The organism is Bradyrhizobium sp. 25ACV (assembly GCF_054863005.1).
The window spans coordinates 289,741-405,083 of sequence record NZ_JAVAYO010000002.1; the positions used below are offsets into that span (position 1 = coordinate 289,741).

Consider the following 115,343-nt stretch of genomic DNA (forward strand, 5'->3'; position numbering starts at 1 on the left):
ATGCACGATCCAGCTACGCGGTCCGGACAGAGTCACGGGTCCGAAGCCATCGAGCACAACAGCCAGCGGCACAATGGAATCCGACCTCACCCGCTGCCGCACCGTGACGTCAGAGCATTCCGCGGCATATCAGGATTGCCAAAGGATCTGGGCCGAGAACCGGCGCCGATTCTTCGGCCAAGGGGTGAGCTCGACCGGTCCCGCTGTCAACGATCGAGCCAGCTCGCCGTTGCTGTCAGCGCCGAAAGATCAGAGCCGAATGCCTCAAGGCGATCCCTCCGTCGCGTCACCCGAGGGAGGTGATCAATGACGGGCACAGGAATTATCGATCAGTTCCTCGAGACCTTCACCCGCTACATCGACAATGGCTTTGGGCTTCTTGGCGGCGAGGTCGGTTATCTTGCGACAACGCTGGCTGCGATCGATATCACCCTGGCCGCCCTGTTCTGGAGCTGGGGCACGGATGAGGACATTGTCGCGCGGCTCGTCAAGAAAACCCTGTTCGTCGGTGTCTTCGCCTACCTGATCGGCAATTGGAATAATCTCGCCCGCATCGTCTTCGAAAGCTTCGCCGGTCTCGGATTGAAGGCCTCAGGTACGGGCCTTTCGGCAGGCGATTTCGTTCACCCTGGAAAAATTGCTCAAGTCGGGCTCGATGCCGGCCGGCCGATCCTGGATTCGATCTCAAACCTGATGGGCTACATCAGCTTTTTTGAGAACTTTGTCCAGATCGTGGTCCTGCTGTTCGCCTGGGCCGTCGTCCTGCTCGCCTTCTTCATTCTGGCGATCCAGCTCTTCGTCACACTGATCGAGTTCAAGCTAACGACGCTGGCGGGGTTCGTGCTGCTTCCGTTCGGCCTGTTCGGCAAGACGGCGTTTGCGGCCGAACGTGTCCTTGGCAATGTCGTGTCGTCCGGCATCAAGGTGCTGGTGCTGGCCGTGATCGTCGGTATCGGCTCGACCTTGTTTTCCCAGTTCACCGCCGGCTTCAATGGCGGTCAGCCGACGATCGAAGATGCCATGACTCTGGTCTTGGCCGCATTGTCGCTTCTGGGTCTTGGAATCTTTGGACCCGGAATCGCGAACGGTCTGGTATCCGGTGGTCCGCAACTCGGAGCGGGCAGCGCGGTCGGTACGGGACTTGCGGCCGGCGGGATGGCGGCAGCAGGAGCCGGTCTGGCTGCCGGCGGTGTCGGCCTCGCCGGCGGAGCGATCGCAGGTGCGGCGCGGGGCGGCAGCGCGATCGCAAGCGGCGCGGCGGCCGCGTACCGGAGCGGCGGCATAGGTGGTGTTGCCGAGGCAGCTGCTTCAGCTTCTGTCAGTCCGCTCCGCAGAGCCTCCGCGGCGATCCACAGCGGCAGCCGGTCCACCAGCACCACCTCTGCCAGCTCGGGCGAAGGTCCGCCGGATTGGGCGCAGCGCATGAAGCGCGCGCAGACAATCAGCCATGGAGTTTCGGCGGCAACTCATGCCGTCCGGTCGGGAGATCATGGTGGAAGTGGCAGTTCGATCGATCTGTCTGACGGAGGGCGCTAGATGTCAAAGTGCCCGTTCGCTGAGAAGCCGCGCGAATACGCCCACAGGACTGACCAGCCAAGTTCAAGCGCGCGCCCTGGTCGGCGCACCTGGCATGGTCCGGCTTGGCAAGCTCTGGTCCTGGTTTCTCAAGCACTCTCGTTGAGCCTTACGCCCGCGCTTCTCTGGCAGGCCATGCATGACCAGACAGCGTCAGTGAGAGCGCAACTGCACGAGAGGCAACAAGTGTTCGAGATGTCGGCGATGCAAGATCGGCCGGACGCTTTCCTTACGCTGCCTCTCGTGCATTTGCTACCTGACCTCCGGGGTTTGAGCTCAAGCGTTCGCAGACGGCAATGCAGGGCCTGCCGTGTCTCGCGTTGCCTTTGCGTGTTCAGACACCTCGTGCGCGTCGAGCAAGCGACGTGATTGCAACCCTCCGCACTCGCCGCCTGGCGATCGAGCAAAATGCAAATCTCAATTCCGTTTCTTGGGGAAATGACTGATGTTCAAGAGGTCTTCGATTCACTACGGGCGAACGCCCGCGCCGGTGACGCCCTACCAGAAGGCGGCGCAAGCGTGGGACGAGCGCATCGGCTCGGCACGTGTGCAGGCCAGAAATTGGCGGCTGATGGCATTCAGCTGCCTGACGCTCTCGTGCGGCCTCGCAGGAGGGCTGGTCTGGCAATCAACGCAAGGAACGATCACGCCGTGGGTCGTCGAAGTCGATCGTCTCGGCCAGGCCCAAAGAATAGCTCCCGCGACGTCCGATTTCGAACCCAGCGATGCTCAGATTGCCTATCACTTGGCTCGCTTTATCGAGGACGTCCGCGGTCTGCCGGCAGACGGCATTGTCCTGCGCCAGAACTGGCTCAGGGCGTACGACTTCACCACCGACCGCGGGGCCGCCGCCCTGAACGAATACGCCAGGAGCAATGATCCATTCGCAAGGCTCGGAAAGACGCAAGTCTCGGTCGAGGTCTCGAGCGTGATCCGCGCCTCAACCGAAAGCTTCCGCGTTGCCTGGGTTGAGCGCGGCTACGAGAACGGATCGCTTGGTTCAACGGAGCGCTGGACCGCCATTCTGACGATCGTCGTTCAGGCCCCTCGCGATGCCGATCGGTTGCGCAAGAATCCTCTCGGCGTCTACGTCAATGCAATCAGCTGGTCGAAGGAGCTCGGGCAATGAAGCCACAATTCTCTCAGGTCCCGACTGGCGTCTCTCCAGGATTATCGGGCAGGGCAGCCGTTTCAGTGCTCGCGGTTCTGGCGTGCATGCTTGGCGCTTGCTCGACCTATATTCCGCCCCAAATCACCTATGACTCCGAAGTGCCGCCACTGCCGCCGCTACCGGCCGATGTCGATGATCGGAGCCGTCCACTTCACGTCCCGCCCGCCTGGAAGCCGGCGCTCGGCGGCAAATCGGGGGCAAAGGAGGAAGCCGAGCCGGTCGACAGGGTCGACGCGGCCAATAGCGCAGCTCGCGTCCAGCCACGCAAACGCGGGTATTTCAACGCCGCGCAGATCTACAGCTTCAGTCCCGGTGCCCTGTACCAGGTCTACGCAGCGCCGGGTCAAATCACGGACATCGCGCTGGAGGAGGGCGAACAGCTGGTCGGGTCCGGCGCGATCGCGGCCGGTGACACGGTGCGTTGGGTCGTCGGGGATACCGAGAACGGAAGCGGCGACACCCGCCGCGTCCATGTCCTGGTGAAGCCGACGCGCGCGTCGATCGAGACGAACCTCGTCATCAACACGGATCGGCGTACCTATCTGATTGAGCTTCGCTCGCGCGAAAAGCCCTACATGCCCTTGGTTGCGTGGTACTACCCGCAAGATCGGCAGGGGAAGAGACAATCGGCACCTTTGACACCTGCTTTGCCGGACATCACGCAGCGCAGGTTCCGTTACCGAATCGAAGGTGACAACGCTCCCTGGCGTCCCATTGCGGCCTACGATGATGGTCGCAAGGTCTACATCGAATTCCCGCAAGGCATCGTACAGGGCGAAATGCCGCCACTGTTTGCCCTCGGTCCTGACGGCAAGACCGAGATCGTCAACTATCGGGCCTATGGCAATCTGCTGATTGTCGATCGGCTGTTCGCAGCCGCCGAACTCCGCCTGGGCGGAGAACACCAGCAGAAGGTCAGAATTGTCCGGACCGACGGGAGTTCGACATGACCGACCGTCAGGATGAAGAACAACCGGCCGGCACGCAGCGGCCGTCTCAGGAGCAGGCAGAGCCGTTTCGGCTCCGGCCAGAATACCCGCGCGTGACTCGCCTTTCGCGCAAGGTCCTGTTGACCGGCAGCTCGCTAGCAGTATTCCTTGTTGCTGGTGCGACCTTCTGGGCGCTGCAGAAAAATCAGGCACGCGGTCCCAGGCCAGAAGAGCTCTACAGCACGGATCATCACAACGTTGCGGAGAGTATCACTGCGCTTCCGCAGGATTACACCATGCTGCCACGCCAGGTGCCGCAGTTGGGCCCGCCGCTCCCAGGCGATCTTGGCCGCCCGATCCTCGCTGCTCAGGGGCAGCCGGCTGGCACCGCGGCAGGCTCGGCCGATCAGGAGCGGCAGCGGGAGAACCAGGAGGCAGAGGCGGCGCGCATCAGCCGTCTGTTTGCTTCCACGAATACGCGAGAGGCCTCAAATCCGACAGGCGTCGGGCAAGCAGTTGATCGCGCGAACGTGGCTGCACCGACGCTCAACAACGAGGAGGGATCTGCGCAGAATGCGCAGGACCGGAAGCTTGCGTTCGTGAATGCTGCCGTCGACAGGCGTACCACGAGTCCAGATCGAATCACGAAAGCTGCTTCACCTTATGTGGTGCAGGCAGGAACGGTCATTCCCGGAGCTCTGATCACGGGCATCCGCTCCGACCTGCCGGGACAGATCACGGCTCAGGTCACCGCGCACGTGTATGACACGCCAACGGGTCGGTTTCTGCTGATCCCGCAGGGAGCGCGTCTCATAGGGGTCTATGACAGCCAGATCAGCTTCGGCCAGTCACGTGTGTTGCTGGTCTGGACGCGGCTGATCATGCCCAACGGGCGCTCCATTGTCCTCGAGCGGCAACCCGGCGCGGATCCATCGGGGTATGCAGGGCTTGAAGACGAGGTCGACAACCGCTGGGGCGAACTCTTCAAGGCAGCCGCACTTTCGACCTTCCTGGCCGTCGGCACAGAACTGGGAGCTGGCTCCGATACAAACAGCAACGATAGTGCGATCATTCAGGCGTTGCGACATGGCGCATCGGATTCGCTCAACCAAACTGGACAGCAAGTGGTTCGGCGCAGTCTCAACATCCAGCCCACACTCACTGTCCGACCCGGGTTTCCGATCCGGGTCAACATCAACCGTGATCTCGTCCTGGAGCCATATAAAGGGTGATTGCACATGCCAAAACTCAAAATCGGAGCGATACCGGATGAAAAGCCCGTCAAGATCAGTCTTGATCTGCCGGCGTCCGTGCATCGCGATCTTGTTGCCTATGCCGAGACCCTTTCGCGTGAATCGAGCCAATCTGTAGAGCCCGCCAAGCTGATTGCGCCGATGCTGGCACGGTTTATGGCCACCGATCGCGGTTTCAGAAAGCTTAGGCGTTCAAGTCATCCCTCTGCTGTTGAAGGCGGTGAAGGATAGCGTTCGGCCAAGAGATCAAGGAAGCGCGTAAGCGCCGGGTTCTCATTGTCCTTACGCCAGTACGCGTTAAAGCCCATACGGCTTGGTCCAGAACCGTCCTGGATTTCCCGATAGACCACGCCGGTGAAGTTGGCTCCCACGTCAGCTTCAAGGACCAGACTTATTCCAAGCCCCAAGCTAACGAGGCTCTTGATGATGCCTCGGCTTACATCATGCCGCTCGATCTTTGGCCGCCTCTCATTGGCAACCAGCTTTGAAACCAGCAGCTCTTTTAAATCGCTTCCAGGATCACGTTGGCTTAGAAGAACTGTCTCGTCGTGAAGGTCGGTCCAGTGGATAACGTTGCGGGAGAGCAGAGGATGATCCTTTGGAAGCACAATGAGAATGCGTTCGCTCCAAACCGGCAGACTCTTCTGACCGGGTAGCGTACGTCCTCCAGGCACGACGGCGACATCGGTCGTGCCACTGCGAACTGAATCCATCAGACGTGTGCGCGACTGTTCGGCTGTGGTGAGTGCGACCATAGGAGTTCTCTTCCTGAACTCCGCGAGGGTGGCACGTAGATTGCCTGCAGATATTGAGGTGCAGAAACCCACGGAAAGGTGGCCTGCCTCGCCGCGGCCGCTGGAGCGGCCCGTTGCGACCAGTGTGTCGACCTGCTCAAGGATCATTCGCGACATTTGCAGGATCGTTCGCCCGGCCCGCGTTGGTACGACCCCGCCGGTCGAACGGTCAAATAGAGCCACTCCGACCAGGTGCTCAAACTGACTGATCGAGCGACTGAGCACCGAATGCTGCACGGCCAGGCATTCGGCCGCCTGTCGAAAGCTTCCGCAGTCCGCCGCAGCGACCGCCGATCGCAAATGATGAAGACTGATATTGGTTGATTGCACAGGGCGAGACATGTCTCTTGAGATCGCGGCCGGCAATTTTGGGGAGGTTGAGGGGTTGAACATGCGAGATCTCTACGCAGCTTTCAGCGCCGGTTCCCAGAGCACAGGTGAGCGGAGTGTTCCGGTGTCGCGGACCCGGGATAGTGCGGCCGCGGAAATCTCGAGATAGCCAGCAACTGCTTGGGTGTTTCCCAATGTCCTTGCCTGGCCCGTCCGTCGCAGGGGCCACCCGGCGCGTCGCAAGATGCGCTCCATCCGGGCGTCGGTCACCGTAATAATTTCTGTGAGCCGCCTCGAAAGGCCGAATTCGATCATGCCAGCGAAGAGCTCGTAGGTCGCGCTGGTCAGCCCGCGCATCGTTCCGCACGCACCCGCGTCAACATCCAGCGCAAAACGGCTGCTTTCCCAGACCGAAGGAGTCGCCTTAAAGGGCTGTCCATCGAGCAGCACAGGGAAGGTATCGCGCAACATCGTCGGTCCGGTAGATGGAAGCAGTCGTACGCAGCCCTGAACGCTATAGTTGCTCGATCGCTGAACCAGGTAGACGGGACCGAGTGCATCGAATTCATCGATCTCCATGTCCCCGCTGGTCTGAACGTCCCATGCGAGTCGTTCCTTGAAAATCCTGTATCTAAGCCTGTGCATCTCACAAAGGTCTTCAGCAAAGGCTCCATAGAACTCCTGTGTGATGATCTGCATCATGATTGTGCCTCCAAAGCCGCAAGGGCAGGTATTGAAGGCGAATCATCGGGGATGTGCAGCCTCCTCAGTTAAGGAGGGTGTGATACCGAGATCCGACCGGCTAGGTCGGAGTCTTTTGGGCTGGATAGCGCGACCGTTTCGAGCTCTTACCGGCCATCATCGGGCGTTCCAGCTCTTCTACCGAGGCATCTGCTGGATCTGTTCGGGGGGACGTCGTGAGACCACGCTCGGAGGGACTAAGGGCTGGGGTCGCATGGCCGCCCACGACGAGCGCACCGTGGTGCTTGTCTTCCGACTCCGATGATATGCCAAAATCAAAAAACGCCGCCAACTGAGGCTGCCTTACTCCATCGGTTTACATCCGAAGGTCTTTTTTGCTCGTCCAACTCGGCAATAGAACGGCTAATCCGGACAAGGTCTCCCGATCCTTCATGCGCGAAGCGATTGCCGTTTGGTCAGGGGGCGCGCCACTCTTCAAAACCAATTCTTCGAGTGTGAATAATCTCCCGTTGTATCCTGGAGCTGACTTCGATTGTCTCCAGCACGTGAACCAGCCGATATTCTCGCTGCAGTTCCAACGCACCATCCACGTCAGCTTACGGTCAGCAAGCCTGATTATCGACTTCTGCGTGGCCCAATCAGCCTGAATCAACATAAGATTCTCTGCGCCTCTAGGAGGGCGAATCCTCATGTACGGTCGAACTGTTGGATATGACGCAACATACCCGTGGACATCCTGCGACGATCAATCGGATTCAGGAGATTTCGCCGACAGGCTCGCCAATATGGACCTGGGCGCATCGGAGTCTAGCTCCTCTTCTGCAGCACAGTCTTATTCCCTTGTGAGCGAACCTCCGATTGTGCCGATCGACAAGGCGACATTTCGGAGAGAAGCAAAGGTCTTCCAAAATGATGAGGAAATAAGGCGCATCGCCAAGAATCCTCAAGAGTACTCGCATTTCGTGTCCAAGCGAGCCGAAAACGTCAGAGAGGCTGCAAAGGACTACGGCACGACTAGAGATTCGGAGGACGCGCGGTACTACAGCTACAAATTTGGAGACACAACTGCCGCACTGCTACGAACGGAAGGCGGATTCAGTATGACCGAGCTCCACGACGATAGATGGAGGGACTTGTTTCCCGGGCGTACTCACATCACATCCGTCGTCGATCTTCAGCTTGCCCACCCCTTGGTTGAGAACGCAGGGGACATTCTGCTCGAGCATCAACTTAGGCGGGATGCGCGAGGGCGAAGAACCGTTGCTCAAATGGTTTCCACTTAGTGAGAATCGAAAGCCCGCGCGGCGAAGTTGGGCTTCGTCGAGGTCGACGACTGCAACATGGTGCTTGATCCGACGCAGCATCCCGACAAATGGACAACGAAAAGCGCAGGTGAGTGGCAGCGCGCAAACAAGCATGAACTCTATCTCGCTAAAGCGGAGGACGACGCGCGCAATGATGCCGCTTCAGCAAGCTCGGGGTACGAGTATGAAGATGACTACATGTAATCGTAGAGCTATCGAAACCGCCGCGGATTGAGAAACTTGTCGATCTACCCTGTTTTTCGATCCTCGAAGAACTCGCAAACCATACTCGGAGACGGCAGTGCGCGCCTCGAGCGCGCTTGCTCATCCGCCGCACGATGTGCCCTGGGTCTCTCCATGAGGAAGAACTCGCTACGGCCAAGCATGCTCAATTAGGCGGGAACACTGCCTGGTGAGACGGCGCAGAACGGGTCGGCGCGATCTTGCCCAGCGCCCAAGAATTGCGGCCAGCTCCTATTGAGATGTTCCTTACTCTGTTGGTCCCGTGTGTGCCGAGTTACTTCGGTCCAAAGGAATCAGGGCGCGCTAATTAGGTCGCAGAATGGGTTTGCGCCAGGGTTTTTCTCCAGGATTTGTTTTCTGAGTATGGACACTGCTCAGACGATAGCGGAAGGATGAGACCAACGATGGCGTGACGTACGGCGGGCATCGTTGGTTGAGGCGGAAGCCAGCAACTGATCCCAGTTGCCTGTTGCAACGCATTCTGCCATCGGCTGAACGCCCTTGCGATCACCCCTGCCTGGTCTTATGACCCAAGCGATCCAGGAAGAACTTGAGCCAGCGTTAAAATTCGTCTCCATTCCACCATGGCCAGCCCTCCAAAAGCCGGCCCCCAAGATCATTGAAAAATCGATTGAGGAAACCTCCTCAAGCGCCCAATCCAACAATCTGCCAAAGCAGTGCTAGATCTTTCGACCAGCGGCAACAAAACGCGCGACCGCTTGGATCGTCGATCGAACGCCCAGCTTGGCCTTGGCGTTGTCCAGGTGAAACGCGACCGTATAGTGAGAGATGCCCATGATGCGGCCGATTTCCCAGGACGACTTGCCCTGAGCGGCCCAATCCAGACATTGGATTTCCCGCCGAGAAAGCGTGACACCATCAATCTGATCGCGGGCACGCAGCTTACGTTGTGCATGTGCATGGAAAGTCGTTGCTAGAAAAGGAAGTATACGAGCATGCCGGCGTACCGCACGCCCGAAGGACGCGCCTCGTTCGCTGGCGGCAAATGTGACGGCGGCAATAGCGACGCCGCTCTCGTGAATCGGAACGGTAAAACCGCAGCGAATGCCAAATCGGGCGGCCTCCTCGAAAAGCTGACGGGCAGGCTCCGAATGTGCTTCTGGCCCGAGACCTAGGCCCCACTCAAAGGCCTTGTCCCGGCGAAGGGACCGAACAATTACGGGGTCGAACCGATGGTACTGCTGCTGAACGTAATGCGAAATCCAGCGTGATGGATAGGTCGAAATCAGGAGCGGCTCCGCGCCTGGCCTGGAAGGCAAAGTGAGGTAGGCGAAACAACACAGATCGAGCGCGGCAACAGTTTCGGCCATCCCTAGCCTAAGGTCATCGACGTCAGTACTTTCAATCAGTTGGTCGACGAAAGCTTGGAAAACGTGACGCATCGTCCTTCTCGCTGCAGGCACTTTGAAAATCCCCGTTTGACTTTCGCCTCAACCAGCAAATTTACATATCGGGCTCACACGCCTTGTCGCGTCGTGGCGCACGGACAGCGCCTGTGACGTGGTTCAGGTGAAATCTGAGCGCTTGCCTCCAATGTTGAGATCAAGTCGGTTCAGGTCAAGTCGTGCTTCATATCTTGTGATTGTTTTGATGCAGCATCTCATAGCCGCGCGATCGCCGTGGCAAACAGTTTCCGCTCGACACGAGAATTCGGTCCGGTCAGCCGCCACTTACGGCGGCTCATCGACGATTGCCATGTCGGTCTTCGTTCGCTTGTTTGGAATCCTGCGTGATCGCACAAAGAATCGCGGAATTTCAGCGCGACTTGGCTCCACTTTCGCAAGTTTGCATCGCGTTTCCTACTAGAAGGGGGCCGTTCAAGAGGAGATTCCAAATGAAGGTCGGTGTTCCCAAGGAGATCAAGACGCACGAATACCGCGTGGGCCTGACACCTGGGGCTGTCCGCGAATATGTGGCTGCAGGCCACAGCGTGCTGGTCGAGACCACGGCCGGTGCTGGCATCGGCGCAACCGACGACCAGTACCGCAAGGCTGGCGCGACGATTCTGGGGTCCGCTCACGATGTATTCGCATCGAGCGAAATGATCGTAAAGGTCAAGGAGCCCCAACCTTCGGAATGGACCCAGCTGCGAGAGAGCCAGATCCTCTTCACATATCTGCATCTGGCGCCGGACCCGGAGCAGGCTAAGGGCCTCATAAAGTCCGGATGTACCGCCATTGCCTACGAGACCGTGACTGGTCCGGCTGGGGGGCTTCCGCTGCTTGCGCCAATGAGCGAGGTTGCGGGCAGGCTTGCGATCGAAGCCGCGGGTGCGGCGCTGAGGCGCTACTCAGGTGGGCGGGGGCTATTGATCGGCGGCGTGCCCGGTGTGCAGCCGGCCCGTATCGTTGTGATCGGAGGCGGGGTCGTTGGTGCGCATGCCGCACGGATGGCGGCGGGACTCGGTGCCGAGGTCACGATCCTCGATCGTTCGATTCCCCGGCTTCGCGAACTGGACGATCTATTCGAGGGGCGCGTTCGCACCAGGTTCTCGACCATAGACGCCGTTGAGGAGGAAGTATTTGCAGCGGACGTTGTCATTGGGGCGGTGCTCGTTCCCGGCGCCAGCGCGCCGAAGCTGGTCAGTCGCGGCATGTTGAGCTCGATGCGAAAGGGCTCCGTCATCGTGGACGTAGCTATCGATCAGGGCGGATGCTTCGAGACCTCGCGTCCGACGACGCATGCGGATCCAACCTACGAGGTGGACGGCGTCATTCACTACTGCGTCGCCAATATGCCCGGAGCTGTCCCGCTCACCTCAAGCCAGGCATTGAACAATGCCACGCTGCCCTTTGGTCTGGCTCTCGCCAACAAGGGATTTGCAGCCGTGCTCGAGAATCCGCATCTGCGCGCAGGCCTCAATGTCTATCGGGGCCGTCTAACTTATAAGGCCGTGGCCGAGAGTCTTGGCCTACCCTTCTCACCGATCGATCAGGCCGCGGCCTGATCCCCAGAGGCTCCTTAGGGGGCGTTTTCCTCCCTCACTTGGGCCACTCCTTCGGAGTGGCCCTTTTTTGGAGGAGGTATGGCACAACTCTACGCAAGACAGTGTAACGTGCCCTCTGAAGGCAAAGGTCACACGTTCGAATCGTGTCGGGCGCGCCGTTTCCGTTTTCCCTTCCCGCACTGAGTCTAAGAGTTTGAAAGGCATAGTAGTTTTCGCGTTCGTAAACCCGCTTTCGGGCGAGTACACGAGGTGGTCGGCAAACGTGAGTCTGAGTACTAATTTCTGTATCCGCAGATTGCCGGAAGCCCAGAGATCGTAAGGCTTTGCAAGGAATGCGATAGCGAGTTCGTACAACTCGTCGAACGAGCCCGGCTTCTGCGCAAGGTTTTCCCGCTTTTCCTCAATCAGCAGCTTCTCGCGCTCCAGCTCGTTAAACGCCGCTCATATGCTTTCGCCAATTCGTTCGAGTTCGCGCCGATGATGAGATCAATGAGGCGGCGTGTTTCTTTTTCGATCTTGGCCTTCTGCTGCGTGTAGCTTTCGACCATCTGAGCGCTCTGTGTGACGCGTTGACGCCAAGCCTCCTTGAACATGGCGCACGCAAGATCAATCAGCTTCGTTGAAGGCATCAGTTGTTTGAGAAGTTCGCTGAACCTCGTCTCGACTGCGTCGCGGCGGATCGACTTACGGTAGCGGCCACAGCCCCGGGCGATGCGAAGGTAATACGGGTGCTTCACGCCGGTGCTACTAGTGGACCAGCATGCACTCAAAGGCTTTCCGCATTCCGCACAACACACAGACCCGCGAAGCGGAAAATCGGACCTGATGTCGGCGCGCATCGGCGCACGCGCAACTCCGTCAATGCGATGTTGAATTTTCTCGAACGTTTCAAGGGTCACGATGCCTTCGTGCTTAGGTTCCTGCGTCTTTGAATTCATGAATCCATCCTTTGCGCGTTTGACCCATCGGCCTTCGCGTCTTCTGTGTTCGACATGTTTGAAGTTGATAGCAAGGCTAGCACGCTCGACGAATCAACCACCAGAGGCTTTGAATGAGTGCCCTGAGAGGCGGGGCTAAGACCGAGGTCGATGACACCGACGATCACCAGCCAGACGGCTTCAAGCAGAGCATTTTCCTGCTCTGTCGAGAGGTTCATGTCGCGGACATGCTCCCGCAACACCTCAGGATCGTATTGGAGCGGGCTGTACGTGTGGGTGTCGGGGGTTTTGGTCTGGTCGGTCATCTCGTCGGTTTTTTCTGGCCGCAGACCAGTGGCGTTTTGCCCTCGGAAAAATAAGCCACGTAATCAATATAGGACAAAAGTCCTATAACGGCAAGTTTTTCATTGTTTTTCATAACCGTGCCAGCGCGTTCCTGCCTCCGTATTTTCTGGGTAGAACAGATGGCAAAGCCTGAAGACTGGTTGAAGTCGTCGCCGAAACAACGGCGGGACCTGTATCAGGCAGTGCATCGTTTGGAGCAGTCACGAGAAATTCGTTGGGCGGAATTCGTTCGCGCCGCCACCAACCAGAAGTCGATCAGTGGCGCCTTCCGCGAAAATTTCCGAAAAGGAAACATTGGCCGTCAACACGCGGCCAAGATTTACAAGCACCTGCAAGAGAACCATCCGCAAACCGTCGCAGCTTTGGATGTCGAAGCGTTCACCAACAAGGTATTCAACGAATTTCTACCGCGGTTTCGACGGCTAGGTCTCATCTCGCTATATCCCGAAACAGTCGGTCCAGCATTTCTCTCACACCGGCGCGGTCCGGAATGGATTGAGATGCCATTTGAAATCGCGGACGCACTTTGTTTCTGCTTGAGACTACCGTTTGCGTATGACGCGATCGTAGCGCTGAACGGGTGTGATACGGGCTGGTTCCCACTTCGTATGACAAAGTCGCAGAGCGATGATGTCGCACCATCCACTAAGCAGGGAGATTTGATGCTGGCCGGAACTCAGGGCGAGCAAACAATTTGCACTGTCCATCCGACGCCACAAGAGTCCGAGAACCGGCGCGGCTCCAACGTGTTTATCTTTATCGCTGGAGACTTTTCGCTTTTAGAGGAAGTGGCCACGGAGTGGAAACCCGGTCGCGCGATCACTGAGGGAGAATTGACCCGGATGTCAGAAAAGCTGAGTCGGTCGATTCCTCGCACCTGGGCACTGACGCAAATAAACGCAACAGGCATCGGCCCGTACTAAAAAAGTGCGGCTTCGCTTGGCTCGCAAGATGTGTGCGGTAATACCGCACAATCTTGGCAAGGGGTCCCGCTGGCGCGCCCCCGTTGCATCCCCCCGGCAGTTGACGCTGATCGGCATCGAGCTGATGGCGCGTCATAGACCGTTTCGGTCAATCACTCGCAGGACCCGGAGCCTTCCCGCTCCACCTGCACCGAATCATGGAGGACCGTTATGGCCGGTCCAGCGCCACGCGGTGAGCCTCCAAGCTCCCCGAGACCCCATGGTCGTCACCGTCTTGCCGCTGAACGACGCGCGGGAGATTTCGCTCTCCCGCACCCATCGACCAAAAAGCGCCTTCGCCGACTTTGGTAGCCGCGAGCAAGGCTTGGAGACTTCCCTCTCCACCTGCACCGATCCATGGATGAACGTGCGCCGTTCAATCGCGCTCAGGGAGCCTCCAAGTTCCCCGAGACTCCATGGTCAGCATCTTGCCGTCGAACCGGCGCGGGAGATATCATTCTCCCGGCGCTCATCGCGGATCATCGCGCGGGACTTGGGAGAATTCCCTCTTCACTGAAGCCGAACACGACGTCGAATTTCCGTATTACACAACAATATCCGGCTTCGACGTTGCTCGGTAGCTAGCCAGCATGCTCTACTCGCTCAGGATGCCGCGATGATAATCGCAGCCTTTCCTTGAGGCGGCTGTCTGAGTTAGACCGATCTCATAGTGCCCCTACTATAAACTCTTGGCTTTCATGCGGATACCGATGCCACCCGCCAACTGATCCGTAGACAGCACCATGCCCCTTCCTGTCACAAGCCAATTTGCTCCTCCGCAAAGTTGGGAAGAGTTCGAGAGCCTCTGCTGTGATTTATATGAACGACTTTGGAACGACCGAAGTACGCAAAAACATGGCCGACAGGGCCAGCCACAAGGTGGCGTTGATGTTTACGGCAGGCCTGACGGGAAAAATTATGCGGGTGTGCAATGCAAAGAGAAGGCTATTTGGCCTCCCAAAGACTTGACGATCGATGAAATTGACGAAGAGGTGACAAAGGCCAAAACCTGGAAACCCGGACTAAAGCAATACGTTGTCGCAACGACTGCGCCAAATGATGACAAAGTGCAAGCGCACGCACGCGCGATAACCGCGAAGCACAAAAGAAAGAGACTGTTTTCGGTCGAAGTTGCGAGCTGGGATCAAATTACTCGGCAGCTCGCGAACTATCCGGACTTGCTTCGAAAATATGGATATATTTCTGATATTGCTGAGACAGCAAAACTTGTGGCCGTGCACTTGCGCGAAAGCGCACCGAGTCAAAGTGCAACGCCGCGCGTAGCAACGCCTTCACATTCTCCGGGCCAAGAACCAGCCGTAGTTGAGGCCGTCGAGCGAGATCTAGCCGCACGCTTCACACGCGCTATGAGGCGTTCGTTGTTTCCGGAAACCGCACAGACTGATGAATATGTAAGTGTGGCAGACATCGCCTGCGAACCGGAATACACGGGGGTATCTCCCGAACTTCGCCGCCGAATCTTGCTTCGCGCCGCTCGGAGCGCCGCCGTGCGGGGAACTACCGAAAAAGCTCAAGAGCTTCTTCGACAAGCGCAGAAGCTAAAAGGGCAAGACTCAGACTTGCTCGCCCGCGCCCGAATATTGGAACGCACAGACATCGACGGCGCACTTAGCCTCATTCGCGATGAGACCGACGCGGACAGCCGCTCAAGCGTCTTCAACATGCTCGTGCGACACCGGAGTCCTGCGGACGGGCTCCAGTGGCTTGCCGATTCAGGAATGCCAATTACTCAACTGACTATTAATGGTCTCCAGACACTCGTGTCGGCCTACCTGCAATCGGAAGATTATGATGGTTTAAGACCGCGTCTTGAAGAAATAACGCCCACGCAGTTGTCGGAAGGACCTTACTTCCGCTTCGTGCGCGCGATGGTTAGCGTGGCATCAATTTTGCCGGTACCGGATCGTGAGCTTGCCGTCCGCAGCTTTCAAATGGACGCGCGTCGTGGCACGCGATCCATCGTTGACGATGCAACTACAGCATCAAGAATGGATAAGGCAATGGATGATTTAACGGCGTTATTACCGATTGCTTCCGAGCTTGAGCTTCCTCACGCCAAACGATTGGCTGAGGGCTACATCCTGTGGTGCGAGCTGCTCCATCCACACCGCAAAACCGCAGGACTTAACCGCCTGCGTGAAGAATTGAAGGACCCGAAATTAGCCCGTGAGCGACTTTCGCTCGCCTTTGCCTTCGACCCTGAGTTTAAGCCGGAGGCGCTCGACATGTATTTAAAACGTCGAGAAGAACTTGGTGGATTGGATGGTGAAGATCTAAAAGCTGCACTGATAATTCGTATCCACAGCGATGATCCGGCAAGCGTCGCGTCGCTAATTTCACGCTACCGTGCTCGATTTGAAGCAGACTATAAAGATCCGCCAATCTTCCCTATCGAGATTCAAGCGCTAGCACTGGCAGGAGACACCTCATCTGCTCGCATCCTATTTGAAAAGCATCGTGAAGAGCTCACGCCGGACGGCGCGGCCATGTTCGATGCCCTGATTGCAAAATGTGAGGGAAAGGACCCCGTTGCGGAAGATCTAAAGCTGTATGAAGCAACCAAAAGCCTGGAATCATTACGTGCGCTGGTTGGTTCACTTTCAGAACGCAAAGATCATCGCGCAACAGCGAAATATTCGGAAGACCTCTTTGCTCAATCGTCAGACCCGCGTGATATTGCACGGGCAGCCTATGCCTTTGCCTATTTGGGAGACGACCCCGAGTATGTTGGTATCATAGAAGCGAATCCGGTACTCAAGGACCGCGACCCCGAATTGCTCCGTCACTACGCCTGGGCGCTGTTTAAACAGGGTCGCTTGAAAGAGGCAAAGGACCATGTTGATAAATTGGCGCAGCAGTCCGTCACGCATCGAGACCTCCAGTTAGAAATCGCTATCGCAATTGAGTCCGGAGAGTGGGAGACATTAGCCAAGCCATTAGCCGCATACCTCGATAATCTCGCCAAATACTCGGGTCTTGAACTTATTCGCGCGGCGCATATCGCGCAGCAGTCGGGCCACGGACCAATGATGGATTTAGTGCGGGCGGCAGTCACGAAAGCAGGAACCGATCCGCATGTTTGGCTTGGAGCATATTCACTAATTATTGAAGAAGGTCTCGAAGATGGCGTTCCTGAATCTCACCTTTGGCTTCGCAAAGCGCTGGCCCTTTCCGATAAAAAAGGTCCGGTCCAACAATTCGAATTGAAAGAACTCATACCTCAGCAGATTGAGTGGAATAAACGCACCCGCGACATCAGCGAGCGCATAACTCGCGCAGAGGTTCCGCTTGTCATTGCAGCGCCGGGCCTCCGGACCACCCTGGTCGATATGCTCCTGAGAAATTTGGTGCGAAATTCGAAGCTTGAGGACGCACGACGCAAATACGTGCTGCCACTGTTTAGCGGACATCGCTTGCCTTGGACGTGCGGTGATGATGTTCAGAGTCTAGCCTTGGACGTGTCATCGATACTGGTTCTCGGATGGCTCGGCCTTCTTCCAAAAGTGCTCAGAGCGTTTAAGACACTTACACTTCCTGCGACCGTCATGTCGGAATTATTTGAAGGCAGACGTAGAGTCCAACAGGTCCAGAAATCACGGATCCTGCGTGCGCGTGAGTTAGAGCAAGCGCTGCGCCGCAACAGCATTAAGATTGCACGCCCGATCGAGCGGACCAATGACCCCTTATCGGCTGAAATTGGCCCTTCGTTAGCCGCGCTGGTTCGATCTGCCGAAGCCGGTGGAACAGTCCTGCGCCCGGCACCAATACATCGGCCTAGTCTAGAGCAAATTCCGGCCGACATCACGAGCATCGCACCATTTCTGTCCGATATGCATGCTCTCTTGAAGGTTCTTTCAGATAACGGAACAGTCAACGAAACTGAGGAACAAACCGCTCAAGAATATTTCTCGCTTCAAGATAAAGGGATCCCCAATTGCACAGCCCCAGATCCTGCTAAGCCTCTTTTCATCGACGAGCTCGCGTTGGTTTACTTGCAATACACAAACCTATTGGGCGCGGTTCTGAAGGTATTTAAGGACGTTCGCATTGAGGGAAGCTCCGAAGACGAAGCACAGGCAATTATCGATCACGATCAACACGTCGGAGAAGTGCTCCGCGTAATCGACGATATTCGGGATACGATACGGGCGACCCATGCTTCGGGGAAGGTCCAATTCGGACCGCGCCGTGTTGAAGGTGGCGAATTGAATGACGATCAGACGCCATCGACGTTACACTTACTTTCCGATCTGACAGGAATCGATGGCGTCGTCTGCGATGACAGAGCGCTAAACAAGGAAAACTTTGCCGCCGACAACAAAGGCCGGAGAGTTCCTTGCCTCACGACGTTGGATTTGCTCGAAACGTTGCGAGTTCGAGATGTGATTAAGGATCCGGAATGGTTTTCAGCTCGCCACAAGCTTAGAACGGGCGCTGCTGCCCTTTTACCTGTGCATGTGTCCGAAGTGGCCCGCGCTGCCAGCCGCAGTCGTGTGTCCATTTCCGCAGAAATGCGTGCCATACAGGAAAGCATTGATCTTGCCAAAGTCGCCGAGGTGCCGACGTTCCCCCGCGAAATACAATGGTTCGCTAGCGTTAGTCTGGCGATGAAATCTGGCATATTTGAAATTTGGAAAGCTGAAGCTGATCCGGTGATTGCCGCGCGGCTGTCTAACCTCATAATGAGCTCGTTGCCACGGCCTCAGGATTGGGAGGCAAAATGGGAGCCGTCACCACCACTTCAATGGGTGGAAGCCGTTGATCGCGTGATCCTCTCCGGCTTAGCAATGCCAGTCGAGCTTTCGGACGACAACGTCGTTCGTGCTTATAATACCTGGCTAGAGCAGCATTATATCGAGCCACTGAGGTCTGTATGGCCTGACCGCTATCATTCTGTCATCGAGCAGGTTCGATCATTTATCTTAAATACGGAGGATGAAAATGAAAAACAAGAAGGTGGGTCAACGCCGCCGCAAACCCCCACCACCAAAAAGAAAGCGCCAAATCGTAAAGCCGTCGGCCGAGGCAAAGCCAAGGGACGCCGTCAAGCAGGCGCCTGATTGGCCAAGAGTCCGCGCACTGTTTTCGTTGCGGAAGCTTTCGGGAATGGTTCAATCGGATGTAATGTCTGACGGGCAAATTCCCAAAAAATTCGCGATTCCCACACATCGCCCCGCGACGCTTGGTCCAAATATTAAATTGCCTCAAGACCAAATGCTGACCGCATTTCGGGACGTGTTGGCGGGGAGTCGCCCAAAGCCTCTGAAGGACAATGATGGCCAGACGATCAAGGCAACAATGACCATCGAGTCGAATGGAACAGCCAAGATTAAGGTTGATAACGCGATCTTTGCTTTTACCTACGCAGGTCTGCTGAGCTCTGATCCGAAACAACGGCTCGAATACCTAGAGATTTATCTCAGGGAACACACGCTGGCGGATATTCACGCAAAGGCGCTTCGAGCAAAAGTAGCACAATCCACGTTTTCAGATGAAGACTTCCTATCGGTCGTGGAGACACTTCTCACGGCGCAGGAAAGCTTTGTTCAAACCGTGAAAGGGGCAGTCGCAGCCCGTGAGTTGACAAATTCAGACCTCCTTCCGAACGACTACCGCCACTGGGAAAACTTGGTCGCGCCGTCAGGCGACTCTCGAACGCTTGAGACCTTTTTGAACGCCGAATGCGAATCAGAGAGAGTCCATTTATTGGCTGCAGATCCCATTCGCGCATTTCGCGCCATATCCCTGTCATTCTGCGGGCCTGCACTGGTTCCCATTGACAAGTTCAAAGCACTTCCAAAACACTCCCTTTTGGAAATCCTACAGATTGCGGCCTCATTGCCAGATCACCTTGCACAGGTCGGCGCCTTCGAAATTTGCGCATCTGCATTCGAGCAAGATGCAGAGCTTGAGGCCGCCGGTTTGAAACTGTTGGATCGCCTTCTTGACATGGAGACGCTCCGAATCCGCTGTCTGTCTTATGCTGGCGCTTTTGTTATGACTTCAGCTCGTTTGGCACAGCACTCCGCTCTGTCGCAGAAGCCCGCCTTCTGGCGACGCGTGACCACATCTGCTCAATCGTCATTAATTCTTCGAGCGTGCGGCTTCGGCAATGCCGATGATCTATATGAGTGGGCGATGGAACACTCCGGGAAGGCCTTTCTTTTCTCAGTCTTGCTCGAAATGGATCGAGAACCACGATGGAAGGCCGATTGGCTGACTGGTAGGCATCTCGTAGCCGATGCTTTCGGTCGCGTTGAAGCCGCCATCAACAAAATTCCCGAGGAGGCGAGACCCAAGGCCTGGCTTGAACGGCTTGCAAAAGGCCGTGAGTGGATTACTGAAAATGGCGTTGAGTTATTTGCAGTACTTCCCGCTATTGGCGAAAGCGCTCCGCGGAAGATGCCATCCGACAACGAATTATACGTGTTTCGCCCCGCTTACGACAGGCTTGTGGCGGAGCCTACTGCGACAAACCTCTTGCGGGGCGCTGTCGGGTTTTACACCGTTGGTGTGACCGAAAAGACTCTTCAAGCCTGCCATTCAATAGTAACTCGGCTACAGAAAGACGCAGTTCGCTGGGACGATGATGACACGCAATATGTGCTTCAGGTTCTTGCATTTGTAGCAATCCAAACAAAAAATGCGGGACTAGCTGAATCTGTTGCTGAGTTTTGCGTCGAGAAAGTACGCGAATTGCCGGTCGATGGTTCGACACTTGATGTCGTATGTCGACTTGTAGAATGCGCCAGCGCAAATTCTAATCGTGATCAGGCTATGGAGGCACTTGCGCGTCGTCTTGAAAGCGTGGCGTTCCTCGCTCCCCCTCAAGCGCTCAACGACCTGCACGACTCGCTCCGTCACCTTCAACTGCTCGACACTCGGTTATCATCGAGCTTAGGTAAGGCTGTTGCAGCGGCACGCCTCGGGCGTAAGGCTGCGTGATCTATGTTGGCTGTGATGTAGGTACAGTGATCTCGTGCGCAAAGTGATTACCGTCAAATGCCAGCCGAGAGTCTGGTAGATTACCAAAATGACTCAGAATCAGCATTACGTCCCCAAATTCATCTTAAGGCAATTTCTAGCCGATACGGACGGCGAGCGCGTAGCTGTCTACGACAAGCAGACGGATAAGACGTTTGTCACTTCCATCCGAAATGTCATGGCTGAAAACCGCTTCAACGATTTCCTGTTTGACGACGATTGGATTGTGTCATTTGAACCGATTGCTTGTGCGGCTGAAGACCAGGTGCTTCCCACCTACCAAAGGGTTCTAGAGACGCGGCGCCTAGACAACTCGCCGCAAGAGAAAGCGGCTCTTGCCTTGCTCATTGCGTTTCAAATGCTGCGGACCAAAGCAAATCGCAATAGTTGGCAACAGGTGGAGGCACTCATCGTTGCAAAGGTTGAGGAAGGCGGCGGAAAGATGCAGGATGTGCAAGGTTGGGAGGATTGGCAACCTGCCACAGAGAACTCGCTCAAACGCGATCATCTCCTAAGCATACGAAAGAGCATCGGCGACTTCGCGCAGATAATTGCCACGAAGGATTTCCTGCTGGCCGCGCCTGCTGAGGGACGCAGCTTCTATCTTGGAGATAATCCGGTGTGCCTCAACAATATGCAGACGTTCGGGCTGCGTGGAAACCTTGGCCTAGCCGTCACAGGCATCGAAATCTACATGCCTCTGGCTTCTGATCTCCTCCTCTGCGCGTGGTGTCCCTCAATTCTTTCGACGCTCCGTTCAGACTACGAGAACGTCGTTCGCGAACGGCGATCTGAGGCCGTAGGCCAAGTAATGGCGGGCAAGATGACGGCACAAGAAATGAAAGAATTGATGGAGCAGTTCGGAGCAGCGGACGAGCCCGCCGCTTCGCTCCTATCGGCTGCGGCGGAGAGCAGACCTGTATCCTCAACTGGGGAGAACATGGACTATTACAATTCGCTGCAAACGTCATTTGCCTCCCGCTACGTGGTCTGCCAACAGGCAGACTTCGGATTGGCACAGAGGTTCTGTCGTGAGAATCCCGATGCCAGACGCGGTCATCGAATGGCCGTTGCTTGACGTGCCTACGCCTTGGCGGCGGAGACTGATTCGCGCAGCGGCTAGGCCCGGACGGCGCGATTAGCGCTGGATATGCGCTTCTCAGCCGGACACTTGCGGGCGATCACAATCTATCCCAAAATAGTCGGACAGACGGGCGTGTTCGGATTCTTCCGGTCCGGCCCGCGCCATGTCTTAGCATCCGGCCTGTGACGGCCAATGCCCGCTCGTTGCCGCTTGGCTAGTCGGTTGCATGTGCAACCCTCGCAGGGCTTTGGAGCCTTCCTGCTCCACCTGCACCGACCATGGAGGACCATTATGGCCGGTCCAGCGCCACGCGGTGGAGCCTCCAAGCTCCCCGAGACCCCCTGGTCACCGTCTTGCCGGTGAAGCACGCGCGGAAGATTTCGCTCTCCCTGCACCCATCGACCAAAGGGCGTTTCGCCGCCCTTGGGGCCTACGAGCGGGACTTCCAACTGCACCGGCCATGGAGAACCGCTTGAGCCGTCACTCGATAAGCTTGATTCTATGGTTGCGTACCCGCATTATAATCAACGTCTGGCGGTGACGTAAAGAACGCGTCTAATAGCATCGACCTCTTGAGGCGATTGCGAATCCCGACACTAACTTAGCAATTTGAGAAACATGTATTTCGAAGCTGAACCTTCGCAGATTACACGCCTAGAAAGTACTGCCTTAGTGCAGTTGATGAAGCTTCTTTTGCTGGCAGAGTCGCAAACCAACGACATCACGTTGCGTGCTACGACTGTTGCCCTGCAGATCACGCACGCCGATGGAGGTGAAGATGGTCGCGTGGAATGGTCTGGTGGAGTCACTTCAACCGACTACTTCCCAAGCAATTTCTGCATTTTCCAAGCCAAGGCACAGAACCTTACCGACGCTTCAATTAAGCGCGAACTCCTGAAGAAGTCTAAAGACAAGAGCCGAAGGGGAAAAACGGAGCTCAACCAAGCAATTTTGGATGCTCTGGCTAACAAGGGCGCGTACATCATATTCAGCTCGGCTGCTTTCACAGGCCCTAAAATCAAGAAACTTAAAGATGCGGCAAAGGCCAGCATTCGCGCCGGAAAGAAGAATCCGAACCACTTAGCAGCTATTGAAGTGTATGACGCCAACAAGATCGCGACGTGGGTAAATTCACATCCTGCTGTAGCGCTCTGGCTCGCTGAGCGTGAACGAAAGCGCCATCTCGCTGGATTCCAGACCCATGAAGGTTGGGGTAAATCCGCGGATATTACGACCGGGCCATGGATACCCGGTGACAGCCCAAGATTTATTGGCGTCAATGTCCAGCCTACCGACAACTCTGATCAGACATCGAACTGCGAATGGACGTTCGGCGAAGTCTCCAAAGAAGTATCTCAACGCCTTGCGAGTCCTGGGCAACTTGTCCGAATTTTTGGACCGTCTGGGTTCGGAAAGTCACGTTTCGCGTATGAAATACTTAAACAGGACGACACGTTGCGTGGGCGTTTGAATCGAGCATCAACGATTTATGCAGACGCTTCTATCGTCGGTGAGGAAGTTGGAAAGTTGGCTTTGGAGATTGCCGGTAGCGGCGCATCTGCTGTGCTCGTCATCGATGAATGCCAGGACGACCTGCATCTCAAACTGGCCAGTATTGCGCAACGCAATGGTTCCAAATTGCGCATCATTTCCATGGACGTTGAGACTAAGGTGCTGCAATCTAAAAATACGCTTCCCATCAGGCTAGCGTCCGCATCCGAAAAACTGATCGAAGCGATCGCAAAAGGCGTTTCGCCAAAGCTTTCAGCAGCTGACACTAGCTTCATTAACGATGTCGCAGCAGGGTTTCCACAAATGGCTGTGCTCGCGGCACAACAGAATGCAGACGGACGAGCAACTTTTGACTCTGTGGATCAGTTGCTCGATCGAATTTTGTGGGGGCGCAGGCCTCAGAATATAGACGCGCAGAGAGCCTTGGAAGTCCTCAGCATCTTTGATTGGGTTGGCTTGTCTGGCGAACATGAGGCTGAAGGCCGACTGGTCACCCAAGAGTTAACCGGTTTGAGCTTCGACGCGTTTGTCGAACACATCCGATCCTTCAAATCCCGAGGCATCGTTGTCGAACGCGGCAGCTATGTGCAGGTGCAGCCAGTACCACTTGCGGCCCGGCTCGCGAGGACCCGTTGGGAGCTTATGCCAGATGGGAAGATGATTGCGTTCTTCCGAACGGCAAACTCTCGCTTGCAAGAAAGTCTCCTGCGGCGCGTTCGCTGGCTTGACGGCACACCACAAGCACGCACGTTTGCGAAGACTCTTCTGTCTCCTGACAATTTTGGAAATCTTGAAGCCCTTAACAGCAAGTTCGGAAGCGAGCTGCTTGACCGTTTGGTACACGTCGATCCCGAATTCGCTGAAGTTACGATAGTAAGAGTCTTTGGAGGGCTGTCGATTGCCCACCTAAAGCAATTTCAACAAGGCCGCAGGAATTTGGTTTGGGCGTTAGAGCGCTTGGTATTTCGTCGGCAGAGCTTTGTGAACGCCGCAACTCTATTGCGTCGTTTAGGTGCAGCAGAAACCGAGACTGGCATCGGTAACAATGCGTCCGGCGAATTTGAGCAGCTTTACCAACTCTATCTTAGCGGCACCGAAGCCGAACCCAGCTTGCGCTTGCAAGTGCTCGACGAGGGTCTGGCGTCCTCGGACCCTGACGAACAAGCTATCTCGTTCCGAGCGCTGACTAGAATGCTGGACACCGGAAGTTTCACCAGAAGCGGCGGTGCTGGGGAAATTGGAAGTCAGATTAGGCTTTTGGATTGGCAACCAAAGATCAACGGTGACGTATGGGAGTTCTATCGAGTCGCTATAAAACGTCTGCTCCCTATGGCTCTTAGCAATAACAAAAATGCCGACGCCGCTATTCGTGCGCTCGCCTCCCACCTACGCGGTCTAATTAGGGCGTTACCGTTTGAAGATATTGAAACGTTGGTGCGTACTGTTACCAAAGCCAAAGGTATGTGGATTGGAGGACTCCAAGGGCTCAATTCGTGGCTTTACTACGATAGTACCAATGGCACTCCTGCGAACTTGGGAAACGACGTTCGTAAACTGTTCGACGAGCTTATGCCCACCGATCCGGTTGATCTCGCCTTGCTTTACGCTGACGGATGGAGCGCCGATTTCCACGATCCGGATGTTCCGTTCGATCGCAACAGTAGCGACTTCGAGTACTCAGCTAGGCAGCTCGTTGAACAAGCGAAAGTAATCGCGCGCACCCCGGAGCTTGTGAATCGTACGCTGGAAAGTTTTGTACACAATGACGCCAAGTCCCCGTTTCCACTTGGTAGGACGCTCGCACAGCATGTGCGTGACCCCGTGGCGCTTTTCCGCAAGGCCGTTAGGCTAATCGAAAGCGGAGACAGGCGCCCAAATCTCGGGTTCTTTTCAGGCCTCATTTTTGGCGCAGACCAGCGGAATCCTGATCTAGCTCGCAAATGTATTCGCATAGCTCTGGATTCCAGAAAATTGCGCGAAAATGCAATTTCGATGATTGGGTCGGGTAAGCTTCAGCCGAATGACTTGCAGCTTGTAGTGTCGCTGCTGAGGTCCGGCGATGTGAAGCCAAGAGAATGCGCCGTCCTTTCTTATGGTCGGGGGCTCGACCACCTTTCCGCGAAAGACATTATGCCGCTTATGAACGAGCTGACGCGACATGGATCGGCAGGTCTTTGGACAGTGCTTGATATGCTCGGCATGTATCTTCATGGCGGCAGAGTCATCGATAAGCCGATCGTTGATAAATTAAAATCGGTCCTAACATCGCCAAAACTATTTAGCGCAGCAACCGATGCCTCCATGAACGGCCATTGGTTCGAAACGAAGGTCTCGCAACTGTCCGCCCGCGGGATGATTACGGCAGACTTCGCTAGCCGATTGATCAAGCAGATGTTGAGCATCTGCCGAACTAAGGACCACGACGTTTTCTATCACTTGGACGGCCCCGTCCAGAACGCTATCAGGGTGTTGTTGCCCAAATATCCGAAGGAAGTGTGGGCTGAGGTATCAAAACTTCTTCTGACGAAGGATTGGCTTGTACGTCATCGCGTCGAACGGTTGTTGCAGATCAGTGGCGACGAGCACATGGGCGGCGGACTTCTCGCAACGATGCCGGATGAGTTATATTTTTCCTGGGTTCGCTCCGCTCCCAAAAGTAGAGCCGCGATTCCGGTCCATTGGCTGCCGGTGACTACAAAAAATGCCGATGGAAGGCTAAGCTGGACACCAGAAATTGAAGCGTATGTAAAGGAGTTCGGCATGTATCCAGACGTGATGGCTCAATTGGCTATGCGTTTGCATCCGAACTCGTGGTGGGGATCGCTTGGACCTTTGCTTGAACCTTTAATACCGCTCGTCAACGAATGGACAACACATCCGCTTGAGCAAGTCCGCCAATGGGCACGGGATTACTTAGCTCATCTTCAACGGGACATCGCCAACGCCCACCGAAGAAGCGAAGAGGACGTGGTACGTTATGGTTAGCTTTTCCAGCTACGCGAAACGTTCTTCCCAAGACGTAGTGTATTGCGGAAACGCACGTAATTTACGTTGATCTTTGCTCGCTCCCATCATTAAAACAGGTGATGCAGCGATGCCCGCATGACAATGTTCGTTGCCTCAACGGACACGAGCTTATCCGCAAGTACCAATGTCAGGACTGCGGAGCGGTCATGATGTGCGCGTGCGATGAAGATGTCGGACGCAAGTTTCTCCCGCATCAACTTCGCGAAGGCGTCGAACTCGATACCCAAGAGAGAGTGCCGGTTACGGCTGGTTTTGCGCCGAATATTTGCGACGCATGCCGCGGGCTACCCCTGACTCCATATCCAGCGGGCTCGATCATGGGCCGAACATCGAACGTCCGCAGATATTATTGGCGGGAAATCGCATTCGAGACGATGAAGCGCGTCGATGCCTGGTCGAAAGCCAACGGTAATCAGGTCGACTCAGCCGAAGCGATCGAAGCTGAAAAGCAGATCGAAAAAGACGTTATCGCGGACATCAATCAACAGCACGCGATCGCGCCAAAATACATCTACCAAAACGAAACAGACGCTGCCGTCATAAAAAAATACGCGGTCGAACAGGTCGCCTTAAAGGCGGCGTATGTGAAAGACCCGACCGGAAAGAGAGAGATCGTAGTGGGACGAGACGGGCCTTGCACCGTCGAGAGATTTGTCACCGATCATTTTCAATCCCTTGGATTCAATGTCTTGCCACTGGAGAGCAGGCCATTTCACGTTCTCTTTGGTGTCTATTCATGGTTGGTCATCCAAGATTTTGCTGACCCGCTCATCCGCACCGAAGGCTTCGGCGACAGGATTGCCTTTGACAGCAGGCAAGAAGGCGATGTGGTCTGGATTCAAAAGCCGCGCGATTTCGGCACCAAAGGTTATGCCGTTCGCCGGGCCGAGGCCATCGAAGAACACTTCGCCCCTGATTGGGAAGAAGAAGGTCAACTCCAATTCCTATTCGATCTCTGGCTAGAGCCAAGCGCCAAGCTGCGCCAATATTTATGGGCGCACCGCGAAGGCGACGTCACGCGCGCGAGAACCCTTATAGACATTCTTCCGGCTGCGGACATTGTCAATATCTTGCGCTACATGATCGAGCACTACTGGGGCCATTATCTTGGCTGGCCTGATTTGCTCGTCTATCGGCAAGGCGAGTTCTTCCTCGCCGAGATCAAAGCGTCGGGCGATAAGCTAAGTGACGACCAAAAGGCATGGATCAAAAGCAATCACGAACGCCTAAAATTGCCGTTCAAATTGGTCAAGGTGCATAAGAGGAGCTGACTCAGCCGCAGCTTGAGCTACCTGCCGCGCCTGGATACGCGCCTTACAGCTCCTGAGCAGAGGGCACGACTGCATCAACCTGATTGGACATCGGCGGATTACCAATTTCTACTCCGAACTGTTTAATTTGAGCATGGTGACGTCGGAATTGCGTCTACCCCTTCGCAGGCGGAACATCTTCGCTCCACCCGTACAAACCAGACATAATGATGACAGGTTTGACCGGAGCCTCAGAGAGGTCATTTAGGCGCTTCCACTTGTGAACCTCTTCGAGCGACAGTAGCCCGATTTCGAAGGCATTGGTGATAATGCCGTCGCCGATGCGATCGTGAAACCCGGAAAGGCGCGTGACTGGAAATTGCCCAAAGTAGAGAGCTTTGGAAATAAGCAATCCCACGGTAAGGTCCACCGGAATTTGCATCCCGTATCCGTTCTCCATCTTCAGGCCGCGTGGCAAAATCGGAATCCGCGCATGCTCACCGGGCTCGGTCGGGTATCTGCCCGCGTCCCATTCAGCTGCGGCGATTGAAAGCATTGTGCCAAGTTCCTCTCCGGACTCAGCGTCGGTGACCTTTGTCTTGGTCATGAAATCATTGGGCAGCGTGAACGGCAGTGGTGCGCTCGTTGCAACGCCGAATGACATGCGGGCTTCACGAAAATCACACGCTGCCGGTACTTTCAGGCGTGCTTGCCATTTATGCGGTTCTGTATCGACAGGGCTGTATAAATCAATCTGCAACTGCTGGGCGCGTGCCTTGGCGTTCTTCGTGAAGCCGGCAGGGCATACGATCACGCCCCGCATTGCCGACACATCGTCGAACAATCCGGCGCATTCTTCGACATCCTTGATATCGACAGGATGCTTATAGTCTTTGCAGTCCAGAACGATGCGCACGTTGTATTGGCCAACCTTGTCTTCGACCAAAACGTCGATCTGCCTTTGCGCACCCGATTTTCCGGTGAGGCGAGCGTTATGCGTCACCTTGGCACGTGGAGCGAGGTCTTGCTGGATTTTCGCGACCAGCTTCTCGAGCTTCTTGTAATCCGCGTCGTCTTTCGGAAATTGCGCGTCGTCTTTGGCCATGATCAAACCTGAATGTTGCAAATTAACGGGTCACGTGATGGTGCCCTTAACGGCCAACTCACATAGCTTGGTCTTAATGAGATGCCCAAGCGCGTCAGTGTCTTGTAACGCCAGTAACTGGCCGGTAGTCAGGACGACGAGCTTGCGCCTCTCTTTGAGAGCAGTCGCAACGATGCTATGCGCAGCCGTTAGATCGTCAGCATCGCCAGTGATACCGTGCGGCGAAATCAAGATTCCGAAGTCCAATCCTCGGTTGCGCAACTTGGTATCGAACCAATTGACCTCAATGCTGCTGACGGGACTGGACCAGTTCTTTGACTCGATGAGAATGACATTCGGAAGGAAATGCAAGCCGCCAGCGTCCTGCTCATTCCACAAAGCAACGTCGATCTCTTCCGTGTTGAACGGATTCACATCGTTACGATGTGTGATCGCAACGCCCGGGACGAGGCCGAACAGATAGCAGATCATGTCTTCGAGAGCCTTGCCTCTTACGGCGGTTGTCCCGGCCCCAGTTCCCGTCGCGATATAGCCTTGCAGCGTTGCGGTTTGGATCGCCGGCATTAGCGCTCCCCGCCGTGTACGCGGCGATTGCGCAGATCCCGGATAACTTCCGCGAAGGAGCGTGCCCGCAATTGTTCGATCAAATCGCCAATCGAATAAATTAGAATCGTAGGTGGCAATCCTTTTGGACTTAAAGCCGAGTCACGTGGACCATCGCCGTATAGGAGTAAACCCCAAGTCCCACCCCGTGATGTAATCGACTCAAATAGCTGATTTGCCGCGCGGCGCAGGTCATCCTGACTGCGAAAGCGGCTCTTCACCTCGATCAGGAGAGGGTTTCCTACGAACGGTTGAAGTTCATCCGACCAGACTGCAATGTCGGTCCCTAAGTCTGGATTGGAGGCCTCTGACACGATGTCCGCGCCGGATCCTCGTAGCGCCTGGACAACAACCCGCTCGACACCTCGATAGTCACTCGACGCTATCGCCGCAGTTAAGTCCCTGATGATGGGATCGGCATCTGAACCCAGGGCTGGCCGGGACGGCGTAGCGATCGGCTGCTGGATCTTCGGTCGTTCCGGCGATGCAAGAATCTGGTCCAGCGCAAAATTGATCGCGTCGCGATTCTTCGGGCCACTGCGTATTACCAGAAACCGCTTCAGGTGAGACGGGACCGCCGCCAGCTTGGGTGGCGCAATGAGAACAATCTGGCGACCCAGCGCCGCAGCTTGTCCAAGTTCAAACAGAACCCACTGGGACCGGCGCTCCGACGTGAGAATACCGATTACAAGGTCAGCCTCGACGAGCTTCCGCGAGATCGATTCGGACCAGTTTGCACCCGGGTATAAATCGTCAGGGACTGCGGTCTGAATCCCGCGCTGCATAAGAGCACTTCGCAGGTACGTCAGGTCCGTTCCAGCTGGACTGGATATGTAACAACTTCTGATCCGCCCCAAGTCGCCACCGTCTTTTTGTTCTGAAATTGCAATCTAGCCGGTTGCGCGAACGAAGCAAAGAAAAGGTGCGTTGTCGGCAACCTGCAACTGCGGGGCGCGTCGGTATCTGTCGACCGGGCTCTACTCGCTTCGCTCACCATGCCAGCCGTTGCCGCGAAGATGCGGGTTCGGCCATCCGGTAACGATCCCTCGCGCAAAATGAGGAGCGTTCCGCTCCTCATTAGCGATTGGGTAAGTCGTGCTCGACCTAATCAGGCTGCTTTCCACCAAGCCGCCGTGTGCATATCCAGCGGCGTCGCACTGCACTTCGGACAGTGCCACATATTGGCCGTCATTTCCGCCCCGGTCGAACGCGTGCCGCAATGCAGGCAGAACCATTCTGCCGAAACGCCGCCGAACAGCGGATGCTTCACACTGCCATCCTTATCCGGATGCATTGAAGCCGGTCCCCAATCTTTCGTTATTGCCTCTCGCACTCCGTCGGCAGCTTCCATTGCGATCTTCATGACTTCAGAAAAGAACGCTTTGTCATCAAGGGGATTGGGCTTTGTGTAGGTCTCGATTTCGGCAGGCTCGGACGGCGCATGGCCGAGATGGATACTCCAGCCGTTGCCACTGATAAGTATGTCGTCGAAACCCACCTCGAGACTGTATGGCTCGCCTGCAATAACGCCTTCGGTCGTTTTGACCGAGCCGACGCCCCTTGTCGGGGATTCGGTGACACTGCATTCGTTGATGTCGATGAGGTCCCAAGGTGCGGGACACCACCCTTTGTCCCAAGCCTTCATGAGGGCATTCCAGTGTGGATGCCCTTGTTGCATCGCTATGATGTCCAACGCATTGTGGTGGGGAATTTGATGCTTACGCGAGAGACGCTTTGCAAACATGCGTAATGTGTCGAGTTCATTGCGCTCAGTCATAATCCATTCCTTAGATGCACGGATATGACTAGGTGCCCACTGCCAATCATTCCGCCCATTCGGGAACGGTCATGTTGCAAATTAAAAAGCACTGCGAAGCTTCGCGAGCGGTGGGCACACCGGCCTGTGCTTAAGGCCGACGAAATTCTAGCGCATTCCCTGGTGTCGTCAATAACACCGTAACTTTCTGGGGCGCGTCCTGTGGACCGGGCTCTACTCGCTTACGCTCACCAAGCCAGCCGATTGCCGCGAAGGCGCGAAACGTCCGTCTCGGCCATCCGGTGACGATCCCTCGCGCAAGGTCATATTGAGCCGCTCGCCGGAGGCACTCGCGTTAGGGTCCCGCCGTGCCGGCGTCGCTATCACTGTCCCGAACCCGGGTGCCTTCTTAACCGGTCTTCTCTAACCGGGGTTGGGCCGTCAAGTATCAAACCTGATCACGTTGCCGCATTGTTGCTGTGCCTTCCGAACCTGCCGTGGCGTCAAAGCTATCCGGCGATCGCGCTTCTCTTCGAGGTCGGGATCCTCGCCTCAAGATGATGTTCGTGAAGAAGTGGCGGGACCATCTCGGGAACGCAGTCACGGAGCGATCGGCTCGCGCTGCAGACCGGTTATCACCCTCGTCATTCCTCGTCCTGCCGGACTCTTTGACGGCCTTTCGGCCGTGTTCTGCTTATCAATGTATTCGGGTGTCAGGTTGCCGCTGCGGCCTCCGATTTCTCCCACCGGAAGTCGCTGCCGTCGCACCACATACGGTGCAGGATTACGGATAGCTTGCGAGCCACCGCGACAAGCGCATTTTTCATTGAACTACGCTTGGCGATGCGGATGCCCCACGCCTTTAACGAGCACCAACGTCTGGTGTTGACCATCAATGAATGCGCGGCTTCAAAGAGGTGTTCCCGAGCGAAGGCATCGCCGCATCGGGTGATGTGACCGTTGTAATCGACCTCTCCGGACGCGTATTTGCCTGGGGTCAATCCGAGATGGACACCAACATGCCGAGATTTGCGAAAGCGGCTTGGATTATCGATGGTCGTCTTGAATGCCAAAGCCGTCAGGGGACCAACGCCAGGAACTGTCATGAACCGGCGGCAAATAGCATCGCTCCTAACCAGGCGCCCAATCAAGCGCGTCAACACGTGTGCTTGTTCGCCTAGCGTGCGGCGAGCTTCGAGCAATGGAACGACGAGAGCCTGTAAATCTCCGTCAGCCACGATCAGCTCACGTACACGTTCTTCAAAGCGGCTTTGGCCGATAAGGCTTATTTTGAATCCGAAGGTCCGAAGTGCCGCCCGAATGTGATTGTTGAGGTCGCGTTGCTTGTCGAGCAGGCACCGGCGGCTGCCCATCAGCGCTCGTAGCTTTTGGCTGTCTTCAGATTTGATGTGAACCGCCTTAAACCACCCCGTTCGCATCATTTGTGCGAGCGCACGAGCATCATTGCGGTCCGTCTTGACAGTTTGAGCTTGCATCACGCTCTTTGCGTGCCGGGTCTCAACGCAAATGACGGGTAGTCCGTCTTCCGAAAGCCCCTTGTGCAGCCAGGAGGAACATTGGCCGGCTTCCAGCCCAACGCGCTGCAAAGCGAAGCGAGTATTTCTCAGCCAGGATATATCCGTCACTCCTTCCCGGACGATATTTCCATCTCGATCAACGATGCAGATCGCGGTGCGCTTCAGAGACACGTCGAGTCCGGCGAAAGTAATTCATCAGAATCTCCATCTCAGCATTGTTGGACGAATCGATTGACGCATTATGCGCCCCAGACATCGGTGCCCGGTTACTTCATCTCGCGGCTGCAGTCGCCTCGGTGCCCGCGGCAAAGACCCGCGTCGCTATCACTGCCCTGTCGTCGGCTGCCTCTTTCTGAAGTGGGGGCGTGCCGCCCGTTGCCGTCAAGGCCAGGCCCTGGCGGGCGTGTGCGAAGACCCGTGTAGTCGCGAAATGCTCCGGCCCGCGCCACGTCTTCGCATCCGACCTGTGACGGCCAACCCCCGCTCATTGCCGCCTGGCTAGTCGGTTGCATGCGCAACCCGATCCAGAAAGGCAGGCAATGAAAAAAGAGCGGAATAACAATTAGTCCTGCACGATCAAATCGCCACTGCTGATCATGTCGCTAATGCTCGCGAGCAGGATATATTCACTTCCTCCAACGCCGACGCCATAGTTCATATGGGCTTCTTCATCATAGATATCGTTACCCTCGCTGACGACATACTGATCATCGGCGGCTGAACCATACAGCGTGTCATTCCCGCCCTCGCCATACATCCGGGCCCGATTGTATTGCGAGTAGATGGTGTTGTTGCCATCGCCGCCATAATAATAATCGTAATCATTCACGTTGAAGGTGTACGTCCCTGAATACGTCATCAAATTAGCTTGCGACGTGACGCTTAGATAGGAATAGATGACATCGTTACCATCGCCCCCATAGAGGAAATCGCTACCTTCAGCAGCATGGAGGGTGTCGTTGCCGTAATCGCCGTAAACAGTGTCATCGCCTGACCCGCCGTTGATCACGTCCACGCCGCCGTAGCCGTGGATAATGTCATTTCCGCTCAAGCCGGAGATCGTGTCATTGCCACCTGCACCGTTCAGGGTATCCGCGCCTGACGTGTCGTTGATGGTCTGGTTCAGCGTCGCAATCGTCATCGCGAAACTCGCCGCGGATAGCGTGGCTGTGCCGTCCCCTGTCATAAAACCGAAACTGTCGCTGCCATTATAAGACGCGGTCGGCACAAACGTGACATGCCCGTCGATAATATCCTGCTTGGTGAAGCTATTGCTCACGCTCAACGCTGTGCCATTCAGCTTCAGCGCGCCATGCGCAGGCGCCGTCGAAAGCGTAAACACGAGCTGCGATGCCGTATTATCAATATCCGATGCGCTCAGCATCGCGGTCGTCAATGTCAGCGTGGAATCTTGGTTGAAGCTGGCTCCGTTGTTGGTCAGCGTCGGCGCATCGTTGACCGCATTCACGGTCAAGGTCACCGTCGCGGTATCGGTCCCGCCATTACCATCCGTGACCTTATAATCAAAACTATCTGCGCCGCTGTAATTCGCGTTCGGTATATAGGTGAAATTGCCATTGGCCAGAATGGACACAACTCCATGCGCGGTCGCGAAGGACGACACGGGCGTCACACTCAGCGTGTCGGAATCCGCACCACTGCCGTTGTTCGACAACACATTGCCGGTAATAACCGCATCTTCATTGCCGCTGACAGCGTCACTTGCAGCTTGCGGAATGTTGTTGATACCAAGCATCGCCGTCAGCAGATCGACGCTATCGAACGTCTCGGCGGCTTGGGTATAAGAGCTAGCGTTATTGATATACTGCCCCACGAGCGTGACGGTGCGCCCGTCATTCACCTGCACCAGCAGGTTGTTCCCGTCGCGCTGTAACGTGATATCGCAGGAGTCAATTCCGGTACCTAGAAATAGCTCGTCGGTTCCTGCGCCGCCCCTGATCAGGTCGTTCCCAATCTCGGAATAGATTTCATCGTCTCCGTCATCGCCCTCGGTAACGTCATCACCCGCGTCGCCATAGAGCTGGTCATTACCGTCACCCCCATAAACGGTATCGTCTCCATCCCCCGCATGGAGTTCGCATCTCCACCGTTGCCGCACATTACATCGCGCACTGAAAAAACGCCGTACGCAGCTTCGCTTGAACCACCACCAATGAACGTGGTTGACGAGCTCAAAGCCGGAAGAACCCATTCGCTCTGCTGGGCATAGTAGTCTGACAAGCGAACGCTTGCGCCACCGTCGAAGTAAATGACAAGGTCGTTGGAAGTTCCCACGCGCTCGGCGTGACTGTACGTAGCGCCAGTGGCGAAGAGAATGTCGACCTGATGTCCTGCCAACTTGTAAATAACGTCGTCTCCTTCGTCGACTGTTACCGTCGTGTCATTTTCACCGAGATGGATAACATCATCACCGTCGCCGCCATCCACTGAAACGTTGTTACCGCCGATAAACGTTTTGACCGTGATGACATCGTTTCCAGCATCTCCGAAGATGGTATGGCCGGAGCTTTCCGTCTCAATGAAGTCGTTGCCATCACCCCCATGAATGGTCACATTGAGCGAGTTTGAAGGCGCCCATATAGTGTCGTTATCGTCATCGCCATAAATCTGGGTCGTGCTGACGCCGCCCTGAATGAGATCATCACCAGCGTTGCCATGCATAATCTGGCCCAATACCAGCCAATCATTGCCTGCGCCGCCATTTGCCGCTTCCTTCCAGTTTGTCATCGCCATCGAGGCCGTTAAGCGTATCTGTTCCACCCAGCCCCTGAATGCGATCGTTGGCGCTCGTTCCATTGAGCGTATCGCTACCGGCTGTCCCTAAAATCGTATTCGTAGTTGTCGGTGAGTAGGTGCTTCTCTCATCAACGAGACCGGTGATGTGGTTCGCCATGAACGTGCTGTACAGAGACGCTCCGTTCTTGATCGTAATAAAGTTTGAATAGTCGGGAGACGAGCTATTTGTGGTGACGCCTGTACTGATAATAACCAAAAGGTCTGCACCACTCGAAAGTAGACCAACCATCGATTTCGTGATGCCGGGACCAAATGCCAAGACATCATTGTCGGTCCAGTCTTCGTATATGAAATCCTGTCCATCACGAATATTCCAGACATAGGTATCCTGACCATCGTAGCCAAATAAAGTGTCCGCACCGCGGCCACCCGAAGAATATTGGCGACACTAGTGCCATCAATGATGTCATTGGCTGCGGTGCCGATTGCGTTTTCAAATCCAGAGATATTGTCGTGTTCTCCCGAGCCGCCAGTACGCAATTCCACGATTCCGGCCAGGTCAATCTCCAAGGCCTGTTCATAAGAACTCTAATCAACGGTATCGTTGCCGCCCAAAGTCGGGTCCGTGTGGCGCTTTAATCGATCGCCCCCCTATAATGTTAAGGCTCCAACTCAGCTTTGCTTCGCTTTCGTGCAAGTCTGCGCACAGATGGCGCTCCACGTGGTCCCGTCCGAACCGCGGATCAACCATATGGCGCCTCGATCGGGCGCGATTTGGGTTTATCTCTCGCGCTGGACCCTCATGCTCGGTCATGTATGACAACTGGCAGGTGAGAAGGTTCGCGCCGGGCGGCGCAATCATGCGCCATCATCGAACTGAAACCTGTACGTATTGCCGGAGACCAGCGGCAGCCCGCCGAGCTTTTCCTGCAGGCTGCGCATCAGCTCCGAAACCCGGGGCTGTTCCTGCCGGTCATAGCGGATATAGCGCTTCGAGCGCCGTGCGTCGGCATCAGGTCTGAAGACGTGTGCCACTTCGCGCCCGAGCGTCATCGGTTGCGGCGAGATCGACTCGCGGCCGAGACTGTCATAGCGATCCGGCCGCTGGCTCGATGCTCGCCCAGGAAGCCTCCGTCAGGCGTAGGAAGTTCATAAGCAGCACGTGTCCTTGTTCCGTGAGTATCGATTCCGGATGAAACTGCACGCCAAATGTCGGCTGGAAACGATGTGCGAGCGCCATGACCTCGCCTTCGTCCGAACGCGCTGTCACCATAAGATGCGGGGCGCGAGCCTCATCCAGCTCAACAACAAGAGAATGGTAGCGCCCAACGCGAAGTGGGGATGGGAGCTCCTTGAACAGCCCTCGACCATCATGCGTGACATACGAGGACCGACCGTGCATAGGGCGACGTGCACGCGCCACGCCTCCGCCGAAAACACTCCCGATACATTGGTGTCCGAGGCAAACGCCGAGAAGTGGTACGCGACCTGAAAGCTCGCGAACGACGGCCGTGGATATTCCGGCCTCAAGTGGAGTGCAGGGACCCGGTGAGATGACCACTGCGCGCGGCTTCAAGCCAACAAGGTCCCCGACGCTGATCTCGTCGTTCCGGACCACCTCCGTTGCCTCACCAAGGTTGCGGAAGTAGCGGGCAATGTTAAAGACGAAGGAATCGTAGTTGTCGATGATGACAATCAAACTGCACCGGATCGTTCAGCGCGAAACGCATCGAAGATGCGCTTCGCCTTGGCCAGCGTCTCCTCGTATTCGGCCTCTGGGTCCGACATCGCCGTTATCCCGCTGCCTGCATGAAAGACAGCCACATCGCCGTCGATCGTTACAGTGCGAATCGCAATGTTCGTGTCCATGTGCCCGTTAAAGCCGATGAAACCGATCGCTCCGCAATAGAGCTCGCGTGCCACGCGCTCGATTTCCGCTATGATTTCCATCGAGCGCACCTTTGGCGCTCCGGTAATGGAGCCGCCGGGAAAGCAAGCGCGAAGTAAGGTAACGGCGTCCTGGTCTCCTGCAAGTTCACCCGTAACGACCGACACGAGGTGGTGCACCGAGGCATAGGATTCGAGATCGCACAGTGCCGGAACTTCGATCGAACGCGCAGTGCAGACACGTGACAGATCGTTGCGTAGGAGGTCGACGATCATGACGTTCTCGGCGCGGTCCTTTTCAGACGCAACGAGGATTTCAGCTCGGCGTTGGTCATCCCTCCAATCAGCGGAACGCGCGATCGTGCCCTTGATGGGGCGTGTTTCGACCCGGCCTCCACCAAGCTTCAGGAAACGCTCCGGCGAGCTCGATGCGACGGTCAGCTTGCCATAGCGCAGGAGCGCCCCAAAGGGTGCGGGGTTCGATGATCGTAGCTGGCTGTAGAAGGTGAGGGGGTCGAAGGAAGTCGGCACCCTGGCGCTGAAGCGCTGCGCAATGTTGGCTTGGAAGACGTCTCCGGCCAGAATCAAGCCGATGACGTGCTTGACCGCCGCAACATAGTCCTCGCGGCTGAAGTTCGAATGCCAGGCGCCCACGCTGCCGGAGGATACATCCCGCGGCGTCTCTGGGTTGGCAAGCACTGCTGCAAATTCGTCGGCTCGACGGCGTGCACGCTCTATGCGACGTATAGGATCCTGCTCCGGCCATCCGGTGGAAATGATCCAGCATTTGTTGTGCCGGTGGTCGTAACTCACGACTACGTCATAGAAATGCAGGAGCGATTGGGGCAAACCCTGGCCGGGAATTGCGGGCGTCGGCAAGTGCTCTAACGTCCTGTTTAGATCGTAAGCAAGGAAGCCGGCCGCGCCTCCCTGGAACGGGGGGAGATCGGAGCCATGCTCTTGCGAATAGTTGGCGAGAAGGGCGCGAAGAGCTTCCCACGGGTCGCCCTTAAGAGGCTCTCCGTTCCACCTCGCCTGTCCGTCCGCTACCATAAAGGTACTGAACGGGTCGCAGCTCAGATATGAATAGCGGCCGAGCAATTCATGCCTGGCCGCGCTATCGAGAAACGTAAGCTGCGGTCGATGCGCCAGACATCGCATCGCCGTCACGGGCTCGATCCACTCCAGCTCGCGGACGTGCACTGGGCTGTCAGTCACTGATGACGTGCCTGCTGTGAGATGTGCTCAAATTGTGATCCCGAGCCGACCGAGAGCGCTCGTCTGGGACCCGAGGACCATCAGGTTAGCCCCCGCCAGTCGGCTCGAGGCGCCGAGCAACTTGACCTCTTGCTGCCGTTGAGGCTGAGCGCGCATCCGTTGATACGGTGTAATCGGCCGCAAACCGCAGCTCGCGGAGCGGTCGCACGCGGCTAATCGATTCCTGGTATAGCTCATGAGCCCTGTAGGCTGCGAGTTCCCTCTCGTTGTCGAACTCACCGTAGACCACTACGTCGATATCGTTGCCGAACTGGTCGGTCTTGCGATTGCGACCAACCTCGAGCAGGCGTGCATGTGGGATTGTGGTGAGAACTGACAGGCCTTCGATCATTTCGTCGATCTGGGCCTTATCCTTGGCGGTAAACAAAACGATGTGACGAATCATGAATGGTCCTGATTGATATCGCAAGTAGGCGCATAACTATCTTGGCATTGAGGCCGCTGCAACATTTCCGCAGCGGGTCGCAATCGCCGCTACGGCCTCGCTGCTGGAGCTTCTGCCAGTGCTCAAGCTCGCGCCATTTGCGGCACGTGGCCGCGGTCCGGGCCCAGAGGCCAGCGCGCGCTCCAGATCCCGCGACGTGAGCCGCCGGCACTTAGGCGGTCATCGTTGCCTCGGTGTCAGGGTGAAACCGCCAAACCCAGCCACACGCCATCGGTCTTGCAGCTCTTCTTGTTGGGATCGCCGTAGACGAAGGTGCCCCGCGAATTCGTCATTCGTCCATGCGCGTAGCGGTAGTCGACAGCACGCCCGGCTCTCCGGGGAGGCAGTAGCCGCTCATGAGGTGCAACCCACATCGGCTTTCTGAGGCGGTTGATGGTCGCGGCACGTGAGCGCTCCGGTTTTGTCGAGACGGCATCGCGATCGGGGTGGCCACGGCCCGGGCGACACGCTCGATACGTCGTCCTCGATAGGCTCGTCGCGCGCAGCCACTCTAGGGGTTGCAGAAGCAGCTTTGGGCGACGGATTTACGATCGGGCTCAGCTGGTCGGATGTCAGCCGATCGCTCCTCCGCAGTGCGGCCGCTATGCCGAACCAATAGTCGAATTCTACGATGAATTTCTGCGCCAAATAGAGAAACCTCGCATGACGTATGCGCTGACAGGAAGGAGATCGGCGAATTTCTTCTAGACAAAGAGATAAACTTTGCGCTTATCGACGGTGCCTGATCGTAAGGTGCGCAGGTCAAGGTCAAAGCAACGAGTGCAGGCGGAAATGGATGCCGAAGCGCGACTCGGATTGAGCTACGTCGCGCCCCGCCACGCGTCGCAAGTCTGAGCCCTCCAACGAGCAATGGGAGATGCAGGAATTGGAGACGGACATGTCCAAAGACCATCAAAAACTTCAGCGCAACTCCGTCAAACGATGCGCCATTTGCGCCGGAAAGTTTGGCCTTATTCGTTACTACTCGTCGCGAACCGCGCTCTGCTCAAAGAGGTGCGTTGAGCACTTCAAGTCCCGTTGCGAAGCGGACAGCAATTGGTTGCGGCGATTACCCGCCGCCTGAGTGGTCACCGGCGGCTGAGACGGCGCCCGATCCGGAGGACGCGCCTCCTACTGCGGTCCGGAGTGCCGCACGTTTACTGCGGCGCCGAAATCGTTTGACGTCGAACAGCGCGCGACAATCTCGCGAACTGCGCACCGACCGCAGGGAAGGCGTGGATCTCCATCATGAAGTTCGTATTGGTCAATCACAGGGCCCCGCTTAACAGGGCGGCTTGCACCGCATGCGCGGAAGTTCTCGGCACCGGATACCTGAGGGACGTGTCGACGCAGAGGCCGTACTGTGATTACGATTGCTACCTTCGCTACGAAGCCAGGAGCCTGTTGATGCCCTGGCTGAAAACGTCATGTGCGAGAGCGGATGCCTCGAAGCTTCACGTCTCGCCGCTCGAACTCATGATGTCGTTTGCCGCAGCTTCCTACTGGTATTCGATGTCACTTGTAGCCTGGCGGGTGGGGGAGCTCATGGCCGTAACGCTTTCCAACACTGTGCGCGAGGGAACATGGACGTTTGGTTCGCCTCCGTGGCGGGGCTATGGAGGTGGCCCCAGCCCACCGCAATGAGGTCCGCCGAGCTAGATGCGTCGATACAGATACCAAGAAGCAGCTCCGTTATTGCAAACTGGTTTCAGGAACACCAAAATGACGGAGCATAGCTTCTGGCGCTTCTCGCGAACGTTGCATCGCGCGATCAATGACCGGCATTTTGAGGACATCGAGGCCCTCCTCGACGAGGAGGTCGATTGGACGCTCTATGGTCCGATCGACATGTTTCCATTTCTCGGCACTCGGCATGGCAAGCGCGCCGTGCTCGACGTCATCCGGGAGATCTCTGACAATGTCCAGATTCGCCGTTTCGACCGCGAGACCACCATGCTCGGCGTCGATTCCGCAGCCTCCATGCTGCGCTGTTCCCTAACGGCGCGGGAATCCCACAAGTCTATCTCGCTGCGCGCGGCGCAGTTCGCCCAGTTCAAGGCCGGTCGGCTCATCGGCATGCGTGTGCTCGTCGACATCTTTGATCTCGTCGAGCAGGCACTCGGCCGGCAAATTCATCTCCCGAAGATGGCAAACTGAGGTGAGGGGCGCCTGTGGGTCTCTCCCTCTTGGGGTCGTCGATGGCGCATGCGCGATCCTTACGCCGGAGGCGATCGCGTCTTCATCGCGTGGTGATGACGGCGATCGGCGTCAACGTAGACAACTTCGTCAATGGACCGGAAGCCTCTTCCAGTCAGGAGGCGGGAAGGGCAAGGCGCTCAATGGTTTGAATGTGGCGCGCGAGCAGGTTGCAGGCTTGATCGACGTTGCGGGCTCGCAGGGCCTGCAGAATCAGCCGGTGATCCTGGTTGGACCGCGGTCGCCAGCCGGCACTTCGCGCCATTGCGAACACCAACCGCGAATTTGCAAGCTGCAGTCCATCGAGACTAGCGAGCAGGCGCGGCATTGCGCAGGGCGAGACCAGCGCGTGGTGAAAGGCGCGGTTGGCCGTTTCAAACTCCTCAATTGTCTCGGCATTATCTCCTTCAATAAGGGCGAGCTCGATCCGTGCCAAATGAGCCGATGTGAGCTTTGGAGCCGCATTGCGCAATGCGACCACTTCGAGGGCGGCGCGCATCTCGGCGATCTCCTTCACCGCCTTGGTGTCGAGAGGAGCAACCCGCACGCCGCGACGGGGCCGAGCTACGACAAGGTGTTGGGCTTCCAGCTGCCGAAAGGCCTCGCGGACCGGAACGTGACTGGAATTGAACTGCCGCGCCACATGATCCTGCCGGAGTGGAGCGTCTGGCTGCAGCGCGCCGGAGATAATGCGTTCGCTGATCGAGTCAGCGATGCGGCCGGCAACCGTCGTGTTCTCGTCCATCACCATAGATTATCTACCAGAAAAACCAATGCGTTCACTTAGAACATCCTCTAGCATTCGTCGAGGCTCGTTATCATAGATAATCGCTCGCATTATCTATGACTGATCGTGAATGGAGGGGGTGGCTCTTATGGTTGCTGCTGTGGATGTGAAGCGAAGTGACGGAGGCAACAGCCCGCAGCTCCGCAGAAACTGGAAGCGCGCCGAGGTTGAAGCACTCTATGGCCTGCCGTTTGCCGAGCTGATGTTTCAGGCGCAGAGCGTTCATCGGGCCAACTTCAATCCAAACCACGTCGAAACCGCAAGCCTGCTCAGCATCAAGACCGGCGGCTGTCCGGAGGACTGCGGCTACTGCTCGCAGAGCGCGCATTACGATACCGGGCTGAAAGCCACCCGCCTGATGAGCCGCGCGGATGTGATCGCGACCGCGCAGCGTGCCAAGGATGCCGGAGCGACCCGCTTCTGCATGGCCGCGGCCTGGCGCAGTCCAAAAGACCGCGATCTTGATCAGGTCTGCGACATGGTGAGTGCGGTCAAGGGTCTCGGCATGGAGACCTGCGTCACGCTCGGTATGCTAACGCCGAAGCAGGCTACGCGCCTCTCAGAGGCCGGGCTCGACTTCTACAACCACAACGTCGATACCTCGCCGGACTTCTACGGCAAGATCATCACCACGCGCACCTTGCAGGACCGCATCGACACGCTTGCACATGTGCGCGAGGTTGGCATCAAGGTCTGCTGCGGCGGCATTATCGGCATGGGCGAGGGCGTCGAGGACCGCCTTTCCATGCTCGTCCTGCTCGCCAATCTCTCCCGTCATCCGGAAAGCGTGCCAATCAATCTGTGGAACCAGGTCAAGGGCGTGCCGGTCGATGAAATGGCAGAGCGTCCCGATCCGATCGCGCTGGTGCGTCTGGTCGCAACGGGCCGCATCATGATGCCGAAGAGCGCGATACGTCTGTCGGCCGGACGGCAGTATATGACGGACGAGCTGCAGGCGCTGTGCTTTTTGGCTGGCGCGAATTCAATCTTCCTCGGCGACGTGCTGTTGACCACGAAGAATCCGAAAGTCGACCGCGACGCCAATTTGCTGCGCCGGCTCGGCATCACGTCCGGGCTGTCTTGAGTGAAACGGTTCGGCGAGCGCGGCTGAGCAAAATTCCAATGTAGGTGACGCATGCAGATTACGTTGATGAAAGGCAAAATCCATCGCGCCTCGGTGACTGAAGCTGATCTGCACTATGAAGGCTCGATTTCGATCGATCGCGCGCTGTTGGACGCTGCTGGACTCCTGATCAACGAGCGCGTCGAAATCTTTAACATCGACACCGGCGCGCCCTTCGCCACCTATGTGATCGAGGCACCCAAGGGGTCCGGCATGATAGGCCTCAATGGTGCGGCCGCGCGACTTGCGATGCCTGGAGATAAGGTCATCATCGTTGCCTATGCCTCCCTTGATGAGGTGGAAGCAAAGACGTTCAGGCCACGCGTTGTGCTGGTTGACCGGGAGAACCGCATCTTACCGGGTTGAAAGCAGACGGGCCGATGCCGGAGCCATTGTCCTGGCGGCCGATGAAATTTGCATGATTTATGGCGACCCTGGGAGGGGTGAATGAGCTCAATCCATACGGCCAAAGTCGCCGACTATGTCGCGGCGTTGCATGCCCTGAAAGAGGATGACCGGCTGCGCCGCCTTAGGCCCCGCGAAGGCATCGATTTTGTATCGAACGACTATCTTGCGCTTGCGAGCGCACCGCGCATGAAAAAGGCAGTTCTTGCGGCGATCGAGGCCGGCACTCCGATCGGAGCGGGTGGGTCGCGGCTTCTGCGCGGCAATTGCGAGGAGCATGAACGTCTCGAAGCAGAAGCGGCTCGGTTCTTTGGGGCGGAGACGGCGCTCTTCTTTGGCGGCGGTTATGTCGCAAATTTTGCGGTTTTGACAACGTTGCCGCAGCGCGGCGATCTGCTCGTTCTTGATGCTCTCGTACACGCAAGCATCCATGAAGGTGCGCGAGCTGGCCGGGCCGACTTTCGCATAAGCGCCCATAACGAGCCTCAGTCGGTCGAAAACACAATCCGCGACTGGCGCGCCCAGGGCGGAATGGGCCGGGTCTGGATCGTGGTTGAAAGTCTCTACAGCATGGATGGCGACATCGCGCCGCTCGAAGACCTCGTCGCGATCGCGGACCGGCATGACGGGTTCCTGATGGTCGATGAGGCCCATGCCACAGGCGTCTACGGGGAGCTGGGACGAGGACTCGCCGCCTCCTATGAGGGGCGAGGAAATCTGTTGGTCGTTCATACCTGTGGCAAGGCGCTGGGCGCTGCAGGCGCGCTCGTCACTGCCTCAACGGCCATGCGCGACTTCATGGTCAATCGCTGCCGCCCGTTTATCTTCGCCACAGCGCCCTCACCATTGATGGCCGTTGCCGTGCGGGAGGCCCTGTTCATCCTGCAGCAGGAACCCGAGCGGCAGCAGCGTCTGGCCAAGCTTGTCGCGTTCACGCATCGGGAGATCGGCGTGCGCGGCGGGCAAATTCCTTCGGCCTCGCAGATCGTGCCCTATATCGTTGGCGACAACGCGCGGGCGATGCGGCTCGCATCGAGACTGCAGACGCGCGGTTTCGATATCCGCGGAATCCGGCCGCCAACCGTTCCCGCGGGCACGGCCCGTTTGCGAATTTCACTGACACTCAACGTCGGGGAGGATGACGTGCGTGCAATGCTCGATGCGCTGTTCGAGGAGACGAGAGGTGAAGTCCGATGAGCCAGCAGATCGTCGTGACAGGCACAGATACCGGCATCGGAAAGACGGTCTTTTCCGCGGGCCTCGCCAATCTCCTCGGCGCGAATTACTGGAAGCCGATCCAGGCCGGCCTCGAGGGAGAGACCGATACGGAGGTCGTAACCCGGCTGGGCAGTATCTCAGCCGATCGCATCGTGCCGGAGGTTTACCGCCTTCGGACGCCGGCTTCTCCGCACTATTCCGCCGAAATCGACGGAGTTCGCATCGACACAGATTCGCTCCATGTGCCGCAGACTGGCGAGCGACCGCTTGTGATCGAGGGTGCCGGCGGGCTAATGGTGCCACTGAACGGCAGTACACTTTATATTGACATCTTCGAGCATTGGCGGCTCCCTGTCCTGCTTTGCGCCAGCACGCGACTAGGGACGATCAATCACTCGCTGCTCTCGATCGAGGCTCTGCGAAAACGCCAGATCCATATTCTTGGGATAGCATTTATTGGCGAAAGAAATGCAGAAACTCAGAGTGCAATTCGCGAAATGGGTCGGGTGCGCTGGTTGGGGCGATTGCCCTGGCTTTCGCCTCTCACACCAGAGACGCTGCAGGACGCGTTCAAGAGTTCGTTCCGTGCCGACGATTTCAAGCCATGATGCCAATCAACATGACCTCAACCCAAGAAGTCGCCGATCTAGCATTGGTTCACGCAGTTCTGGATGACCGCTTGGCGTCAAAAAAGCTGGTTTGAGTCTCGGCTCATGGTCATAGACCTGCAAATGTTGAAGCTCGTCGCGTCCCCTTCAATCCGCCGCTCGAAGCAAGATACATGTCGGTTGACGGCTGCTTCGCGGGCAACTGCCTCGTTCTGAACACGGGCGAGCATGGCGCTCTCCTTGAGACTATTCCGCCAACGCTGGATGAGTTCGTTTTGGTCTCCACTTCGGCGGCAAGGCCGGTTTCTCGACGATGCAAGAGAGCATGGGTTCGGGGCAGCAAGATGAATGTCGAGTATCAGCGCTAGCTTCGCAAGGCATTTGTAGGAAGCAAATAGGAGCAACAATGCGCCGCGTCTACGTCGACCAGATCAATACCTTCATTGGCGGAAGCAATGAATAAGCACGATTTGCGAGAGCGATCGGGTGTGCGTTGGCGAGGGCGAGTGCCCGGGCTGTCTCCTCTCATTGCAAACACGCCACAGCCCGCGTTCAAGGCCTCATTCCGTGCTGATGATTTCAAGCCATGACGCCAAAGAAGAGGTCGGCGATCTGGCATCCGTTCACGCAACACGCGCTTCAGGGCGAGATGACAAAGGTTCTGCGTGGCGACGGTGCTTATCTCTACACCGCGGATGATCGCCGTATCATCGATGCAATCTCATCCTGGTGGGTCGTGACCCACGGTCATTGCCATCCGCATATTGTCAGTGCGGTTCAGGAGCAGGCGGGCAAGCTCAACCAGATCATCTTTGCCGGCTATACCCACGATCCGGCTGAGGAGGTTGCGGCGATACTCTTGAAGCTCGCACCCCGTGGGCTCGACCATGTCTTCTTCTCCGACAGCGGCTCTACCAGCGTGGAAGTCGCCTTGAAAATGGCGATCGGCTATTGGAATAATATCGGCGAGCCGCGGACACGCATTGTCGTGATGCAACATTCCTATCACGGCGATACAATTGGGGCGATGTCGGTGGGAGCCCGGGGCGTGTTCAATGACGCATATGGGCCCTTGCTGTTCGACGTTACCGCAATTCCGTTCCCTGCGGAAGGCCGTGAGCAGGCAACGCTCGATGCACTCGAGTCCGCATGCCGAAACGAACGTCCCGCAGCCTTTATTGTGGAGCCCTTGATTTTGGGGGCAGGCGGGATGCTGATGTACGCCGCTTGGGTGCTAAGGGAAATGAAGCGGATCTGCGAGGCCTCGGACGTCCTGTTCATTGCCGACGAGGTCATGACGGGCTGGGGCCGTACCGGAACACTATTCGCCTGCCACCAGGCCAATATCACTCCAGATATCGCCTGCTATTCGAAAGGCCTCACCGGAGGGGCGCTCCCACTGGCAGTGACGCTCTGCCGTGCGGATATATTCGACGCGCATTACTCGAGGGATCGTACGCGTACGTTCTTTCATTCGAGTTCATATACAGCGAATCCGGTGGCCTGTGCCGCTGCAAAAGCGAATCTGGATCTCTGGCAAGATCAGGCATCTCGCCGGCGCGTCGCGTCTGTCGCCACGATGCAAGAGCATGCAATCGAGCCATTCCGCGCCGACCGGCGCTTTGCAAACGTCCGTCGGACCGGCACCATCACAGCGCTCGATCTGAAAACGAGCGATCCGGGGTATCTGGCAAACATCGGTCCGAAGCTTCAAGCCTTCTTCGAGCGCCGAAATCTCCTGCTGCGCCCACTCGGCAACACGATCTACGTGATGCCGCCTTATTGCGTCACGGCCGCAGATCTTGATCAGATCTACGCCGGTATCAGGGATGCTGCCGATGCGCTGGCTTGAAGGTGCGGCTCGAGCGCGAGCTAACGGAACCCAGCTGTTGCCGTAAGATAAATAGGGTGGCCGAGCCTGAACCTGCCGGTCGCTTGGCAAAGCACCCGAGCCGCTGTCACAGATATGCCCGATGCTGGGCCCGACGCAAACTCGCCAGATGTGCGAAGAGCGGTACCGCGCTGTCGCGGTGGTGGCCGGTGCGATGCAAAGTCGCTTCGCGGAAATGTGGTGGTTGGAAAGCTTTCGCTTCTGATGATTGCGCAATCATGAGGCGTTTCTATCTGCCGGCCGCTGGCTTTTGGAAACGTGCCTTTCCGGTTCGCCTCAACCATTGACAGTCTTCTCTCACCTTCCGTAGGAAGCCCCGAGTCCGGGGATGCGGGCGGTGAAGCGATCGGGATCTAAGATGAGCCACATTTCAGAGCAGCCTGTTGAGCGTGTCACGATTCCAGGTCTGCAGCGATGCAAGGAGGAGGGGCGCCGTATCGTCATGACCACCGCTTACGACGCGGTTACGGCGCGCATCGCCGATCCCATCGTCGATGTCATTCTCATCGGGGACAGTGTTGGCAACGTCTGCCTGGGATTTGACAACACGCTGCCGGTCAGTATGGCCATGATGAACCATCACCTGGATGCTGTTGCGCGCACGAGAGCTCGTGCCTTGCTCGTTGCCGATATGCCCTTTCTCAGTTTTCATCTCAGCATTGAGGAGACGATACGCAACGCCGGGGGCTTTCTGCAGCGTGGCGCGGCAGCGGTTAAACTCGAAGGCGGAGCGAAGCGCATCGAAATGGTCCGTGCCCTGGTCGATTGCGAAATTCCTGTAATGGGGCATCTGGGCCTCACGCCGCAGAGCGTCAATGTCATGGGTGGTTTCAAGGTGCAGGGCCGGAAGGCCGACGACGCGCTGCGCTTGCTCGACGACGCCCACCGTCTGCAGGAGGCCGGATGCTTCGCTCTGGTCCTGGAAGGCGTCCCGGCGGAGCTCGCCGCGCGCGCGACGGAATTCCTGACGATACCGACCATTGGAATTGGCGCGGGTCCCAGTTGCTCGGGCCAGGTGCTCGTATTCCATGATGTGCTCGGATTGACTGAAGGTCATCGGCCTAAATTCGTTCGCGCTTATGCAGAGGGTTTTCAGCTGCTGCAGGAGGCGCTGTCGCGCTGGGCCGCAGATGTCCGCGGCGGTGCGTTCCCGGGACCGCAGGAGTCCTACGGGCTTCCCCAAGGTGTTGGCGAAACGATCGCAAACTGGGCTCCCAACTAACCTGAGGTACAGCAAAGCAATGCAGACAATCACGACCGTCGCCGAACTCCGTCGCGCTCTTTCAAACGCCCGCAGGGCCGGTCAACGCGTCGGATTCGTGCCGACCATGGGCTATCTGCACGAAGGTCACCTGGCGCTGGTCGAGGCGAGCCGGGCGCAATCTGACGTCACTGTTCTCAGCATCTTCGTGAACCCCACTCAATTCGGACCGAACGAGGACCTCAGTACCTATCCGCGTGACTTCACGCGCGATGAGAGGCTGTGCCGCGATGCCGATGTTGCCATCGTCTTTGCGCCGGATGCCGGCGAAGTCTATCCGACTCAATTTGAGACCTTCGTCGAGCCGGGCGACCTCGCAAAACCACTCTGCGGAGCGTTCAGGCCGGGGCACTTTCGCGGTGTCGCGACGGTCGTCTGCAAACTGTTCAACATGGTGCAGCCGGATGTCGCGTTTTTCGGACAGAAGGATTTTCAGCAATGCGCGGTCGTGCGTCACATGGCACTTGATCTCGATCTTCCGATCGAGATCGTTACCGTGCCGACGGTCCGGGAAGCGGATGGGCTCGCGATGAGCAGTCGCAACCGCTATCTCAGCGAGGAAGAACGTCGGCGGGCCCGTGCCATCAGCCGTGGACTGTTCGCCGCAGCGGACAAGTATCGCTCAGGAGAACGCGATGTCGAAAAGCTGCTTGCAATCGCCAAAGGGCATTTGAACGAGGTCGATCCGTTGCAATACCTTGAGCTTGTCGACCGTGACACGCTCAAGGCCGCCGAAAGTCCGCTACGCCGCCCGGCGGCACTGTGCGCCGCAGCCTATGTAGGCTCGACGCGGCTGATCGACAATGTGATACTGGCGTGACCGACTTCCTGGCACCAGCACAGCGGATTAGGTGCGGTGAAATCCGTCGGTAAATTCGCGCGAACGCGAAATTTAGGCGCCTAGTCGAGATAAATTGCATTAATCAGCATCCAGATGTCCTTACCATGCAGGGTTAAGCGCAACCCCGTTTTACGAGCCGAAGTTTGGTGCGCCGACAACAATGACGTGGTCAAATCCCTCTCAATTCCGGTGACGCGGCATAGGAGCAGGACATGGCAAGCCATTTCTACCGGTTCCGCATGGGCGCGTATGCCGAGACGTTGTTTCAGCGCAGCAAGCGCGAGAAGCAGCAAATGATGTGGCTGCAGTACAACTTGATGCGGCTCGTGGGTGAAGTCGTGCGATCCGAACGCTGGTCTATCGCGGCGGAGGAGCCAGTTCGGCATGAACAGGGCGCGGCGAAAATCGCCCGTAGAGGTGAGACGACCCTTGACGACCTCAAACAAATCGGCCGCGAAGCGTTTCCCGAAGCGCCGACCATGTGGCGGCAGGCGTGAACAATAGCAGGTGGTCGTTCTCTGAACATCCTGGTGAGCTGTCCATTGGGCGAAAGGCCAACGTCTCCATGTTCTCCGACACAAACCGATCATGCCGATATTTGTAACGCGACCGGCTGCGTCGTGTCCGTACTGCCGGGCTGAAGGAAAGTTGCACCGATAAACGCGAATTCAGAATTCCGAAATCAATCTGAATTAGCAAGCCACTCATCGGCGAGCAGAGCAGGCCAGCTCCAGTTTCGCTCGATACTGAATAATCGCTCGTCGGATCAGCGACAACCAGCACCCTACCGGGCGCATAAAACTCATCACGGGGTGCAATGACCGGAGTAGCGAGCAAACTTATCGGGCAGTTGAGGAGTTGCCGGGGCTTCCGCATTGGGTTGCGCGGCCAAATGGCACTGCTCGGGATTTCGGGAGTTCTTGTCACAGGTGCGCTCTGCGCCGCCGCCCTGAAGTACGCGAGCCTGGTCCAGAGCGAGGCGAATGACAGCAATAAGTTCAAAGCTCATGTCGCATCGTTGTCACAAAGCTTCCTGGAGTCACGACAAATTACGAGCGACTTCCTGCGCAAGCCCAGCGAAATGGCGATCGCGAAGTATGCGAAGAGTCATGAGGAGCAGCTCGCAGACCTGAGCCGGGTCGAAGCTTTTGTGTCGGCTCTGCCCGACGACGACCCACGGAAGGAAGCGACCGCGTTGCGATCTGTGATCAATCTCTATGCGACGCGCTTTCGAAACGTGGTCGCGGCGCAACACAACCGCGGCTTCAACGAAGATGATGGATTCCAGGGCAAGCTGCGCAAGGCCGTGCACGCCGTCGAGGAACTTCTAGCCGACCTGAACCAGCCACGCCTCACGATCTTGATGCTGACGATGCGCCGGCACGAGAAAGACTTCATTCTCCGTGGCGAAGACAAATATGGCGATCAACTGGCCGAACGGGAGGCGGGATTCGAGACCGCGCTTGCGCAGGCGAGCCTACCCGCGGAGATGAAATCCCAGATCCTCGAACTGATCCGCGCATATAAGTCGAGCTTTGTGTCCCTCATGGTGACGCAGCAGGCGCTGAGCGATCAGGCGGACGATCTCGGACAAATCTACGACCGCATCAGACCGGCGCTTACAAAAATCACGGCCGCCGCTGACATGCACTCGCGGGCTGCCGAAATGCAAGCTGAACAGATTCAGCGGAAGCTGGTTTGGCTGATCGGGCTTGCAACGCTGCTCGTTGGCCTGCTCGCGTTGCTGTTCGGCCGGCGCGTCGCAAAGACAGTCGCTTCGATGACGGCGGCCATGCGCCAGCTCGGCGACGGCCGGTTCGACGTCGTTCTGCCAGGCCTTGGCCGTAAGGATGAACTTGGCGAGATGACCGAAGCGGTCGAACTGTTCAAGCTGAAGGCGCGCGAGAAGGCGCAAGCCGAAATCGATGCAAAGGCTGAACAGGATCGTACCGCCGCCGAGCAGCGGAAGGCCGATATCGCTCGGCTCGCCGGCGAATTCGAAACCGCTGTGGGCAAGGTTATCGATACGGTCTCCTCTGCCTCCTCAAACCTTGAAGCCTCGGCCCGCAGCCTTACTTGCATGGCTGATCACAGCCGGCAACTCTCGGTCGAAGTCGCCTGCTCATCGGAGCAAGCATCTGGCAATGTTCAGCTTGTCGCGACAGCGACGGACGAAATGGCGGCAACGATCGTCAACATCGGCCGGCAGGTCGAAGAGGCCGCCGATATCGCGCGCGAAGCGGTTCGCAGGGCCGAACTCAGCGATCAGCGCATGGACGGTCTGGCGGCTGCGGCGGAGCGGATCGGCAGCGTGGTCCAGCTGATCGCCACGATTGCGCGCCAGACCAATTTGCTCGCGCTGAACGCGACAATCGAAGCGGCGCGCGCCGGCGATTTCGGCAGAGGTTTCGCGGTTGTCGCTGATGAAGTGAAGTCTCTCGCAACGCAAACGGCGCACGCGACCGTCGAGATCACTGAGCACATTCACGGCATTCAGGCGGCAACGACTGACTCGGTCAGCGCAATTGCCGACATCGGCGTCATTATCGGCCGCATTTCGGAGATCGCAGTGACCGTGGTCAATTCCATCGCAGAGCAGGGGGCAACGAGCAAGAACATCGCGTCCAATTTGCAGGAAGCGGCAGCCAGAACCAGCCAGGTGGCGGCGAGCGCCATTGAAGTGACCAACGGCGCAAAGGAGACAGGAGGGGCGTCGATGCAGGTGCTGATGTCTGCCGAACTGTTGTCTGGGGAAAGCGCGCGGCTGATGCGCGAGCTCGGCAGTTTCCTCGGGAGGGTCCAGGCGGCTTAAGCTGGCACCTCAACGTCACGAGCGGCCGGAGCCGGAACATCGATGCGTTTTCGAAGATTGCTCCAATTTGCTTAAGGCAAGTGTGCGGGCGTAAGCGTCGTCACGTGCGCGACCAAAGCCGTCGCACGTCCTGTCCCTCGATTAGCCGCCTGCACAGGAGATGACCGCCAACTCACCTCATCTTGGTCCATATTCCATTGTTTTTTGATCGCTCCTGCTCCAGAGCTTCCATACCGTTTCGATGCAGCCAAAGAAGCGCCCTTGCGAGCTGACGAAGATCGTTTCGGCTCGTACCCACGGGCAGTCGTCGTGCGCGACGAAGAGCATCCGCAGCTTGCTTCTCCAATCGCGATAATTCCCGCTCTGTCATCGTCACTTGACCGATCTACACTCAATCATGCCGCACGCCGCTGGGTTGGCCCAACGGCACTTATGCCCGGACTCGGACGGGCAGCAGCCTCAGATCTCAAGTATGCCGGCAGTGCAATCTGCGCCCGTGCCATTTCGCAGGCTAGGGGACGTTGACGGGTGGCGTGGGCGCGGTCGGTCGCGGCACGAAACCAACCTGGGGTCGGCCATGGACCGCCAGCGCAATTGCAAAGGTTACAAGGAGAATGATGAGTCCACGCATGGCAAAAGCTTACTCCGGTAGCAGTATCGGATTTATGAAACACCTCGCACTCCGGGATGCTTGAGGATCGGCGTGCAAACCCCGTGACCTCTAAATCAGACGAGCATGTCGGGCCGCAGTGACAGACCGGCTTAGGCTCGACCTTCCGGATTCTCAACGCCTTCTTGTTGCAAAACGGCGCGCGATCACCTCAGCGCGCTGGAAGAAAGCATGTCTTCCTGACAACAGCAGGAATAGTGCACGCGATTCGCATAATCATTTATGCGTTCGCCGGTCAAACCGCGAAGGCAGCAATGGGGCTCATGGTCTTCGCCGCAACTGAAAGCGATGTATGCCCAATCACGACTTCGTCTCGGGTAGCCTCCTAGCACTGACCGCGGCCGGCGTTGCGCTGCTCTGCTCGAGCCTGCTTGCCTTGGTCTTGATCTAAAGCCAGTGCGCCGGCTTTGGTTTCGTGCCTTTGCGCATGCGGCGTCGTGATCGGACGTCTTTCGATGCGAATCTGTTGGTGAACTCGGCCGGTCAGCTGCGAATGACTAAGATTATAACGAGACAACAAGTTCGTTGAATGTATACGGCGGAGGAAAAATGATCAGATCAATATTCGCTGCGTGTTTGTTGACGTGGTCCGTTGGTGCGGCGCAAGCGCAATACCTCGGTACGGGTTCTAACCCAAACAGCCACGGCGTCTCAGGTTACACTCGCAGCAATGGGACTTATGTGCAGCCATACACGGCGACAAATCCGAAAGCACTCAGCGCGACAACTACGGCACCAGGGGCAACTATAATCCGAACACTGGCACATTTGGCCATCGCTCGGCGCGCTACTGACGAAAGTCGCCGCGATGGCCAAGTCATCGCGTAACACCGGCAAGCCTTGGAGGCGCCAGGACCATCCGGCAGCTCAAAGAGCTGGCAAAAGGCAACGCACCCACGCGCGTTATCGGGCTCAAGCTCGGCCGCACCGAGACCGCAATCTACGGGAAGGCGTCATCCGAGGGCATCTCCCTCAGTCCCACAAACCAAAACCCCTACAATCGCAAGAAATGATGGACTTCGCCGGTATGCTCCAGTGAGCGCATTAAGCCTTGAAGCACTTGGGCCGAACGCAATGGCAAAGTTGCGCCTGCACAAGGCGGCTTCACGGCTCGTCGGCGCTGCGACAGCGCTGATCACCGGGATTGCCGTGGTAAACGCGGCCGATTGCTCACGTAAGGATGCGCTTGGCACTTCGCGCGTGCTCCTTGTCGATGCAAAGACTTATCCCCGGGTCGGCTTGAAGAGCTTTCCGCAGACCTTGCCGTTAGCCGATCATGAGGTCGTGCTCACGTTCGATGACGGGCCGAGGCCCCCAAACACGCAGAAGGTGCTGGCCGCGCTCGCGCAAGAGTGCGTACGAGCCACCTTCTTTCTCGTCGGCAAGTCCTCCGCCGAATTTCCCGAACTTGTCCGGCGGATCGCCGCTGAGGGTCACACCGTCGCGCACCATAGTTGGTCGCATCCGATGATGTCTCAGATCAGCTTCGAGCAGGCGAAGGAAGACATCGAGCGAGGAATCGCGGCCGATGAGATGGCGCTCAACGGCGTGTCGACCCAAGTGCCCTCGACGCCGTTTTTTCGCTTTCCCTATTTCGACTCGACGCCTGCGACGCTCGATCTTCTGCAGTCACGTGGCATCCTCGTCTTTAGCGCCGATCTTTGGGCGGCCGACTGGGAAAACATGACCCCGGAGCAGGAATTGAAGAAGCTGATCGAGCAACTCGAGATCACCAAAAAGGGGATCATTCTGTTGCACGATCCGCAGGCGTGGACGGCAGCTATGATGCCCGCGTTTCTGCGCTACCTGCACGACAATGGCTATCGGATCGTACACTTAGTGCCGGCTGCTGCCTCGGCCCAGACGCGCGCCGACGGAGCTCATTGATGGTGCGCGAGCGGCTCTGAGTTCCGCTCCGGAACCGCGGATTACGTAGAGTGCGGCTGCGTCCGCCTGCAAAGAGGCGATCTCTTCGCACTAGCCGCCCTCGAAATCACCCATCGCCCCCCGATAATCGCCAGTCGCACCTGCCAGGCGCCGTCCTCAATTAGGACACGCGCAATTCAAATTGGAACACAGCCATTTGCCTAGCTGAGCATGTTTCGACGCTCTGATGCAACGACCAGAAGGAGGGGGCCGAGCTTTCCTCCGGACTATTTCGGACAGTTGAGCCCCTCAGGAAACAACAACGCCGCTCGCTTGAAATGAGTGCGAGCGGCGTCGCTCCAGCCCCGGGAGGATGATGCAAAATCCCGGTCGCCACTAAACTAGCATAACCTGTGCCAAAATAAATGTTCCGAGACGGGACACACGCGGCGGCAGATGAGAACGTAACATAATAATCCGCGACCATAGTCGGCGCTCTGCGCCGAGGTCTCCTCGCGTGTCAGGGAACGTTTGGAGCGGCATGGGGCCTGATGCGGAAGTGCTATCGTGCCCTCAGTGCACTGGCGAGGCGGTCAACACCGTGTCGGATCTCTCGTGCTTCAAGTGCGGCGTAGCCGAAAACAAACCCTGCTCGCCGTTTCGCGCTTCCCGGCCCATTTTCGTATAGTCCGGAAACAGGATAAATGCCGACGCCTCTGTGCCGGGCGTTTCGTGCGGTTGCGTCCTCCTGCGCCGCATCGAGTTTCTTGAACCAGGCCACCACATGGAGCCCGGCCTCGGAACCCTGCACTTCGATAGCGTCTCCAAAATGTTCAACGAATGCCTCAAGCAAGGCTGAGCGGCGCTGCGCGTTCTTTCGCCGCAGCTTTCTCACGTGCCGCTCGTAGGCGCCCGAGTGTAGGAAGTTGGCCAGCGCCGCTTGCTCAAGCGCCGGCGAGTGCCGATCGGTAAGGCGCTTGGCCGTGCGGAAAGCGTGGATGAGTTCTGGCGGAACCACGACATACCCTAGACGCAGCAAGGGCGAGAGCGTCTTTGAGAGCGTTCCGAGATAGATGACGTGAGCCGCCTCATCGAAGACATGCAAGGGCTGAATGGGACCAATATCGTATCGGTACTCGCCGTCATAGTCGTCCTCGATGACATAGGCTCCCACCTTGTCGGCCCACTGCAGCAATTGAGCACGACGCTGTGCTGAGAGAACGTGACCTAACGGAAATTGATGTGAAGGCGTCACGTAGCAAAGCCGAGCCTTTTTGACATCCTTAAGGGCTTGTGTCTGCAAGCCTTCTTCATCGACCGGGACGAATTGAGGCGTAGCCCCCGCACTCTCAAAAACATGCCGGGCGGCCCAATAGCACGGCGTCTCAATCACGAAGCGATCGCCGGGATCGAGCAATATCCGCGAGCACAGATCGAGACCCTGCTGTGATCCGTTGACGACAATGATCTGGTCGACGCCGCAGCGCAGGCTGCGCGCACGCCACAGATAAGCTTGCAGCGCTGTTCGCAGCTCCATTGATCCCTGCGGGTCCTGATAGCGCAGACTGCGCGGACCAGGCGTCGTCAGGACTTTCGTCAGAGCGCGGCGCCAGGCCAGACTCGGGAAATCGGCAGTCGCAACATCGCCATAGCGAAAGTCGATCCGCAGGGGCTCGGTCGCGATCGGCGGGCCGGACAATTCGAAGAGCCGTCGCCCGAACGCCGATAGACGAGCGGTTCTTGGCGCCCGCTTGCCGCCTGCCTGCGACCGGCTCCCCGATCGAAGCGCAGGCGCAACGCAGGCCCGGCGACCCTGCCGCGTCTCGATGAAGCCTTCCGCGAGAAGCTGCTCGTAGGCGGCCGTAATCGTGGTTCGAGAGACTCCAAATTCGGCCGCGAGGGCGCGGGTCGAAGGAAGCTGGTCGCGCGGTCTGTAGACGCCATCCTCGATCTGCGCCTTCAATGCTTCATAAATTTGCCGCGCCCCATTTGGCTTATGGCACCGCTTTCCTGTCTCGGACTGGCCCACCAATATCGCTCCAAACTGGCCCTTCAAAGCGGCCTGTGTGCGGCCTAGATCATCGGGCCTCAAGATCCGATCGAGGTGTTCGGATGCGGAGGAGTTCTAGCAATGTATATGCCGCCAGCCTTTCGCGTCGAGGACATCGCCGAGATTCATCGGACCATGCGTGAGGCCCGCTCGGCAACCCTTGTCACTGCAACCGAAGAGGGGCTGATCGGAACGCTAGCTCCGATGCTTCTCGACGAGACGGAGGGTCCGAATGGCACGCTTTACGCGCACGTGGCAAGGTCTAATCCACAGTGGAAGCTGCAGCCTTCCTGTGAGGCGATGGCCATCTTTGGGGGGCCTGAAGCCTATGTCACTCCGTCCTGGTACGTGACGAAGCAGGAGACGCACAAGGTCGTGCCAACGTGGAACTACGTTGCGGTACATGCCTACGGTACGATCGAGTTTTTCGATGATGCGGATCGGTTACTCGACCTCGTGAGACGACTGACGGACCTGCACGAGCAATCGCAAAAGGACCCCTGGGCAGTCGCGGATGCTCCGGCTGATTTCATCCAAGCGCAGCTCAAGGCGATCGTCGGCCTGCGCATGCCGATCACAAGGTGCGACGCCAAGCGGAAGATGAGTCAGAACCGCAACGCAGCGGATCGCGCCGGCGTCATCGATGGATTGTCGAGGAGCGATCGCCCTGAAGACCATATTGTGGCCGCGCTGATACCCAGAGGATGACGCTGGACCCTGCCGGGACGAGGTGAATGATAGTCGATTTTCAACCGTTCTTGCTGTTCTTGGGAGCTGCGCTCCTGGTGGCGATCACATCAGGACCCGGGATATTCTACGTCGCGGCACGAACGTTCGCAGGTGGCCGTCCGCGTGGTCTGGCATCGAGCTTTGGTACCGGTGTTGGCGGTCTTGTGCATTTTAATGCCGGGGCGGTCGGCATTTCTGCGCTCGTGATGGCGAGTGCGGAAGCCTTCACTATGCTCAAGCTCGCCGGAGCCTTCTATCTGATCTGGCTTGGCTTCAAGACACGGAAGCCGAGATCGTCGACCCGGTCGGGCTGGAGACAGTCGGTGTCGGACGGGCATTTCGGCAAGGCATCATTGTTGAGGCGCTGAATCCGAAGACGGCTGCATTTTTTCTCGCCTTCATCCCGCAATTTATCGACCCAACCGCCGATGTCGCCCGGCAGTTCGTCATCCTTGGGACCATTTCAGTTGCGCTCAACACTGCTGCCGATGTGGTCGTGACCCATTGGGCCGCCAAAGCAAGAGCGGGCCTGGCGAAGCGACCGTCGACCCTCGCCAAAATGCGACAGGTATCTGGTGCAGCTATGTGCACGCTGGGAGCTTCACTCCTTATTGCGCGGCGGGCTGGTTGATCACCGGGCATCCATTCTGCCGCTACCGCCTGTCTCCGACGTTGCGGCACAATCTTTCGGCTTACTGCTCAGGAAAGACGACGCCATCTATGAAGACCACAGCGTGCATACGTTGCTCGCCTCGGGTCGCGCTAGTCTGACGAGAGTGGATGTGCGGCATGTGGGTGGTCGGTTCGCTCCGTCGCCGTAACAACCGGTCGCCAACCTTCACATCCCGAACAGCTCGGACATGAGTCCTGAATCAGCCGAACGGCAAGCCGCGTCAGCGTTTTTGGATTTGTTTCGCCGCCCGCGGCTAGATTTAAAATCTTTTCGGCAAGGCATGCTTTTAAGGAAGACGTCCGCGCTGGTTCCGGCATCATTTGGACAGCGTTGTCCAGGACGCGTCTCAACACGGCACGCAGGTGAGCATCTGAATTCGCAGCTGTCATGGGGCTAATCCAACGGATAAAATCTGTGCGCGTTGGCTTCGGCTCTCAGCCAGTGTTCCTGAGAAGATCCGTCGAAGCCCACCGTTCGATAGTCCCGTGTCGTCTAGTGATTGGTGCAGTCGGCTTGGTTGCCGTCACACCCGACACATACAAGAAACATGTTTAGCGGAGGTGACATTGAAGCTTGAAATGAGATTTCTTTGTTGGGTTTGCTTTGTCCAAAACGAAGTCGAGGGTGAGTTGTGTAACGACCGACCGAATCCCAGCAGATCGTGCGGCCTGCAGCTCCGCTCAAGAGCACGTGGTCGAGGTGATCAATGAATCTCCTTGCGACGGCATTTTTCTGCGTAAATTATCCGAACCGGCCGAATAACGTCGAATGCAAGCAGCTCGTTTGGGTAAGGGCGACATCACGCGGACGCTTATTCGGCAGCAGAGTCGTTTTCCCAATAACTGCTCAGAACCTTGTCTCACTGGAGCAGCGAAGGCCAGGGCATGCCTATCCAACGTGGCGCGATGCGGCGAGCCGAGGCCGGCAGGGCGCCCGTTTTTCGACAACGCCGTCTGAACCGGAGACACAGCCTGTGTGGGTAAAGGTAATGGCGGAGGCGAGCTCTACCACACCACCCAGGCGTCCCTCACAAGAGTGACGTAGTCAGCTGTTCGTCGATGCCCCGACTGACGCAGGAACGCATGACATGACCCACAGAAGCCAAACCAAGCGCGCCGCGTTCGACCGGGCCTTTCATGATGGAGAACGTCGGGCCAGTCTAGACCGTTCCGAGCTCGCTGCGATGTAAGGCCCGCAAAACTGGACGTCGCCGGATGGTGCAGGAGTTCGGCATCATGTGACGGCGTGGTATTGGGTCCAATCAGCCAGATTAGGTTGGAGGTGAGAAATGTCAGCCCCTCGGCAAACAGCTCTGACAGCCGAGCCGGCTAGTTCTCCGTCCGGTTGGCCGGCACGATGATCCCTCGTGTGGCCAGGCAGTTTAGCACCGTATCGGCCAGGCGCTCCGGCTGCTGGTTCAGGGTTGTCAAATGGATCTCCGGCGCGCTCGGCGCCTCGTACGGCGCATCGATGCCGGTAAAATTCTTGATCGTGCCTGATTTCGCCTTGGCGTAGAGCCCCTTCGGATCGCGCCGCACGCATTCGCCGATCGGCGTGTCCACAAAGACCTCGATGAATTCGCCGTCGCCCACGAGATCGCGCACCATGTCTCGCTCGGCCTGGTAGGGCGAGATGAACGAGCAGATCACGAGCAAGCCGCTATCGACCATCAGTTTGGCAACCTCGCCGGCGCGGCGGATGTTTTCAACCCGATCGGATTCGGTGAAGCCGAGATCTCGATTGAGACCGTGCCTGAGATTGTCGCCGTCCAAGAGCATGGTGTGATACGACATCGCAAATAGCTTCTGGTCGACGAGGTTGGCGATGGTCGATTTGCCCGCGCCGGAAAACCCGGTAAACCAGATGATGCAGGGTCTTTGGTGCTTGAGAGCGGCGCGCTCCTTCTTGCCGAGTGAGAGCGGCTGCCACGCTATGTTGGCGGCACGCCGCAAGGGGAAGGCAATCATGCCAGCGCCGACGGTCCGGTTGGTGTCGCGGTCGATCACGATGAAGGAACCGGTGCGCCGATTCGCTTCATAAGCATCGAACGCTGCCGGCAGTGCGGTTGCAATGTTGCAAAAGCCGATTTCATTGAGGCTCAAAGTGCGGGCTGCCACGTGCGCGCCGGTGTTGACGTCGATCCGGTATTTCATCGCGGTGATGCTGCCGGACGCAATCGATTGCGTGCCGATCCGGAAGGCATAGGACCGGCCCGGGACCATATCCTCCTGGTCCATCCAGATCAGGTGGGCGGCAAACTGATCAGCGACCTCCGGTCGTTCCGTCGGCTTAGCGATGATATCTCCGCGGCAGATGTCGATCTCGTCAGTCAGCGTAATGGTCACCGCATCGCCGGCTTCCGCGCGCACAAGGTCGCCATCGTACGTCACGATCTGCTTGACGCGCGAATTGCGTCCCGATGCCGGAACGACGATTTCGTCGCCGACCGCAATGCTGCCGGAGACCACCGTTCCAGCGTACCCGCGGAAATCCAAATTCGGCCGGTTCACCCATTGTACCGGGAAGCGGAAAGGCAAGCCGGCCGTCTCGGACTGGATGTCGATATTTTCGAGATAGTCCAACAGGCAAGGGCCGTGATACCAGTCGGTATTGCGGGACAGGCTGATGATGTTGTCGCCGTATCGTGCGGAGATCGGGATAGCCGCGATCGACGTGAAGCCGAGGTTCGAAGCGAGATCGACATAATCGTCCACGATTCGATCAAACACTTCCTTGCGGTAATCGACCAGATCCATCTTGTTCAGGGCCACGATCACGTGCCGGATGCCCAAGAGCGAGCAAATGTAGGAGTGGCGCTTGGTCTGCACCAGGACGCCTTTGCGCGCATCGATCAAGATGACCGCGAGCTGGGCGTTGGAGGCGCCGGTCGCCATGTTACGCGTATATTGTTCGTGACCGGGCGTATCGGCCACCATGAACGATCGGCGCGGCGTGGTGAAGAAGCGATAGGCGACATCGATGGTGATGCCTTGTTCGCGTTCGGCCTCGAGTCCATCGACCAGCAGGGCAAAGTCGATATCATCTCCGGTTGTGCCGTGCTTGACGCTGTCGCGCGCAAGGGCCTGCAGCTGATCCTCATAGATCGCCTTGCTGTCGTGCAGAAACCGGCCGATTAGCGTCGACTTTCCATCGTCCACCGAGCCGCAGGTGATGAAGCGCAGCTGATCCTTGCTGTCGGTGAAGGTGAGCTCTCGCAGCGCATCAGTATCCATTCAGAAGTAGCCTTCCCGCTTCTTTTTCTCCATCGATGCCACTTCGTCGGTATCGATCAGCCGTCCCTGACGCTCGGAGAGTGTCGCAACCTGCATTTCCGCGACGATGTCCTTGATGGTGGCGGCGTCAGACTCGATGGCGCCGCTCAGCGGATAGCAACCAAGCGTGCGGAAACGCATCATCTTAAGCTCGGGCGACTCGTCAGGAGCCAAGGGCAGGCGCTCGTCATCCACCATGATCAGCGCGCCATTGCGATGGACCACCCATCGTTTTTTCGCGAAATAAAGCGGAACGACCGGAATGTTCTCCAGCATGATGTATTCCCAGACATCGAGTTCCGTCCAATTCGAAATGGCAAACACGCGCATCGTCTCGCCTTTCCGGCTGCGAGTGTTGAAGAGATTCCAAAGCTCCGGCCGCTGGTTGCGCGGGTCCCAGACATGTCCGTGCGAACGGAAGGAGAAGATGCGCTCCTTCGCCCGGCTTTTTTCCTCATCGCGCCGGGCGCCCCCGAACGCCGCGTCAAAGCCGTAAAGGTCGAGCGCCTGCTTGAGCGCATCTGTCTTCATCACCTGCGTGTGCAGCGTCGATCCGGAATCTATCGGGTTGATGCCGCGCTCGATCCCGTCCTGGTTCACATGAACGATCAGGTTGATGCTGAGACGCCGGGCCGTCTCGTCGCGAAAGCTGATCATCTCGCGAAACTTCCAGGTCGTGTCGACATGCATCAGCGGAAACGGGACCTTCGCCGGATAGAAAGCCTTCTGCGCCAGGTGCAGCATGACGCTCGAATCCTTGCCGATCGAATAGAGCATTACGGGCTTACTAAATTCGGCAACGACTTCGCGCATGATCTCGATGGACTCGGCCTCCAGCCGCCGCAGATGCCGCGGCAGCGTGCGCGTCTGTGGTTGAGTGATATTTTGTGCGTTCACTCTGAACATCTGCGATTCCCCGCGCGGCAAGTCGCCGTTTCGATAATCTAACTTGCCATAGCTCATGGGGCCGCTCTCAGGGTCCGTAACGTTGAACAGCAATCACGCCGATTATCCGCGCGAGCTTTCGAAACTCATCAGATCAAGTGTCTTGCTTACGTGTAGCTTTCGTTTCCGTGCCACGCCGAACGATCGAGAAAGGACAAAGTAGAAAGGTGGCACCAGGAACGAAGCATCTGACCTGAGTGCTCGCAGCCATTGGTTATGAGATGAGGAGATCAAGATCAACACCTGAAGCGGTTGTCTCTATTTAAATTCTGGATGTGCTCCATCGACACAATCGATTTTACCAGTTGTACGAAATGGCGGATAACAAACGCTGAGTTGGAGAAACAGACCACCAGGCCGGTTTGCCTCGTATTCATGTGAGCGCCGTCTCGGATGGCGGTCGTCGGTTCTTGACGCGCCTGTCATCGCGCAGCTTTTCGACGAACGGCATTCATTTGACGTTTTGCAAAAGGCTTCGTGAAGAAATATTGACGCCGCTGTCGACTTGCCTACGCGCAAGTGTTGGGCCGGATTGCTTGAAGCGCATTGTCTATAGAGCAGTCAGCCGCGACAGCACGGTGTGTTCGTCAGGGATGTCAGCCTGCTCATGGCCAAGGTTAACGGCGAATGCCCTCGCCGTAAATGAACCGCCGGTAGCCCTCCTTCTGCCGACGGAAGCTGGTGCGATGTCTTGTAGCATCGCTCCTTCCAGACTGAACTTCGCCCGGCCCCAAAAGGGTCGGGCCCTTTTTAATGCGGCCGGATCCATCTAGCCCTCGGGGGTCAGGGCTCGCAAGCGAGCTCAACGCCTTTCGGCCTGCCCTTGAGACGCATCTGTCCATTCAAGCCAAGACCAGACTATCTATGGCTGGAATCGTATAGCGATCCGCCTTTGTATCCAGGCCGTGGATACATTCGATTATAACAATCGATTTTACCGATCGACTTAAACGCTGGATACTCAGCGCGCCGGTGAATTTGGAACTGAGACGCCGCAGGTCGTCAAGGTCGATTGTCAATTGATGAGGCAGTCGGGCAGCCCTGCGCAATCGGCTGGCCGGCAGGTCTCGATCTTCAAATTTGCGTGCCAGAAGGGTGCATGAGGCAGTCATGACTATGAGTGGGGACGGGTCTACCGAAGCGGCCAGTCGAGCGCCTGAAACGAGCGTATCGGGCGACGGTGCTTTGAGCGCTACCTCTTCGACTTCTCTCGTTTCACTTGCACAGACGCGTCAAAGGTTTTTCGTCGTGCCAGCGAGGACAGGTCCACAGCCAAGGCCAGCTGAACCGCGCGCTGTAGAACACATCGTGCATAGTCCTCGTCGCAATTCGCGTGTCCAGGACCTTAAGCGGAGCATCGAGCTTCAAATCGAAGAGCTGGCAAGGCTAATAAATGACGGCAAAAACGGGCAGGAGGCGACGCAACTGCTGAATGAGCTCACAATCGAGCTTATAACCGCAGCGCTCGGTCTCTGGGTAAACCGCGACGAGCGAGCCGGCGGCGCGGTCATAAGTAGTGGAGTTGGGCGAGTCATACAGGACTACCGCAGCGTATGCGAACCAGAACAGCTATCGGTTTTGGCACGAATCTTTGATGATGCAGTTGCCGCGCTACCGGAAGAAATGCGAACGCCTGCTAACCGAAGGCAGATGGCCGCGCTCATTCTGGGACGTGCAGTCATAGCTGAGTTCGAGCTGGGCTTACTCATCAGGTTTGTAGTCGCCGTTGCTTCTGCCGTTTGATCAAATCTTGCTGCGTCCCATGTGGGTTGGATCGAGGTCGGTTTCGTTGTTTAGAAGGTGATATATGTAAAAATGCACACAGCGTTGCCGACAGGACAGTCACGTAAGAGAAGTCTTAATTGAGGTTCGATACGCCCACTTACGCCGGATTCAATTGGGGAATTAGAAGTATGTGGCGCAGTCGGATATCAAGTCTCGCTCTGGCATTGTCTGTCCCGGCAGCGACAGTTGCGGCTAATGCAGACGTTCTGTCACTTCACTTCTGGGGCGGGCTCGTTCTTGGCGGATTTATGTTGGTCCTTTCGGTCCTGACGTCAAGGAGAGGGCAGGCGTCAGCAGTGACCTTGGACGACGCGATGGCGATCAAGGCGTTCGAAACGATCAAGGACGGTATCACGGTTTATGATGCGGACAAGTGCGTGCTCGCCAACGACGCTGCAGCTCACATGCTCGGGTTCTCCAGTGGAGAAGAACTGAAAGGGTTGAGTATCGCCTCGCTTTCGCTCGATCCTCAACCGAACGGCAAGACTGTTGCGCAGATGTTCGAACAGACCAATGAGGTTGTGACGCGGTCAGGCCATGTCGCGATCGAATGGTGGCTTCGGCGCAAAGATCAATCCTCCATTCCGGTCAGGATAAGTCTTGTTGTTTCGAAATTCTGCGGCCGTCCGGTAGTCGTGTGTGTATGGCAGGATATAACCGACCTGGTTCGTATGCGAGAAGAGAGGCTGGGTCTTGCGACTAGATTTGACAGCGATGTGTCGCGGGTCGTCGACGTTGTGGCGAGCTCAATGCAGGACATGCAAGCGGTCGCATCGGAAATTACAGCTTCAACGGGCGATGTCTGTCTTCGCACTGAAGCCATGACCGAAATGGTGAAGAAGACCGAAGGAAACTCGACCGCCGTTTCTTCGGCTGCTCAGGAGTTCTCGGCTTCGATTTCGGAAATCAGCCGACAAGTTTCGACGGCAGCGAACATTTCGCAAATTGCGCGTGACAAGACCTGGCACGCTGAAGCAACGTTAGGTGAGCTCGTCGCGTCGGTGACGAAGATCAGCAGCGTCGTCCAAATGATCGAGAGCATAGCCTCGCAAACCAATTTGCTAGCGCTCAACGCAACCATCGAGGCAGCGCGAGCCGGCGAAGCGGGGCGAGGCTTTGCAGTGGTGGCTGGGGAAGTGAAGAATCTTGCCGCGCAGGCGGCAAAAGCGACGAGCGAGGTTGACGCTCAAATTCTTGCCATTCAACAGAGGACGGAACTTGCGACTGCGGCGATGAGTGACATCGCCGGTATAATCGACAAGTTGCAGGAGATATCCAGCAGCATATCGGCGGCGATAGAGGAGCAGTCGATCGTGACGAACGACATCTCAAGAAGCATTACTAACATCAGTGCAGATATGCGCGAAGCGTCCCGAGATATTGACAAACTCAACGATGCCTCGCGTGCCTCAGGCTCCTCGGCGGGCCAGGCCGTTGGGAAGATGAAGAATTTGAGCAACAATATCGTTTCATTGCAGGGACAGGTCAGCGACTTCTTGACCAAGATCAGCGCGTAACACTGGTGCGCTCGGTTCAAGTGCAGGTCAAGCAACCAACGCGCCACGAAGTTTGCTGAGTGGCACGTTGGTCGGCCAGGCGCAACTCTATAATCGGATCGATAACCCTTGTCGGCTCAACCGGGCGCGGTTCGTAGGCCAGCTCGGATGCTGATTCGACAGAGTTGATCGAGCGATGCTGTTGCAAACCTCTGTTTCGACGGTAAGGTCGCACTCAGCGAGTGGTACAGGTTGTGGTCTAGCTCTGGGGCGCGACCGGTTGGCGACCTTGCTTTGCAGTTTGCGATGAACGGGATGGCGCGCAATCATGCGGCCGTTTGCATCCACGCCAATACGTCGGCTTCGCGCTGGTGACAATCGTCCATGCTGATCTCACTCGCAATCCGAGCTCCATAGTCATCCCTTCCAACGGCCTGGCGAATTCAGGGTCTTCGTCATCGACCGTGACGGGTCCGCGAAATTGGATGTGAAAAAATATTGCCTCGACATTGACCGCCTCCTGCACGGTACGACGCTCTGATAAATGAGGTGACCTGGGCCCTGAAACGCCACCGGTTTAAGTTGGGGTTCTGTTCTCCAGAGGACACAGACGATGCGTAAAGGCTTGTTCCTGGAAGAGCAGTCCATCAGGGTCTTGAAGCAACATGCTGCCGGTCGATACGCCAGTCGATCATCGCGCTTGATCCGGGCTGCGGCCGGAAGTGGACATTGCAGAAGGGGCCCAAAAGAGGGAAGAAGGATTGGACAGGGGAGAACGAATGACGCCAGGGGGCGTCAAAGGTGATTGACCATCGATCTTCGAGGCAATCATTGTCGCAAATGATGGAAGTCTTGCTTTCAAGTTCTAGCCATGGCGCGGCGGATGCGCGCCATTCAATTCGAGAGAGTAGCCGATGCTGCGCGCGGACCTGATCCGTAGCGTCGCGGCGGACCGCCTCAAATGTCCGCGCAAGCGATAGATTGCCGCCTCAAGCGCATTGGTCGAGACCTCATTGTCGAACGAATAAATGCTATCCTCCAGTGAGGCGCGCGGCACCGTGCGCCCTGCATGGCTGAGCAGATACTCCAGAATGCACAGTTCACGACGCGCGATGCGGAGCGGCCGCCCATCAACCCAAGCTTGCCGGGCAATCGGATCGAATTCGACATTCCCAAATATGATGAGCGGAGCCGTCATTTGCTTTGATCGCCGCAGAATGGCTCGCATCCGGGCGATGAGTTCAACAGTAGACAAGGGCTTTGGCAGGAAATCGTCCGCCCCACCGTTGAAGCTTGCAATTCGGCGATCGAGATCGTTGAGACCGCTTATCACCATCGCGGGCATCGATTTGCCGTTCCGCCTCAATTGCTTCAGCCAGTCCAAGCCGTCTCCATCCGGTAGAGCCAACTCAAGAAGAAGAATGTCATAGCATGCGCAATCAAGAGCTGCCGCCGCTTCGTCCAAAGTGCGTGTCACATCGACGGCGAACCCACAATCCACGAGTGCTCCTTGGACAGCACGCGCAAAGGCGGTTTGATGATCGACCAGTAGCGTTCGCATTTCGTCTTCTTTCGAAACAGTCGTCAACGGCCAATCTATCCGATCCGTCCATCGGCCTATCGGTAGCTTCGGCCATCCGCTGTTGATCGCATGCGTTCTCGGCAACGCTTGCGGTAATCTTGGCGTCAGCAGGGAGGCTCCGAATCATTAAAGGGATCGAGGGCCGTGACGATACCCTCGCGCATTTGCCCGCCAATGCTCCCAACGAGACAATATACGTCTTGCTCGAAAACACATGTCGAACCCTGGCGATCCCCAAAACCGGGTCACGTACGCTCCCGACGCTGCAGCCTATAGAGAGGCAGCGACCATTGGCCGGTCCATCCCGGCATTGGCACAAGTCACGCATATGGTGCGAGCCAGGGTGGCCGGCATGGCATTCACCCCGCATAACGAATACCGGCGAAGCCTCGGATGTGGAACTTGAATTCAGATCGTTCTCCCATCCGGCAGGGGCGAGGCGAAGACGGCCATCCCTGCTCTCCAAGTGACCGTCTTGCTCCTGGTGCAAGGCGGATGGCGATGGTTCCCCCGCTCGGCGCATCGGCCATCTCGACGACGTGCCGCCGCGAGGCGCGTGATGAGATTGCTGCGCAACCTTAAGAGCTTGAGACATTCGCGATTCTTGCTAGCTGTCAGGAAGTTTTGGCGCGACCGAAGGATCCCGCAGCCTGTGTCGGAAAACCTACAATCTGACGCTACGTACGATTCAAGTCCATCCGCGGGCCCGTTTCAGAATTTCCTGACATTCGCAGGCCCGCTTAAGCAGCGAGAACAAGATGTTGACGGGCGCAAGGCGTCGAGCGTCGGCAGAATTGGCTTGGAGCGCCCAGATATTGCCTCTCCGAAGGTTATCAGGATAACGGGCATCGAGGTCGAGGCTGCGCTTCAGCAGGAGCAAATCAAAAAGACAGTCAAGATGCCTCGGCGGGCCTTCCGAAAGCGTCGGAGCGTGCTGCCATTCGAGATCAAGCTCGTGCCTCGAGTGTCGGGGTTGGGACACACTGCTCGGCCGCATACACCCTGCTAGAGCCAAAGATACGCCAACCATGGTGCGTTGGCATTGGCACGAGCCTTGAAGGGGAGAAGGCGTCCGGCATTGTAGTCCCAGGAAATCACCATTATGGCGTACAAGATAGTCGCGTCCCAGTGCACCGCCTGCGGCGCATGTGAGTTTGAATGCCCCAACGCGGCAGTCAACCTCAAGCGCGACGTATATGTGATCGATCCGAAGACGTGCACCGAATGCGAGGGGCATTTTGGCACGCCACAATGCGCCGCTGTCTGCCCGGTTCCCAACACGTGTGTCCCCGCTTAACGGAGCGACGATGCGCATGGCCAGTACGAGCAGCACGGTCGAGACACAATTGAACGCTGCGGCCTTTCTTGTTGGTGTCCTGGTTAGAGTGACGGTCCGTCCCGCGTTAGGCCTGATTGAGCCGCTGGCCGATACGGTCGCGGGGGGACGCCATAACCGTTGCGGGACGTGGCCGGAATGGTCTCTGCGCGAGCGGAGGCGCCAATGGTAGCCGTACAAGAGACGATCGAGTGCGTGAAGCGCAGCGACGTCGATCAGTATCGTTATGGGTTTGAGACCTTGGTCGACTCCGAAAAGGCCCCAAAGAGGTTGTCGGAAGATACCGTCAAATTCATCTCGCAGAAGACAGAACGAGCCGGTCTGGATGCTCCTGCGGCGGCTCGAAGCCTGTCGCGGCCGGCTGACCATGATCGAGCCGACCTGGGCGTGCTCCAGCGCGGCCTCCCCCAGGAGGAGGCGGTCGGCCCTGTCGTCAACGGCTTGGTCGAGGACGACTCCAGCAGCTGCCAATGGAATTCGCAGTGGAAGCGCAGAAGCTGATCTCGATCCTGCTGGAAAGGGCGGTCAGCTAGCTCTGACCTCATCCTGAGGAGGCCGCGCAAGCGGCCGTCTCGAAGGATGGATACCGGATTGATTGTTGGCCTCATCCTTCGAGACGCGCCTTCGGTGCCGCTCAGGAGGAGATAGACGGAACGACACAATGGCATTGCTTGAAGTGAAAGGCCTGAAGGTTCGTATCAAGGAGCGTGAGATCCTCCACGGGCTGACCCTGACCGTGAACGAGGGCGAGATTCACGCGATCATGGGGCCGAACGGCTCCGGCAAATCGACGCTCTCCCACGTCATCGCCGGCAAGCCCGGTTATGAGGTCACCGACGGTCAGATCCTGTTCAAGGGCGAGGACCTCCTGAAGATGGATCCGGAAGAGCGCGTCGCGAAGGGCGTGTTCCTGGCTTTCCAGTATCCGGTCGAGATCCCCGGCGTTGCCATCACGACCTTCCTGCGCACCGCGCTGAACGCGCAGCGCAAAGCGCGCGGCGAGAGCGAATTTTCGACTCCGGACTTTCTGAAGAAGGTTCGCGAGGTCTCCAAGTCGCTGAACATCCCGCAGAACATGCTCAAGCGCGGCGTCAATGTCGGCTTCTCCGGCGGCGAGAAGAAGCGCAACGAGGTGCTCCAGATGGCGCTGTTCGAGCCGAGCCTGTGCATCCTCGACGAGATGGATTCCGGCCTCGACATCGACGCGCTGCGCATTGCGGCCGACTGCGTCAACGCGCTGCGTTCGCCGGGGCGCGCCATGGTCGTCATCACCCATTATCAGCGGCTCCTCAATTACATCGTGCCTGACGTCGTGCACGTGATGTCGAAGGGCCGTGTCGTGAAGAGCGGCGGCAAGGAACTGGCGCTGGAGCTGGAAGCGTCCGGCTATGCCAATTTCCGAGGACGCGGCTTGGCCGTGTTGCGGATATTCCGATGACCCTGGTTCTGGCGAATACCAATCCCGAATGCCCGGCGAGAGACGTTTTTAACGCCGCGCGGGGACGGTTACCTGGCGCGGGAGCTGTTGCCGATGCTCGCGCCCGCGCTTTCGACGCATTCGAGCGCGCTGGCCTGCCGCACCCGCGCCTTGAGGAGTGGACATGCACTGACCTTCCCGTGCTGATGCGCGCGGTCCTGCCGCTAGCGCCGTTACCGGACGTTGCCGCGCTGGTGCGTGCAAAAGCGGCGGTTGCGCGGACTGCACTCGAAGGCGCGGCTAAGCTGGTGCTGGTCGACGGAGTGTTCGCGCCTGACCTGTCGGACCTGGCGGCGTTCGGCGAGGGCGTCGATGTTAAGACGGTGCGTGAGATTCTGGAGAATCCAGCCGGGGCGGACCTGTTGACAGCCTTCACGACGGATGCGGTGATTTCGCTGAACGCCGCGATGGTGACTGACGGTGTCGTGGTCACGCTTGGCGATGGTATCGCGCTGAGCCGTCCGATCCAGATCGTTCACGTCGCGACTCAGGCTTTATCGTCTGCGTTCACACGCTCGCATCTGAAGCTTGGCAAGAACGCACAGGCGACCCTGGTCGAAAGCTTTGTTGCCGCCGATGGCGCGAGCGCCTATCAGGTTCACGACGCGGTGATCGCCCAGATTGGTGAAGGAGCGAATCTTTCGCATTTGCGCGTGGTGGCTGATGCAGCTGACGCCACGAACATCTCGTCAAGGATGATCACCGTCCATGAGAAAGCGACGGTCAGTTCCTTCAACATGACCTATGGCGGAACTGTCACTCGCTACCAGGGCTTCATCACATTGGCGGGAGCGCGGTCCGAGCTCTCCATCAACTGCGTCAACCTGCTCAAGGATACCCAGCACGGGGACACCACGCTGGTGATTGATCATGCCGCACCTCGTTGCACGAGCGAAGAGAATTTCCGCTGCGTGGTGGACGATCGCGGCCATTCCGTGTTCCAGGGACGCATCATCGCCAACGCGCAGAAATCGCAGGGCACGATGATGACGCGGGCCCTGCTCCTGTCTGACGAGGCCAAGGCCGATAACAAGCCGGACCTGCAAATCTTCGCGGATGATGTCACCTGCGGCCATGCCGCGACATCAGGTGCGCTCGACGACAGCCTCTTGTTCTATCTGCGCGCGCGCGGCCTGCCCGAGAAGGAGGCGCAGGCGCTTTTGATCCAGGCGTTTCTCGGCGAGGCGATCGAGGAGATCGCAGACGCTGGTCTGCGGGAGTTCGTGAGCGCGCAGGTCGCGCGCTGGCTGGAGACGCGGCGATGAGCATGCATCCGGCCGTTCGCGGTTCCGCTTATGACGTGATGCGCGTTCGTGAGGAATTTCCGGCGCTTGCCATTCAGGTGTATGGCAAGCCGCTCGTCTATCTCGACAATGCTGCCTCGGCCCAGAAACCCAGGGCGGTGCTCGACCGCCTCATGCGGGCCTATACAAGTGAATATGCCAATGTGCATCGCGGCCGGCATTACCTCGCCAATGTCGCGACCGAAGCCTATGAGGGGGCGCGGACCAAGGTGGCGCAGTTCGTCAACGCCCGCCGTTCAGAAGAGATTATCTTCACCCGCAATGCCACCGAAGCGATCAACCTCGTGGCCTCTTCCTATGGGCAGCCGAATATCGGCAACGGCGACGAGATCGTGCTCTCGATCATGGAGCACCACTCGAACATCGTGCCCTGGCATTTTCTGCGGGAACGCCACGGCGTCGTAATCAAATGGGCGCCGGTTGACAACGACGGCAATTTTATCATCGAGGAGCTCGAAAAGCTCCTCACCGCCCGTACCAAGCTGGTCGCAATCACGCACATGTCGAACGCGCGGCACTGTCGTGCCGGTCAAGGACGTGGTCAGGCTGGCGCACGCCCGCGGCATCAAAGTGCTGGTCGATGGTGCGCAGGGCGCCGTGCACCTGCCGGTGGACCTGCAGGACATCGGTTGCGATTTCTACGTCTTCACCGGTCACAAGCTCTACGGGCCGACCGGGATCGGTGTGCTCTATGGCACGTATGAGCTCCTTGCTGCGATGCGGCCCTTCAACGGCGGGGGCGAGATGATACGTGATGTGGCGCAGGACCGGGTCACGTATGGTGATCCTCCGCACAAGTTCGAGGCCGGCACGCCGCCGATGGTCCAGGCGATCGGACTGGGGGCCGCCGTCGACTATGTCAACTCGATCGGTAAGGCGCGTATCGCCGCGCATGAGCAGGATCTCGCCGAGTATGCGCAAGAGCGCTTGGGTGAAATCAAGTCCCTGCGGCTGTTCGGCACGGCGAAGGACAAGGGGCCTCTGATCCCCTTCGAGCTGAAGGGGGTCCATCCCCACGATGTCGCGACGATCCTCGATCGGCAAGGGGTTGCAGTGCGCGCCGGCACGCATTGCGCGATGCCGCTGATCAAGCGGTTCGGCGTGCCAGCAACGTGCCGTGCGTCATTGGCGCTCTACAACACGCATGCAGACGTTGATGCGCTCGCGCAGGCCGTTATTGCGGCCGTTGAATTGCTCGCATGAACAGGCGACGGCGCCCCAAGCGATAAGGGATGGCTTCGTCGCATCGCTGCTCCAATACGTGAAAGCCTCATTAGCATGTGGCCTCTGCCGGCGCGGGTGAGGCGGTCTTTGCCGCGACCAAAAAGCGAGGGCATGCGCGCTGGAGGACAATGGCGCGGCATTGGCCGATGCGAGCGAAATCGAAATCCGGCGGTAGAGCTGCAGCTTCACAATCATCCCTGCCAAGTCGCGTTTCAATCCGCAGGTCGTGCTCGCGGTCATGCGCGCTGGCTAGCGACATAGTGGGTCTTGGCGCGGCGAGGGAGATTTTGTGTCCCCTTGGTTGATTTTGTAACTATTTGATCTTACTTCATAAAATCTGATTTTCATGAGAGTGGAATGGAAGATTGCGATCCGGGGGCAAGAAGGTCATCGCGGTGCTGCAGAGCGCGGTCGTGAACCACGAAGCAGCGACCTATTCCCTCTTCACCGACCCGGATTGCCACACCTTGAAGGACTATACGACGTGCCGGATCCAGACCTGTCTTCGGCCTTGCCGCTGTCGGGGCGAAGACGATGGCCGCTATTTTGCCACCACGACCGACCGAACCGGAATCCCGGACTGCGCTTTCATGCCTTTCGACGTGAAGCGTATTGCGGCTTCAGTGAAGTTATCCTGATCTCGGACAGAGGCGAAAAGGTCAAGTGGCGACAGTAAACTCATTGATTGGACTTGGATTGGACTTGGGGTGTTTGCCCGACGCGCTTCAGGAGGATCGGGTCAGCGGCCAGCGCGCGAGGCACAGCTTCATCAAGCTGACACGCTGCGCGTGCCACTGCCCTGGCAAGCAGCGGAAAAGGAAAGCGCCCGCCGGTGGGGGCGGGCGCAGGGTTCAGCATGGGTTTGCGGGTCAGTGGAATGTGAAGTTCCCTGCGGTCAGGCCCAAGCTGGCCAGGCCGTCCACGCTGTGCACATTGCTCAGGTGGGCGAACTCATCAACGTGGTTCGGAGAGGTGACGCAGGCCAGATTTGCAGTCATACTCTTGTATCCAAAGTAGACGATAATGTCGCCGGCGGCCGCACCGGAAATGGCACCGGCTGCGTCAGAGCCGTTGGAGAAACCCCGATCGGTGATCACCACGACATGTTCCCCGTGAGCACCTGAGGCTGGGCCACTGTAGAAGGTGTCCACCTGATTGCCAGACCGCATGCTGACGTGATTGAGGAAGTTCGCGTTAAGACCGTCGCTGCCAAAGCCGACCGCGTCGAATGCGAAGGTGTCCTGTGCGGGGGCGAAATCCACGATAGTGGTGTGGTCGGGGGCCGGCCCGTACCGTGGGTCGAGTCCGGGGACCGGGTTGTGGAATTGGAACGCAAAGGTGTCGTTGCCGGTGCCTCCCGTCAGGGAATCCCTGCCGTCACCGGCGAAGAGGACGTCGTCGCCGGGACCTCCGTAAAGTTTATCATTGCCCTCATTGGCGACTCGCGGTTTGTCGGGACCGCTGTCGCCATAGAGAAAGTCGTTACCCTCCTCGCCGAAGATGTTGTCATTGCCCGTGCCACCGAACACTCGGTCATTGCCCTCGCCGGCCGAGATGACGTCGTTTCCGGCTCGACCGTCGATCCAGTCATCGCCCTTGGGGTCGGTGATTATATCGTTACCGTCGCCGCCAAAGAGACTATTGCTGCCCGGACCGCCGAGAATTGGTTTGTCCACCGCGAATACTCCTTGTTAGACAGCCCCACCACGCTACCTGGCCCGTTCATATTGCTCATCGGCCAATTGGAATAATTCATTGTTTTGATAGAACGCATCGACATGGCGGATACATCCGCATGCGCTTCTCTGGCGTAACATCTCAGCGCATCAGCTAATGCGACCGGTTTGAGCTGTTGCCCGCCGGGCTATGATGCAGTCGCCAGCGGGCGCGCCAAGCCCACCCCAAGCCCACCCCAAGGCTACCGCTTTGCAGTCGAATATCAGCGGTGCAATGGCACGCGCTGGTCCTTGTTTTCTATCGAACAGGCGCAAGCGAGTCCGTCTATGGAGAAGCTCCCGATGTCGGGTTTGCAACACAGTCCGGCCGGGCTTGCCGACAACGCTATGTTCTTCCAACTCAGCTGATTTTTGCGCTTGCGCGCGGCTGGCACGATCGTTGCTGAACTCTTGGCTGAGCGCCGTCTCGCTAACTCTCAAAGGATATCAGTATGAGCTTGGCTACGACCGAAAGCATCGAGGAGATCAAGGCCCGAAATAAGGAACTCATCCAGGAGGTGTTGTCCGTCTATCCTGACAAGACCGCGAAACGGCGCGCCAAGCACCTGAACGTTCATGAGGCCGGGAAGGCGGATTGCGGAGTTAAGTCTAATCTCAAATCCATCCCCGGCGTGATGACGATCCGCGGCTGCGCCTATGCGGGCTCGAAGGGCGTGGTCTGGGGACCGATCAAGGACATGATCCATATCAGCCATGGTCCGGTGGGGTGTGGCCAGTACTCCTGGGGGTCGCGGCGCAACTACTACGCCGGCACGACCGGTATCGATACGTTCGTGACCTTGCAGTTCACCTCCGACTTCCAGGAGAAGGATATCGTGTTCGGCGGCGACAAGAAGCTCGTTAAACTTATTGACGAGCTCCAGGAACTGTTCCCGCTCAACAACGGCATCACCATCCAGTCGGAATGCCCGATCGGCCTGATCGGCGACGACATCGAGGCGGTATCGAAAGCCAAGTCGAAGGAGTATGACGGCAAGACGATCGTGCCGGTCCGCTGCGAGGGCTTCCGCGGCGTCTCGCAGTCGCTCGGGCACCATATTGCTAACGACGCCGTGCGCGATTGGGTCTTCGACAGGCTCACGCCCGAGAAGTCCCGCTTCGAGTCAACGCCCTACGACGTTGCGATCATCGGAGATTACAATATCGGCGGTGATGCCTGGTCGTCTCGAATCCTGCTGGAAGAAATGGGGCTGCGCGTGATCGCCCAGTGGTCGGGAGACGGGTCGCTGGCCGAGCTCGAGGCCACACCGAAGGCGAAGCTCAACATACTGCATTGCTACCGCTCGATGAACTACATCTCCCGTCACATGGAGGAGAAGTTCGGGATTCCGTGGTGCGAATACAATTTCTTCGGTCCCTCAAAAATCGCGGAGTCACTGCGCAAGATCGCGGGCTATTTCGACGACAGGATCAAGGAGGGAGCAGAGCGGGTGATTGCGAAATATCAGCCGCTTGTTGACGCGGTGGTCGCAAAATACCGCCCCCGCCTGGAAGGCAAGACCGTGATGCTGTTCGTCGGCGGATTGCGTCCGCGCCATGTGATCGGAGCCTACGAGGACCTCGGCATGGAAGTCGTCGGCACCGGTTATGAGTTCGGCCACAACGATGACTATCAGCGCACCGCCCAGCATTACGTCAAGGACGGCACGCTCATCTACGATGATGTCAATGGCTACGAGTTCGAGCGCTTCGTTGAGAAGATGCAGCCCGACCTGGTCGGCTCGGGCATCAAGGAAAAATATGTGTTCCAGAAGATGGGTGTGCCGTTCCGGCAAATGCACTCCTGGGACTATTCGGGTCCGTACCACGGTTATGACGGCTTTCCGATCTTCGCGCGCGACATGGACATGGCTATCAACTCGCCCATCTGGAAGAAGACCAAAGCGCCCTGGAAGGCTGTCGCAGAACCGAGGCTCCTGGCTGCGGAATAAGCGGCCTTTTCGCCTCTCGTCCGAGGCGTCGAGCCGACATTGACCACGATTTTCAAGAGGATTCCCACGAAATGGCGCAGAATGCAGAACACGTGCTCGATCATGTCGAGCTGTTCCGCGGTCCGGAATACCAGCAGATGCTGGCCAACAAGAAGAAGATGTTCGAGAATCCTCGAGATCCCGCGGAGGTCGAACGCATCAGGGAATGGTCGAAGACGCCCGAATACCGCGAAAAGAACTTTGCGAGGGAAGCGCTAACGATAAACCCTGCCAAGGCTTGCCAGCCGCTCGGTGCGGTCTTCGCCTCCGTTGGATTCGAGGGCACGCTACCCTTCGTGCACGGTTCCCAGGGCTGCGTCGCCTATTATCGCAGCCATCTGTCGCGGCACTTCAAGGAGCCAAGTTCCTGCGTCTCCTCGTCGATGACGGAAGATGCCGCGGTCTTCGGCGGCCTGAACAACATGGCCGATGGGCTCGCCAACAGCTATAACATGTACAAGCCCAAGATGATCGCGGTCTCCACGACTTGTATGGCGGAGGTGATCGGGGATGACCTCAACGCCTTTATCAAGACCTCCAAGGAGAGAGGGTCTGTCCCAGAGCATTTCGATGTGCCGTTCGCGCACACGCCAGCCTTCGTCGGCAGCCACATCACCGGCTATGACAATGCGCTGAAGGGTATCCTTGAGCATTTCTGGGACGGTAAAGCCGGAACGGCGGCGAAGCTCGAGCGCATCCCCAACGAGAAGATCAATTTTATCGGCGGCTTTGACGGCTACACTGTTGGCAATACCCGTGAAATCAAGCGCATCTTCGACCTGATGGACGTCCGGTACACCATCCTCGCCGACAATTCCGATGTGTTCGATACGCCGACCGACGGCGAGTTCAGGATGTATGACGGCGGCACCACGCTGGAAGACGCCGCGAACGCGGTTCATGCGAAGGCGACGATATCTGCGCAGCAATGGTGCACGGAAAAAACGCTTGCGTTCATCGCCGGCCATGGCCAGGAGGTCCTGGCTTTCAACCATCCGGTCGGCGTCTCCGCGACCGACGAACTGCTCATGGCGTTATCGCGCATCAGCGGCAAGGACATCCCCGAGGCGCTGGCGCGAGAGCGCGGCCGCCTGGTCGACGCGATGGCTGACTCCAGCGCGCATATCCATGGCAAGAAATTTGCGATCTACGGCGACCCAGACCTTTGTTATGGGCTAACTGCCTTCCTGCTCGAATTGGGCGCCGAACCGGTCCATGTGCTGTCCACGAATGGCAACAAGGCCTGGCATGATAAAATGCAGGCCTTGTTTGCGAGCTCGCCGTTCGGCCAGAACTGCCATGCCTATCCAGGGCGAGACCTCTGGCACATGCGATCGCTGCTGTTCACGGAGCCGGTCGACTTCCTGATCGGCAATACGCATGGCAAATATCTGGAGCGCGATACCGGCACCCCGCTGATCCGCATCGGTTTCCCCATTTTTGATCGGCATCACCATCACCGCTCTCCGGTGTGGGGCTATCAAGGCGGCATGAACGTTTTGGTGAAGATCCTCGACAAGATCTTTGACGAGATCGACAGGAAGACCAGCGTGGCAGGCACCGACTATAGCTTTGACATCATTCGTTGATGACGAAAGACGCTTAAGTCATCGCCGGCAAACATCGGCGATGGCTTCAGCGCGGGATAGCTGATCTCACATAAGCGCGATTGAGAGGAGAGACCGATGAGTTCGCTTTCGGCCAGAATCCTGGATGTTTTCAACGAGCCGGGCTGCGCCAAAAACACCGACAAGTCGGAGGCTGACCGCAAAAAGGGCTGCACCAAACAACCTAAGCCTGGAAGTGCGGCGGGCGGGTGCGCCTTCGATGGCGCCAAGATCGCGCTGCAGCCCTTCACCGATGTGGCTCATCTGGTGCACGGCCCGATCGCCTGTGAGGGCAATTCCTGGGACAACCGCGGTTCAGCGTCGTCCGGTGCCAGCATCTGGCGGACCAGTTTCACCACCGACATGAACGAGACTGACATCGTGTTTGGCGGCGAGAAGCGGCTTTACAAGGCAATCAGGGAGATCTTGGAGAAATACAATCCGGCGGCGATCTTTGTCTATCAGACCTGCATTCCGGCCATGATCGGCGACGACATCCATGCCGTCTGCAAGGCGGCATCTCAGAAATTCGGCAAGCCCGTGATTCCGGTCAATTCGCCCGGCTTCGTGGGTTCGAAAAACCTCGGCAACAAGCTGGCCGGGCAAGCGTTGCTTGATCATGTCATCGGCACCGAAGAGCCAGACCACACCACGCCCTGCGACATCAACCTGATCGGCGAATACAACCTGTCGGGCGAATTGTGGCAGGTCAAGCCGCTGTTCGACGAACTCGGCATCCGTATCCTCTCCTGCATTTCCGGGGATGGAAAATATCGTGAAGTTGCCTCATCGCATCGGGCTCGCGCCGCCATGCTGGTGTGTTCGAAGTCGATGATCATTGTCGCACGCAAAATGCAAGAGCGCTACGGCATCCCGTTCTTCGAAGGCTCGTTCTACGGCATCCAGGATTCCAGCGACGCGCTGCGCAGCATTGCACGCGTCTTGGTCGCGCGCGGGGCGCCGGCAGATCTGATCGGTCGTACCGAGGCAGTCATAGCGCGGGAGGAGGCGCGTGCGTGGACGGAAATCGGATCCTACAGGTCCCGCCTGGCCGGGAAGAGGGCACTCCTCATCACAGGTGGCGTGAAATCCTGGTCCGTGCCGGCCGCGTTGCAGGAGGCCGGCCTTGAGCTGGTCGGTACCAGCGTCAAAAAATCCACGGACGAAGACAAGGAGCGCATCAAGCAGCGGATGGGGCAGGACGCCCATATGATCGACGACATGGCGCCTCGCGACATGTACAAGATGCTGAAGGGCGCAAAAGCGGACATCATGCTCTCCGGCGGCAAGTCGCAATTCGTCGCGCTGAAGGCGGCGATGCCCTGGCTCGACATCAACCAGGAGCGCTCCCATGCCTATATGGGCTATTTGGGAATCGTGAAGCTGGTCGAGGAAATCGACAAGGCGCTGTTCAACCCGATGTGGGAGCAGCTGCGCCGGCCGGCCCCATGGGACGATACCGCCAAGGATGGCCAGCCGCCCATGCCCATGGCCATTGCGCAGACAGGCGAGCAGGTCGTCGAAACCCCTGCGCTTTTGGAGGTGAGCCGCCGTGCAAAAAGGGTCTGTCTCTGCAACACAGTCGATCGCGGTACGATCGAAGATGCAATCCGCTTGCACGGTCTGACGAGCGTCGAGGCTGTCAGAGAGCACACCGACGCATACGGGGGATGCTGCAGGCACCGCATCCAGGACATCCTGACAGCGATGTCGGTCTGCCTGCCGCCTGCCATGCGGCAGGCCGCAGAATAGGACGGCGCCATGGCTATCGTCAGCACGCCGAGCAAGGCCTGCACAGTCAACCCGCTGAAGATGAGCCAGCCCATCGGCGCGGCATTCGCGTTCATGGGTCTGCGCGGGGCGATGCCGGTTCTCCACGGCTCGCAAGGCTGCACATCGTTTGGGCTCACGCTGTTCGTGCGGCATTTCAAGGAGGCGGTCCCGCTGCAGACCACCGCGATGAGCGAGGTGACAACCGTGCTCGGCGGGTATGAAAATATCGAGCAGGCCATCCTCAACATCCACAATCGAACCAAGCCGGAGATCATCGGGATCTGCTCGACCGGGGTAACGGAAACGAACGGCGACGACATCGACGGCTACATCAAGCTGATCCGCAAGAAGCATCCGCAGCTCGCCACATTTCCTTTGGTCCATGTCTCAACGCCTGATTTCAAGGATGCGTTTCAGGACGGCTGGGAAAAGACGGTGGCGCGCATGGTCGAGGTGCTCGTAAAGGCGCCGACGATCGAGACAGAGCGCGAACCCGCGCAGGTGAACGTCCTTCCCGGATGTCACCTGACGCCCGCCGACCTCGATGAGATCAGGACGATTCTGGAGGATTTCGGTCTAAAGCCAAGCTTCCTGCCTGACCTGGCGCGATCGCTGGACGGGCATATCCCGAAAGAGTTTACGTCGACGACCATTGGCGGAATCGGCATTGAGGAAATCGCCAGCATGGGCCAGTCCGGCTGGACCATTGCCATCGGTGCGCAGATGCGGCGGGCGGCAGAAGCCATGCAGACCAGGACCGGGGTGCCATTTCGCCTGTTTGAGCGATTGTGTGGCCTCATCCCCAATGATGACTTCATCGCCTTCCTGAGCGAGATCAGCGGCCGCCCTGTACCAACCAAATACCGGCGCCAGCGCGGTCAGCTCGCCGATGCGATGCTGGACGCCCATTTCCATATCGGCGGCCGTAAGCTCGCGATCGGTGCAGAGCCTGACCTCCTGTTCGACCTGTCCAGCATGCTGCACGACATAGGCGCGCAGGTCACGGCGGCTGTGACGACCACGCCCTCGCCCGTGCTGGAGCGGGTAAGGACCAAGGAGGTGCTGATCGGCGATCTCGAGGATCTGGAACAGCGAGCTCGGAGACAGAACTGCGATCTGCTGATCACGCATTCGCACGGCCGCCAAGTGGCGGAACGGCTGAAGATTCCATTTCATCGCGCGGGATTTCCGATGTTCGACCGGGTTGGCGCAGGACACCAGCTGTCCGTTGGGTATCGCGGCACGCGCGATCTGATCTTCAATATCGCCAATCTCCTCATCGCCGACCGCGGGGAAAATCATCAGCCAAGCCCCGATAGCTGGCGGACCTCGGCTCGGCCTCTAAACTCCGGCCGCAGCTTCATCGACGCAACAGAGAGTTCGATTCCATGAAGGTCGCATTCGCTACCCAGGATCTAAGCCGCGTCGATGCCCATTTCGGCTGGGCCAAGAACATTGTCATCTATGACGTCGGGCCGGACGGGTACGTCTTTCTGAAGGCGGTGCAGTTCGACGGCGATCTTTCGGAGGACGGCAACGAGGATAAGCTCGCGCCCAAGATCGAGGCGATCAGGGATTGCGCCATCCTCTATGTCGTTGCCATTGGCGGCTCCGGTGCGGCGCGGGTGGTGGCGAATAAAATCCACCCCATCAAAGTGCACAAACCCGAGAACATCCTGGAGCTGCTGCAAAAGCTCCAAAGGATGCTGAGGGGAACGCCGCCCCCCTGGATCCGCAAGGCCCTGGCCAAAGCCAAGGAGCGGACGCTTGATTTCGAAGGATGAGGATCACATGTCTGAGGCCGCAGAAGCGGGGCAAACCGGCAATGCGCTTGATGCGCCGTTCCTCAAGCAGCTGGTCAAGATCTGGCGTGCTGAGGACAGCCATGGGACGTGGGAGGGCAAGAGCGATCTCGACTTGCTCGAACCCTATATCTTGGACAAGGAGAAGCGGCACGCGCTGCCGATCGTGGGTGATCCTGATCCGGACACAGTGTGGCGCCTGGAGTTGTTCTTCAATGCGGTCGCGCTCTCGATCGAGAAGGCGACCGGCGTGATGGTCCAGCCGATGCTGAAGATGCATCATGAGGGCTTTGGCCGCATGGTGCTGATCGCAGGCCGCCTGATCGTCGTCAATAAGCAGCTGCGCGATGTGCATCGCTTCGGGTTCGACGGTCTTGCGAAGCTCGCCGCCGAGGGCGACAAATATGTCGCGGACGGGATCGGCATGATCCGGAAATTCCCAGACGCGGCGAACTATTGAGGGCGGGACATGAGCGAACTTGAAACGCTGAAGGCAGACATCAAAAAGCTGTCAGCCAAAGCCACGCAGGCCAAGATGGATCTGCACGACCTATCAGAGGAGCTGCCGCTCAACTGGAACTCGATCATGGCGGTGGCGCAAAGAGCGCATGACGCGTTTGCCGAACTTGAGAAAAAGCGCGAGGATCTCAAGGCGCAGGAAAGGGCGTAAGGGTATACAAGCATGTTATTTGCAACGCGCGACGGCCGCGACTGGATGCCCGATTATCTCGCATCGATCGATTCCGGGAAATGCATCGGATGCGGCCGCTGCTTCAAGGTCTGTGGTCGCCATGTCATGACATTAAAAGGCATCAACGAGGAGGGCGATCTTGTCGACCTTGGCAGCGACGAAGACGATGAGATCGAGAAAAAAATAATGGTGATGGATGATGAGGGCGCCTGTATCGGTTGCGGCGCCTGCGCCCGGGTCTGTCCGACCAACTGCCAGACCCACGCGCCCGCCGCGGCAGAAGGGGCCTGACGGCCGCCTCCGTCGCCTGTGCAGGAAGGAGACTTGGTGCGTAGGCGCGTTGAGAGAATTCCGGCGGTCGCAACTTCATGCTGCCTGCTCGGTGGCGCAACTTGGCGCCAGCCGCGGACAATAGCTGGGCCCCCTCGACGAGCATCCGAACACGCGAACATGCCCATCTCCTCTGACGGAGACCTGATGATGATGTCCAGTCCGTAAAGGTACGCCCACTTCAGGTTGGAGTGATCAATGGGCGGGCGAAAAAGGCCGGCGAGGACTTACCTCAACGAAGGGCTTGCTAAGCGAATGGGACAATGGAGATTGTCTCCGCGCGCGGCGTGAACTGCATTGCCGCCGTGGTCTCCGTCTCGCCTCATAGAGCAGCGGATGCCCCCGATGTTCGGACTGAACCTCGCGGTGGCCGGGCGACGGCAGAGTTCTTGCGCAGCTCGCGCTCAGAACTCGGCGGCTGCCTCTCGCGTGGTACTCGCGGCAGAATCCACCAACGGACTTAGAAGAATACCGATGTCGACACCAAGACGTTCAGAGCATGCCCGGTTTGGCGCGTGTATGTCATGGTTGTCGGATTGTTGATGTATAGCAGGCCCAGGGTTGCATGAACCCCGGGCGCCAGCCGCGCAGTGTATCTTCCCCAGATCGCCGTACTATCGCGATGGACGAGATCGCCTTTAGCCAGGGCCGCATCGACTGCAAAGTGGCTCCAAGCGATATTGGTGGCAGCAATGGCAATCTGATCACCTGGCCTGCTGCTGAATAGTCCTTTCGCATAAAGACGAAGCTCGAGATAGCGGCTGACCTTGTTGACGTCAGACGGAGCGTACATTGCGGAGAACCCACCATAGATACCCCGAGCTGGCGAACCTTGAGCATCAGATTGCCAAAGCTGCCGGTCCGCGGCCACGTAGTAGGCGCTGTTCGCGCTGGCTCTCGGTTGGAGCGAATGCGCCAAGTGCGGATAGCGGCTGTCATTGAAACCGATTCCAGCTCGCAGCCAGGTCTCGGGCAATCCCGGAGCTGCCTTGTTCTTAAATCCAGTTTCATCAAGCAATAGAATGCCGGCGTTGGCCGTGCGCCAGTCCAAGCCGGTGGGATTTTCGGTCATCTGCGCCAATTGACCATCCGGACTGACCGAGCGCTGGATCGAAATCTTGGTGTAGAGGCGATCGTCAAAATTGTACTTCACGTTGAGAGCCGGCGTCGGCGCCGAATTGTTGCTCATTCCAGCTTGGGACAAGATGACCGGCGTCGGCCCAAATGGATTCATTCCCAAGAACTCGTCATGATTTCTGAGGTAACCAATTTTGAGTTCGAACTTCCTATCGAAAAACGTCTGGTAATAGGCAATTGTATTGATCCCTACTCTATCGGGCCCGGCGGGCTTCCAGGTCCAATGTTGCTGCTCGGCTCCCACGGTTATCTGGCCATCGGGAATTCCAAATCGGCTGAGATCGTAGGTCACGATCATGAAATTGACCGTACCGAATGTCGGACTCTCGCCAACATACCGCTGATTGAAGATGGTGCTTTTAGATGCATTTGGCAGGCGATTGTCTATCAAGCTGTTTTGTGTCCAGCCTACATAGCCGATCCCGATGTCTGCCAGCGCAGATCTAACCCCGCCCTTGTCCTGATCGATCGTATCCGCAGGACCAGGTATATTGAGCCAAATGCCTTTTTCACGCAGGTGATCGAACTTCGCGAACGGGTCGATCTTCTTTGGGGGCCTGGCCTCAGCAACTTTCTCTGGACGATCGTGCCTTGAGTCCGGGATATTGGTTGGTTGTGCCGGCGCCGGGCTGCCGTCGAGATGCCTTGTTCGCTTGAGCTGACGGCTTCGGGTGGCCGCGCCCCTCGGCTTTTGAAGGTGTTTTCCAGGAGCCTCATCCGGCATCTCGCTCCTGGTGTCTGATGCATTCTCAACTCCTGCCAACGCCGAACTGCAGAGACTCGCCGCAAAAGATACGGCGATGGCAAGCCCGGTTTGCGTCAGAGTAGATCGAGCGCTGAAGACCGGAGCCGCAGTCGAGCGAGTTCGAGCCGACATAGGCACGCCCGCACGCGACGTGAGTTTCCCCTCCTTGTTGCTAGCTTTGATAGATTGTGCGCCGACCTGATCGGCCCGGAGCTTACTCGCAACGTCCGGAAGCAGCTGCGTCAGTAAGCGCGTCATGGACGTCCATGAGCAAGGGGAGATCGCGGTCGGAGGAGATATCATCGCTCAAGGCGCCGGGAATGGACATTGTTCAATGCCGACAGAGGACCCACGCTCGTGGATGCTGTAAGAGCAAACGAGCGGAAGAGACTGCGTCGGCGGGATATTTGACGTCTCTGGGGAGCCTTAAGCGACCTACGCGGGCGGCTCCTTGGCGGCCTTTATGCGCATCGAACTCAATCGACCATCGGTGCTGACGGGCACCTCGCCAGCGACGGTGGCACGGCGAACGACACGACGCTGGTCGCCGTAATCCCTGACCGCATAATGTTGCGTGGCGCGGTTGTCCCAGATCGCCACATCGCCCACCTTCCAACTCCACCGCACGGTGTTTTCGGGCGCGGTGATATGGGACTGGAAAAGGGTGAATAGCCTCTGGCCGTCATATTTCGGGATGTCAACCAAGCGTTGCACCACATCGCCGAGCACCAGCGCGCGTTCTCCGGTGTCGGGATGGACACGCACGACGGGATGCTCGGTCTCATAGACCGTCCTGGCGAACACCTCGTCGAGATGCTTTTTGTCGGCCTCGCTGTTGGCCATGACGGAGTAGTCGAACGCATTGCTGTGAACCGCCCAGAGTTCGTCGGCAAGCCGTTGCAGCGGCGTGGAGAGGTCCAGATAGGCGGTCGCGGTGTTTGACCAGATCGTATCGCCGCCAAATTGTGGGATCACAACGCCTCGCAGGACCGCGATTTTAGGATAAGCCTCGAAGAAGGTCCCGTCGCTGTGCCAGAGGTCGGCTCGGCGAGGGGGGCGCGCGGAATCAAGCTCGATCATCGATACCGTTCCCTCGATGACAGCGAGTATCGGATACGCCATAAGCGTTCCGAAACGAAGGGCAAAGCGCTCCTGCTCTGCGTTGTCGAGATGGCCCTGATCGCGAAAGAAGAGAACCTTGTGCTCGAGCAGCAGGCTGTTGATCGCGGTAATCGTCTCCGCCGGCAAATCGCCCGACAGCTTGATGTTCCTGATTTCAGCGCCGATCCGCGCCGCGCGCTTTGCGATATCGGCTTGCGGAATGATACTGTCGATCGAGGCCGTCTTGTTCATGCTGGCATTCTCCCAAAAGCGGATCTGTTTGTAGACCAACCCGTTGTGCTGGGACGCGAATGAGTGAGCGCAGAATCGGACGGCACATGCAGGTAGCATCAAATTCCGCTGCCTAGACCCGATGCTGCGTGTTACACGCGATATCAACGAGATCACGTTTGATTTGCACAGCGCTCATTTGCCGGTCGTGTGACATGGCCGGTCATCTCGAACAACTGCGAAGATCGGTAGTTGACTGGGATGCAAACCCATCCAGGTTTATGCGAGATCGTCGAGGGAATACGGCGCCATTTCAACGAATATGGTCTTCATCATGCGCTTGGGTGGAAGTACCCCGTGCAGGGATTTTCGACGACCAACTGTTTCTCGATCGCGTGTTTTCCTTGGCATGAAGCTCAAAAGCCCTGCCTGGTGACACCGTCGTGAAGCGTCACCTCCAAGACCTAATGGCTCTATTCGCGAAAGCCGTGCGCGATATAGCCGAGACTCCAGCTACGTAAGGGCAGGAGTCCCGAGCCGGGAACGCTCCCTGCGGACGCTCGACAAGTTCAAAAACACTTTGGGTCTGTTCGCTCTCAGTGGCAAACGTCAACCCAGGCACAGCCAGGCTGAAGGACGCCGACGACCGCTGATCCAGGCCTGAGATTCACAATCATTCTCCGCGCGCACGAGCCAATTGTGCACTTGTGGCCACGCCGAGTGTTTTAGCAGGCCGGACTGTCTACAAGGGACGCTCATCGGCTTCGCAGAGCACAAGCTCAGATGGCGAGGACTGCGTCCCTTGGATCCACGAGGATACGACCGCCGCCTTCTGTACGCACCTGCAGATGAAGAGGGTGGGTTGGTAAAACTGTCGCCACACCGTGCAGACGGCCCAACGCGGCCGTTGCCCGATTTGAGCTGCTCAACAAGCTTGAATCGGTCAATCTGCGGGACAGGCGACTACAGTTTCCTCTCCTGTCGCGCCTTCTAAAAGGGAAGCCGGCGGGTTTCCTGCCACGCAAATTTAGCCAAGAAAGCTATCCCTTCCCCGCAATCGACGAAGCGGACCAAGGCGTTTCCTCCCCAATTGCCGGCCTAGGGACGGTTGCGTTCTTTTTTCTGCAAGCGCTATTTTCAGTTTAAACGCCGGCGGAGTGCGCTCTCGGCTGCGCGAGCAATCTCCACTGGGAATGATGTCGGCTCAATCCAGCGATCAAGCCGTCGAAGGAAGATACCTTCTGCTACTTGATGCCGCATGGCATTCACAGGCCGAAATCCATCGGACAGCACCCTTTAAACGCGGAATTTCAACCTTAAAGGCAGCTCTATTGCACGATTTAACTTTAAGAGGTCCATTACGATTAAAATCACTATTTCGTTACGCTGACTCACTCAAAAACCGCAAGGCAACAGACGGACCGCACTATGACCGACCACGTGCCTCCCGTCCTCGACGCGCTTGACAGCTCTGGATGCCCTCCTTCCAACCAAGAGTACGGCAAACCGCCGATGTTTCATCGGCGCGCTATCGCACGTCCTAAGGCGCGGTCCTTCGTCAAGAATTCGATTCTAGCGAGAATTTCTCTGCAAGACCTTGCTGCTCTGGGGGAGTTCCTTGAGCCAATCGTCCTAAAAGAACGTGTGGTTCTCCAAGAGCCGAGACGGAACCTTGAGCACGTCTATTTCATAGAATCGGGTCTCGTTTCACTAAGGATTATTGCCCCGGGAAGTATCATTGAGACGGCAGTGGTGGGATATCGTGGCGCAGTTGGGGGCTCGCTCATAGCGGGAGGCAACGTTACGACAGAACAAGCTGTTGTGCTGTTTCCCGGAAGCGCACTGAGAATTCATGTTGATGATTTACGTCGAGTGGTGAGTAAGCGCCCAAACGTTCTTGAAAATCTATTGAGGTATTCTCAAACGCTCAACACCCATTGCGCCCAGACGGGATTATGTGGCGTTCGACACGAACTCGAAAGGCGGCTGGCGTGTTGGCTCTGTCTGGTGTGTGACACGCTCGACAGCAATGTCCTTTCAGTTACACACGACTACATTTCAGCCGTTCTTGGGTTGCAACGTGCGGGGATAACGAGGGCACTCAATCGATTTGAGGAGCAAGGGTTGATTCGCAAGATGCGCGGGATCTTGCAAGTGGACAATCGCGAACGCCTCGAGGCAAAGGCTTGCTGCTGTTACGGCATTATCGCGAGCGCATATGCGTCACTTGACCACGCATCGACCGGCGAACGGCTGGCGGAAGCGCCGGCCTGCCAGGTCACGTGAGCGAATTCGGATCTGCCGGTTCTATCCTGTCTCTCCCCTTGCTCCGTTGCGTGACCGATGTGTCACGCAGATCGCGCCGCATGGAGTCTATAAAGATACCTAGCCGGTGGCAGCCCCAAGCAGGTTTACTTCGGCGGCAGGCCCTCAAGCAGCGTGAGCGGCGCTCTGAGGCCGCCGATTGCAACGCCGCAGTTCGTGAATGCGCTTGGCGGGATGATCCGGCAGGCTGGGCAGGACGTAGGCAAGCCAAGCTTGGGGATCAATGTCGCTGAGCTTCGCGCTGGCAATAAGGGTATAGATCGCAGCCGCACGCTGGCCGCTTTTATCGGAGCCAGCGAAGATCCAACTCTACTTCTCACGGATACGGCCTGCAGCTCGCGTCCGATAGCTTCGTTCGACATGCACTAGGCGCCCGTCGTGAAGGAAGCGGTGAATGCAATCCAGTGCGGCTGAGGCAGCAATTGACCGCATTGCTCGTATCGTTGTTTTCTGGAGAGCTTGGCGCGCTCGCTTGCGTAACCCCGCCTCCAGCTCGGCGATCAGGGCGGCGGCTAGGCACCTGCGGACGCGTTCCTCAGGTGCAAGCCCGTTGATCTTGCGATTGATACCGAACAGAACATCGATGCGCTTGAGCGCCTCGGTCGCGACCAGCGCCTTGACTGAGCCGTGCGAGATCAAAGAACGTGCGCCTGCGGCGCACCCACCCTGCAGCGTCGATGATCGGACCTCCGCTGCGATTGGCCTCGTAGAGCTTGCTGAAGCTGGTCGTAGGCGTCGATCTGCATGAGCCCTACATAGCTCCCCAGATGCCGCTCCAGATGCGCACCAGCTCAGGCGGGCCGACAAACGGGCGGTCGTGGCGCACATAGGGCCAGAGCTGGCCGGTGAGGCCTTCCTTGGGTAGTACCGGCACCGTGGTATCATCGGCGTGGATGCGCTTGGGAGCGAAGACATGGCTCCGGATCGCGTCGACGAGCGCCATCATGGTTACCGGCGCAGCGCCCGCCCAATCCGCGAGCGCCGGCACATCCAAACGGGCGGTCGTGGCGCACATAGGGCCAGAGCTGGCCGGTGAGGCCTTCCTTGGGTAGTACCGGCACCGTGGTATCATCGGCGTGGATGCGCTTGGGAGCGAAGACATGGCTCCGGATCGCGTCGACGAGCGCCATCATGGTTACCGGCGCAGCGCCCGCCCAATCCGCGAGCGCCGGCACATCGAGATCTATGCCTTCGCGCTGGTGGCCAGAGCTTTGACGATTGAGCGGCAGGTGCAGGCCGCACTTGGCAAACAGGGCATGGGTAAGGAGCCTAGGCCAGGCACGTCCACGCGCGATCGGGTGCGAGAGGGCGGGCGATCGGGTGATCGCTTCGCGGGCCCGGCAGACGAACTTCTCGCGCAAGTGCTGGATCACTTTCCACTGGCGCGGCGCAGAGCTTGCGCATTCGGTCGTCGCGCGGCATGGGCGGGTCCCCGGCACCGGATGCATAATGCGTTCCCGTGCCAAATGCTCCGGCAACGGCCGCGCCATCTTGCAGCGCTCGAATGATGCCACCGTAGTCTTATCAGCTGCCGCCATCTGCGCCGCAGTTTAAGCTTGCGCGGCATTCACCTTGAGATCGCCGAGCTGCAGCTCGAGCGGGTCCAATAGCGGACCACGCTCCGAGGACCGTCTGAACTGCTCGTGCCGCAGTTTCTTGATCGTGAGTGCGAACTTCTCAATCATCAATATCCGCGCCTCCCACTCCGCTCTCGCGGTGAACCAGCCCGCTCGGCAGGCAGCATCGCCTTCAGCTTGGTTACATCATCGGAAAGCGAATCACCGACGCCTCATCGCTGTTGAGAGAATCACAATAGGTCGTCGCTCTTCGAGCCGCCGCGAGCCGGCTGCGGTCGCGAGGTGTTGTCGCGGCATGCGCCAGTCAATGCCCTCAAACAGGTAACCAAGTCGGTATGATCGTCGCAATGCCGTCAGCCGGTGCAGGCCAGGGAAAGCGGCCGCGACGCTGGATAGAACGACATGCCAAGCCGATCGTGAAGGATATTGATCGGCTTGCTGCTTTGCCACCGAATAGAGGCCGCCGCCATGCGCGTCGCGTTTGAAGGCTTTCTGCACCAAACCAATGGTGCCAGCGGATTCATGGCGCGGTGCATGTCGGTGTGACCGGTCGCAATCCACGCCCGAGCGGCAGGCGGAATGGGGATCGTCTCTGCCATCCATCAGCCAGCGCCGCGACGGCAGTCTTCGGCGTTGCCGCGTCGACCTCGCACGTGATCCCTATCCGAACTTCGACAGAAAGCTCGATCTCGATCGCCCCGCCGCTGCTGGCCGGCACGACCGGACCAGGCGTTGCGCCGCAGTCCGGGGCCACCCTCGCTGATAGGAAACCCATTTTGTTGCGCGAGAGTATCCTTCGGCTCCGGATGGAACGACCGTCGCCATCGCAGCAGCAATGGCGCGAAACATCATATGCTGCGCGTCGCCGCGATCTAACGTGTCGTCTGTTAGCTCTCAAGGCGATCTTGAGATTCTCGTCCTCGGAGCAGCGTCGCCGCCGACCCGTCTCTGCCACTTCGGACCGCTCGACTTGGGCACTGCGTTCATCACCCCCCCCATAAGGAGTGTTCTCAACAACGCCTCACTCGACAAGGCGGCCGTCACCGGATGCGCAACTATACGGGAAGAGGTGTGAGAACGTTCCAGAGTCGAGGTCGCTTGGATAATTGTGTGATGTACGAAACGTTCATTCATTACACCGTGTGGAACGCGCGCTTATAGCGTCGTATTGTGTAAAACGCACCGTAGTGACTCTTATAGAGCACAGCTTAAGCATCGGGTGAGTCCTCGGTGCATTTGGTACCAAGTTTGCGCCCCACCCTTCAGAACAATCTGTCAACCTAGCGATGTGAGGAGCGGAATCGTCCGCACCGCAACGCTCATTGGCTCAGTCTCTTCATTTGGCGTTCAATAACGCTGAGTTGGTCGAGGATGATTTGGGGGGCGCAAGTGATCGGTCTCATTTGGCTTGTTTGAGCCGGTCACTGTTGAGGCGAACAACTTGGAGGTTTTAGCAAGATGATCAAGAGACTTATTCTCGCGGCGGCGGCGGGTCTGGTCACCGTCGGCGGAGCGCAGGCTGCCGACCTTCCCGTCAAGGCCAAGGCGGTCGAATACGTGAAGATTTGCTCCCTGTATGGTGCCGGCTTCTACTACATCCCGGGCACCGATACCTGCATCAAGCTGGGTGGTTATCTGCGTACTTCGCTCGCACTGGGCACGAACGGGGTCTATGGCACCGCGGATAGCGGCGTGGCCGGTGCGCAAAACCGCATCAGGAACTACTACACTGCTCAATCTCGCGCAGATCTCAATATCGACACGCGCACAGCGACGGAGTATGGCGTACTTCGCACCTTTTTCGAGGGGGTGCAGACTTGGACCACTGGCGGCTATACCGGCGCGGGCACGACGGCCATCAATGGCTCGACGGCCTATACAACGTCGATCGCTTCTCAGATTTCCGCGGGATCGATCGGCGTTTACTACGCGTTCTTCCAGTTCGCTGGATTTACAATTGGTAAGGCGCAATCGCAGTTCGCCTCACCGTGGACCAATTATCCGGGCAACAGCTTCGATGGTCTGCCAGGCGGTGGCGGCTGGGAGCCAGTGAACCAATTCACCTATACCGCTGACTTCGGTCAGGGCATCTCGGCCTCCTTCTCGGCTCAGGATCAGGTCGCCAACCTCACGAGTAACATCTGGAACGTGAGTGGCGCGACCGCAGCGGGTCTCGCAACTGGAGCATATGGCGCCAACGACATTGGTGGTTCGCGAGCTCCTGATCTTGTTGCGATGCTTCGGGTTGACCAGGCTTGGGGATTGTTCCAGGCGTCGGTCGCGTCGCACGAAAATCATGCCGCCTACTATGGTGCGGACGAGACGAGCGGTCATCCGAGTGACAAATGGGGTTGGGCAGGTCAGTTGGCGATGTCGGTCAAGAACATCCCGACTGGTGCTGGCGATACCATCAACATGTCAGGTGTATATACAAGCGGTGCAAGCCGCTACAACTTCCAGGAATATATGTCGAGCACCGTCGCGATGTATGGAGGTACTGGCCTGCCCGGTGCTTACCAGAGCGTCGGCCTTGCCGGCCTGTCCGACTCGGTGTTCGTTACTGGCTCGGGCCAACAGCTGACGACGACGTACGGCTTTCAGGGTGCCTACACTCATAACTGGAGTCCTCAGTGGAACAGCGCCATCTACGGCGGGTGGGGTGCTGTGCGCTATAACAATACGGCAAAGGGCTACGTCTGCGGCGCGATGGTTACGACGCTCGCCCTCTCAAGCGGTCTTGCTGGCTGTAACCCCGATTACAACTATAGTGCCGTCGGTGTGGTCACTCGCTGGACTCCAGTCAAGAACCTGACCTTCACCGCCGATCTCACCTACGTGATGCTGGACCAGAAGTACGCGAGCGGAAGCACCGTTACCTTGCCGCTGCAGTCGAGTATTGCCAAGCCGGGTTTTGCGTATGAACTGAAGGACCAGAACGCGCTCACGCTGCTTCTTCGCGCTCAGCGCAACTGGTAAGTATCGGTCAAACTAGCGAAGGAGAACATTGAACGGCTCTTTGGATTTAACCTAAAACCTCCAAGAAGGCCTCCGGCATGCCCGCCGGGGGCCTTTTAGAATTCAGAAGCCAAATTTTGAATATGGGTGGGCCCTTTGCCGTTGGCGCCGATTTTCTCCAATCTTTCGGGCGAGCTTCAAGAATTTCTAGTCAGGCGCGTTAGTCGGCGCACTCACATTGCGCGCACAACCGCCGACCTTCCCACCTAATTGACATGCAGCAGCGGTTGGAGTCTCGGGGGGTCTGTAGCGAGACCGAACTTTGGCCCCCCCCAGAACTGGGCCTTTGCGCTAAGGGGCGCCGGTGAACCCCATATCGCCGCTAGTTAGCAACGCAGGTTACAGCCGAGAAAGGCCCGCACAGCGGCGCCCCGTGCGGGCCCCTCCTAGAATCGGTTAATCTGGTTACCTCCGCCAGCCTAGACCGATCCAAGCTCGTTCCGATGTGAGGCCAGCAAAGCTGGAAGTCGCCGGACGATGCATTAGGTCTGCTCCTTCCATGCTCGGAATCGCCAGGAATGCGGCGTGCGCCTCGAGGCGCTTGGTCTTTTCAGCGTTCGGACGGCGCGCTGGCCGAGCGGCCGAGTTCCAATGGCGTGACCGCGACGTTCTTGAATGTCGTCACTAGAATACTCCTTCGAGCTAACGCCAGGGCCGGTCAATTCGGCGGCGTGATACGCGATGCAAATGGCTTGCCGAAGGGAATGTGATGCTTGATGGGCGAGTCTCACAAGGCGCATAAGGTATTGCAGCGGCTTGCAGCCCTCTGTCAGGAACCCTACACGCGTACCCACGGTCGTCGTCGCGACGATGAGAAGCGTACGCGTTGTCGACATACGAGGAGAATTAGTACGGTCGCCTCTTGTCTGAGAGGATTGAGGACTTTCAGACCCTAATCCTCACACGGGAGGGTATTCCGATGGCTCCGGTCGGCCGTCTCCGCTGTAGCATGATCAAGGACATGACTTTCGCAACTTGCCATCCATGATGGCGGCGCTTGTAGCTTACCGCGGTGTTGAAGTTCAACCGATAGTTTGGCCATCGCCGACTGTCTGCTTGGAGGATGCGCGCGCTCCAGTAGGGCGCCCGCGGATTGTCTAATGCCGACCACCTGGAGCTTGTAAAACTGCGGTACATCCATCCGCGGGAATGCCTTGCGCACCAGTCAACTACTAACCTTGGCAATTGATGGTTCGGCGCACACATGGCAATCGTGGGGGCATGGCGCTGCGCATGTCATGCGTCGAGGAAATCGGAATGCAATTGATGTCTGTGCGCGCGAACGAGCCTGATGGACATGTCGACTGGTCGTCTGCAACGACAAGGGGTACTCCAAGCGCTATCTCTTCTTTCTCACGGAAAGCCATGATGGACGTTTGGTCGCGGCCGCCGGGCAGGTGCGCGACGCCCTGCTTCCCGATGACTGCGATCCCTCAAAGGAGAAGTCTTCTCGCGAGCGGGATGCTATGGAGGAGAAAAGGCCGAAGACGTTTGGTGCAAGAGGCGGGGCGTTCCCGGTCGTCTCAGAATGCCAGGCTTCCAGGTCCGACCAACTTGGGCTGTTGGCGTCGAGCGTCTCGCTCGGCGGAGGGGGCCGATCGAGGACCGGAGATCTCTCGCGCCCTTGCGACGCTGCAGTTTAAGTCAGTTAGAGCTGGCTTGCGCGATGAGCGTGGCTGATTGCGCCATGATCCCTCCAGCTGATAAACCGTCTACCGCGATGCGGGTCGTGTTGCCCTTCGTGTTCCGGCACTGGCTGAAGCAGCCGGGGCATACCCTTGTCGTGGCCGGCGGACTGCTCGGTGCGACCCTCGCCGACCTATTCATGCCGGTGTTCTCGGGGCATCTGATCGATGGGCTGACGCGCGGCGCGTCCGATCCCGACGCGCGTCATGCGGCGCTGCTCGCATTCGGCGCCATCGTTGCGCTGGGCGCAGCGTCGATGGTGCTGCGACTGATCGGCCTGCAGGCGATCGTGCCGTTCACGCTGAAGACCATGTCGGATGTCGCGCAGGACGCCTTCATGCGCGTGCAGCGCTTCTCGACCGATTGGCACGCCAATTCTTTTGCGGGCTCCACGGTGCGCAAGATCACCCGCGGCATGTGGGCGCTCGACCTGTTGAACCATACCATCCTGACGGCGCTGGCGCCTTCACTGCTGGTGCTGATCGGATCGACAATCCTGCTCGGCGTGTATTGGGCCTCGCTCGGCCTCGTGGTCGCGCTCGGTGCGCTCGCCTATGTCACGATGACGGTCCTGTTCTCGACGCGCTATATCGCGCCGGCCGCGCGTGTCTCCAATGCCTGGGACACCAAGGTCGGCGGCACGCTGGCGGATGCGCTGACATGCAATGCGGTGGTGAAATCGTTCGGCGCCGAGACGCGTGAGGATGCGCGGCTCGCCCGTGTCATCAACCGCTGGCGCGTGCGGGTGGGGCGGACCTGGTTCCGCTACAACTACACCGCCATGGCGCAGCTCTCGCTGCTGCTGTGCCTGCGAGGGTCCGTGATCGGCGGCTCGGTGCTGCTGTGGATGGCGGGGAAGGCCTCGCCCGGCGACGTCACCTATGTGCTGACCAGCTACTACGTCATCCACGCCTATTTGCGTGACGTTGGCTTCCACATCAACAACCTCCAGCGCTCGGTCAACGACATGGACGAGCTGGTCGCCATCCACGACGAGCCGATCGGCATCGCCGATGCTGCTGGCGCGCGACCGATCGCGATCGAGGGCGGCGAGATCGTGTTCGACGACGTCACGTTCCACTATGGCGGCCATATCGCGCCGCTCTACGACGGGCTGTCGGTGACGATCCGCGCCGGCGAGCGGGTCGGTCTCGTCGGCCGCTCCGGCGCTGGCAAGACGACCTTCGCTAAGTTGGTGCAGCGGCTCTACGACGTCTCCGATGGTCGCGTTCTGATCGACGGCCAGGACATCGCGCTGGCCACGCAGCAATCGCTGCGCAGCCAGATCGCGATCGTGCAGCAGGATCCGATCCTGTTCCACCGCTCGCTTACCGAGAACATCGCCTATGGCCGGCCGGGAGCCAGCCGGGAGGCGATCGAGCAGGCGGCTCGGTTCGCAAACGCGCACGACTTCATCCTGCGGCTGCCGAGGGGCTACGGCACGCTGGTTGGCGAGCGCGGCGTCAAGCTCTCGGGCGGCGAACGACAGCGTGTGGCGCTGGCGCGCGCCTTCCTGGCGGACGCACCGGTGCTGATCCTGGACGAGGCGACCTCGAGCCTGGATTCGGAATCGGAGGCGCTGATCCAGCAGGCGATGGAGCGGCTGATGAAGGGGCGCACCTCGATCGTGATCGCACACCGCCTGTCGACGGTGCGCAGCCTCGATCGCATCCTGGTGTTTGATCGTGGCGGTATCGTCGAGCAGGGCACACATGTTGCACTGACCAAGCGGCCCGGCGGCATCTATCGCGGGCTGTTCGAGAGGCAGGTCACCGACTTCGGCCATATTTCGGCGGCAGGCTAGCCGCCGACATCATTGCATTTGAGATCTCGGTCGTTTGAGACGAAGTCGCTGGTTTGCTCAGCGGAACCTCAAACGCCGCGATGCTGTTGGGATTGTCTGTTCAAATTGAGCTTCGCGCAGCTCGCGCATCTCGCCAGAGGGACAGCTTTCGCGCTGGTTGTGAGCGTTAGTCCATCTGGCTGAGTTGCTGGGGATGTCCAGATCGGCGGTTTGATGATGAAAGCTCGTCGCCGGGATGGAAACCTGCGGGGTTGGCGAAACTGCTGTCGATGGATCTTCGCGAACGGGTGCTTTTCTATATTTGGAGCGGTGTTTCAGGTCGGGAGGTGACGGAGCGTTTTGGCGTCAGCGCGGCGCGTGTAAGTCATCGGCGAAGGCGCGAGCGGGAGCAAGGCGAAGTCCAGCCGCCAGAGCTCGGGGCGGTGATCGCTAGTCTTGCCAGATTGATGACACAGCCGAATTTCAAGGCAGCCCACTTGCATCAGGCAACCCATCACGCCCGCCCTTCCCGGTGGTTGCCTTCCACAAACGTCATCCGCATTGGATTAGTAGGGTGAGCGGTCGAGATATGCGTCGAATGCGGCAGCGACAGTGCGGAGCAAGAAGCGGTGTTCCTGCCTTACGCGGATCATGCCGCTTTCGATGTCCACGACCCCGTCCTCGGCAAGCATCGGCAAGCGTTCAGCCGAATCGAGCAGGGGAACCGGATCAAAATCAAAGGCCGCACAGATTGCCGGAACATCAGCCTCCAGGTCGCACATCAGCCGCTCGATGATCGCGGCCCGGACGCGGTCTTCGTTGCAGAGAGGATAGCCCTTTGACGTCGCCAGACGGCCAGCGCGGATGTGCCGCGTGTAGGAACCCGTTGCAACCTCGTTCAGGACATAGCCGTGGCCGACACGGCCGATGGCCGAGGCACCGAGGCCGATAACGGTTTGACACGTATCAGCCGAGTACCCCAACGAGTTACGTCGCAAGCGACCGGTCTTCTGCGCCAGCGCGAGTTCGTCGTCCGGCAAGGCGAAATGGTCCAGCCCGATTTGGCAGTACCCGGCAGCAACCAGCGTGTCGCCCACCGCCGCAGCCTGTTCGGCACGGGCAACCGTGTCCGGCAGCAGGGCCTCATCGATCAGACGCTGATTTTTCTTATAGGAGGGAACATGCGCGTAACCGGACACAGCAAGGCGGTCGGGGCGCATCGCCACCACCGTCTCCGCGGTCCGGACGCAGGACTGCACTGTCTGATTTGGCAGACCATAGATGAGGTCGAAGTTGATGCGGGTTATTCCATTCCCGCGAAGATTTTCGACGGCACCCGCCGTCTCCGCTTCACTCTGGATCCGGTTGATGGCCTTTTGAACGACGGGATCGAAGCTCTGCACACCCAGGCTTGCGCGGTTGACGCCGGCGGCTCCGAGAGTTTCGGCCATTTCGACCGTGAAGGTGCGTGGGTCGATCTCGACGGCGACCGCAGCCCCTTCCCTGAAGCTGAAGTGGCGGCGCAGGACGTCCATCAGGGCCGGGAACTCGGATGGCGGGATGAGGGTCGGGGTTCCACCGCCGAAATGCACATCGCTCACGGGCAGCGCAGGCGGCGCTTGCGCCGCGACCAGACGGGTTTCCTCATGCAGGACCGCCAGATAGTCGAGGATCGGCGCATCCCGGCCAGTGCTGGTCCTCGGAAAGCCGCAATACCAGCAGATCGACCGGCAAAATGGAACGTGGATATAGAGCGACACGGCGTCGTCGGTCGGCAGGCGCCTCAGCCATTCCTCACAATCCTTGGGGCCGACCGCCGCGGAGAACTCCGGCACTGTTGGATAGATGGTGTACCAAGGCGGGCGGGCATCGTAATGCCTTTTGAGGATTGAGGTCTGCAACGTTACTGTCCCATGCTGGCTCGGCCCGCCCGCTGCGGGGCGGGTTTGTCGACACTGTCCAAAAGGCAAAGTGACGCGCTCCAGGCGGCTGTTGCGGCGGCCCGTCACGCGTGTCCCGACATCTCCGGTTGAACGACCAGGCCAAACCGCTGCGCCGCACCTCGAAGGACCGCACTTAGCGTCGCATTGGCAATTGCCCGGCCGCGGTCGTCGATACCGGTCCATTGCGCCAGTACGCCGCGCGGGTCGATCTCGAGCAGCTTGACGCCGGAAGGAACCTCGGTCCCGTCACGGATGATGCCGCGCAAGACGCCATCGCGCGGCGCCATGACGGGCGCGCCGGAAAGATGGCCGAGCACGAGATCCTTGTCGACATGCGTTCCAATTGCGACTGACGTTCGCCAGGTGCCATCAAGGCTAGAATAAACGAAACGTTCGGCGCCGAGATCACCGAGCCGGCTCGCACTTCCGTCAGCCGCATCCGTCCAGCCGTCTCGCTGGACCAGGCCGATCCTGCCGGGCCGGGTTTCGATCGCGACATCGCAATTCGAGCTCTTGGAGAAGCCTGGGCCCAGACCTATGGTCAGTCCCGCGAGCCGCCGCAGGTCGGGCCTGATTTGGCGCTTCTGCAGACGCGCGTCGATCAGCACATCAATGCGCCGGATCGGAAGGAGGTCGACAAGACCGAGACGGGAGACGATGACCCGTCTTCGTCGGCTAGCGTCCCCGCGGATCGCCCTGAGCACCTGCATGGCGTCGTCGAGGCGTTCACCCACAATATCTTCGACCTGTGCCGTCCCGGCGAACAGCGCGTCATGGAACGCCATCCTGCGCCGGATCACAGGCGGATCGGGATCGTGCGACAGCACCACGCAAGTTCCGCCGCGCGCTAGCTGGACGGCGATCGCAGACGCAATCTCATTGGTGCCGAGGATAATCGCGAACAGTCGATCCTGACGATCAGTTTCTAAAGACATTCAGACCTCAAATCGAAGTGTCCTCGCTTCTGCAAACGCTGCGGACAAAGCAGTTGCGCTGGATGATTGCGTCGAACACCTGAGCAAGAGCCGCGCCAATTGACAGATGCCTTGGCTCTCTTGCCGCGAACGATTGCAGGACCGTTCAGCATGAGTTCTGTCCCAAAGCAACGAACGGCTTGTTGCAGAGTCGCGAACCCTTGTTGGAAACCCACATCGCGCAGAAAGCCGGAAGCATCCACGTCGGTTCTGGGTCCGAAAGCGTTCAGTGCGCTAGCCCCGTGAGTTTCATCTCGCGATCGTTGACGAGGACGACAGCCGCGCGCCATTGGTTGTCTTGTAGGGTGCCGGGGACTCTGTTCGTTGCACCGGAAGGGTGGGATCGCCGTCAATGTGAATTCCAATGCAAGAAGTTCCTGGCCGCACCGGCAACTGTCCGATCGAGCCGCCGCGGATCGGCTCCGCGCGTCGCGCGGCCGCCGCGTTGATCGCGTCGCAACGCGAGCGACTCGCGCTCATCACTCCGATGGAAATGGACCGCGACATCTGCTGAGGCGCGACCTGTCGAGGAGGCCGCTTCGACGAGATCCAAAGTCAGCGTTCAGACCGGGCGATTCTGGTTGCGGTTTTTCACGGGCCCCATCCGCCTCAGCCCGTCTTCGTAAGGGATCTCCTCATAGGAGGCGTCGAGAGCCGTGGCTGCGTCGAGCAGGTAGTCCAGCTTGCCGCCTGCATCGAATTTCTTGAAGTCGTTCTTATCGAGCCCGGCCAGGTCCATCATCTCTTTCCAGACCGTCGATTCATCGCACGGGAGGATGTGGAAGGTGATGTCGCCGACCTTGGTCCGGTATTTCGCCAACAGATCTATATTGTTGCAAAACATGAAGTAGCGCCCGTCGGGTCTCAGCGCGCCGTCCAGAACGCTGCTGACATCGGTCAGATAGGCCAATGAATGCAGATAACCGGCCAGCACCGGGATTGTGCTTTCGCCCTCCTGCGCGACCGTCAAGACCTGCTCGATTGAATAATCCGGCGGGCGCTTCTCGTCCGCAAGCTGGGCCTGGAACTTCAACGCGATATCGCCACGAAAACCGAATCGGCCCGGCCCGGTCGTATTCCCCTTGAGAACGGCATTGAGAAGTCGCCCCTCCTTGTCCAGCCGGCCGAGCGCGGTGTTCTCGATTGCAGTCATGAAAATCGTCCTCGATCTAAGCTCATCGCCGGCCCACGACCGGCGCAGCACGGAAATGCAAATTGCTTGCCGACCCATGCACCGCATTTCATCTGTGTAAACGCCTGAAGAAACTCGCAAGCGCGCTTAAATCCCGAAATCGCCGCGTCGGGAAGCCGACACGAGTCGCAAAGCCAACAGGCGAGAGTTGAAAAACGGAAGCCTTATCAGGCGCGCGTGCGCTGGCATGCGAATTGCCAACTTGCAGTCAGCCGAGCCACGCAGGTGAAAGAGTGAGCATGATCAAATTGACAGATAACGCACTGAATGCGGTCAGGGGGGTGATTTCAACATCGGGAGCAAGCGGCTTGCGCATTACGGTTGAGTCCGGCGGCTGTGCCGGGTTCAAATACATCATGGGCTTGGCCAATGAGACGACGTCGGACGATAAGGTGATCGAGCGCGACGGGGTCAAGTTGTTCGTCGACAACGACAGCCACAAATATCTCGCCGGCACCACTATCGATTTCGTGCTGGCGCAGGAGGGCTCCGGATTCACCTTCGACAACCCGAACTCCAACGCGGGCTGCTCGTGCGGTAAATCCTTCAGCTGATGAACGAGGTCGCAAGCATGCTGGCCGAATCCAAGCAACTGAAGCAAACGACGGCCGCCGAGATGGACCGGGAGCAAGTGATTTGCGCCTTGCTCGAGGAGGTCCGCCCCAATCTGAAGCGCGACGGTGGTGACTGCCAGCTGGTTGCGATCGACGGGACCAAGATCATGGTCAAGCTGACGGGGGCCTGCGTGCTCTGCAAGCTGTCAGCTTCGACGCTGGAGGGCATTCAGGCGCGGCTGATCGAAAAGCTCGGCGAATTCGTTCGCCTGATCCCGGTTGCCGGCGCGCCTACGGCGCCATATTGAGCAGGGTTTCAGTGGCTATTTATCTCGACAACAATGCGACGACCCGAACGGATCCGTCGGTCGTGCAGGCCATGTTGCCGTTTTTCGCCGAGCGGTTCGGCAATGCCTCCTCAGCCCATGCCTTTGGTAGGCAGGTCGCGGGCGCCATGCGGCAGGCACGCCGCAGCGTGCAGGCGCTAGTAGGGGCTGCCCATGATGACGAGATCGTCTTTACTTCTGGCGGGACGGAATCCAACAATGCCGCCATTCTCTCAGCGCTGGCGACGCAGGAGGGCCGGGACGAAATCGTCACCACCTCGGTTGAGCATCAGGCGATCCTGGCGCTGGTCGAACAGGTCGCCCAAAGCGGGGCCAAGGTTCATCTGATCGCGGTGGATTCGCGCGGCCGGCTCGACCTTGAGGCTTTTCGGTCGGCGCTTGGACCACGTACGGCGATTGCATCGGTGATGTGGGCCAACAACGAGACCGGCACCATCTTCCCGGTGGAACGTCTGGCCGGATGGGCGCGCGCCTCCGGCGCGCTGTTTCATACCGATGCCGTGCAGGCGGTCGGCAGGGTACCCATCGACCTGAAGGCCAGCGTTATCGACATGCTGTCGCTGTCCGGACACAAGCTGCATGGACCCAAGGGGATCGGCGCGCTTTACTTACGCAAAGGCACGACATTCAGGCCGCTGATCCGGGGCGGAGGACAAGAACGCCGGCGCCGCGGCGGAACCGAGAACATCCCCGGCATCGTCGGTCTCGGAAAAGCGGCTGAGCTTGCTGCAGAGCGGCTCGACCGAGCGCGCGTGCGTGTTGCTGTGCTGCGCGATCGTCTGGAGCAGTCGATCTTGCAGAACGGCCAGTGCACGGTTCTCGGCGACCACTGTAACCGGCTGCCGAACACAACCAATATCGCCTTCGAGGGTCTTGAAGGCGAAGCGATCGTCCATCACCTCAATCGCGCCGGCATTGCCGCGTCGCTCGGGTCGGCTTGTAGCTCAGGCGCGATGGAGCCATCGCATGTGCTGCGCGCCATGCATGTGCCGGCGAGCAGCCTGCCCGGCGCGGTGCGCTTTTCGCTGTCCCATGAAACCACCGCTGAAGAAATCGACCAGGTCGTGCGTGCGCTGTCCGACATCCTGGTCCGTCTGCGTGGCATGTCCCGAGAGCTCGCCCCGCTAGCAATCCGTAATTCCTGGAGTTGATCTCATGAAAGTCATGATCCGCCGCTCTCCCGAGGCGGGCCTGTCGATTTATGTGCCCAAGAAGGATCTTGAAGAGCGGATCGTCGAATCCGAGCACGAGACACTGTGGGGCGGTTGGATCAGATTAACGAATGGATGGGTGCTCGACCTGCCCGAGATGGCGAGCGATACGCCGCTGCCGATCACGGTCAATGCCAAAAGGATTGGCGGGGACGGCGATGAACGATGAGCGCAATGCCGCAAATCAACTGTCTCAAAGGGACGGATGCAGAGGCGCTGCTCGCCAATGTTGCGGCCAGACTGCATGCCGGCAGCATTGTTCCCTATCTCGGGCCCGGGCTCGCCGAGTTGTCCAAGCCTGACGTGCCAGTGACACCTGATGCGCTGGCGATCTTCTTCGGCACCAAGGTCGCGCTGCCGCGCCGGGCCCGCGGCAATCCTTGGGCTGCAGCACAGCATATCGAGAGCAACAAGCATCGGTCTACCGTGACAGGGTTGATGGCTCAGGCGTTTGCCGCACCGGTCGAGCCGACAGCCTTGCATCGTCATCTTGCTGCGTTACACTTACCGATGATCGTCGATACCTGGTATGATGGCGCGATGCGCGCATCGCTTGGCAAGCGTGAGGGATGGGGCGAAGTGCAAGGGATTACCCGCGCCAGCATCGGCGAGGTTCGCTGGTACCGTTTCTATGATGCCGATGGCGTAGAGGTCGAGTCCCCGGCTGCCGGCGCCTGGACCACGGTCCTCTACAAGCCGCATGGCGGCGTGCTGCCGGCAAGGAACTTCCTGATCTCCGACGCCGATTATGTCGAGGTCCTGACCGAGATCGATATCCAGTCGCCCATTCCGGAGATCGTCAAGCAGCGGCGGCTTGGACGGAGCTTTCTTTTCATCGGATGTCGGTTCGACGATCAGCTGTTACGCATTTTTGCACGGCAGATCACGAAGCGCTCGGCAGACGTTCACTACGCACTTGTCGAACCCGATGCCCTCTCGCGCAACGAGCTGAGATTCCTGCTCGACCAGGGCTTGACCCCGCTCGCGATTGCGATCCCGCGCGCCGTGGAGATCTTGCTGGCCAATTAGAGGCGCTGGCAAAGCGAAGCCCGCCCACCTCGGTCCAGCCGTGGCAGTCGTCCGATCACAGTGAAAGGCGCCGGTGCCGCTGAGCGGGAGCGCGTTGGTTGACAGGCGCGGCAATCGCTCCCTGCATCCCAACGTCTGTCGGATTTCCAACACGCCGCATGCTTGCTGTCGGCTGCGCAACAGGGCAGATCGCTCTTGCTAACTGATTGCCGAAGATAAGAAAATCCGTCGCTGCCGCGATGGCATGCGAGTTGCTAACCCAAGTTCAGGGGATCGCTCAGGAGTGGCTCCGAGAAGCCTGTTTGGCTAGGAGAAAGAACTGGACATGGACGCAGTGGAGCGCGGCAGCAGCGCTAAAAATGCACGAGAAGGCGGCGGGACCATGCCGGCCGCCGAGCCTAAGAGCTGCGGCATCTCGGTTCGCCGCGGTAAAGCGAGCTGCGGGGCACACGGGGGCCAAGGCGATCTGCCGTCGGCGATCTGGGACAAGGTGAAGACGCACCCCTGCTACAGCGTCGAGGCGCATCACCACTACGCGCGCATGCATGTTGCGGTTGCGCCAGCTTGCAACATGCAGTGCAACTACTGCAATCGCAAATATGACTGTGCCAATGAATCGCGTCCGGGCGTGACCAGCGAGAAGCTCACCCCCGAGCAGGCAGCCAAAAAGGTGCTCGCGGTCGCCTCCCGCATTCCGCAGATGACCGTGCTTGGCATTGCCGGTCCCGGCGATCCCCTGGCCAATCCGGACAAGACGTTCAGGACCTTCGAGCTCGTGGCCAAAGCCGCACCCGACATCAAACTGTGTCTATCGACCAACGGGCTCGCCTTGCCCGATCACGTCGATACCATCGCCCGGCTGAACATCGAGCACGTCACCATCACAATCAATATGACCGATCCCGAGATCGGCGCTCAGATCTATCCGTGGATCTTCTATAACCACAAGCGATACAGCGGGCTCGAGGCCGCGAAAATCCTGATCAGGCGTCAGCTCAGTGGTCTCGAAATGCTCTCCGCGCGAGGCATTCTCTGCAAGGTCAATTCAGTCATGATCCCGGGCATCAACGAGCGGCACCTGGTTGAGGTCAACAAAGCCGTGAAGTCGCGTGGCGCTTTCCTGCACAACATCATGCCGCTGATCGCAGCCCCCGAGCACGGCACCATGTTCGGTCTCAAGGGCCAGCGCGTGCCGAGGACAAGCGAATTGAAGGCACTGCAGGACGCATGCGAAGGCGAGATGAACATGATGCGCCATTGCCGCCAATGCCGCGCCGACGCGGTCGGACTGCTCGGCGAGGATCGAAGCGCGGAGTTTACGAAGGAGAAGATTGTGACCATGACCGTCAACTATGACCCTGAGGCGCGCAAGGCCACCCAGGCTGGAATCGAGGCGGAGCGCCGCGACAGGATAATGCCATGGCAGGAGGAAGTGCAGGAGCATGCAGACGGGACAAGCGATATCAAAGTGCTGATCGCGGTCGCAACCAAGGGCGCTGGGCTCATCAATGAGCATTTTGGGCATGCCAACGAGTTCCAGGTGTATGAAGTATCGCAATCCGGCGCAAAATTCGTCGATCACCGCCGCGTCGATCACTACTGCCAAGGCGGCCATGGCGCGCAGGATGACCTTGCGGCCTTCATCCGCTCTATCAATGACTGCCATGCCGTGTTCGTCGCCAGGATCGGTGGTCGGCCGACGAGCGAACTCCACAAGGCTGGCATCGAGCCGGTCGATCAATACGCGCACGAGTTCATCGAGACGTCCGCGATCGCATGGTTCAGCTCTTATCTCAAGAAGGTGAAGAGCGGCGAGATCCAGCATGTCGACCGGGGTGACGGAGCGATCCGGCAGGACCCGATGATGTCGGTGGCGTGAAGGACATCGGATGCCGTTCAAGATCATTTCTTCGCAATGCACAGGCTGCTCCGCTTGTGAGACCGAATGTCCCAACGTGGCAATCTTCGAGAAGGGCGGAACGTTCGTGATTGACCCGAAAAAATGTACCGAATGCATCGGTCACTTCGAGGAGCCGCAATGTGTTGCGGTCTGTCCGGTCGACAAGACCTGCGTCATCGACACCTCATTGCCGCGATACCAGCCGCCGGCCTGAACGAGCGTAAGTGTCATGGAGTTCACGTTGACAGTAGCTGCAGAGAATCGCCGGCTTCATCCCGGCAATCGCGGCCACGGCGGCCAGCGAGCTCGCAGAATGCGGCCCGATCAAGTTCACGACGGAGTGATGCATGAGCAACATCGTCCGCGACAGTGACGTCATAGAGCTGGATGGACCGCCGGTCTTCACTCTTGGTGAAAAGGTGAAGGCCAACCGAACCGTCCGCAATGACGGGACCTATGCCGGCAAGGAGATCGGGGACGTCCTGGCCAAGAAAGGCGAGGTCGGTTACGTCGTTTCCATCGGGACGTTCTTGCAGCAATTCTACGTCTACGGTGTCGAGTTTCTTGAAACCGGCCATCGCGTCGGAATGAAATGCAAGGAACTTGATTCGGTGGACGCGGACTCTGAGCTCGACAATCGGCCATTGCGGGAAGGGCCCCCATCATGATCGCGCCCCTTCATTCGACATCCGAATGGCGCCCGCGGCTCAAATCCGCCGGCGACCCCATCAACGGCGGCTTGTTTCACGCCTGCGCGCCCTTGACGGCTCTTGTAGGCACTGGCCGCATCGGTGAGATCGTGCGCTTGAGAGCGAGCACGCAAGCGAACATAGGGACCTAATTTCCATAGTTTTGCCGGGCGGCCGGTCGGCTGTTCTGAAGCGCAAAGAACGCGGCTTTAAGGGGGCTTTCACAATGAATGCTGCTGTCATGAAAAGGGCAGTCGTCGGCCTGAACGCTCACCCGAACGAGGTCGATCGCAAGCGGATCGAATGCGCATTGGGCTCCCGCAGACGCTATCGTTATGTGTCACCCAGTGTGAAGCAGGTTAAGGGGGGCTATCTCATCGAGAGCCCCTGCTGCTCACGCGACATCGACAAGCATGGCGGCGTGATCGATGTCGCGTTGATCCATCATGACGCCGTGTGCGGACTGTGGAAGATGTTTTGGAAAGACCATGCGCGAGGAATTTGGCAATTCCACAGCGTCCATCAGCGGCTGAGCGCAGCGACAGATGAGCTAAATGCCGATCTCGACCGGGTGTTCTGGCGGTAACGCTACTGTTTACGCACACAAACGATAAAGTCGGTCATGGCACTGGACGACAACGAACTGATCGAACTTGAACAACTGATCACGGCGGCAGAAGGCCGCGCGAGCCCCTTGACCGAGCTGCGGCGCCGCTTTCCCCATCTCGCCCTGGTGCGATGCGATGCCTCTGATGTCACCGAGCCCCCCTTTCGCAGCTTTCCGCATTTTGACCTGCACTTGATCAACCGCTCCGAACACTGCGTCCAGATCACAGCCGATCCGCTGTTGGCGATTGGCATTGTTCTGGCGGCAAGGGGCCCCTCGGGGTGACTGGGGTTACATTCGCAGACGTTCATGGTCCCTTTCGCGGTGCGGTCATAGCGCATCACCGTTGCCGCCGTGACGAGTTCCCGGACTGGAAAAGACCGCCGATGGCGGGGTGCGCTGCCGCTTTCGCACCGATGAGGATCGAATTCGTGGAAACGATGACTGGCGCGTCCATCAACATGGGCATGCGCGCAGTTCGCTGCGAGGAACCTCTGGAACTTGATCGAAGGCAGCCGATCCGGGAGCGGCCATGTGGGTCGCCATTAATGTCTCGATCGCGATCTCCCCGTCGATTGTCGTGAAGAAGCCGCTTGCGAGCGGCCTGAGTCAGGCTCTCGATGATCGATCAGCGCCCGCTCATGCGTCGCTCTCGTGAGGACCCCAGCCAGCACAGTAGAATTCGAGCCAATCGACATCCCTGCGCGCTGGCACTCGGAAGCGTCTCGGTTTCGATGTCGTGATGCAGCGCGAACGGGAAGACCAACCGGTCATCCCATCTTCATCAAGCGCGAACACCTGTCTTTGGTCTGTGGCGCTCAAGTTTCGACGCTGATCGGAGCATCATTTCTGAAAAGCGTACCGAGAGGCTCGACCGCAGTTGCATTTCAAACCATCCGCAGTTCCGTCTGGCGCACGAATGCGCCGCAATCAATCTTATGTTTCGTCAAAAATTGTGAGCGCTGTCAGATTACACACAGCCGCACAGCTGCTGTCAGGTTCGAAACATCCAGCGCGATGAGAAATCTCGCGAAGTTTATAGTGCTTCATCAGAAGCTTAAACGGGCGGCCGGCGTTGGCACGGCAGTTGCTACTGCGATGCAGCAACACTGAGTAAGGGCTGAGTGCACGCCGACGCGCAAGACGAGCGATGCTCTCCTACCCTTGGACCCGTGTGCCCCGCTTCTGAAAGAGAAACAAGCTCGCGTGCAAAACCGCACGCAATCTTTGGCAAATCGGTTGATGGAGAGAGCAACATGGCTTCACTGAGACAAATCGCGTTCTACGGCAAGGGTGGTATCGGAAAGTCGACCACGTCCCAGAACACGCTGGCGGCGCTGGCGGAGATGGGTCACAAAATCCTGATCGTGGGCTGCGATCCCAAAGCGGACTCCACTCGCCTTATTCTGCACGCCAAGGCGCAGGATACGATCCTGAGCCTGGCTGCCGATGCCGGCAGCGTTGAGGACCTCGAACTCGAGGACGTGATGAAGATCGGCTACAAGGACATCCGCTGCGTCGAGTCGGGTGGTCCGGAGCCCGGCGTCGGCTGCGCAGGCCGCGGCGTCATCACCTCGATCAACTTCCTGGAGGAGAACGGCGCCTATGAGGACCGCGACTACGTCTCCTATGACGTGCTCGGCGACGTCGTCTGCGGCGGCTTTGCGATGCCGATCCGCGAAAACAAGGCGCAGGAAATCTACATCGTGATGTCCGGCGAGATGATGGCCATGTATGCCGCCAACAACATCGCCAAGGGCATTCTGAAATATGCGAGCTCCGGCGGCGTACGGCTGGGTGGCCTCGTCTGCAACGAGCGGCAGACCGACAAGGAGCTGGAGCTCGCGGAAGCTCTCGCCAAGAAGCTCGGCACTGAGCTGATCTATTTCGTGCCGCGCGACAACATCGTGCAGCATGCGGAGCTGCGGCGCATGACCGTGTTGGAATACGCGCCGGACTCCAAGCAGGCCGATCACTATCGCAACCTCGCGGCAAAGGTCCACAGCAATGGCGGCAAAGGCATCATCCCGACTCCGATCACCATGGACGAACTCGAGGACATGCTGATGGAGCACGGGATCATGAAGGCCGTTGATGAGTCCATCGTCGGGAAAAGCGCTGCCGAACTTGCGGCATCGTAAAAGGGCGCAACGCCGCAGCCCGGCCCTCCCAAAATCCAAAGAGGAGGGCCGGCAGTTGGGCGAAAGGGTGTCTCCCGAGTGTCGACGCGGTGATGCAGACTTTGACCAATGTGGAAAGAGTAGCGAACGCCCATGTTCGAAGAGCAGTTCTATCCTGTCATGGTTGTCGAGACGAATGATGGGAGCGTCCAGACAGGTGCAGGAATTGCAAGCTATCGCCTCCTGACCGGGATGCACCCTGCAGATGCCGACACAAGTAATGACAGCAGTTTCGACCGCCACGTGCTGGCGTCCATTCTGGCTGCCGGTGCAATGGACGGTGGTCTTCTCTTCGAGAAGGTCGGCCTGTCCAGCGATGAGCTGGCGGCGTTGCTCAAGCAACGCTTTCCGTCGGTTCGGATCAAAGAGGAGGAGTCGCCGCGGGATTTCGAGCAGAACGACAACGACGAGGTCAAAATGGTGCGTGATCTCTTGCTCGCGCAACGATCGACGGAAGGGGACACCGGCCATTGGCTGGCCGCGATGATCGCGCGCCGCGTCATGGAGGCGAATCATCTGTGGGCAGATCTCGGATTGCGCAATCGTGGTGAACTGTCCCGTCTCCTCAACCGCCATTTCGGGCCGCTCGCCAGGCGCAACGTCAACAACATGCGCTGGAAGCGTTTCTTTTATCGCAGGCTATGCGAGGACGAGGGGCTCATCTTGTGCACGACGCCGGTGTGCACAGAGTGCAAGGACTTCAACCACTGCTTTGGCGATGAAAGCGGCGAGAGCCGCATGGCCGTGCGCCGGCGTGACGTTCTGTTGGCGCCGGCCGCTCCGGTCGCGGGCGGCAACTGACCCGTATTCCCACCGCTCGATAGATGGTTCTTTGGCGCAACTGCCAGCCGACGGTCGCGCAGCTGGTCGAGGACGTGCAGGTGATGCGGCTAAATCTGTGCAGCGGATTACGACGCGAACCAGCGGGACGCTCTTCTGCTCAAGGCCAGCTTGCGCCCACGCCGCAAGCCCTGTGGTCTGAAGGGAACTGTGCTTTGCCGGCGCTGACACAGAATGCGGCTGCGGCGATGTGTTCAGGAGAGGCTGCTAAACTCCCTCGTTGCGGGGCCGGTCGGCCGGCGTCCATAAGATCGTGGATCAGTCGCGCAGCGGTCCTGTTGCGTTTGGATGATGCCTGATCTCTCACGACCGTTTTCGACACCGATCCCAGCCCGCATCCGTCACGTGGTTTACGGCGGCGGCGTCCTGGTCACTATGACCGAAGCCCAATCTCCTGATGCGATGTGCCTGGTTTAGCGAACCGATGAACCCTGGCGCGTCGGTCTGCTGTCGATCCGCGCCGTAACCCGAGCTGATCCTGGACGCAGAATGGTGAGAGCTCAACTGGCGCGTCCGTTTTGCGACACTGTCGTCCTGGCGACATCCGATTGCGGGCGAGAAATGGTGATCTTCAATAGGTCGGGATCCTGCGGGCGTGGCACGCGGTTTGCCAAAGCAGTCCTTGCCAAGCCCAATCAGGAGGCTTCGTTGATCGACGCCAAAGCCATCGCTCTCAAGCCATCATGGTCCGAGTCGGCATGGAACCAGCGGACTGTGCTCAATGACACCACGCTGCGCGATGGCGAGCAGGCGCCTGGTGTTGCGTTCACCACAGCTGAAAAGGTGGCCATCGCGCATGCGCTGGCGCGGGCCGGCATCACGGAGATCGAGGCGGGGACCCCCGCCATGGGCACTGACGAGATCGCGGCCATCCGTGCCATTGTCGAGGAGGGGCTGCCGCTCACCCCTATTGCGTGGTGCCGCATGCGTGAGCCCGATGTCGACGCGGCGATCGAGGCCAAGGTGTCGATAATCAATGTTTCGATCCCGGCTTCAGACGTACAGATCGCGGCCAAGCTGGGCGGGAATCGCGACCAGGCCTTGCAGCAGGTGAAGCGGGTAGTGGGTTACGCCCGCGAGCGAGGGCTTGATGTCGCCGTCGGAGGCGAGGACTCCTCCCGCGCCGATGTCGACTTTCTCATCAGTCTCATCGCGGCTGCGGAAGCCGCGGGCGCGCGCCGGTTTCGTGTCGCCGACACGCTCAGCGTCCTCGATCCCGACTCCGCCTATGCGCTGATCGCGCGCCTGCGCGCCACTAGCGATCTCGAGCTCGAATTTCACGGCCACGACGATCTTGGGCTCGCGACCGCCAACACGCTCGCTGCCATCAGGGGCGGCGCGAGCCACGCTTCGGTCACTGTCATCGGGCTCGGCGAACGGGCCGGCAATGCGCCACTCGAGGAAGTTGCGGTCGCACTCAAACAGCTCTACGGGCGTGACACCGGCATCGTGCTGCCGGAGCTCACAGACGTCGCCGCGCTGGTCGCGGCCGCGGCTGCACGGGCGATTCCTCTCAACAAGGCGATCGTCGGGGAGCATGTGTTCACGCACGAATCCGGCATTCATGTCGATGGGCTGTTGAAGGACGAACGCACCTATCAAGCGCTCGACCCACGTTTGCTTGGTCGCTCCAACCGCATCGTGATCGGCAAGCATTCCGGGCTTTCGGCCATCACCACGCTGCTCGGGGAATTGCAACTCGCCGCCACCACCGAGCAGAGCAGACACATCCTGTCCCGAGTGCGCAAATACGCCATCGAGCACAAGCGGCTGGTCGCACGCGAGACGGTGGCGGCGATCTGGCGTGATGTTTGCGAATGCTCTTCCAATCGCACGTGAGTGAGCTCTCGGGTTTCACTGGGCCCGCCACCAAATCAATCGGAGCGCGGCCGAAGCGCTCGCAGATCGCGTTGAAGTCCGAGGATTGGGCTGTGTGACCATCTACAGAAGGGCCCACGCGAAACAGCCTTTTCCGCGAACCAAGCAGGCGCTGCCGGATCTCGACCGAGGCGCGCGGGCCAATCCAGGGACAATTTCGATGAGCAATGCACCCCAGAGGGCCGGCATCCTCGATCGGCTCAACAAGGTCTCCTCGGCTGAAGAGATCTTTGCGCTGCTTGGCGTCGACTACGATCCCAAGATCGTCAATGTCGCGCGCCTGCATATCCTAAAGCGCATGGGACAACATCTCGCCAAAGAGCAATTCGCCGGTGCCACAGAAGCGGAGATCGCTGCGCGCTGCAAGGCGATGCTGGAGCAGGCCTATGCCGATTTCGTGGCGTCTTCGCCAATCGACCAGCGGGTCTTCAAAGTCCTGAAGGATGCGGTCGCGGAGCCCAAAAAGCCGGCCGCCTTCGTGCCGCTCAGTACGTTGAAATAGCCTTCTCTTAAACGCCATCTGCCTCAGAGCAAATAGCTGCGGCGCGCCTCGGCGCGCGCCTCTTCGTTCGGTCGAGTCTGTGGAGCGACGCGGGAGACGGGCCTGTCGCGTTTCCGACGCATGTCGCGGCCCTGTTGTCCCCGATGCCAAGAACCACGCTTGCAACCGCGCCCAATTCAATTCCTTTGGTGCATGACCTCGCGGTGTTCTCAGTTGGTATGACACTTGCTGCTCTGCACCTAAGTCCGCGCAACAACGAATCGAGCTTGTCCTGGAGAAGCGCATGCATAGCGTCATCTGCATCAAACAGGTCCCCGACCCAGCGCAAAGCCGCGCGCGGTTCCTGTCAAAAACGATTGTGCAGCGGGGCGTGCCGACCAACCGTCACGAACCCGTAGCCGCAGAGATAGTAGTTAGTTCCGTGACCAGACGACCGGCGAGACCAACGTGCTCGCTACGGGGCCGTATTCACCTGAGCCCTGACCGCGGAAGGTGCGCACCTTGGGTGCCAAAGCTGCGATGCTGTTTACCGAATGCTCCTCTGTCGACGACGCGAAGCTACCCACGACGTACGCACGCACGATTGCGATCTCGAAGATCAGGGCGCTATCTGGTGGGACCGCTGTTGTCTTCATTGGCAAGTCGGCCATTGACGGCGGCATGGCCCAGATCGGCCCCCGGATCGCAACGTACCCCTGTTTACTGCAGCTCAGCCACCTCGCCAGAATCGTCGGCCTCGATCTCCGCGTCCGCAGCTTCTGATGCGGAGCGCCGAGGGTCCCGTCCTCCGCGAAAAAGACCCTTATTGTGAACCGCGAGCAACCGGCGAACGCTCTCATTAGGGCCATGTTCAACCGACAGTCGAAGCCAGAGCCCGATCATGTCGCGCAGGCGCGTGGATCGGAAGGAGAATTCAAAGCGATGAGCAACGTCATCAAGGCTCCCACATCAGCCGCAGCGGGCCGCGCAGCAACGAAGAAGCAGTTGCCGGATCGGTTCAAAGGCTACAAACATGTCTGGGTCTTCGTCGAGCAGGAGCGCGGACAAGTGCACCCCGTCTCCTGGGAGCTTATGGGGGCGGGCCGCAAACTTGCGGACAGGCTCAAGGTTAAGCTCGCGGCTGTTGTTGTCGGCCCTGAGGGCGAGGCCACACGCAATGCCGCGCTCGAAGCCTTCTGCTACGGTGCCGATTTGACTTATCTCGTGGCTGACAATGTGCTCTCGGATTATCGTAACGAGTCCTACACCAAAGCGCTGTCCGATCTCGTGGAGATCTACAAGCCGGAGATCCTGCTGTTAGGGGCAACAACGCTCGGCCGCGACCTTGCGGGCTCGGTCGCCACCACATTGCTGACCGGCCTTACCGCCGACTGCACCGATCTCGACGTTGACGCCGATGGCTCGCTCGCAGCCACCCGTCCGACCTTCGGCGGCTCCCTTCTCTGCACGATCTACACGCTGAATTACCGGCCGCAGATGGCAACCGTCCGCCCGCGCGTGATGCCGATGCCGGAGCGTGTCGCGCGCGATCCCGGCCGCATCATCGTCCATCCGCTGGGGCTGGTGGAAGACGATATCGTGACCAAGGTGCTGTCGTTCATCCCCGACCGTGATTCCGCGAAATCCAATCTGGCGTACGCCGACGTCGTGGTCGCCGGTGGGCTTGGGCTCGGTTCTCAAGAAAACTTTCAGCTTGTGCGCCAGCTCGCCGGCGTGCTCGGTGCCGAATATGGTTGTTCCCGTCCGCTCGTGCAAAAGGGATGGGTCACCTACGACCGACAGATCGGCCAGACGGGCAAGACGATCCGACCAAAGCTCTATATCGCCGCAGGCGTTTCCGGCGCGATCCAGCATCGGGTTGGCGTGGAGGGCGCCGATCTGATCGTCGCCATCAATACTGACAAGAACGCGCCGATCTTCGACTTTGCCCACATCGCCATCGTCAGTGACGCCATGCATCTGTTGCCGGCGCTGACGGACGCGTTTCGTGCGCGGCTCTCGCCACATTCGCGCGACCGGATTGCGAGCTAAAGGAGGCTATCATGATCGAGGAAAGGTTCGATGCAATCGTTGTCGGCGCCGGCATGGCGGGCAACGCGGCGGCACTGACTATGGCCAAGAAGGGCATGAAGGTGCTGCAGCTCGAGCGCGGCGAGTACGCCGGATCGAAGAACGTTCAGGGCGCAATACTTTATGCGGACATGCTGGAAAAGCTGATCCCAGAGTTCCGGGAGGACGCACCGCTTGAGCGACATCTGGTCGAACAACGGTTCTGGATCATGGATGATCGCTCCCATGTTGGGCTGCATTACCGCTCGGAAGATTTCAATGAAGAGCGGGCTAACCGGTACACGATTATCCGGGCCCAGTTCGATCGATGGTTCTCCTCAAAAGTGCGCGAGGCAGGCGCGACCGTGCTGTGCGAGACCACCGTCACCGATCTTGCGCAGGATGCCTATGGCAGAGTCATCGGTGTTCGTACGGATCGCCAGGATGGCGAGATCCATGCAGATGTCGTGGTGCTGGCCGAGGGCGTGAACGGGCTGCTCGGCACGCGTGCGCGCCTGCGCGAGCGCCCCAAGCCTAACAAGGTGGCTCTCGCGGTGAAGGAAATGCACTTTTTGCCGCGCGAGACCATCGAAGCGCGTTTCAATCTGAGCGGCGACGAAGGCGTCGTGATCGAAGCTGCGGGCACCATTTCCGGCGGCATGACAGGAATGGGTTTCATCTATGCCAATCAGGAGTGCATTTCGCTCGGTATCGGGTGTCTTGTCGCAGACTTCCAGCGCACCGGAAAGACGCCCTACGAGCTGCTCGACCAGTTCAAGCGCCACCCGTCGGTCGCGCCCCTGATCGAAGGGTCCGAGGTCAAGGAATATTCCGCGCACCTCATCCCCGAGGGCGGCTACAAAGCCATCCCGCAGCTCAATGGAGACGGCTGGGTCGTGGTCGGCGACGCGGCGCAGCTCAACAACGCGATTCATCGCGAGGGGTCCAATCTTGCGATGACGTCCGGACGGATCGCGGCCGAAGCGATCTTCCAGATGAAATCGCGCCGGCTTGGCATGACCGCGGAAAATCTCGCGCTCTACAAGAGGATGCTGGATCGCTCCTTCGTCTTGAAGGACATGAAGAAGTACAAGGATATGCCGAGGCTGATGCATACCAACTCGCAAAATTTCTTTCTGACCTACCCCCAGCTCATCTCCAAGGCGATGCAGACCTACCTTCGGGTTGACGGTACGCCAAAGTCTGAGAAGCAGAAGTCGACGCTGAAATCCTTTGTCAATGCGCGGTCCTGGATAGGGCTGTTCGGCGATGCATTCCGCTTTGCCCGCGCCTGGCGCTAATTGTTCGAAGCGCGAACCCGAAACCAACGAGGCCGACTATGAAGCTCGAGAGATCAGTGCGTGTCGAAGACAAGTTGTTTTGCAACCGCTATCTTGTGGACGCCGGACGTCCCCACATCAAGGTGCGCGCACACACCAGGCCCTCGCCGCAGCTCCTTGCGCTTTTGAAAGCCTGCCCCGCGCGCTGCTATGATCTCAATGACAAGGGCCAGGTCGAGGTCACGGTCGACGGCTGCATGGAGTGCGGCACCTGCCGCGTCATCGGCGAGCCCACCGGCGACATCGAATGGAGCTATCCGCGTGGCGGATACGGAGTGTTATTCAAGTTCGGGTGAGGGTACGGTTGC

Annotated in this window: 94 protein-coding genes and 4 pseudogenes (1 of these 98 running past the window's edge); 64 read left to right on the forward strand and 34 right to left on the reverse strand. The window is 58.4% G+C overall.

Annotated elements, in window-relative coordinates:
- The 6 genes from trbK-alt to RAD04_RS05210 all read left to right on the forward strand — a co-directional run.
- Window positions 1–310 carry the 3' portion of a putative entry exclusion protein TrbK-alt gene (gene trbK-alt, locus RAD04_RS05185; RefSeq protein ID WP_461622887.1) on the forward strand. It extends 74 nt beyond the left edge of the window, so the window shows 310 of its 384 coding nt (coding positions 75–384); its start codon lies off the left edge, out of view; the stop codon is at window positions 308–310.
- Window positions 307–1,536, forward strand: a complete 1,230-nt coding sequence (gene trbL, locus RAD04_RS05190) for a P-type conjugative transfer protein TrbL (RefSeq protein ID WP_426420811.1) — start codon at window positions 307–309, stop codon at window positions 1,534–1,536. Before trbK-alt ends, trbL begins: the two co-directional genes overlap by 4 nt.
- Before the next feature lie 484 nt (window positions 1,537–2,020).
- On the forward strand, window positions 2,021–2,704 hold the full coding sequence (trbF, locus tag RAD04_RS05195) for a conjugal transfer protein TrbF (protein ID WP_461622888.1): 684 nt from the start codon (window positions 2,021–2,023) through the stop codon (window positions 2,702–2,704).
- An 86-nt stretch (window positions 2,705–2,790) separates the two neighbouring features.
- The gene (gene trbG, locus RAD04_RS05200; protein ID WP_461623167.1) at window positions 2,791–3,696 is read left to right on the forward strand and encodes a P-type conjugative transfer protein TrbG; all 906 of its coding nucleotides are present in this window, start codon (window positions 2,791–2,793) and stop codon (window positions 3,694–3,696) included.
- A complete protein-coding gene (locus RAD04_RS05205) occupies window positions 3,693–4,907 on the forward strand; it encodes a TraB/TrbI/VirB10 family type IV secretion system protein (protein WP_461622889.1) in 1,215 nt (404 codons plus the stop codon). Before trbG ends, RAD04_RS05205 begins: the two co-directional genes overlap by 4 nt.
- A 6-nt stretch (window positions 4,908–4,913) precedes the next feature.
- Window positions 4,914–5,159, forward strand: a complete 246-nt coding sequence (locus RAD04_RS05210) for a DUF2274 domain-containing protein (RefSeq protein WP_461622890.1) — start codon at window positions 4,914–4,916, stop codon at window positions 5,157–5,159.
- Here RAD04_RS05210 and RAD04_RS05215 read toward each other — a convergent pair.
- Together RAD04_RS05215 and RAD04_RS05220 are read right to left on the reverse strand one after the other, a co-directional pair.
- A complete protein-coding gene (locus RAD04_RS05215; protein WP_375859686.1) occupies window positions 5,126–6,115 on the reverse strand; it encodes a LysR family transcriptional regulator in 990 nt (329 codons plus the stop codon). The two genes, RAD04_RS05210 and RAD04_RS05215, sit on opposite strands and share 34 nt — an antisense overlap.
- A 9-nt stretch (window positions 6,116–6,124) precedes the next feature.
- Complete coding sequence (locus RAD04_RS05220) at window positions 6,125–6,754, reverse strand: acyl-homoserine-lactone synthase (protein WP_461622891.1); 630 nt, start codon at window positions 6,752–6,754, stop codon at window positions 6,125–6,127.
- Window positions 6,755–8,064: 1,310 nt separating this feature from the next.
- Here RAD04_RS05220 and RAD04_RS05225 point away from each other — a divergent pair.
- Window positions 8,065–8,262 carry a hypothetical protein gene (locus tag RAD04_RS05225; RefSeq protein ID WP_461622892.1) on the forward strand — a complete coding sequence of 66 codons (198 nt, stop codon included), beginning with the start codon at window positions 8,065–8,067 and terminating at the stop codon, window positions 8,260–8,262.
- Between the two features lie 719 nt (window positions 8,263–8,981).
- Here RAD04_RS05225 and RAD04_RS05230 read toward each other — a convergent pair.
- Window positions 8,982–9,704, reverse strand: a complete 723-nt coding sequence (locus tag RAD04_RS05230) for a helix-turn-helix transcriptional regulator (RefSeq protein WP_461622893.1) — start codon at window positions 9,702–9,704, stop codon at window positions 8,982–8,984.
- 452 nt (window positions 9,705–10,156) lie between these two features.
- On the opposite strand from RAD04_RS05230, the gene ald reads away from it, so the two are divergent.
- Entirely contained in the window at window positions 10,157–11,269 is a 1,113-nt protein-coding gene (gene ald, locus RAD04_RS05235; protein WP_461622894.1) for an alanine dehydrogenase, read from the forward strand.
- A gap of 404 nt (window positions 11,270–11,673) precedes the next feature.
- Here ald and RAD04_RS05240 read toward each other — a convergent pair whose 3' ends face one another.
- Both RAD04_RS05240 and RAD04_RS05245 read right to left on the reverse strand, forming a co-directional pair.
- Window positions 11,674–12,207 carry a recombinase zinc ribbon domain-containing protein gene (locus RAD04_RS05240; RefSeq protein ID WP_461622895.1) on the reverse strand — a complete coding sequence of 178 codons (534 nt, stop codon included), beginning with the start codon at window positions 12,205–12,207 and terminating at the stop codon, window positions 11,674–11,676.
- Window positions 12,204–12,512 (reverse strand): hypothetical protein, encoded by a 309-nt coding sequence (locus RAD04_RS05245; RefSeq protein ID WP_461622896.1) that lies wholly within the window; start codon window positions 12,510–12,512, stop codon window positions 12,204–12,206. Before RAD04_RS05245 ends, RAD04_RS05240 begins: the two co-directional genes overlap by 4 nt.
- A gap of 159 nt (window positions 12,513–12,671) precedes the next feature.
- Between RAD04_RS05245 and RAD04_RS05250 the strand changes: the two genes are divergently transcribed.
- From RAD04_RS05250 to RAD04_RS05275, 6 genes are all read left to right on the forward strand, one after another.
- Window positions 12,672–13,475 carry a hypothetical protein gene (locus tag RAD04_RS05250; RefSeq protein ID WP_461622897.1) on the forward strand — a complete coding sequence of 268 codons (804 nt, stop codon included), beginning with the start codon at window positions 12,672–12,674 and terminating at the stop codon, window positions 13,473–13,475.
- A gap of 782 nt (window positions 13,476–14,257) precedes the next feature.
- Window positions 14,258–18,595, forward strand: a complete 4,338-nt coding sequence (locus RAD04_RS05255) for an HTH domain-containing protein (protein ID WP_461622898.1) — start codon at window positions 14,258–14,260, stop codon at window positions 18,593–18,595.
- The gene (locus RAD04_RS05260; RefSeq protein ID WP_461622899.1) at window positions 18,477–20,480 is read left to right on the forward strand and encodes a hypothetical protein; all 2,004 of its coding nucleotides are present in this window, start codon (window positions 18,477–18,479) and stop codon (window positions 20,478–20,480) included. Before RAD04_RS05255 ends, RAD04_RS05260 begins: the two co-directional genes overlap by 119 nt.
- Before the next feature lie 88 nt (window positions 20,481–20,568).
- Complete coding sequence (locus tag RAD04_RS05265) at window positions 20,569–21,597, forward strand: DUF4238 domain-containing protein (RefSeq protein WP_461622900.1); 1,029 nt, start codon at window positions 20,569–20,571, stop codon at window positions 21,595–21,597.
- A 624-nt stretch (window positions 21,598–22,221) separates the two neighbouring features.
- Window positions 22,222–26,100, forward strand: a complete 3,879-nt coding sequence (locus tag RAD04_RS05270; RefSeq protein ID WP_461622901.1) for a hypothetical protein — start codon at window positions 22,222–22,224, stop codon at window positions 26,098–26,100.
- Between the two features lie 188 nt (window positions 26,101–26,288).
- Window positions 26,289–27,413, forward strand: a complete 1,125-nt coding sequence (locus tag RAD04_RS05275) for a VRR-NUC domain-containing protein (protein WP_461622902.1) — start codon at window positions 26,289–26,291, stop codon at window positions 27,411–27,413.
- A 154-nt stretch (window positions 27,414–27,567) separates the two neighbouring features.
- Here the strand turns inward: RAD04_RS05275 and RAD04_RS05280 are convergent, their stop codons facing one another.
- The 13 genes and pseudogenes from RAD04_RS05280 to RAD04_RS05340 all read right to left on the reverse strand — a co-directional run bounded on the left by RAD04_RS05280 (window position 27,568) and on the right by RAD04_RS05340 (window position 38,701).
- Window positions 27,568–28,497 carry a restriction endonuclease gene (locus RAD04_RS05280; RefSeq protein WP_461622903.1) on the reverse strand — a complete coding sequence of 310 codons (930 nt, stop codon included), beginning with the start codon at window positions 28,495–28,497 and terminating at the stop codon, window positions 27,568–27,570.
- A 30-nt stretch (window positions 28,498–28,527) separates the two neighbouring features.
- Window positions 28,528–29,061 carry a restriction endonuclease gene (locus tag RAD04_RS05285; RefSeq protein WP_461622904.1) on the reverse strand — a complete coding sequence of 178 codons (534 nt, stop codon included), beginning with the start codon at window positions 29,059–29,061 and terminating at the stop codon, window positions 28,528–28,530.
- Complete coding sequence (locus RAD04_RS05290; protein WP_461622905.1) at window positions 29,061–29,885, reverse strand: hypothetical protein; 825 nt, start codon at window positions 29,883–29,885, stop codon at window positions 29,061–29,063. The genes RAD04_RS05285 and RAD04_RS05290 overlap by 1 nt, the downstream gene beginning before the upstream one ends.
- 323 nt (window positions 29,886–30,208) lie before the next feature.
- Window positions 30,209–30,877: a hypothetical protein gene (locus tag RAD04_RS05295; protein WP_461622906.1), complete on the reverse strand. Its 669-nt coding sequence runs from the start codon at window positions 30,875–30,877 to the stop codon at window positions 30,209–30,211.
- 692 nt (window positions 30,878–31,569) lie between these two features.
- Window positions 31,570–32,586 carry an IS110 family RNA-guided transposase gene (locus RAD04_RS05300; RefSeq protein WP_461623168.1) on the reverse strand — a complete coding sequence of 339 codons (1,017 nt, stop codon included), beginning with the start codon at window positions 32,584–32,586 and terminating at the stop codon, window positions 31,570–31,572.
- A gap of 370 nt (window positions 32,587–32,956) precedes the next feature.
- Window positions 32,957–34,261 (reverse strand): tandem-95 repeat protein, encoded by a 1,305-nt coding sequence (locus tag RAD04_RS05305; RefSeq protein ID WP_461623169.1) that lies wholly within the window; start codon window positions 34,259–34,261, stop codon window positions 32,957–32,959.
- Between the two features lie 87 nt (window positions 34,262–34,348).
- Window positions 34,349–34,606: pseudogene (locus tag RAD04_RS05310) on the reverse strand (hypothetical protein); the annotation flags it as partial.
- Window positions 34,607–35,098: 492 nt separating this feature from the next.
- Window positions 35,099–35,470, reverse strand: coding sequence for a hypothetical protein (locus tag RAD04_RS05315; protein ID WP_461622907.1), 372 nt, complete (start codon window positions 35,468–35,470; stop codon window positions 35,099–35,101).
- A 60-nt stretch (window positions 35,471–35,530) separates the two neighbouring features.
- Window positions 35,531–35,584, reverse strand: a pseudogene (locus tag RAD04_RS05320) (hypothetical protein); the annotation flags it as partial.
- A 425-nt stretch (window positions 35,585–36,009) separates the two neighbouring features.
- Window positions 36,010–36,204, reverse strand: a complete 195-nt coding sequence (locus RAD04_RS05325) for a hypothetical protein (protein WP_461622908.1) — start codon at window positions 36,202–36,204, stop codon at window positions 36,010–36,012.
- A gap of 34 nt (window positions 36,205–36,238) precedes the next feature.
- Window positions 36,239–36,850, reverse strand: coding sequence for an anthranilate synthase component II (locus RAD04_RS05330; protein ID WP_461622909.1), 612 nt, complete (start codon window positions 36,848–36,850; stop codon window positions 36,239–36,241).
- A complete protein-coding gene (gene pabB, locus RAD04_RS05335) occupies window positions 36,847–38,256 on the reverse strand; it encodes an aminodeoxychorismate synthase component I (RefSeq protein WP_461622910.1) in 1,410 nt (469 codons plus the stop codon). Before pabB ends, RAD04_RS05330 begins: the two co-directional genes overlap by 4 nt.
- 85 nt (window positions 38,257–38,341) lie before the next feature.
- Window positions 38,342–38,701, reverse strand: coding sequence for a Dabb family protein (locus tag RAD04_RS05340; protein ID WP_049823586.1), 360 nt, complete (start codon window positions 38,699–38,701; stop codon window positions 38,342–38,344).
- A 1,761-nt stretch (window positions 38,702–40,462) separates the two neighbouring features.
- On the opposite strand from RAD04_RS05340, the gene RAD04_RS05345 reads away from it, so the two are divergent.
- Complete coding sequence (locus RAD04_RS05345) at window positions 40,463–40,897, forward strand: nuclear transport factor 2 family protein (RefSeq protein ID WP_461623170.1); 435 nt, start codon at window positions 40,463–40,465, stop codon at window positions 40,895–40,897.
- 154 nt (window positions 40,898–41,051) lie between these two features.
- On the opposite strand, the gene RAD04_RS05350 is transcribed toward RAD04_RS05345, so the two are convergent.
- The gene (locus RAD04_RS05350) at window positions 41,052–41,687 is read right to left on the reverse strand and encodes a GntR family transcriptional regulator (protein ID WP_461622911.1); all 636 of its coding nucleotides are present in this window, start codon (window positions 41,685–41,687) and stop codon (window positions 41,052–41,054) included.
- A gap of 124 nt (window positions 41,688–41,811) precedes the next feature.
- Between RAD04_RS05350 and bioB the strand changes: the two genes are divergently transcribed.
- The 10 genes from bioB (at window position 41,812) to RAD04_RS05400 (ending at window position 54,439) form a co-directional block, all read left to right on the forward strand.
- Window positions 41,812–42,807 (forward strand): biotin synthase BioB, encoded by a 996-nt coding sequence (gene bioB / locus RAD04_RS05355; protein ID WP_461622912.1) that lies wholly within the window; start codon window positions 41,812–41,814, stop codon window positions 42,805–42,807.
- Window positions 42,808–42,858: 51 nt separating this feature from the next.
- Window positions 42,859–43,212 (forward strand): aspartate 1-decarboxylase, encoded by a 354-nt coding sequence (gene panD / locus RAD04_RS05360; RefSeq protein ID WP_461622913.1) that lies wholly within the window; start codon window positions 42,859–42,861, stop codon window positions 43,210–43,212.
- A gap of 81 nt (window positions 43,213–43,293) precedes the next feature.
- Window positions 43,294–44,448 carry an 8-amino-7-oxononanoate synthase gene (locus tag RAD04_RS05365; protein WP_461622914.1) on the forward strand — a complete coding sequence of 385 codons (1,155 nt, stop codon included), beginning with the start codon at window positions 43,294–43,296 and terminating at the stop codon, window positions 44,446–44,448.
- The gene (bioD, locus tag RAD04_RS05370; RefSeq protein WP_461622915.1) at window positions 44,445–45,077 is read left to right on the forward strand and encodes a dethiobiotin synthase; all 633 of its coding nucleotides are present in this window, start codon (window positions 44,445–44,447) and stop codon (window positions 45,075–45,077) included. Before RAD04_RS05365 ends, bioD begins: the two co-directional genes overlap by 4 nt.
- 586 nt (window positions 45,078–45,663) lie before the next feature.
- On the forward strand, window positions 45,664–46,929 hold the full coding sequence (locus RAD04_RS05375) for an adenosylmethionine--8-amino-7-oxononanoate transaminase (protein WP_461622916.1): 1,266 nt from the start codon (window positions 45,664–45,666) through the stop codon (window positions 46,927–46,929).
- Between the two features lie 397 nt (window positions 46,930–47,326).
- Window positions 47,327–48,190, forward strand: a complete 864-nt coding sequence (gene panB / locus RAD04_RS05380; protein WP_461622917.1) for a 3-methyl-2-oxobutanoate hydroxymethyltransferase — start codon at window positions 47,327–47,329, stop codon at window positions 48,188–48,190.
- A gap of 19 nt (window positions 48,191–48,209) precedes the next feature.
- Window positions 48,210–49,049, forward strand: a complete 840-nt coding sequence (gene panC / locus RAD04_RS05385) for a pantoate--beta-alanine ligase (protein ID WP_461622918.1) — start codon at window positions 48,210–48,212, stop codon at window positions 49,047–49,049.
- Between the two features lie 233 nt (window positions 49,050–49,282).
- Window positions 49,283–49,567 carry a hypothetical protein gene (locus RAD04_RS05390; RefSeq protein ID WP_461622919.1) on the forward strand — a complete coding sequence of 95 codons (285 nt, stop codon included), beginning with the start codon at window positions 49,283–49,285 and terminating at the stop codon, window positions 49,565–49,567.
- A 395-nt stretch (window positions 49,568–49,962) separates the two neighbouring features.
- A complete protein-coding gene (locus tag RAD04_RS05395) occupies window positions 49,963–51,882 on the forward strand; it encodes a methyl-accepting chemotaxis protein (protein WP_461622920.1) in 1,920 nt (639 codons plus the stop codon).
- A 1,744-nt stretch (window positions 51,883–53,626) separates the two neighbouring features.
- A complete protein-coding gene (locus tag RAD04_RS05400; protein WP_461622921.1) occupies window positions 53,627–54,439 on the forward strand; it encodes a polysaccharide deacetylase family protein in 813 nt (270 codons plus the stop codon).
- A 541-nt stretch (window positions 54,440–54,980) separates the two neighbouring features.
- Here the strand turns inward: RAD04_RS05400 and pdxR are convergent.
- Entirely contained in the window at window positions 54,981–56,447 is a 1,467-nt protein-coding gene (pdxR, locus tag RAD04_RS05405; protein WP_461622922.1) for a MocR-like pyridoxine biosynthesis transcription factor PdxR, read from the reverse strand.
- Window positions 56,448–56,549: 102 nt separating this feature from the next.
- Here pdxR and RAD04_RS05410 point away from each other — a divergent pair, with 102 nt between their 5' ends.
- The 3 genes from RAD04_RS05410 to RAD04_RS05420 are packed head-to-tail and all read left to right on the forward strand — an operon-like array spanning window position 56,550 to window position 57,828.
- Complete coding sequence (locus RAD04_RS05410) at window positions 56,550–57,176, forward strand: FMN-binding negative transcriptional regulator (protein WP_027545469.1); 627 nt, start codon at window positions 56,550–56,552, stop codon at window positions 57,174–57,176.
- Window positions 57,177–57,202: 26 nt separating this feature from the next.
- Window positions 57,203–57,565 carry a LysE family translocator gene (locus RAD04_RS05415; protein ID WP_306417042.1) on the forward strand — a complete coding sequence of 121 codons (363 nt, stop codon included), beginning with the start codon at window positions 57,203–57,205 and terminating at the stop codon, window positions 57,563–57,565.
- The gene (locus RAD04_RS05420; RefSeq protein WP_461623171.1) at window positions 57,562–57,828 is read left to right on the forward strand and encodes a LysE family translocator; all 267 of its coding nucleotides are present in this window, start codon (window positions 57,562–57,564) and stop codon (window positions 57,826–57,828) included. Before RAD04_RS05415 ends, RAD04_RS05420 begins: the two co-directional genes overlap by 4 nt.
- A gap of 1,370 nt (window positions 57,829–59,198) precedes the next feature.
- Here the strand turns inward: RAD04_RS05420 and cysN are convergent.
- Together cysN and cysD are read right to left on the reverse strand one after the other, a co-directional pair.
- Window positions 59,199–61,103, reverse strand: a complete 1,905-nt coding sequence (cysN, locus tag RAD04_RS05425) for a sulfate adenylyltransferase subunit CysN (RefSeq protein ID WP_461622923.1) — start codon at window positions 61,101–61,103, stop codon at window positions 59,199–59,201.
- The gene (cysD, locus tag RAD04_RS05430) at window positions 61,104–62,048 is read right to left on the reverse strand and encodes a sulfate adenylyltransferase subunit CysD (protein WP_461623172.1); all 945 of its coding nucleotides are present in this window, start codon (window positions 62,046–62,048) and stop codon (window positions 61,104–61,106) included.
- A gap of 1,347 nt (window positions 62,049–63,395) precedes the next feature.
- Between cysD and RAD04_RS05435 the strand changes: the two genes are divergently transcribed.
- Entirely contained in the window at window positions 63,396–63,830 is a 435-nt protein-coding gene (locus tag RAD04_RS05435) for a NolY (protein ID WP_461622924.1), read from the forward strand.
- Between the two features lie 356 nt (window positions 63,831–64,186).
- A complete protein-coding gene (locus RAD04_RS05440; protein ID WP_461622925.1) occupies window positions 64,187–65,389 on the forward strand; it encodes a methyl-accepting chemotaxis protein in 1,203 nt (400 codons plus the stop codon).
- 844 nt (window positions 65,390–66,233) lie between these two features.
- Here RAD04_RS05440 and RAD04_RS05445 read toward each other — a convergent pair.
- A complete protein-coding gene (locus RAD04_RS05445) occupies window positions 66,234–66,929 on the reverse strand; it encodes a response regulator (RefSeq protein ID WP_461623173.1) in 696 nt (231 codons plus the stop codon).
- 1,123 nt (window positions 66,930–68,052) lie between these two features.
- Between RAD04_RS05445 and RAD04_RS05450 the strand changes: the two genes are divergently transcribed.
- The 5 genes and pseudogenes from RAD04_RS05450 to RAD04_RS05470 all read left to right on the forward strand — a co-directional run bounded on the left by RAD04_RS05450 (window position 68,053) and on the right by RAD04_RS05470 (window position 72,270).
- Window positions 68,053–68,247, forward strand: coding sequence for a 4Fe-4S binding protein (locus RAD04_RS05450; RefSeq protein WP_461622926.1), 195 nt, complete (start codon window positions 68,053–68,055; stop codon window positions 68,245–68,247).
- A 204-nt stretch (window positions 68,248–68,451) separates the two neighbouring features.
- A pseudogene (locus RAD04_RS05455) lies at window positions 68,452–68,674 on the forward strand (Fe-S cluster assembly protein SufB); the annotation flags it as partial.
- Window positions 68,675–68,947: 273 nt separating this feature from the next.
- A complete protein-coding gene (gene sufC / locus RAD04_RS05460; RefSeq protein WP_461622927.1) occupies window positions 68,948–69,724 on the forward strand; it encodes a Fe-S cluster assembly ATPase SufC in 777 nt (258 codons plus the stop codon).
- Complete coding sequence (gene sufD / locus RAD04_RS05465; RefSeq protein ID WP_461622928.1) at window positions 69,721–71,028, forward strand: Fe-S cluster assembly protein SufD; 1,308 nt, start codon at window positions 69,721–69,723, stop codon at window positions 71,026–71,028. The genes sufC and sufD overlap by 4 nt, the downstream gene beginning before the upstream one ends.
- Window positions 71,025–72,270: pseudogene (locus tag RAD04_RS05470) on the forward strand (cysteine desulfurase). The gene sufD and the pseudogene RAD04_RS05470 overlap by 4 nt, the downstream one beginning before the upstream one ends.
- Window positions 72,271–73,160: 890 nt before the next feature.
- On the opposite strand, the gene RAD04_RS05475 reads toward RAD04_RS05470, so the two are convergent.
- A complete protein-coding gene (locus RAD04_RS05475; protein ID WP_461622929.1) occupies window positions 73,161–73,967 on the reverse strand; it encodes a calcium-binding protein in 807 nt (268 codons plus the stop codon).
- Window positions 73,968–74,458: 491 nt separating this feature from the next.
- Between RAD04_RS05475 and nifD the strand changes: the two genes are divergently transcribed.
- The 8 genes from nifD to fdxB all read left to right on the forward strand — a co-directional run bounded on the left by nifD (window position 74,459) and on the right by fdxB (window position 82,161).
- The gene (gene nifD, locus RAD04_RS05480) at window positions 74,459–75,958 is read left to right on the forward strand and encodes a nitrogenase molybdenum-iron protein alpha chain (RefSeq protein ID WP_461622930.1); all 1,500 of its coding nucleotides are present in this window, start codon (window positions 74,459–74,461) and stop codon (window positions 75,956–75,958) included.
- A gap of 71 nt (window positions 75,959–76,029) precedes the next feature.
- Window positions 76,030–77,586 carry a nitrogenase molybdenum-iron protein subunit beta gene (gene nifK, locus RAD04_RS05485; RefSeq protein WP_461622931.1) on the forward strand — a complete coding sequence of 519 codons (1,557 nt, stop codon included), beginning with the start codon at window positions 76,030–76,032 and terminating at the stop codon, window positions 77,584–77,586.
- A gap of 96 nt (window positions 77,587–77,682) precedes the next feature.
- On the forward strand, window positions 77,683–79,356 hold the full coding sequence (gene nifE, locus RAD04_RS05490; protein ID WP_461622932.1) for a nitrogenase iron-molybdenum cofactor biosynthesis protein NifE: 1,674 nt from the start codon (window positions 77,683–77,685) through the stop codon (window positions 79,354–79,356).
- A 9-nt stretch (window positions 79,357–79,365) separates the two neighbouring features.
- A complete protein-coding gene (gene nifN / locus RAD04_RS05495) occupies window positions 79,366–80,769 on the forward strand; it encodes a nitrogenase iron-molybdenum cofactor biosynthesis protein NifN (protein ID WP_461622933.1) in 1,404 nt (467 codons plus the stop codon).
- Entirely contained in the window at window positions 80,766–81,161 is a 396-nt protein-coding gene (gene nifX / locus RAD04_RS05500; RefSeq protein WP_461622934.1) for a nitrogen fixation protein NifX, read from the forward strand. Before nifN ends, nifX begins: the two co-directional genes overlap by 4 nt.
- Before the next feature lie 7 nt (window positions 81,162–81,168).
- Window positions 81,169–81,639, forward strand: coding sequence for a NifX-associated nitrogen fixation protein (locus RAD04_RS05505; protein WP_461622935.1), 471 nt, complete (start codon window positions 81,169–81,171; stop codon window positions 81,637–81,639).
- A 9-nt stretch (window positions 81,640–81,648) separates the two neighbouring features.
- On the forward strand, window positions 81,649–81,849 hold the full coding sequence (locus RAD04_RS05510; RefSeq protein ID WP_461622936.1) for a CCE_0567 family metalloprotein: 201 nt from the start codon (window positions 81,649–81,651) through the stop codon (window positions 81,847–81,849).
- A 12-nt stretch (window positions 81,850–81,861) separates the two neighbouring features.
- Window positions 81,862–82,161 (forward strand): ferredoxin III, nif-specific, encoded by a 300-nt coding sequence (fdxB, locus tag RAD04_RS05515; RefSeq protein WP_461622937.1) that lies wholly within the window; start codon window positions 81,862–81,864, stop codon window positions 82,159–82,161.
- A gap of 499 nt (window positions 82,162–82,660) precedes the next feature.
- Here the strand turns inward: fdxB and RAD04_RS05520 are convergent, their stop codons facing one another.
- Both RAD04_RS05520 and RAD04_RS05525 read right to left on the reverse strand, forming a co-directional pair.
- Window positions 82,661–84,061: a carbohydrate porin gene (locus tag RAD04_RS05520; protein WP_461622938.1), complete on the reverse strand. Its 1,401-nt coding sequence runs from the start codon at window positions 84,059–84,061 to the stop codon at window positions 82,661–82,663.
- Window positions 84,062–84,517: 456 nt separating this feature from the next.
- Entirely contained in the window at window positions 84,518–85,435 is a 918-nt protein-coding gene (locus RAD04_RS05525) for a TauD/TfdA dioxygenase family protein (protein ID WP_461622939.1), read from the reverse strand.
- Window positions 85,436–86,842: 1,407 nt separating this feature from the next.
- Here RAD04_RS05525 and RAD04_RS05530 point away from each other — a divergent pair.
- A complete protein-coding gene (locus RAD04_RS05530) occupies window positions 86,843–87,700 on the forward strand; it encodes a Crp/Fnr family transcriptional regulator (protein ID WP_461622940.1) in 858 nt (285 codons plus the stop codon).
- 144 nt (window positions 87,701–87,844) lie between these two features.
- Here the strand turns inward: RAD04_RS05530 and RAD04_RS05535 are convergent, their stop codons facing one another.
- The 5 genes from RAD04_RS05535 to RAD04_RS05555 all read right to left on the reverse strand — a co-directional run bounded on the left by RAD04_RS05535 (window position 87,845) and on the right by RAD04_RS05555 (window position 89,915).
- A complete protein-coding gene (locus RAD04_RS05535; RefSeq protein WP_461623174.1) occupies window positions 87,845–88,042 on the reverse strand; it encodes a transposase domain-containing protein in 198 nt (65 codons plus the stop codon).
- Window positions 88,043–88,490: 448 nt separating this feature from the next.
- Window positions 88,491–88,685 carry an IS66 family transposase gene (locus RAD04_RS05540; RefSeq protein ID WP_461622941.1) on the reverse strand — a complete coding sequence of 65 codons (195 nt, stop codon included), beginning with the start codon at window positions 88,683–88,685 and terminating at the stop codon, window positions 88,491–88,493.
- Window positions 88,621–89,253: an IS66 family transposase gene (locus tag RAD04_RS05545; protein ID WP_461622942.1), complete on the reverse strand. Its 633-nt coding sequence runs from the start codon at window positions 89,251–89,253 to the stop codon at window positions 88,621–88,623. Before RAD04_RS05545 ends, RAD04_RS05540 begins: the two co-directional genes overlap by 65 nt.
- Window positions 89,254–89,289: 36 nt before the next feature.
- Entirely contained in the window at window positions 89,290–89,424 is a 135-nt protein-coding gene (locus RAD04_RS05550; RefSeq protein ID WP_461622943.1) for a hypothetical protein, read from the reverse strand.
- 245 nt (window positions 89,425–89,669) lie between these two features.
- Window positions 89,670–89,915, reverse strand: coding sequence for a hypothetical protein (locus tag RAD04_RS05555; protein ID WP_461622944.1), 246 nt, complete (start codon window positions 89,913–89,915; stop codon window positions 89,670–89,672).
- 859 nt (window positions 89,916–90,774) lie between these two features.
- On the opposite strand from RAD04_RS05555, the gene RAD04_RS05560 reads away from it, so the two are divergent.
- Entirely contained in the window at window positions 90,775–92,292 is a 1,518-nt protein-coding gene (locus tag RAD04_RS05560) for a porin (RefSeq protein ID WP_461622945.1), read from the forward strand.
- 1,726 nt (window positions 92,293–94,018) lie between these two features.
- The gene (locus RAD04_RS05565) at window positions 94,019–95,821 is read left to right on the forward strand and encodes an ABC transporter ATP-binding protein (RefSeq protein ID WP_461622946.1); all 1,803 of its coding nucleotides are present in this window, start codon (window positions 94,019–94,021) and stop codon (window positions 95,819–95,821) included.
- 545 nt (window positions 95,822–96,366) lie between these two features.
- On the opposite strand, the gene hemN is transcribed toward RAD04_RS05565, so the two are convergent.
- The 3 genes from hemN to RAD04_RS05580 form a co-directional block, all read right to left on the reverse strand.
- Window positions 96,367–97,701: an oxygen-independent coproporphyrinogen III oxidase gene (hemN, locus tag RAD04_RS05570; protein WP_461622947.1), complete on the reverse strand. Its 1,335-nt coding sequence runs from the start codon at window positions 97,699–97,701 to the stop codon at window positions 96,367–96,369.
- A 104-nt stretch (window positions 97,702–97,805) separates the two neighbouring features.
- Window positions 97,806–98,678, reverse strand: a complete 873-nt coding sequence (locus tag RAD04_RS05575; protein ID WP_461622948.1) for a xanthine dehydrogenase — start codon at window positions 98,676–98,678, stop codon at window positions 97,806–97,808.
- Window positions 98,679–99,279: 601 nt separating this feature from the next.
- Entirely contained in the window at window positions 99,280–99,870 is a 591-nt protein-coding gene (locus RAD04_RS05580) for a hypothetical protein (RefSeq protein WP_461622949.1), read from the reverse strand.
- 278 nt (window positions 99,871–100,148) lie between these two features.
- Between RAD04_RS05580 and RAD04_RS05585 the strand changes: the two genes are divergently transcribed.
- From RAD04_RS05585 to RAD04_RS05670, 18 genes are all read left to right on the forward strand, one after another.
- On the forward strand, window positions 100,149–100,463 hold the full coding sequence (locus RAD04_RS05585; protein ID WP_461622950.1) for a HesB/IscA family protein: 315 nt from the start codon (window positions 100,149–100,151) through the stop codon (window positions 100,461–100,463).
- A gap of 17 nt (window positions 100,464–100,480) precedes the next feature.
- Window positions 100,481–100,771, forward strand: coding sequence for a NifU family protein (locus RAD04_RS05590; RefSeq protein WP_461622951.1), 291 nt, complete (start codon window positions 100,481–100,483; stop codon window positions 100,769–100,771).
- Window positions 100,768–101,961 (forward strand): cysteine desulfurase NifS, encoded by a 1,194-nt coding sequence (gene nifS, locus RAD04_RS05595; RefSeq protein ID WP_461622952.1) that lies wholly within the window; start codon window positions 100,768–100,770, stop codon window positions 101,959–101,961. The genes RAD04_RS05590 and nifS overlap by 4 nt, the downstream gene beginning before the upstream one ends.
- A 4-nt stretch (window positions 101,962–101,965) precedes the next feature.
- Entirely contained in the window at window positions 101,966–102,190 is a 225-nt protein-coding gene (gene nifT, locus RAD04_RS05600) for a putative nitrogen fixation protein NifT (RefSeq protein ID WP_027545445.1), read from the forward strand.
- On the forward strand, window positions 102,187–103,050 hold the full coding sequence (locus RAD04_RS05605; protein ID WP_461622953.1) for an SIR2 family NAD-dependent protein deacylase: 864 nt from the start codon (window positions 102,187–102,189) through the stop codon (window positions 103,048–103,050). Before nifT ends, RAD04_RS05605 begins: the two co-directional genes overlap by 4 nt.
- A 382-nt stretch (window positions 103,051–103,432) precedes the next feature.
- Window positions 103,433–104,929, forward strand: coding sequence for a nitrogenase cofactor biosynthesis protein NifB (nifB, locus tag RAD04_RS05610; protein ID WP_461623175.1), 1,497 nt, complete (start codon window positions 103,433–103,435; stop codon window positions 104,927–104,929).
- Between the two features lie 10 nt (window positions 104,930–104,939).
- Window positions 104,940–105,164 carry a 4Fe-4S binding protein gene (locus tag RAD04_RS05615; protein WP_027545442.1) on the forward strand — a complete coding sequence of 75 codons (225 nt, stop codon included), beginning with the start codon at window positions 104,940–104,942 and terminating at the stop codon, window positions 105,162–105,164.
- A 133-nt stretch (window positions 105,165–105,297) separates the two neighbouring features.
- Window positions 105,298–105,618 carry a nitrogen fixation protein NifZ gene (locus RAD04_RS05620; RefSeq protein ID WP_461622954.1) on the forward strand — a complete coding sequence of 107 codons (321 nt, stop codon included), beginning with the start codon at window positions 105,298–105,300 and terminating at the stop codon, window positions 105,616–105,618.
- A 247-nt stretch (window positions 105,619–105,865) separates the two neighbouring features.
- Window positions 105,866–106,225, forward strand: coding sequence for a DUF3024 domain-containing protein (locus tag RAD04_RS05625; protein ID WP_461622955.1), 360 nt, complete (start codon window positions 105,866–105,868; stop codon window positions 106,223–106,225).
- A 36-nt stretch (window positions 106,226–106,261) separates the two neighbouring features.
- Window positions 106,262–106,531 (forward strand): hypothetical protein, encoded by a 270-nt coding sequence (locus tag RAD04_RS05630; protein WP_461622956.1) that lies wholly within the window; start codon window positions 106,262–106,264, stop codon window positions 106,529–106,531.
- Between the two features lie 971 nt (window positions 106,532–107,502).
- Complete coding sequence (nifH, locus tag RAD04_RS05635) at window positions 107,503–108,387, forward strand: nitrogenase iron protein (protein ID WP_461622957.1); 885 nt, start codon at window positions 107,503–107,505, stop codon at window positions 108,385–108,387.
- Window positions 108,388–108,546: 159 nt separating this feature from the next.
- A complete protein-coding gene (locus tag RAD04_RS05640; protein ID WP_461623176.1) occupies window positions 108,547–109,227 on the forward strand; it encodes a nitrogen fixation protein NifQ in 681 nt (226 codons plus the stop codon).
- A gap of 687 nt (window positions 109,228–109,914) precedes the next feature.
- Window positions 109,915–111,105, forward strand: a complete 1,191-nt coding sequence (nifV, locus tag RAD04_RS05645) for a homocitrate synthase (protein ID WP_461622958.1) — start codon at window positions 109,915–109,917, stop codon at window positions 111,103–111,105.
- A gap of 193 nt (window positions 111,106–111,298) precedes the next feature.
- Entirely contained in the window at window positions 111,299–111,646 is a 348-nt protein-coding gene (nifW, locus tag RAD04_RS05650) for a nitrogenase stabilizing/protective protein NifW (protein ID WP_461623177.1), read from the forward strand.
- Window positions 111,647–112,147: 501 nt separating this feature from the next.
- On the forward strand, window positions 112,148–112,408 hold the full coding sequence (locus RAD04_RS05655) for a hypothetical protein (RefSeq protein WP_461622959.1): 261 nt from the start codon (window positions 112,148–112,150) through the stop codon (window positions 112,406–112,408).
- 159 nt (window positions 112,409–112,567) lie between these two features.
- Window positions 112,568–113,677, forward strand: coding sequence for an electron transfer flavoprotein subunit alpha/FixB family protein (locus RAD04_RS05660; protein ID WP_461622960.1), 1,110 nt, complete (start codon window positions 112,568–112,570; stop codon window positions 113,675–113,677).
- Window positions 113,678–113,688: 11 nt separating this feature from the next.
- The gene (locus RAD04_RS05665; RefSeq protein WP_461622961.1) at window positions 113,689–114,996 is read left to right on the forward strand and encodes an FAD-dependent oxidoreductase; all 1,308 of its coding nucleotides are present in this window, start codon (window positions 113,689–113,691) and stop codon (window positions 114,994–114,996) included.
- Between the two features lie 38 nt (window positions 114,997–115,034).
- Window positions 115,035–115,331, forward strand: coding sequence for a ferredoxin family protein (locus RAD04_RS05670; RefSeq protein WP_461622962.1), 297 nt, complete (start codon window positions 115,035–115,037; stop codon window positions 115,329–115,331).
- Window positions 115,332–115,343 lie beyond the last annotated feature (12 nt).

Coding starts and splice junctions, on each gene's coding strand:
- panB (WP_461622917.1), top strand. CDS start 47,327: ATGAGCCACATTTCAGAGCAGCCTGTTGAGCGTGTCACGATTCCAGGT.
- RAD04_RS05505 (WP_461622935.1), top strand. CDS start 81,169: ATGTCTGAGGCCGCAGAAGCGGGGCAAACCGGCAATGCGCTTGATGCG.
- RAD04_RS05250 (WP_461622897.1), top strand. CDS start 12,672: ATGGCAAAGCCTGAAGACTGGTTGAAGTCGTCGCCGAAACAACGGCGG.
- nifX (WP_461622934.1), top strand. CDS start 80,766: ATGAAGGTCGCATTCGCTACCCAGGATCTAAGCCGCGTCGATGCCCAT.
- fdxB (WP_461622937.1), top strand. CDS start 81,862: ATGTTATTTGCAACGCGCGACGGCCGCGACTGGATGCCCGATTATCTC.
- ald (WP_461622894.1), top strand. CDS start 10,157: ATGAAGGTCGGTGTTCCCAAGGAGATCAAGACGCACGAATACCGCGTG.
- RAD04_RS05640 (WP_461623176.1), top strand. CDS start 108,547: ATGGTTGTCGAGACGAATGATGGGAGCGTCCAGACAGGTGCAGGAATT.
- RAD04_RS05220 (WP_461622891.1), bottom strand. CDS start 6,754: ATGATGCAGATCATCACACAGGAGTTCTATGGAGCCTTTGCTGAAGAC.
- RAD04_RS05410 (WP_027545469.1), top strand. CDS start 56,550: ATGTATATGCCGCCAGCCTTTCGCGTCGAGGACATCGCCGAGATTCAT.
- panD (WP_461622913.1), top strand. CDS start 42,859: ATGCAGATTACGTTGATGAAAGGCAAAATCCATCGCGCCTCGGTGACT.
- trbL (WP_426420811.1), top strand. CDS start 307: ATGACGGGCACAGGAATTATCGATCAGTTCCTCGAGACCTTCACCCGC.
- RAD04_RS05260 (WP_461622899.1), top strand. CDS start 18,477: ATGAAAAACAAGAAGGTGGGTCAACGCCGCCGCAAACCCCCACCACCA.
- RAD04_RS05580 (WP_461622949.1), bottom strand. CDS start 99,870: ATGACTGCAATCGAGAACACCGCGCTCGGCCGGCTGGACAAGGAGGGG.
- RAD04_RS05615 (WP_027545442.1), top strand. CDS start 104,940: ATGCCGTTCAAGATCATTTCTTCGCAATGCACAGGCTGCTCCGCTTGT.
- RAD04_RS05530 (WP_461622940.1), top strand. CDS start 86,843: ATGACCGACCACGTGCCTCCCGTCCTCGACGCGCTTGACAGCTCTGGA.
- RAD04_RS05445 (WP_461623173.1), bottom strand. CDS start 66,929: ATGCGAACGCTACTGGTCGATCATCAAACCGCCTTTGCGCGTGCTGTC.
- RAD04_RS05575 (WP_461622948.1), bottom strand. CDS start 98,678: ATGTCTTTAGAAACTGATCGTCAGGATCGACTGTTCGCGATTATCCTC.
- nifD (WP_461622930.1), top strand. CDS start 74,459: ATGAGCTTGGCTACGACCGAAAGCATCGAGGAGATCAAGGCCCGAAAT.
- nifK (WP_461622931.1), top strand. CDS start 76,030: ATGGCGCAGAATGCAGAACACGTGCTCGATCATGTCGAGCTGTTCCGC.
- RAD04_RS05520 (WP_461622938.1), bottom strand. CDS start 84,061: ATGCCGGATGAGGCTCCTGGAAAACACCTTCAAAAGCCGAGGGGCGCG.
- RAD04_RS05280 (WP_461622903.1), bottom strand. CDS start 28,497: ATGGCCAAAGACGACGCGCAATTTCCGAAAGACGACGCGGATTACAAG.
- RAD04_RS05215 (WP_375859686.1), bottom strand. CDS start 6,115: ATGTTCAACCCCTCAACCTCCCCAAAATTGCCGGCCGCGATCTCAAGA.
- RAD04_RS05230 (WP_461622893.1), bottom strand. CDS start 9,704: ATGCGTCACGTTTTCCAAGCTTTCGTCGACCAACTGATTGAAAGTACT.
- RAD04_RS05395 (WP_461622920.1), top strand. CDS start 49,963: ATGGCACTGCTCGGGATTTCGGGAGTTCTTGTCACAGGTGCGCTCTGC.
- RAD04_RS05525 (WP_461622939.1), bottom strand. CDS start 85,435: ATGAACAAGACGGCCTCGATCGACAGTATCATTCCGCAAGCCGATATC.
- bioD (WP_461622915.1), top strand. CDS start 44,445: ATGAGCCAGCAGATCGTCGTGACAGGCACAGATACCGGCATCGGAAAG.
- RAD04_RS05325 (WP_461622908.1), bottom strand. CDS start 36,204: ATGACGCTCGGGCGCGAAGTGGCACACGTCTTCAGACCTGATGCCGAC.
- RAD04_RS05450 (WP_461622926.1), top strand. CDS start 68,053: ATGGCGTACAAGATAGTCGCGTCCCAGTGCACCGCCTGCGGCGCATGT.
- cysN (WP_461622923.1), bottom strand. CDS start 61,103: ATGGATACTGATGCGCTGCGAGAGCTCACCTTCACCGACAGCAAGGAT.
- RAD04_RS05510 (WP_461622936.1), top strand. CDS start 81,649: ATGAGCGAACTTGAAACGCTGAAGGCAGACATCAAAAAGCTGTCAGCC.
- RAD04_RS05245 (WP_461622896.1), bottom strand. CDS start 12,512: ATGACCGACCAGACCAAAACCCCCGACACCCACACGTACAGCCCGCTC.
- trbF (WP_461622888.1), top strand. CDS start 2,021: ATGTTCAAGAGGTCTTCGATTCACTACGGGCGAACGCCCGCGCCGGTG.
- bioB (WP_461622912.1), top strand. CDS start 41,812: ATGGTTGCTGCTGTGGATGTGAAGCGAAGTGACGGAGGCAACAGCCCG.
- RAD04_RS05560 (WP_461622945.1), top strand. CDS start 90,775: ATGATCAAGAGACTTATTCTCGCGGCGGCGGCGGGTCTGGTCACCGTC.
- RAD04_RS05630 (WP_461622956.1), top strand. CDS start 106,262: ATGGCACTGGACGACAACGAACTGATCGAACTTGAACAACTGATCACG.
- RAD04_RS05375 (WP_461622916.1), top strand. CDS start 45,664: ATGACGCCAAAGAAGAGGTCGGCGATCTGGCATCCGTTCACGCAACAC.
- RAD04_RS05205 (WP_461622889.1), top strand. CDS start 3,693: ATGACCGACCGTCAGGATGAAGAACAACCGGCCGGCACGCAGCGGCCG.
- RAD04_RS05625 (WP_461622955.1), top strand. CDS start 105,866: ATGAATGCTGCTGTCATGAAAAGGGCAGTCGTCGGCCTGAACGCTCAC.
- RAD04_RS05400 (WP_461622921.1), top strand. CDS start 53,627: ATGGCAAAGTTGCGCCTGCACAAGGCGGCTTCACGGCTCGTCGGCGCT.
- RAD04_RS05415 (WP_306417042.1), top strand. CDS start 57,203: ATGATAGTCGATTTTCAACCGTTCTTGCTGTTCTTGGGAGCTGCGCTC.
- RAD04_RS05265 (WP_461622900.1), top strand. CDS start 20,569: ATGACTCAGAATCAGCATTACGTCCCCAAATTCATCTTAAGGCAATTT.
- RAD04_RS05295 (WP_461622906.1), bottom strand. CDS start 30,877: ATGACTGAGCGCAATGAACTCGACACATTACGCATGTTTGCAAAGCGT.
- RAD04_RS05350 (WP_461622911.1), bottom strand. CDS start 41,687: ATGGTGATGGACGAGAACACGACGGTTGCCGGCCGCATCGCTGACTCG.
- sufD (WP_461622928.1), top strand. CDS start 69,721: ATGACCCTGGTTCTGGCGAATACCAATCCCGAATGCCCGGCGAGAGAC.
- trbG (WP_461623167.1), top strand. CDS start 2,791: ATGCTTGGCGCTTGCTCGACCTATATTCCGCCCCAAATCACCTATGAC.
- nifT (WP_027545445.1), top strand. CDS start 101,966: ATGAAAGTCATGATCCGCCGCTCTCCCGAGGCGGGCCTGTCGATTTAT.
- sufC (WP_461622927.1), top strand. CDS start 68,948: ATGGCATTGCTTGAAGTGAAAGGCCTGAAGGTTCGTATCAAGGAGCGT.
- RAD04_RS05670 (WP_461622962.1), top strand. CDS start 115,035: ATGAAGCTCGAGAGATCAGTGCGTGTCGAAGACAAGTTGTTTTGCAAC.
- panC (WP_461622918.1), top strand. CDS start 48,210: ATGCAGACAATCACGACCGTCGCCGAACTCCGTCGCGCTCTTTCAAAC.
- RAD04_RS05565 (WP_461622946.1), top strand. CDS start 94,019: ATGATCCCTCCAGCTGATAAACCGTCTACCGCGATGCGGGTCGTGTTG.
- RAD04_RS05255 (WP_461622898.1), top strand. CDS start 14,258: ATGCCCCTTCCTGTCACAAGCCAATTTGCTCCTCCGCAAAGTTGGGAA.
- RAD04_RS05555 (WP_461622944.1), bottom strand. CDS start 89,915: ATGGCAGAGACGATCCCCATTCCGCCTGCCGCTCGGGCGTGGATTGCG.
- RAD04_RS05270 (WP_461622901.1), top strand. CDS start 22,222: ATGTATTTCGAAGCTGAACCTTCGCAGATTACACGCCTAGAAAGTACT.
- RAD04_RS05590 (WP_461622951.1), top strand. CDS start 100,481: ATGCTGGCCGAATCCAAGCAACTGAAGCAAACGACGGCCGCCGAGATG.
- RAD04_RS05585 (WP_461622950.1), top strand. CDS start 100,149: ATGATCAAATTGACAGATAACGCACTGAATGCGGTCAGGGGGGTGATT.
- nifB (WP_461623175.1), top strand. CDS start 103,433: ATGCCGGCCGCCGAGCCTAAGAGCTGCGGCATCTCGGTTCGCCGCGGT.
- nifE (WP_461622932.1), top strand. CDS start 77,683: ATGAGTTCGCTTTCGGCCAGAATCCTGGATGTTTTCAACGAGCCGGGC.
- RAD04_RS05550 (WP_461622943.1), bottom strand. CDS start 89,424: ATGATTGAGAAGTTCGCACTCACGATCAAGAAACTGCGGCACGAGCAG.
- RAD04_RS05605 (WP_461622953.1), top strand. CDS start 102,187: ATGAGCGCAATGCCGCAAATCAACTGTCTCAAAGGGACGGATGCAGAG.
- RAD04_RS05660 (WP_461622960.1), top strand. CDS start 112,568: ATGAGCAACGTCATCAAGGCTCCCACATCAGCCGCAGCGGGCCGCGCA.
- RAD04_RS05275 (WP_461622902.1), top strand. CDS start 26,289: ATGATGTGCGCGTGCGATGAAGATGTCGGACGCAAGTTTCTCCCGCAT.
- RAD04_RS05340 (WP_049823586.1), bottom strand. CDS start 38,701: ATGATTCGTCACATCGTTTTGTTTACCGCCAAGGATAAGGCCCAGATC.
- RAD04_RS05210 (WP_461622890.1), top strand. CDS start 4,914: ATGCCAAAACTCAAAATCGGAGCGATACCGGATGAAAAGCCCGTCAAG.
- RAD04_RS05240 (WP_461622895.1), bottom strand. CDS start 12,207: ATGAATTCAAAGACGCAGGAACCTAAGCACGAAGGCATCGTGACCCTT.
- RAD04_RS05390 (WP_461622919.1), top strand. CDS start 49,283: ATGGCAAGCCATTTCTACCGGTTCCGCATGGGCGCGTATGCCGAGACG.
- RAD04_RS05290 (WP_461622905.1), bottom strand. CDS start 29,885: ATGCAGCGCGGGATTCAGACCGCAGTCCCTGACGATTTATACCCGGGT.
- RAD04_RS05665 (WP_461622961.1), top strand. CDS start 113,689: ATGATCGAGGAAAGGTTCGATGCAATCGTTGTCGGCGCCGGCATGGCG.
- RAD04_RS05345 (WP_461623170.1), top strand. CDS start 40,463: ATGACGGAGCATAGCTTCTGGCGCTTCTCGCGAACGTTGCATCGCGCG.
- cysD (WP_461623172.1), bottom strand. CDS start 62,048: ATGTTCAGAGTGAACGCACAAAATATCACTCAACCACAGACGCGCACG.
- RAD04_RS05365 (WP_461622914.1), top strand. CDS start 43,294: ATGAGCTCAATCCATACGGCCAAAGTCGCCGACTATGTCGCGGCGTTG.
- RAD04_RS05440 (WP_461622925.1), top strand. CDS start 64,187: ATGGCGATCAAGGCGTTCGAAACGATCAAGGACGGTATCACGGTTTAT.
- nifH (WP_461622957.1), top strand. CDS start 107,503: ATGGCTTCACTGAGACAAATCGCGTTCTACGGCAAGGGTGGTATCGGA.
- RAD04_RS05620 (WP_461622954.1), top strand. CDS start 105,298: ATGAGCAACATCGTCCGCGACAGTGACGTCATAGAGCTGGATGGACCG.
- nifN (WP_461622933.1), top strand. CDS start 79,366: ATGGCTATCGTCAGCACGCCGAGCAAGGCCTGCACAGTCAACCCGCTG.
- RAD04_RS05540 (WP_461622941.1), bottom strand. CDS start 88,685: ATGATGGCGCTCGTCGACGCGATCCGGAGCCATGTCTTCGCTCCCAAG.
- RAD04_RS05285 (WP_461622904.1), bottom strand. CDS start 29,061: ATGCCGGCGATCCAAACCGCAACGCTGCAAGGCTATATCGCGACGGGA.